Source organism: Paenibacillus endophyticus (genome assembly GCF_014192395.1).
GTDB lineage: Bacteria > Bacillota > Bacilli > Paenibacillales > Paenibacillaceae > Pristimantibacillus > Pristimantibacillus endophyticus.
In genome coordinates, this window is record NZ_JACHXW010000024.1 from 1 (window position 1) to 115,343 (window position 115,343).

The window sequence follows — 115,343 nt, forward strand, 5'->3', positions numbered from 1 at the left end:
CCCCCTCTATTCCCGTGCGCCTTCATGTTGCCGAAGTCTACTACGGAGTCCCCCTCTTTGTCTTTCATCTATATCCAACCGGGCGAAATCCTGCGAATAAGCGAGCATTCGGTAGAAAATCATGTCGTACCAAGGGAGTTTAATGAAGCACCATTGATCGATTTATGGCTGAAATATAGGTATTATTATCAATCTTTATTCCAAATTATCAAACTTTGTTTTAAGTCTACATCAAGACCATTTATAGATGGCTATACAAAGGGCGCCTCGCAGCGAGAGCTGATGTCCTGCGACATAAGGGCAAACGTCAAAAGCCAATAGAAACAAGGGGACGCTTTCTCGTCGGTACACCGATCAGCAAGCGACCAAAAGAAGTCCGCAAACGTACGACGTTTGGCTATTGGGAGCTTCATACCGTGGTCTCCAGCCGGGGCAAAAGCAAGACCTGCGCCGCTACTACGTTCATCGAGCGAAAAACACGACTGTACATGGCACTAAAGATGCCTGATCGAACGGCTCACTCCATGGAGGTCGCTTTCGGTGTAGTGCTCAGCCAATATCCACTTTGTACCTTCGGGACGGCGACAACAGATCGTGGCAAGGAGTTTGCCTGTTATGCGTACCTAGAAGCTGTGCATAACGTGAAGGTCTACTTCGCCGATCCTTATTCTTTTTGGCAGAGAGGCTCTAACGAGAACGCAAACGGTTTCCTTCGGGACTTCTTCCCCAAAGGCCATGACTTCACTTCCGTTACAGATGGCCAACTCGCTGATGCCATTCGTTTGATTAACAATCGTCCTCGTAAATGTCTCGGTTGGAGGTCGGCTCACGAAGCCTTCATGGAAGAGGTGTCGCACTTAGTTTGACTTTCGTCATATTAATTTATTATCTTCTCGGATAAGTTTTTCTTTGTCCTCTTCCATCTTTAAAATACGAGTATACTCCAATTATTACAATGGCAATAACTACTCCTAATAGTGTATGCATAGTTTCAACTCTCCTATCATCGTTATTCTAGCTAAACCTATCTCAAATTGCATTTTACGCAGCTATTTCTGATAACCACACTATTGCATTGTGTATGCGCTCAAATTCATGGTGCAGTAATTTCGTTTTATCTTTATCAGTTTCTATGTGCAAATTGTTGTTGGCTTCTGAATTCTTTGGATTAACGGTTGCTGTGTACTGAATACCAGCATTCAATAATCTCGGGAGCCACTCCTCAGATAACCATTTCATGTCTTCTTCTAAAACCAATACGTGGCTGTTATCAAACAAAGCTTTCTTTGCTTTCTTAATGACAGCTAACTCAATCATTCTATCTAAAGGATCGCGTAATTCGTCCCCCGTAGCAAAGGAATTCCAGCGTATTACAACAGTTTCGATCTGTTCATCCCAAAAAATGTGTGATTTATTATAAATATAGTGATTAGACATATGGCATATCTCCTTAATCGAATTTTAATTATTGTTTTTGATGTTTTCATTATAATACGATGGATTGTCATATATCTAATTAATATATTTTAGATTTGATATAGACTATGTCTATGGAAAGATTTTTTTTGATACAATTGTGCATGCTTTTTCTACAATTTCTGATGATGATTTAGAATTTTCAGAGTCATTCAAACTTGTATGGGGTGATTAAGAACATATAGCAGGTAACTTTTTTGTAATTAGGTCACTTTTTTGAAGTCATGTCACCTTTTTGTGCCAACTTCACTAAATTATTTTATACTCTTATAATAATTTTCGGGCAATTACATCTATATTTTAACATAAAATCAAAATTATGAAGGTTAACTGCGTGACATTATTGAAGAATCGAAGAGAGAACAAACTATGATGAAATATAGAATCCAATCAGATAAAGGTATGGAAGTTGATTTCTATACTGTAGGAGTCCATATTGAAAACCCGCATACGGGCCATAAAATTAGCGCACAACAGCGAACTTTTGAATTAATTGAAGTAATTAAGCTTTCTGACGAATTGGGGTTAGACGTTTTTGCTGTTGGAGAAAGACATCAAGACGATACAGCTACTCAAGCGCATTCGGTTATTCTAAGTGCAATTGCACAAGCAACGAAAAAGATTAAAGTTGCCAGCTCTGCTGCGGTGTTGAGTGTGCATGATCCGGTGCGTATTTTTGAGGACTTTGCGACGATCGATCTTATTTCGAATGGACGCGCCGAACTAATCGCTGGCAGAGGTTCAACTATAGGGACCTATCATACACTCGGCTTCAATGTGAATGATTACGAGAAAATGTTGGTAGTCGAGTTATTTTAAGGCAGCGATATATGCGTTTCGACAAGCTGCAACCAATGCAGGACATGACTCGTCTGATCTTACGATAGTTACGACTACAATACTCTATGTGGCTGAAAATTCACAGGATGCTCAGAACGAGTTCTATCCACATATGGATAATGTTTATAGAAAAATGCGTGGCATGCCTTTTCCAAAACACCAATTTTTACAGTCAGCGAATGTTGAGGATGCTTTAATGGTCGGAAGCCCTCAACTAATCATTGAGAAAATTCTAAATCAGTATGAGTTATTTGGTCATCAACGAGTTCTGCTTGAAATGGATCTTGGAGGAGTGCCATATGACAAACTAGCAAGAAAATCGAGTTGGTAGCTAGACATATTATTCCTGCAATTTGGAGATACACAGCTAAAAGTTAATAAATGCATCCGATTCATACATCAAGTTAAATAACAAATAAAATAAATAGGAGTGATTTTATGAGTACTTTTGTTTATGTACATGGATCTTGGCATGGAGCATGATGCTGGGAGAAGATGATTCTTCCATTAGAAGAAGTGGGACATCGAGTCATTGCTTTTGATTTGCCTGGTCATGGAATGGATAAAACGCCAGTGACTGATGTTACGTTGAACGATTTCACTGATCGCTTATGCGGTATATTAGATAGCGAAAATGGAAAGGTGATTTTGATCGGTCATAGCATGGCAGGACTTGTTATAACTCAGGCAGCCGAATTTCGTCCCCAAAAAATACAAACTCTTGTTTATTTGTGCGCATATATTCCGAAGAATAATCAGTCCTTGATTCAGATCGCTCAAAGTGAAAAAAAAGAAACAGATGAACCTTCACTAGTTATCTTCAGTGAGGATCAAACTTACATGGCACTTAATGACGAACTAATCAAGTATTCTTTCATGGTGATTGTACTGAAGAAGACGTTATTAAGGCAAAAGAGAAATTATGTCTTGAGCCTTTATCGCCTTTCATAACTCCGGTTATTCTGACAGAAAAGAACTTTGGAAGCATGCCTCGTGTTTATATAGAAACGTTAAAAGATAATGCTATTTCGATTGATCTGCAAAGAAAAATGTATCAAGATTCACCGTGCGAACAAGTTATTACATTAGATTCAGACCACTCTCCATTTCTATCACAACCTGATAAATTAGCTGTTCATTTAAATCATATAGCTATTAATGAAGTAATTATTCCAAAACAAAAAGTTTTTTAAAGATGTTGTCCATCAAAACACATCTTTATCCTCTATACAAAAAGCAGTAGCCGTTATTATCGGTTGCTGTTTTTTCGTTTTTTAATCCATTTTTTTAATCCGTGAATTTTGATGCGCATATAATTTTCCATACTCGAGCACAATAGGGTAAGCAAACCTAGCCTCGATCACTACGAATCAGGTCGATGAGATGATCTTAAAGCCTGCATTTGAAAGTCATCCTCTCAATGAAACGAATGTCATTCATCCAATCGAATGGTTAATTCAACGTATCCCGCTTGTTCGACGCAAGCAATTATCGGATGCCGACAATGGCGTATAGGAGTTATTGGAAGGGCAATGCTTACTCATCCCGTCGACTGGGCTATCATAACTGAGCTACGATGTTGGTATGAAGTTATCACAGGTACGGATCTTGATGATGTAAATGCTAAATAAAAGAGAACAAGCAGAGGCGTCCGTATTAGTGGATACCTCTTTTTTTCATTATCCAAGTAATCAAAATTGAAAAAGTAATGAGGGCCATGGTTGCCATGAACAGGCATGCCGAAGTCCTGGTCGACCACGTTTACTAATGGATATTTGGCCTTTCCACTTGCCTGAACTTGCTTCAGCTAGGCTGAGACCGGCATGCCGCAGCCTATATCGCGTAACCGTACCCTTCTTCCGCGTTTGCGGTTAACAAATGCAGGTCTTTTTCTTGCTGCCGATTCGACCCATCGCCTCGATCTTGCCGATATATTCCGTTGCAAGCGGCACTTTGCATGACGTATTGCCGACATCCACATGCTGTTTGCCAACCGCCTCGGCGACTGTTTTTGCTTCTCTCTTTGTATCCCCGTTGCTACAAGACGCTGATTCGTTTCATCTGTTCCTCTGATTGGTCGCTTGGAGTCTTATTATGTTTATTATCTGTTCAACGTTAATTCATAAGGTGAAGCCATATTGTGTAAGTATCCGGAATTGTAACTACCATTGATTCTTTCATTATTCTTTCAGAGGAGCTTGTTATACTTGCAATATTAAAAATTTGTCTTAAATTAACAGAGGGGGAAAAACTGTAATGTCAGCACGGTATTGGACTAGGCGAGTGATGGTAGGATTAATTATTATTGTAATGGTTTTTGGAAGTATCCCAAGTTGGATTAGTTCTGAGGGAACCCAGGTTCAAGCTGCAGGAGGCTTTGCTGGGGGAAGTGGTTCGAGCATTGATCCATTTCTAATTGCTACAGCCGATCAGTTAAGTGAAGTTAGGAATTATCTGGATAGCAACTTTGAATTGGTTAGTGATATTGATTTAAGTGATTATCACATTGGTCATTCATGGGAGCCGATAGGCACCTCTGGGGACCCATTCTCGGGAAGTTTAAATGGTAATAATTATACAATCTCGAACTTGTTTATTAACACTAATATTTCAAATGAGCATTTGGGGTTATTTGGTTATATGCTGGGTTCTGGACATATAAAAAATGTTGTGCTTGAAAATGCGCATGTAGAAGGTGACTACACAGTAGGAGCCCTAGCGGGTTATGTTAAGGATGGCATATTTGAAAATATTAAGGTTACAGGATCAGTGTATGGTTGGAGAGAAAGTGTAGGCGGGGTAATCGGCTATAGTGAAAATACGATACTCACTAACGTTAATGCTGAAGCCTATGTAGAAGGCTATGACAATGTAGGTGGGATAACCGGTTATAGTATCAATGATACAATTACTGATGTTTATTTTGAAGGGGAAGTAAAGGGTATCCATTATTATATAGGTGGACTATTCGGTATCCTTAGTGACGCTACTATTCGCAATAGTGGATCAACGGGAAGTGTATCTGGACATCAATATATAGGTGGGCTAGCAGGTGCTCTTAATCATTCATTTGTTAGTGAAAGTTATTCTCATGCCAATGTATCTAATACGGATGATGATATGGGCGGATTGATTGGCAACAGTATGGAATCACATATTCAAGATTCATATGCTACTGGTGATGTAACAGGAGAAGATGATTTAGGAGGATTGGTCGGATACAGCGAAGGGACCCAAATAGAATATTCATATGCTACTGGTAATGTAACAGGAGGCGATGATGTAGGTGGCTTAGTAGGTGATAACGAGGGCGGTAATATCTCTCACAGCTATGCGGCAGGAAATGTGGTTGCAGAATCGTATGTTGGTGGTTTAGTAGGTGAGAACGAATCTCCTGCTGCAGGAGATTCGTTAATCGAATACAGCGTTGCGACGGGAAATGTAAGTGGAATTAGTGAGGTAGGAGGAGTTGTAGGTTACAACTATAAGGGGATTGTAAATAATAGCTATGCGACTGGAGCTATTACTGGAGAATTGATAGTCGGTGGTTTAGTCGGTGATAATCTAGAAGGATTAGTTGAAAATAGCTATTCGATCGGACTAGTAACTGGCGATGATCTTGCAGGTGGATTAGCTGGGTCTAACATTGATGGGAGTATTGTAGACAGTTATTTTGATACCGAAACTTCAGGACAGTCGGATAATCTCGGTGTGGGATTAGACTCACAAGCAATGAAAACAATTGACTCCTATGTGAATTGGGATTTCGACAATATATGGAAAATGGATATTCATAATAATGGGTATCCGTATTTTGCGGCGTTTCAATCCTTTATAACTTATGTAAGTAATGATGCAGATCCAGATAGTGAAGTAACGAAAAGTTACGCGTATATTTTAGATTCCCCAGTTTTAGTAATTGGTAATGATCAGAATTGGGGAATGCAAGGTTTTCTTTATAATAGCTGGAACACAGAAAGAGATGGTACCGGAATCTCTTACAATGAGGGTGACTCGATATCATCCAATAAAAGTATCATCTTATATGCCACTTGGACAGATAATAGTGAGAAACTTAGCGGGTTGAGTTTATCTGAAGGAGTAAGTATAAGCCCAGCCTTCTCAGAACATATAACGAGCTATACAGCTCAGGTTGCAAATCATGTGAGTAGTATCAAAGTAACGCCTGACCTTGTTGCGTCCGATTCAACAGCGACAGTAGCGATTAACGAGGAAACGGCACTTACGGTACGTAGTGGTCAAGAAAGCGCTGAGCTTACTTTAGGTGTGGGTGCAAATATAATTAAAGTAGTAGTCACAGCGGCAGATGGAACGACAACCAAGACGTATACCGTGAATGTAACGCGAGAAAATTCTCAAAATGCAGGAATTCCTTCGCGTAGCTCCAATTCCAATATTAAGAAATTGATCCTAGATACAGGCGTGCAGCAAGATGCCGAATTCAGTTCGGATACATTGAGCTATACGCTAAATGTAGATCATAGCGTGCGTCAAATTAGGATCACTCCAACCTTAGAGGATGATAAAGCAACTGTAGCGTTACAAATGAATGGCGTTGCTTACGTTGTTACAAGTGGCAGCAAGAGCAGTGAGCTGCCGCTAAAAGTAGGTTCTAACGTCATCGAAATCATTATAACAGCAGAAAATGGTACCATTAAACGGTATACTTTGATAATTGTACGTGACCAAGATATAGAAGGTGATTACAAATGCTTATTTAAAGATATTGAGCTTCATTGGGCAAAGGCAGAAATTTGTGAAACAGCAAGCTTAGGTATTGTGAAAGGAACGAGTGCTCAACATTTTGGGGCAAATGCAGCGGTTACTCGTGCGGAGTTTGTCGTCATGTTAATGCGTACGCTTCAAGTCGAGCAGTTCGAGGAATCAACCTCTGTTTCATTCCTTGATCAAGACACTATTCCAGAATGGGCTCGACCATCAATATACACAGCGCTTAAGCAAGGAATGATAGTAGGATATATGGATGAAACTTTTCGTCCACTTGATGCAATAAATCGAGCAGAAATGGCAGCTATAATTGCACGGGTTATGAACTGGCCAAAAGATAATATTAAATCTTCATCTTTTTCGGATGATGCAAGCATTCCCGAATGGGCAAAAGGTTTTGCTCAATCTGCTCTCGAGCAGGGCATTGTAACAGGCCGTTTAAATAATACATTTGTGCCTTTTGGAAAAACAACTAGAGCGGAAGCAGCAGCTGTTATGTTACGACTTCAAAAAAACTTATAAATTATATTTGAAATGCCCAAAACAGATAAAGGTGAATTCTCATTCGATTTTGAATGAGAATTCACCTTTTTTATTTCGCTCTATTGATGAAGGGGAGAGAAGTCCGGCATTGACGAAAGGGGTAGGGTTTAATGAAATACGTTTTTCAATTGTATCGTCAATTATCGGTTTTACATGAACAAGCCGCAGACTTAACCCGCTAAGAGGACCGCTGCGAGAAAAACGAGCTGCAGCAATGTACGGACAAGCAGTTTAGGTGTGGGTCTCCCGCCGATAGTTAATCTTTCCCGGGCTGCCCTTACATTGGCAGGGAACATGGTCACGAGTAGAACCGCTAAGCAGATGGAAGCCGCGCGGGAGGTAGCGGGGAACAGAATGCCGAAGGCTCCCACAATTTCCAGCCACCCGGTGGCCGTAACAATCCAATCCGGTTTTGGAAAAGCATTCGGGATCATCCTGATGAGATCAGGCCGTCTTTTTCCCCAGTGGGCGGAAGCGGTAAGCAGCAGCATGACAGCCACTGCTCCCTGAAGCGGAGAATGCCAATTGTCGAAATAAGACCAGCCGAACAGCCCGAGAACCCTGAACAGCAAATACGAAACAACAAGCGCAAATAAAGGTACCATCTTTGACCCTCCGTTTAGAAGATTTTCGTTATCAGGAGAAATAGGTAATGATACACTCTTCCTTTCTTTTTCTATTTATCGGGATTTTAAAATATTAACCATAAACGACGAATAATCTTGGGTGTTGAAAGAAACCGAAGCTAAAGGAATGGAGGAACGGACGCGCAAACCGAGTGATAGTAGGACGAACATTTCGGCTGTTTTATCCGTATCAATCGATTCCGAAATAACCCCATGCCGTTGGCCGGTCAAAATCCATTGCTTGGATAAATGCACAGACCGCTCATAATACTGATTGAGGGCTTTTGCGACGATAGGCTCATCTTCCTTTCCAAGTAAATAGATCAGCACCTTGTTCGTTACGCCCTGAGCATCTTCCAGCACCGGAAGACCGTCAATAATCTTCTGCATGGGTCCATCGAACGTTTTTTCGCCTTGTTCCACTGCATTCATAAAATGTTCGTTTGTCTCTTCAAGCCGCTCCTGCAGCACCCAGGCAAAGATCTCGTCCTTGCTCTTCACATAATGGAAGATAGCGCCTTTTGACATTCCTGATTTTTCCATGATGTCCTTCATAGTGATAGATTGACACCCTTTTTCCAGTATCAGCTCTTTGGTCGAATTAAGCAGCAGTCCAGTGGTATGCTGCCTCCGTTCCTCTTGCTTCAAAGTAATCCCTCCATGCTCTTTTCACAACCAATACGTCGATTGATTATGTCTATAGTCTCATTATAAATACCGACCATCGGTTTGTAAAGTGCGATTATCAAATTTCATTTCATCATTTAGCTGATGCGGGTTATTGAGCTACTGGGTAACGATAGTTGAGCACCGAAGGCTGGTGCGAAATAGCGGCAGAAGAAACGAGATGACTATAAGCGAACGAGTTGCGCCACTTAATTGAAGGTGGCGTTTTTTTGCATGGAGGATACTTCTATTGATTTCTATCAATCATTTTTTTTTTTATCGATAACTTAAATAAGAGGATGAAATAACGATATAAATACCGATGTATTTTTGAATGGTAGGCTTCGTTTACGACTATATAATAGGATAAGATGGTCCAAACTAGTTGACTGCAAGGTAAATGACTATGCATTCAGGAGGATATAATGAAATTAAAAGTGCATGTATGCAATGATAAGAAGGAGAGGACGTTCTGCAGGATCTCTTTGTATAAACAAAGCAAGAGCACAGTGGATGATAAACCATCAACCTTCTATTGCGATGGAGAATATGAATTCGAGCTTGAACCTGGTGAATACCGTGTTGAATTCCATAAAGGTCAGCTATACCAGCCCGTTCGCAAACAGATGGTAATCGATGACATGGACGTTGTAGTAGAGGTTGTTCTGACGGAATTAATCGATACAAAACGTATGGGGCTTTATTCATTTGATGCACATTCTCATGTTTCGCGTAATCTAAAACTGAAAGCGGGCAACCTTGAGAATGCTTCTATGATCATGAAAGGTGAGGACTTTAATTTCTTTTTTGCGGGATCGCCCTATGATCAGGAGACCCATATTCAGAATATCAATAATCAATATGATGATGACGTTACGTTTAGAGAAAAATATGCGGAGAGGATACATGCCATAAACAGTAAGAGCTTTATTGTGGATATAGGCAACGAAATTGTGAAATGTCGATTCGGGCACATGTTCTTAATGAATCATGAACAGGCTTCCCCGTATAGCAAGTATTACGATGCATCATGGGATCCATGGCTGTTTACTAAAGTGGGAGAAGAGCCGGAATATTGTATTCCATATCCATTTGAAGCGCTCGGTAAGGAAAAGGGGATAAATTCAGTAGCCGTTGCTGCCCATCCTACGAGCTGGTGGCATCACCAGGGTGAGTTCATTTCCAATATAGCGGCTACGATCGGATTTGAAATATTGGCAGAATCGATTGATGCCATGGTGATTATGGGATATGACAGCGACCATGTCCATTATCAGCGGCTTTGGTATGATGCCTTGAACAATGGCTATTTCATGCCAGGTGTGGCGGAAACGGATCATACATTCGATTCGAACTCGCAAAAACATCTTGTGTTTAAAACGTATACCTATTTGGACGAATTTGGAATCGATGCCTTATGCTCATCTGTCAAAGCAGGCAGAAATCTGGTTTCCTCTGGCCCCATTCTATTATTGAAGGTTAATGATCAACGACCAGGATCGGTCATGAATTATGGGGAAGATGAGATGTTTAATCTTCATATTGAAGCGTGGCGGTGTCATCAGGCAACTCTCTGTCGTATCCAGTTGATCATCAACGGAGAGGTTTGGAAGGAATATAGTATAAACGATGATCGTTATGACTTGAAAGAAAAGCTGAGTGTTAATCAGGATAGTTATATCCTCGCTAAGTGTTACGATTCTGCCGGGAATGTTGCCATCACGAATCCCGTTTATATCAGAAATAAGCCTTTTGAGAACAGAGGTTTTAGGTCAGAGGTAACCGTGAAGGTTACACAAGATGGGAAACGGATGAATGGACGATTCTGGATTGATGACAACATCAGTAAGGCGACATTCTCAGAGGAATTCCAATGTGAAATAAACGTCACTTCTGAAGTGAATATCGAGGTTGGCGGCATCGTCAAAAAAGTAAAACTGTTTGAATTGGATGAATTGCAGCACATATTCAAAAACCTGTATTTCGGATATTTTAATTCGCATAATCGATACGCTCCGGGAGAAGTGCCTGCCGAATATTTCGAGCTTTCGCGCATTAAAAAAATATTAAACAAGGTTGATCTTGAGATCAGCTTTTAGGATATGTTACTATTTTTTTGAACATGTATCCAAATAACAAATCCATTGAAAGGAAAAGGTATCCCACACATGGTCAAACTATTGATTGTGGAAGATAACGATTTTGAGAGAAACGCTTTGCAAAATTATATGGACTGGGATATCATGGGCATTCGGCATGTTGAGACTGCTTTCAATGGTCTGGATGGATTGGAGAAAGCGAAAACATTCATGCCAGACATCATAATTAGCGATGTGATGATGCCCGGCATGGGCGGAATCGAGATGGCCAAAAACATTTCAAGATTTAACCCTCAAGTCAAATTCATTTTTTCCAGCGGACATGAAGACGTAAGCTTACTTCAGGAAGCAATCGAAGTAAGGGCGTACAGCTATTTAATCAAGCCTTTGAAGCAAGTAGAATTGATATCCATTATTAAAAAAACAACTTCCATTCTCGTCGACGAAAAGCTTTCTAGTCTTGAAAACAACAAAATTATTGAACAATTCAGGAATAACCTTCATTATTTACAAACCAAGTTTCTTGAGGAATTAATCGTAACGGGTAAAAGTGACAATGTAACAAAATCAATGTTTGTACAGGCAAACGATCTGCAACTGAGTATGATCGGGATGTACAAACTAGCTTTGATCGAATTTGATTTTGGCGCGGGTACGGATATTTTCCATAATTCCGAATTATTTAATGTTGCTTTATACAAGCTTGAAAGCATTTGCAATCATAGAAACGTCATCTTCATAAAAAAATCGGGCAAAGGAATCATCGTTTTGCTACATACCTTGATTAAAGGGAATGAGGAAGGTGCAAGGAGCCTGCATGATATCGAGTCGGAAATAAAAGTTTTGTCCATTGAAAATAAATATAACTATATTATCGGAGTCAGCGATTTGTTTGCCAATCTTGACGAGTTAAACATCGCATATAAGCAGATCAGCTTTGCCGTAAGCAAAAAAATGAAGCTGGGATACGGACAAATCGTGTACTATTCTGATTGTAAAGATTCACTTCCTGCTGTCTTCGAAACGGAACAAAAGGATTTGAAATCGGAAATAACCCAATTGATAGACAGGGTGTGCGATGGTGAAAACTGCGATGGGAATCTGAGCGCATTGGTCCATTCCATCGTCCTTGACCCCAGTAATAAGATGGATCATATTCAAAGCGTCTTCATCGTACTTTTTTCCCAACTTTCTACGAGACTGTCAGGAATGGGAGAAAGCTTCGAGAAAATGGCGGAAGAAGATACTGTCATTTATAAAAACATTATCAACGCTCAAACCATTCCAGATATGATTCAGTATACCGGCAAGCTTCTAGCCTCCGTCTCCTCGTACATGGATCGGAAAAAACTGAATAAAGATGACTATACCATCAATGAGATTTTACATATTTTAAATCACGAGTATAAGGAGCCAATCACGCTGACTTACCTCTCGGATCGGGTTTATTTGAGTCCCAACTATTTAAGAATTATTTTCAAAGAAAAAATGAAGATAAGCATTCAGGAATATTTGACGAATCTGCGAATTTGCAAGGCCAAAGAACTCTTAAAGGAAACCCGGTACAAAGTACATGAAATCGGTAAGCTGGTCGGGTACGAGAATAGCACTTATTTTAACATCGTGTTTAAAAACTACATGAAGATGACGCCAGGGGAATACAGGAATAAGTCAATATAAGTAGACAAAGGCCCATGTGGATGGAGCGTACAAGCTGATGAGTGCACATAAAATTCGCTTTGTTAAAAATGACTTTAAATTTTTCCACATGATCCTTGCCTTCAACATTATTACCGTGCTTATTTGTTCCGCTACGATCAGTTCGGTTATATACGGACGATTAAATCAGACACTTAAACATCAAAATGAGGATTTTATGCATTATGCCACGTCCCAGGCTCTCAATGGCATCGAGAATATTATGAGAAACAGCGAGTTGACAGCGAGAAACATCTATTCCGACAGTACTGTTTCCAGCTTGTTTCTTGGCGATTATGCCGGCAATGTAGACTACGAACTATTCCGCGAATTTATGAGCATTAACAGTTTGTTCGAGAACTACGTCACGACAAACCATGATATCAAAAGCATAACGATCTATAAGTTGGACCCGGAACTTATTACAGATGGTAAAAATATTAAAAGCATCGAGAGCTTTCCGAGACAGAATTTGATCCAAAAGGCGATAGAGGCCCGCGGTAAGGACGTATGGGTCGCCTTTGAGGAGGAGGGCGAAGGAACAAAAATCTTGTTGCTCAAATATATCAATATCAACCTGCCGGGCGGTATTCTAGCGATTGAATTAAATCAAGCTCGATTAAGCGAATTATATAAAGCAGAAGAGAACGGAAAATATTTGCTTTATCTATTAAGCGAAGGCGGGATCGTATTCAGTTCGAACCAAAAGGTACATATCGGAGCGGAAATACTGGAGAATGTGGAATTAAACGCAGGCAGCGACCAAGTCTTCTCCCAGCTCAAGCAGGAACGTAACCTCTATTATTCGTATTACGGCAAAGTCAATCATGCGCTAACGGTTGTCATCCTCTACGATGCCTATCAGCTAGGGGAGGAAAAGCGTGCGATTACGAAGTACGTCATCCTTTGTACATGCTTTTTTGTGTTCGTTGGCGTGCTCCTCGCAATCTTGTTTTCCAAAAAGTTCTCCCATAATATCGAAAATTTAATGAAAAAAATCAGATCCATTGAAAAAGGTAATTTGAACATTGTTCCGAATCCAACCAGCATTACCGAAATTGCAGCTTTGGATCAAACCTTGTGCAGAATGGCAGACAGGATCGAAGGTCTGACAGATGATATCGCAAGAACAGAGAGGCAGAAAGTGGAAAGCGAAATTAAATATTTGCAGAAGCAGATGAATCCGCATTTCTTGTATAATTTGTTATCGGCGGTCAGGTGGATGGCTTTCCGTAAACAGGATCATCAAATTGTTGATATTATTGATTTGTTATGTGATTTCTACAAAATCGCCCTAAGCCAAGGAAGAGATATTATTCCAATCCAATCAGAAATCAAATTGATCGAAAACTATGTCGCTCTGCAGAATTTATGTCTCAGCGATGGGATCCGGCTGGCGGTTCGCGTAAGCAAAGAGCATGAAGGAATACTAATTAATAAAATGACGATACAGCCATTCATTGAAAACAGTATTATACATGGGAGGATTCAAGGAAAGATTCTCCATATTGTCGTGGATATACAGAAAGTGGAAGAGACCTTTATCATTACAATTAGAGATGATGGCATGGGAGTCAAGGACAGCTTTATTGCGTACATCGATCGGATGAATAAGGGAGTATTTTCGGATGACAGAATGGGGTACGGGGTGACAAACACGTTCATGAGACTTAAGCTGCTGCACAGCAATGCTCGTATTCAAGTGCGCCATGGTCATCCCGGAACCGCAGTTGAAATTACGTATTCGATAGAGTAGAAACGGCCATAACATGAGATGCACGGCAATATGGATTACATAAGCAGAGTTCCCAATTTGGCGTTTTCGCCTTTCCGGGATACCCTGCTTTTTTTATTGCTTGGACTAGCACCATAATTTCTTGTATGTATTTTACCGTCTGTAATTGAAACTCATCGTTATAATGTTGCTGTGTTTCCCCGATTGTGATCACCTCACCTTTTATTATGTTTATTATCTGTTCAACGCTAAGTGGTGTCGATTATTTTACTGCAACGTACTTGCTGGAATACATTCGTTTTCTAATCAAAATGTTCAAATCTATTACTTTTTACAATTCCAAAAGATGCAGATCGATATATCGTTAGATGGATACTTAAATTGAAGTTAAAGGCAGCGACAATCATAATTAAAGGTGAAAGCAGCAGGAAAATAATTTTAAAAAGTCAAACTTGGGAGGAATATTATTCAAACAAGGAGAGGGAATTGTTGAAATTATCCAATATGTTTAGTATGAAGCAGGGTGTAACAACCGGATACAGCCAAATTGCAATTGTAAAAAAAATAAAAAGACAGAAAGTACATTTATTATTATTACTTCCATTTATCGCTTTCATCATCATCTTTAAGTATATTCCAATGTATGGATCTCTGCTTGCCTTCAGAGAATTTTCATACCGGACTCCGTTCGGTGGGGATTGGGTTGGACTACAATATTTTAAGTCGTTTTTTAACAGTCCCGACTTTGGCTACATCATGCGCAACACCGTTGTCATCAGCTCGCTCAGTCTTGTGTTTTCGACCCTTGCGGCGATCCTGTTTGCGATCCTGATCTGCGAAGTACGAAACGCTGCGTACAAAAAGATCATACAAACCGTATCCTATTTGCCGCACTTCATTTCATGGGTGGTGGTAGCAGGAATGGCGATGACGATTCTATCGATTGATGAACTGGCGCCAGTCAATTCCCTTCTACTTCATCTTCACCTGATTGACAAACCGATTAATTTCCTAGGGGAAGCTGATCATTTCTGGCCAATGGTAACTGGGCTCAATGTGTGGAAAAATATTGGATGGAATTCGATTATCTATATCGCTGCCATTATGTCGATCGACAAACAGATGTACGAATCGGCAGTAATTGACGGAGCAAGCAGGTATAAGCAAATCATCCATATTACGCTGCCTACGATCATGCCCACCATCATTCTGCTATTTACCTTTGGAGTAGGTTATATTCTGAATGCGGGATTGGATCAGCAGTTGTTTCTTCAAAATCCAATGAACATTAGAAGCTCCGAAGTGTTGGATACCTACGTGCTGAAATACGGCTTGCAGCAAGCTGCGTACTCGTATGGGGCTGCGGTCGGCCTATTCAAAAGCGTAGTGGGGATCGTACTGATCGTGGTTTGCAATTACGTTTGCAGAAAATTTCTGAAAATGGGCATCTTCTAACGCTTGGATCGCTATAAGAGGGGGGAGCAAATTGAAATTATTTAAGGGAGAGCGGCTGTTTCATGTATTCAACAATCTATTTCTGTTGTTGATTGGATTTCTGGCCGCATTTCCATTCTGGAACATCCTGATCATGTCCTTTAATGAAGGAAGGGATGCCATGCGAGGCAGTATATATTTCTGGCCACGAAAATTCTCGCTGGAAGCCTACGCGGCCATATTCAACGAAAGCAGCCTGATGCACGCTACATACATCAGCATTATGCGAACGGTATGGGGAACACTTCTTGGACTCCTATGTACAGCAGTTCTTGCCTATCTGTTAGCCAACCGAGAACTGATTTTGAGAAGAAGCATGCTGTTTTTCTTTATCTTCACCATGTATTTTTCGGGAGGCTTGATTCCGGAATTTATGCTTATCAAAGAGCTGAATCTGTACAATAGCTTTCTTGTGTATATCGTTCCCGCGGCCATTAACGTCTGGAATGTGATGGTCATGAGACAGTTCTTCGAAGATTTGCCCCCTTCCTTGGCTGAGTCGGCTAGGATAGACGGAGCATCTGAATTAAGGACGCTGGCAAGCATTATACTCCCCATGTCTACGCCCGTGCTGGCAACCATCGCATTAATGATCGGCGTTCAGCAGTGGACTACATGGTTCGATACTTACATGTTTACTTCCGGCACAAAGGAATTGGCAACGTTGCAAGGCGTTCTTGTGAACATTCTGATGGAAAGTCAGATTCAGTCTATGGACCCTGTGCAAGCGTCCAGGCTGGAGCAATCCGGTTCCATTCTCACGCCTGAAGTAATTAAGATGGCGACCATTACCATCACAACGATTCCGATTGTCATGGTATACCCATTCTTGCAAAAGTATTTCGTAGGCGGACTTACGGTAGGCGCTGTAAAAGGATGAAAAGTTTAGGCTATGCGGATAAAGCCTGGCACAAACTTTTCATAACAAAAACCGAAGGGAAGAAAATCATGAAACGGAAATTTAGGATTATGAACATTATCGCGGCTACAATGATGTGTGCTGTCTTGCTCAACGCTTGTACGGCAAACAGCAACACGAATTCGCCGACCCCAAGCGAGAGCAACACTGGCAGTACGAACGACACAAATGATACAAAAAAGGATGAGCCCGTAGTCTTAACCATCGTGAACTCTGCCGGCGGCACTCCTAACTTTCCAACAGGAGATCCATTCTGGGAGGATAACCCTGTTGCTAAGGAACTGGAAGAAAAATTAAACATTAAGCTGAAATGGGAAGTTTATTCGGGGGCTGGAAAAGACAAGTTGAACGTTGTACTCGCAAGCGGTGAGTATCCGGATATCATTATGCTGTCTGATCCTACTAAAGTGATTTCGGATAAAATTGCGATTCCTCTTAACGAGTTAATTGATCTATATGGTCCGGATTTGAAAAAGAAATACGGATCTGCACTGAACATGCTGAAACAAAGCGACGGAAACATCTATCATCTGACTAACAGCTATTTGCCGGAAGGAGCTACTCCTCCAGGATTCGGGTACAGCTTTCAAGTGAGAACAGATATTTACGAAGCTCTGGGTTCTCCGAAGCTGGAAACGTCGGATGATGTGTACAACTATCTGAAAAGCGTAAAAGAAAAATATCCGAAAACCTCTGACGGGCAAACCATGTATCCGATGAGCGGCTTCAACCGCAACTGGGGATCTCCCTACTACGGCATGATCGCTATGGCCGGTTCGCCAGCGGATTCTAAACTCTACATGGGCGAGGGCGATTCCGTCAAATATTGGCCAAAGGCTCCTTGGGCCGAGGAAGTTTTTCAATTCTATAATAAGCTGTTTCGCGAAGGGCTAATCGACCCTGAAGCATTTACCCAGGATTATGCAACCTGGCAGAAATCCAAGCTTTATACGGCAAGAGTTGCTTCTCACATTGGCGGTTGGAACCAGACTTATGACGTATTGAAAACCTATACGGACGCCAAACTGCCAAATGCAGAAAAAATGTATTTCCAGAATTTCGTATTCAAGTTTCCGACTGGCGATAAACCGGCTGTCTTCTCCGCAAGCAAAAAAGGAGCAGGTGCACTTATCATTACCGATAAAGCCAAAAACCCTGAGGCTGCTATGAAGCTGCTCAATTATTTGACAACAGAAGAAGGGAATTTCCTGGCCATGAATGGACCGGAGGGAATTCAATGGGAGATGGCGGATGGTAAGCCGTCATTGAAAAAATCCTATCTGGATAGATGGCTGGCTGGCGAAGCGCAAGTAAACATCGAGAAGGAAACAGGCATGAACCATTACTCTAGGCTGGTGGGCTCCGATCTCGGTCAAACAAGCTGGGGAACGTATTGGATTCTGAAGGATGATCCGACTGCAACAAACAATACGAGGGTACAGCAGAGAGACGAGGCACTAAGTCCATATTGGTATGATGCTACAACGATAGGCGATCTGATGGCAGGAGCGGACACAGATACACTGGCTAAACAGCAGGCTGTGGACAAGAGGCTGTATGAGAATGCATTCACCGTCATTCTGGCGAAATCCGATGCGGAATTCCAAACGGAGTTTGCGAAATTCGTGAAGGAACTGGATTCGGCTGGCGCTGTCGAGGTTGAAGAATACATGACCAAGATGCATCAACAATACAAAAAACAATTAGCTGGAGAGTAATGGCTCCATAGAACGTCGAGTTCTAGGCATGCGGCAATGGATGAAAGCGAATAGCTTCATTCATTGCCTTTATTCTGGGGTCAACCTATATTACTCGAGCAAAAGGAGCTGGAAAATGATGAAACTCACCTTGATTAGACATGCTCAAATGGCAGGCGATCCTTTCATATGTCCTGAAAGACCCGTGAAAGGAAGTTTGTCGGAAGAGGTGGGAATCGGGCAGGCCGAGGCGACTGCGAAGGCATTGAAGGAAGAGCGGTACGACTGCGCGTTTTCTTCTCCTTACGGCAGAGCGCTGCAAACCGCTGAAATCGTCTTGGCCGGCAGACAATTGGATATCGGAATTATGCCGTATCTCTATGAGTGGATGCCTAATCGCGAGCTGGAGAAGGTGCCTAGCACCGTATTTGAGGAGATGCAGCGGCAAGTTGGAGATGCCTATGCGGAAGAAACCTGGAAAACGGAACTGGGTGAAGGTTATTTCGACATGTGCGCAAGAATCATTCCACCGTTTTTAAGAGATTTGTCCAAAATTGGCATACATAGCCGCATGGGTGGATTTGTCCCCGAAGAAGCGGCTAAGGAGCTTTCCGTCGTTATTTTCGCGCATGGGGGATCATTAGGCATACTGATGAACTTTCTGCTCGGGGTACGGCCATTCCCGGTGGCAAGCTTTGCATTTGAACATACAGGAGCAGCCGTCATCGAATTCGTCGAACGCAAGGGAATTTATTATCCTCGTATGCTCATACCGGCACACCATTAATAGTGTTGTAAGCCAGAAGGCATTAGATCAAGGGGGGCTATGAAATGAATTTGATCGAGGAAGCTTATAGACAATCCATACGCGTTGTAGAGAGGTGCATGCATGCAATTGGCGCAAAGGCATCCGCATTATCGGAAGGGTATAATCAGGTTTTTACGAGAGACAGCATGATTACTTTTCTGGGAGCATCCCTGGTCGATAGCCAGGCATGTCAAGCATCATTCAGAATGACGCTGGAGACGCTTGCCAGGTATCAAACCAAGCTTGGAATGATTCCGTTGTCGGTCGAAGTTGATAATCCCGCAATTGAAGCGAATCAGGGTGCCGTCGATAGTAATCCATGGTATGTCATTGGACACAGCGTTTATTACGCGCGGTATAAGGATACGGATTTTCTGGAAAAACATCTGGAATCGATCCGGAAAGCCATGTTGTGGCTGGAATACCAGGACAGCAACAACTGCGGGCTGATAGAGGTGCAGGAGGCTGCGGATTGGGGAGACTTGTTCGCCAACAGAGGCAATATTCTCTACGATAATGTCCTTTACTATAAAGCGCTAGTCGAATATGCACATATACAAGAGTTATGCGGAGAAAGCGGCGTGGAAAGCCAAGCGAGAGCAGAGGATGTTAAACAAAAGATGAATGTGCTGCTTTGGCCAGGAGACGTTGAAGAGCAAACGAGAATGGTTCGCGAGAACGGCTATAGTCAAGAGTGGCTGAGGATTATACGGATGAGCAACGAAGTGTTTTGGTTCGGCAAGTTTTATTTGCCCTACGCCTCCTTTCGGGATTTCGGATACCATTGTGATGCGCTGGGCAACAGCCTGGCCATTCTGTTCGACATCGCGGACGAAGCGAAAGCCAATACGATTATCGAGCACTTTATACAAACGGGAATGAACAAGCCTTATCCTATCATGGCGAACTATCCGCCTATTAACCCCGGAGATAAGGACTGGCGCGAATATTACAGAAATGCCTATTTGAACCTGCCCTACCAATACCATAACGGGGGCATTTGGCCATTTGTAGGTGGCTTCTATGTTGCAGCGTTGATGAAAGCGGGGAAAAAGGAGTTTGCCAGAGAGGAACTGGAGAACCTCGCTCGCGCAAACCAAGTGGGCAAACGGTCCGAGTGGGAGTTCAACGAATGGTTGAACGGAAGAAGCGGAATGCCTTCGGGTATGGCCTATCAGGCTTGGTCAGCGGGCATGTATATTTTTGCTTACAAATGTGTTATGGAAGACGCGACGATATGAATAGCATCCGGAAAGGTCGACAATGGGAAGTTCCGGAAAGAGAGGGATACCGAAGGATGAATGGGAATAAAGAAACGGCATGTTCGGGCAGTCTTACCAACCTTAGATGCGAGTACTTCATGACGCCTATTGGCATTGATAGACAAAAGCCGAGATTAAGTTGGGTAACGGAAAACACAGAAGCCGGTTTTGTGCAAACAGCCTATCGAGTTATCGTGGACTCAGGCCCTGCCCATATAAATCGTCATGCAGGTGACATGTGGGACAGCGGTAAGGTTGAGTCCAGCAGACAGACCGCCATTCCATACGATGGCGTCAAGCTGTCGTCGAAAACCTATTATTGGTGGAAAGCGAAGGTATGGGATCAGCATGGGAATGAGTCAGGCTGGAGCGATGCGACTTATTTTGAAACGGGAATGTACGAACCCGAGGACTGGAATTGCAGGTGGATGAACTGCGAATATCCTAACAGCCCATCAGCCGTCTATTACGAAAGAAGAGAATTTGAGACAAGTCGAAATAACCCGATCAGTACCGCAAGGGCGTATATCGGCGCGACGGGAAGCAAAGCGAATGCCTACGAGCTGCGGATGAATGGCGTCAAAGTTGGTGAGGACCTAATCAGTCCTGGGCAGACCCACTTCAAACGCGGGATGTACCGTACCTATGATGTGACGGAACTCATTCGTTCCGGCAACAATGCGATCGGCATCATGCACACTAGAAAAGTCATCTTCCATCTGCATATCCGATTTGCCGACGGTACCACACAAATCATAGTAGGGGATCAGACGTGGAAAAGGCTTAAAAAAGGGCCGTATATCGCTCTGCGTTATTCGGGAGGCAGTATATCAGAGGGAAAAGGCGAGACCTATGATGCAAGACTCGAGCCGGAAGGATGGGATAGGCACGGCTATGATGATTCTGCTTGGGGATGGCCGATTCTTGATACCGGCCCGCTGCTGCTGACCGCGCAACTGCAGCCGATCAAAGGAATTCAGGACATTAAGCCGATCTCCATAACGAGTCCACAAGAAAAAACCTATATCGCGGATTTCGGCCAGAATATGTTCGGTACCCTTTGCCTGATCGTAAATGGAGAAGCGGGAACAAAGCTGACCATCCGTTACGCGGAATGCCTGAATCCGGACGGAACCATCAATCCGGGCAGTACGGAAGCCGGCTGGCTGGCCGAAGCTCAGCCTCATTATGACGAATATATTCTAAAGGGAAGAGGAGATGAGAGCTATCAACCAACATTCTCATGTCATGGCTTCAGATACGTTGAGGTATCCGGGTATCCAAATGAACTTAACGCCGACAGGATTACGGCAACGGTTATTCACAACGATATTCTGAACGGCTCCGAATTTACTTGCTCCAATGAACTGCTTAACAAGCTGCAGCATGGTGCGGTATGGTCGTTTCGATCCAATCTCGTCTCGGTTCCTATGGATTGTCCTGCAAGGGAGAGACAGGGGTGGCTGGGGGATGCCCACTGCCATTCGGAGGCGGACTGCTATAACTTCGACATGGCGGCTTTCTACGACAAGTGGTTCGACGATATAGCCGACAGTCAGTTAGAGAACGGCATCGTGCCACTTATATGTCCAAGCGAAGGTCATGAATATTCGCTTGATATGCCGTGGGTCGCCGCTGTCGTCTTCATTCCTTGGGACTATTACATGGCTTATGGTGACAAGGTGTTCTTGGCCAAACATTACGAATGGATGAAGCGATGTTTGCATGTCTTCCGAGCTCATCTGGATAGTGGATATTTGCTGCAGAACAGCCTTATTTTCGGAGATTGGTTCGGGAGCGCCACCGACATTTCCAAAACGTATTTGGCGACGGCTTACTATTACAAGTGCTTGGTTTTATTATCTGAAATTTCGGAACATTTGTACTATAAGGACGATATGTGTTTCTACGCAGGATTGGCTATGAAAGTAAAAGCTGGCATTAATGCTGCTTTCTTAAAGGATGGCATGTACTATGATACCAATTCACAAACAGCGAATGCCCTTGCTTTGTATTTGGGATTCGTTCCAGATGCGTCTAAGGCTGCAGTAACAGACAGTCTAGTCCAGGATATTCAATCCCGAGAAACGATGACGGTGGGCTGTCTCGGGGCAGAAGGCATTCTCGCGGCTTTGGCGGAGAACGGCAGAAATGATGTGGCTTATGCCCTCGCGAACAATACCAATAAAGGCTGCTGGGGGTATTGGATGAAAGAATATGGGGCTACGACGGCTCTTGAAAGCTTTGCCCATAACGGTGCTTCCAACAATCATGCATTTCTGATCGGCGGACTTGGCGCCTGGTTCTATAAATACCTCGCGGGTATCTCTCCCCTGCAGCCAGGGTATGAGGAAATTAAGATTAAACCGTATATCCCCGTTTCCATGAACGGCGCTAGCGCACAAGTATATACCGTCAGGGGACTGGTGAAATCGAGCTGGCAAATAAGCGGGACTCAGCTAGTGCTGAATGTGATAATTCCACCCAATGCAACAGCGGAAATATGCATTCCGGCCAGCCATTTGGCGAGCATCACTTTTGAAAACGAATGTTATTTGCTAAATGAAAGTCAGGTAGGGCGATTGAAGCTGGAAGGGGGATATGCAATATACCAAGTAGGTTCCGGCAATCACGATTTTCTAGCGGAATTAACGGAACAGAGAGCTTAAATGGCTTACGCAGCATAAAGCGATACAACGAATTTGGAAAGGAGGTGGGGATTAGCGCAAAATCGATGAGAAAAGGCAGGATTCATCAAGATTTACAGTGACGTTAGGTTCATTGATCTGGAATCATCAGGCAACCAATCGATTGGGAGGGAAATCTTCATGTTGACAAGCAATGCGCGAAGGTTGTGGACGACAATCGGAATGACGTTAGGCATGGCTATTGTGCTGTTCGTTGCCTCAGGCAGTCCCGTCTTTGCATTGAAGGAGCGAGCGCCGGTAGCGCTCGAAGAGATTCAGTCTCATGCAGCGGTAATGAATTCAAATTGGCTCGAACTTACCCTCGTCGATACGCCATACTCCGACGAGCATGTTACGAATACGGACTATTACACCATCACGAGCGAGGAAGATCCGGACTTCTCCGGTGGCGTTACCCCAACAATAGTCCATTACAGGTATTTCCCGGAGCAAGCGCCTTATAATCCATCGTCCTCAGGCAATATTGGCAAAATTCAAGTGCTTTATCGCGCTTATCTCAAGCTGCCTACCACACTCAAGCTCAAGGAAGGGAAAAACTACATGCTTTCCGTTAACGCTGCGGTTGCCAATGTAGAACCGTTCCCGTTCCAATTCGACGTAACGAAACCTAATCTGGCCATACACGCCAATCAGGTTGGTTACCCGTCCGAGGGTACCAAGATTGCTTATCTCTCACATTGGACCGGTCAAGGGAGCATCGATTTCTTAGGCTACAAGAATTTTCAAGTGATAGACGATACAACTGGCAAGAAGGTCTACTCAGGCGAAATCAAAGTGCATCTGAGAAACGACAGATGGACCCAAAGTGATATCTTTGCGCTTGATTTCAGCGACTTGCAGGCGCAGGGCTGTTATCGCATTTACATCCCCGGAGTAGGCACATCCTATCCTTTCGAAATTAGCAGCTTGATCTATAAGGATGATATTGCCTATACGATTACGCGTGCGTTATTCATGCAGCGAGACGGCGACCATGGACTGGATGATCCTAATCTTACCCATTGGAACCGACCGCCTTCGCATGAGGACGACGCGATCGACCAAGCAAAATTCATCGATAACGGTGGTATTCTAGCAGATGCGAAAATAGATTTGAAAGGCGGCCACATGGATGCTGGCGATCGGGGGAAGTATCCCTATAATTCGGCCTATGTGGGCATCGACATGCTGATGGCTGCCAAATACTTTCCCGAGCAGATCGAGGCGTTAGGGGAATCGCTGGAAATTCCCGAATCGGACAACGACATACCTGACTATCTGGACGAACTGGTATACGAGCTGGATTGGCTGACCAAAGCGATTATGAATACGTCAACGGATGGTACGCTTGCCAACTATCTAAGGCCTCAATCGCCGACTAAGCCTGAAGAAGGCTCGTACGAGATCGGATATGATCTGAAAGGTGCGGAAAAGCGTATGTTCTATAACCGTACGCAGGGACCTAACAAAGCGGAAACGTTGTTCGCGGCCGGGGTTCTGGCGCAGGCCTATAATACGCCTATCATGCAGGAGTATTATCCGAACAAAGTAAAGGATTACCTGATTGCTGCTAAAAAAGCGTACAAAGGCTTTATGGCTCACTATCAGGACGCGGAATACTTGAAGGAAAATACCTATTATGACGTTAGTAAAGAAGGGATTAAGAACACCTGGTCCAACGAAATGCTTTTGGCTTCAAGCGCGCTGCTTGTCGCGACGGGGAATGAGCCTGTTCAGGATCTGACTATTTCGGCGCAGGAGTTAAAGAATTGGATAACCAGCGAGATGCCGAAAACTCCAAGTGACTACGATTCGTATAAGCGTTACTTCTGGGTACTGGACCGGGCGTGGCTTGGCGCGTTCGTGTCGATGTACGAGAATCCGCATCTTACGCAAGTACTCAGAGAGTGGGCATATGACAACATTATCGATTTTGCGGAAAAGGAAATGGACCATGATACCCCGTTCGGCGCATCCACGCAGGACGAAGGGTACCCGAATCGGATCGGCTGGCGGTTCACAAGTTCCACCTTGATGCCAATCGTTGTCGGATATGGCGTAACACAAGATGCCAGGTATTTGGAGCGCATCCAAAAAACATGGGATTACACGCTGGGCGGCAACGCGGTGAGCCGGTCGTTCATCACGGGACTCGGCGATCCGCAGCGATCGCCAAGATGGTTCGTCCACGAGATGAATCAATATCAATGGGTGCAGCAGGCTGCTAACAACAACGGCTGGGTAGAGCCTCCCCCTGGCTTGCCGAATTCCGATATCCAAAGTGCAAAGTATCCAGCCTGGTTTAATGATACGTGGAATACGACGGCGAGAACACAAGTGTTCCCCTATTATGAGGGTCATGCCGTCATGTACCGGTATACGGATTCCTGGAACACGCAGAACGAGTATTCTATCAACATTTTATCTGCTAACGCGGCTTCCATGCTGCCGTTAATCCCTTTAGACACGTATACTCTAAACGTCAACTCTCCTAACGGGGACGTGTTTCCGGCTGGGGGAACTTACAGCGACGGCATGAAGATTACCCTGAAGGCGAAAGGCAAGCCGGGCTATAAATTCCTCAATTGGAGTGACGGTCTCGGAACGAACAGTACAATCGAGATTACGATGGATGCCAATAAGACGGTTACCGCGAATTACGTGCCAGTGGATATCCGTACCATTACGGTCACTGCGGTAAACGGTACAGTCGAGCAGGATCATCCTGAAGGACGCTACAGCGATGGCGATACCGTGACTTTGACTGCAGTACCTAAGTATGGCTATAAATTCATGGGCTGGGGTGATGAGTCATTTGGGAACAAGCCAACGATAGAGATCACTCTGCACGACGATCTTCATGTCACTGCGGAGTTTGAACTGCTCCCTCAATATACGCTGGCTGTCGAAGCGGAGAACGGATATGTGAAGATCAATCCCGTGAAGGAAACTTACGTAGAAGGAGAAGAAGTCATTCTGACCGCTGTTGACGACTTCGGTTATCAATTCGACGGCTGGACCGATGCTGATGACAATCTTATTGGCAAGGAAAACCCGATTATGGTGACTATGAACGAGGCAAAAGCAATTACGGCCAACTTCAAGGTCGTTTCAACCTTTACGCTCACTACAATTGCGACGGAAGGCGGGACTGTCGCAACGAAGCCGGTAACAAAGTCTGATGTGCAAGATGGACTTTACGAGCAAGAAACAAAGGTGATTCTGACCGCAACTGCCAAGCCGGGATATCTCTTTACAGGCTGGAGCGGCGGCTTGGTGAGCAGCAAAAACCCTGCGGAAGTAACAATTAATGGCCATACGACCGTAACGGCTATCTTCCAGCCAGCTAATGGATTGATGAGCGTGGATGTGACGCCTGTCGGAGCGCCTGGCAGCACGGAGGAGAACAACGGGGTCTACACATTGACGAGTAGCGGTAACAAATTCGCTTACGAGCCGGACAGCTTCCGATACCTTCTGCGCCCGGGACTCAAAGGCAATACGGTGTTCACGGCAAAGCTCGAATCATTCACCAGCGACAACACAGCGGGAGCGGTAGCTGGCATTCAAATCCGTTCGGGATTGGCAAGCAACGCGCAATACGTTGCCGTCATGGTCAAGGACGGGAAGCTTGTCTCTCAAGTCAGGAAAGGCGGCGATAGCAGCGATATGGTCGTCCTAGAAGAAGAAATAAGCTTGCCTGTCATGCTTCGAATTGAAAGAACGATTAACAGGGATATTACGCTGGCATGGTCGGCGGACGGTGTGACTTGGGAGAAGTCTGGTTTACACACGGTCTGGGATTGGAACAATCCCAACTTGGAGCTGACGATCGGCTTATTCACTTCCGCGGGTCAAGTTGCGGATTCAACCGAGGCGCCGACGATCAGAACGGCTACCGCGCAATTCAGCAATGTGACTTGGCCCGACATGCGCGAGCTGTCGATTGGTACGACGGGAGAAGGTGAGGTAGAGACTGATTCTGGTCTTTATGTAGCAAACTCGAGAGTGAAGCTCACAGCCGTGGCTGGTGAAGGACAAATTTTTGCAGGCTGGTCAGGAGGCCTGACTGGCAGGGCCAATCCTTCCTACATTACGATGGATATCGACAAGACGGTAACCGCCAACTTCGAGGATGCTCCGGCGAAGGTGAACCTGGAATTAGCGGAGGTAACAGGAGGCATCATCGAAGCCATTCCCGGTTCCAGCGGAAGCGGGAATCAAGAGGGAGAATACTTGCCTTTCACCGAGGTGAAGCTTCATGCCAAGCCGGCATTGGGCTACCGCTTCTTATATTGGGAAGGTGATTTAATCGGCACGGAGGATACCGTTCAGCTTCGCATGGACGGTCATAAAACCATCTCTGCGAAATTCGTATCCTACAAAAGTGAAGAAATTGGGACGAATCTCCCCGGAAGCACAACTGAGGATGCAACCGGCATTACGATGAATGCATCGGGACAGATCATTTGGGGGGGAACTGACAGTTTCCGGTATACTTACCATGATCATCTTACAGGCAGTTCGACGATTGTTGCACGCATTACCGATTTTAACGCAACAGCGGGCGATGCGCGCGCTGGCATCATGATAAGGCAAAGCACCATGGCGAACAGTTATTATCAGGGCATATTTATTACGAATGAGAAAAAGATACAAAGCCAGTTCAGAATCGGCGCTACGTCAGGGAAAAAGCTATCCGAAGAAACGATGACTTCCTCCGTGTGGTTGAAGGTGGAGAAAAACGGAACGCAGATCTCAACTTTTTATTCGAAGGACGGCGAGCAATGGACGCAGCATGATTCGCAGAATTTCGCTACGTTCCAAGGTCCGTACACGGCTGGATTGGCCGTGACCGCGGGACAAAACAATAAACTCGTGACAGCTAAGTTCGATCAAGTAGAGCTGCCTGCAATTCCTACTTATGAGCTGCACACGGAAGCCGTCAATGGAGAGGTAACAGCCGATCTAACTGCGGAAGCATATCCGGCGGGAACCCTCATCTCGCTGACGGCAACGCAGGATGAAGGGTATGTGTTCACAGGTTGGAGCGGTGACAAAAGCGGTATTGCAAATCCGATCGTTATCACGATGGACGCGAGCAAGCATATTGTGGCGAACTTCAGAAATGCGGCGGATAAGTATACCCTTACCGTAGAGGAAGTAAATGGAACGGTTGAACGCGATCTCAATCAAAGCGTATATGATGCGGGGACGGCGGTAACGTTGAAGGCCATTCCGGCTCAAGGCTACGCATTTGTCGGCTGGAGCGGAGCTATCCGCGTCGAATCCAATCCGGTTACCGTGATGATGGATGACGATAAGACCATTACTCCAATTTTCTCACGGGTGTTGACGGAAGCGGAACACTTCTCCAGTCTTAACATCGGAACCGGTCATGAGGGAACCGTAACGCAGAACGGAGCTGATTTCTCGGTTGGCGGTTCCGGGGGCAATATATGGGGAAGGGTTGACAGCTTCCAATATGTTTATCAGAATCATAGCCAACTCGCGGGAGATGCTACGATCGTAGCTCGAGTCGACGACGCGGCATTCACGGGAGCCGCTGCCAGCTCGAATACGAAGATTGGCATTATGATTCGTCAAAACACGAATGCGGACAGTGCTTTCCAAGGCATCTTTCTCGACGGAGGCAGGGCGATTAGAAGCATACACCGCAGCATTCCTGATGGTTGGGCAAGCGCAAATCAGGATACGGTAACGGCAAATTCGGGAGCCGTTTGGTTGAAGGTCGAGAAGAAAGGCAATACCTTCAAGACGTATTATTCGACAGATGGGCTTGACTGGACAGTGAGAAGCTCGCAAACAATCGCGTTTGCCGGGTCGTTCACGGCAGGATTGGCCGTTGCTTCGGGGACGGACGGCAAGTTCGCGAAGGTCGACTTCAGCCGCATCGAATGGCCGTATATTCCATAATGACACGCTGAGCACAATGAATGAATAGAAAAGGAAGCGGGAAGATCCGTGAAGCGATCACGGATCTTCTTCTCTTGTTATCAAAGATTGAGCAGGAGCTTACATATAGGAGTGATGACATGTGATAGGCAAAGATACAGGAATTCGAATCGGCACCATCGTTGAAGGACAAGACGCGGTGCGCATCATTCCACAGATTGCGGAGCACGGCTTCGAATCCTTCCAACTATCCTTTTGGCAGACGACGGGCGCCATAAACTTGGCCGAGATGGCAAAGCAAATGCGCGAAACGATCGGAGATCGCGACTTGAAGATCTCCGCCCTAAGCGTATACGGGAATCCATTAACAGACGGAGTGGGGAACATGGATACGATTGCCAGCTGGGAGCGGCTCATCGATCATGCGCACTTGTTCGGAACGGACATAGTCTCCGGCTTCGCCGGTAGAATAGCTGGACAGCCGATTGACGAATCTTTGCCGCGTTTCGCCCAAGTATTCGGCGAGCTTGCTCTCCGGGCAGAAGACCGCGGCGTGCGAATAGCATTCGAGAACTGCGACATGGGAGGATCGTGGGAAAGCGGTGACTGGAATATTGCCCATAATCCGGCCGCGTGGGAGAAGATGTTCAACGTGCTTCCGTTCGAGCACGTGGGCCTCGAATGGGAGCCCAGCCATCAAATGGTAAACTTGATCGATCCGATCCCTCAGCTTCGCAAGTGGGTAGACAAAATCTTTCATGTTCACGGCAAAGATGCCACGATCGCATGGGACATCTTGCGCGAGGAAGGCATACATGGTCCGCGTCCGTTCTGCTGGCATCGGACGCCAGGCTTCGGCGATACGAATTGGACCGACATCGTTACGATTCTTCGCCAAGCGGGTTACCAAGGAAGCATCGACATCGAAGGGGGTCATGATCTTGTCTATAACGGAGAGTTGGAGATGACGGGTCAAGTTCATGCGTTAAATTATCTTAAAAAATGTAGAGGTGGCAGCTATGTGCCTAATCCCCTGCCGTGATCAAGATCCAGTAGCTTTCGGATACCGAATTAGAGTTATTTTTTTCATTGAGTTAATGAGTAACGGTACTTGAACAGACAAGGAGCGGTTTGCTGCGGCAATTACTCTATTTTTTAATAAAGCGGACGGGCGGTGTAGGGCAATAATGCAATCGAATCTATTAAAATAATTATTCCAAAAGAAGGAAATGGGGATAAGTTCAATGAATTTGTTTAATGCAACTATTTGCAGAAAACTTTGAATTTGATTTCATGAATAAAGACAAGTATTCCGCCCGATATGACTGAGTTATCTATTAAAGAATCAGATAGAAAAGGAACGGTAACCCGTGATCGAATTAATAAGAAAAGACTGGAAAGAAATATTGACCACGTACAGTTTAAGGATAACTGGAAATCGATGGGACGCGGAGGATTTAACGCAAGATGTGATTGTAAAAGTGATTGAGGCAGTTCGAAAGAACCCGGAAAGGCCTATTACGAAAGCCTATTTGTACCGTATAGCGAAGAATGCTTGGATTGATAGTCAACGAGCACATAAAATCCGAACTGTACCGTTTGAACAAAATCATGAAGCAGCGACTCCTGATTTCTTGTTATCTAGCCGAGAGCTATTAGAACAGTTAGCGGAACGACTTTCACCGCTGATGTGCGTAATATTGCTGTTAATGGATGTATTTAATTTTACAGCAAAGGAGACTGCAGTGTTCGTAAAGATGAGAGAAGCAGCAGTACAAGTATCATTAGGACGGGCTAGACTTAAGCTGAAAAAGTTATCTCAAGAGTCAACTGCAATTAAGAAGAAAAAAGTCGTTCAAAAAAGAAAGGGAACTGTTGTTGATCTCGATGTGTTGGTTGATGCTTTTCAAAGATGCGATCCAAAAGCTATATATCATGCTTTCATCGGACTTGCTCAAGAGGGAATGCATCTCTCCCAGCTTAAGGCATTAAACGGGAAGTTGCACTTTACGTTCAGAGATCCTGACGATAATCTATTCAATGTCATTTCTAAATAAATATTTTTGGTCTGTTTGGTTTTTGCTTCAATCAACGTTTCTTGAAATGGAGTCATACTAACATGGAGGGGATGATCAGCATGTCGGGAATTCTAAGAAATGCGTTGAAAGCCGTATGTTCAATTTACATACCAGTTAGAAGCCCTTTAAAATCGGCGAAATGGTGGCAGCAAAATTTCGGGCTAGAGTATGCAGTTCCGTATAATGAAGCGGAGGCTCAAGTCATCTTAAAGCTGTCAGACGGACAATGGATGCATTTGGTAGAGACAGAAGGTCCAATCGAAAATCAATTTCCGAATAAAGCCGGGTATGAAATGTTCAGGTTGACCTTTGAAGTGAGGCAGATCGAAGTACTGTATGACCATCTAAAAACAACCGACATACAAATCGGCAGGCTAGAGGATCGCGGGAGCTGCGGCATTAATTTTGTGTTTTATGATCTAGATGGCAATAAATATGACGTGAATGAATGTGTAAACGTTCATCGGACTCCTGAAGAAGTGGATAAAGTTAAAGTACATTTATTCGACCAGATCAAGTGATTAGTATGCATATTAATTTGCTATTTCAGTAACCCTGAGTTAACTTGTGCCATAGGCCATCCCAATTGGGATGGCTCTATTTATAGCGTGCCTTTACAATTTTTGTAACATTATAGTGTACAATGATCGAGAACGGGTTGACCATGGCCGACACTACCGTTGCAGTGAATACGCCTGCCAACAACCCGCAAGCACGAACAATAGAATGGCTCCGATCGACAACGCGCTGAGCAGATCGCCGATGATCTTTACATCCCGGAAAAAAATTTGTGAAGACAATGTATTGATGATGTGATAACAATGTAATGACTATGTATTGACAATATCGTTGTATTCGTCTTATGATTAGTGTATTCAAATAAGGAGGTATCAACTAAATGGATGCTAATTTACAAATACGCATATCAAAAGACATAAAAGAGAGTTTCCAGCAGATAGCTAAGGAAAATAATAAAGATACTTCGTCATTGGTACGTGACTGGATTTCTTCGTATATAGCTGAACATCAGCGAACGGATGAAGAAGAAGCTGCTGATCTATATCGCGCCGGTTACCAATTGCAAGAAGCGCTTGGGGGGAGAGAACATGTTAGCAAGGAGTTTGCAAAACAATTGCAGGAATATTCCTTAACGAATCAAAAAGAATTTACACAGCGGATACTAACTACTTACTTGGACCTGGAGTTGACAATTCCTTCATGTGTATCGAAAACGTACAAAGGATACGCCTATTCTCAAATGTTTTTGTTGGGTTTAATAGGGGAAAAGCCGAAGGAAAGAGCTTAGGCTACTCCTTTCGTTTAGGAGTCTGTTGTTTCTAACGATCAGGTGCCTTAAGGGCCAGGTAATCGGTTTAAAAGTCAGTAAGTTACCCCTTTAGAGCTTTAATTGCGCGTCTATTGGGGTAACTTTTTTTGTTTCATTTATTCGGTTCCAGATTATTTTCCGATTGCAGGTTGTCCAGTTATAGGATCTGTATTCGGATCCCAGTTTTTTAGAGGATCTACGCGGAATCGAGTCAGTTCCGTACTGCTGATTTTCCAGACGCCATCTACTTTTTTATACGATTCATGGTATTGGCCGTACCCGTGATGTCCTGGATAAGCGTCTTTTGAGTCAGGGAAGGTTAGCAAATCCTCCATAGCCCAAATACCTTTGGCGTTTTCCTTGTCAAATAGCTCAATCTCAGGCATATAGCCATGATGAACCGTCGGTGCTTTACCCACAAGGTCCCCGATCATTTTCCCATAAGCGGCTGGCCCGCCTTTGGAATAATCTTGGCCGTCGGAAACTAGCTTGGCTTCCGCTGTAAACAGTTCCCCAAATTCAGTCCATTTTTTCTCATCAACAAAACGAAAATAACGGGCTTTTAACTGTTTGATTTGCTCCATATCTTCCAAGCGTAAATACTTGCCCTCAAGTTCAGCGATTTTCGCAGCTTGCTGGGTCTGAATATCTTGCTCTGCCTGCGCATCTTGCTTCGTCTCATTATTTTGCCCGGAGCATCCCGAGAGTATTGTAGTTATCATGACTAATCCCAAAATAACGCTGTATATAAACTTCATGTTCCTAAACATTATGAACACTTCCTTTGTATGATTGTATTCGTCTGCATACGCATTAGCTCTAAGCTGCTGCTTACAGACACTATTCTCTTTTGTATTCGTTTCATGGAATTGACCGCATCATTAACTCGAATAGCTTCCATTACGTCAAAAACGTTGTGTTTAGACGACGCAGAATCCTTATCGGGCGGAGATTAGAAAGGTAAGAGAAGCCTCGACCTTTATGAATTGGATTTATACAAATTGAATGATATCCTCCAAGGGCCGTCTCGATTTGGCACGCGCCGGTTCTTTGGAACGATAGCCGAACGCCGTCATCACGCTCAAACCGAATTGGCCGTTTTCAAGCAACCCTTTTTTCTCAAGCAGTTCATTGACGGCATCCATTTCGAAGCCTTCGATTGGACAAGAATCGATCCCGATATGCGCCGCTGCTGTCATCATATTGCCCATTGCCAAGTACGTTTGCTTCGAAGACCAGTCCAGCAAGGTCCGCTCGGTGTCCAAATGAAGGTCGTCGTAAAATTGTGCATAAGCTTGCTGCATGCTTTTAAAAACTTCCAAAGGCATGCCCTTTATTAGGGTCTGCTGTTCCAAGATATAAGAAGAATCATAAGTGAGCCCTTTTCTGGCCAAAATGATAACAAAATGGCTCGATGTTGGCAGCGACCGGATTGCCCCGGATACGAGCGGTGCGAGTTCATTTCTGAATTCCGAGCTTTGCACGATCACGAATTTCCAAGGCTCATTGCCTCCAGAGCTCGGAGAAAGACGGCCAGCCTCGAGTATGAATCGAAAATCTTCATCTGATATTTTTCTCGTCGGATTGAATTCTTTGGTTGCATGCCTGAAATAATACGTGGCCAACAAATCTGATTTTTTTGTCTCGATATTCATGGTTTATTTTCTCCCCGTGAGTAAATTTTTATTAACGTATTGCAATGTCCTGGAATCCGAAACGTGTTAAATATGGAGCCCCCACCATTTACAGAAAAGTCAATAAATCTTCCATCTCCCAAATACCCTTCGCGTGTTTTCATCGGTCCAATAAATCTCCGGCATATGTTCTTGGAACATAATGATCTGATCTACTGTGCCTACATGTTTAATTCGCCTCTTTTCAAAAATGATAGTGAACGAAGCGTTTGTTGCTTCGGAGTCAACTATAGCAGGTATTCGTTTATCTCATAAGAACGTAATTTTTTTACACATGCTTTAGAAAAATAAAGTCATGGTACCCGCCTTTCATCCAGACAAGTTTCGCTCCAATACTCGAAATTCTATGCTGCACAAACAATTTCATCTTCGTACAGGGAAAATGAAATGGCTTCTTTAATAGCTTTATATTTATAAAGCATATTTAAAAAAATTGCCTTCTTATGAAAAAAACCAATTCCTGATATAGTTGACCGCGAGGCATTCGATACCTCAGTAACTTACTAAATAAATGAGGTCGTTCATCTATCCTGGCCATTAATAACCTTCTTTAGCGAAGCTTTTTACAGTAGACGAAAACATGGTTCAGATGGACAAGCGTTTAGCATTCGACAATCGGGCCAAAGACTGGTTGATCATTTATTATTTATGGGGGAGATCATACATGAGAGATGCTTACAAAGCAATTTTCGAACCGCTTCAACTGCAAAGCGGCAAGCATTTGAAAAATAGAATGGTCATGGCCCCAATGGGTCATTTGGGATCGCTGACAGGAGGGTATATTTCCGAGGAAGAATTGGCTTATTACGATAAGAGGGTTAGAGATGTCGGGATGGTCATTACGTCAGCTACGACAATTAAAGAAGGTACTCACTATCCGGGTTTGCCGGCCGTGGAGACTGACGAACATATTCCGGGACTGCGAAAACTTAGCGCCGTATTGAAATCCCATGGAGCCGCTGCGGTTATGCAATTGTTACATGAGGGGGCTAACGGATCAGGTGAAGCGCCGAGCGCAGTAGTAGCGGAGAATTCCGAACTTCCACTGCCGCGCGAATTATCCGATACCGAAATTGAATCGATCATTAAGAAATTTGGTGACGCGGCAAGACGAGCCATTGAAGCGGGTTTCGATGGAGTCGAAATTCATGGCGCAAACGGATTTCTGGTTCAGCAGTTTACTTCCCCCCATTACAACCGCCGTATGGACCGATGGGGAGGCACGTCAGAAAATCGATTAGCTTTTCCGCTTGCCGTTATTAACGAAGTCAAAAGAGTAGTGGCAGAAAGCGAAAAGCCGTTTATCATCGGTTACCGAATTTCGCCGGAGGAAGCAGAAACGAACGGTTTGACGATGGCGGATACTATACGAAACGTCGATATGCTCGCGGATCAGGGTTTAGATTATATTCACGTTTCCCTACATCAATTCTGGTCAAAGCCACGTCGAGGCACGAATGATACCCGGTCTCGGATGGAAATTCTTAAAGAAGTCGTCGGTGACCGCACGGCCTTAATCGGCGTTGGCGAAATAAAAACGCCGGAAGATGCCGCTATGGCGCTATCCACCGGTGTAGAACTTCTCGCGATTGCTAGAGGACTGCTCTTGGATCCGGAATGGGTTCAGAAGGTGCACGAAGAAAATGAGGATCTTATCAAGAAAAAATTATACCGCGGCGATCAATTGGATTTGATGCTACCCAACGCTTTATGGAAAATGATTGAAAATTTTATTCCGTTTGAGGATTAACATTAGTGTTCAACCCGTCAAACCCGCTTGGGTTTGACGGGTTTTTACTTTATATCGACAATTTCCGTAAGTTATGAACAAAAACTTTTTCGGGAAACTATTTCAAAAACTGTTTACGAAAACGGATAGGAGATAGTCCTACGCTACGCTTAAAGCAGGCTGAGAAATAAGGGGAGTAACGGAATCCGACTTCTTCAGAAATAAGTTCGATCGGCCATTCCGTTGTAATCAGCAACCGTTTAGCACGCTCCAATCGAAACTCCAGCAGATATTCGTTAGGCGTGAGTTCATACTTTGCTTTCATGCACCTAACGATATAATTCGGATGAAAATGCAGGGCAGAAGCTAGAATTTCATTGGTTATCTTTTCTCTATAATTTTTCTGAATGTATGCTGCAGCCAGTTCAGCCAAACGGGCCGATACTGAACGTGTGTTGTTCAAGCCTTCCTTTTCGAGCATGGCGAGCAGTTCGGCTAGCAAGCGCTGCTCCTCCCAGAAAGAGCCGTTGATTGGCAGCGCCAGCAATTGTTTTACTAGATTGAAATACAGCTCAGGATTAGATAACTGTGAATGCTTCGGGAGTCGAAGTCCGTAAGGATTGCCGAAAGGCCGCGTTGAATACAATATTCCTTTTTGATTGTTTTTCGGGTATGTCTCCTGATGTTTCGAATGCTCAAAGTGGACCCAATAAAAAACGGTTTCCTGATAGCAGGGACTTACCGAGTAATGCTCTCCTTCAGGCAGCAGCAGCAGTGTATCTCCTCTTGTCAGCTTCCATTGCTGTCGGTTTTCTCCTATATGCAGTTCTCCCTTCGCCACGATCAATAGATCGTAAATGCCAAGATTTTTTCTATTAGGATGATGATCTCCGATCTGGAATTCTGAACATCCGGATCCCAAATAATAGGGAATCGGCGGTGTTTTTAGTTCAACGATTAGCTCTTCGCTCAAAACTCTATCTCTCCTTTCTGTGTTATTTTTTATAAAAAAAAGGTTATTTCATTTCTATTTGACCAGTAAAGTAAAGCATATAATTGAAAACGTTAAGAGTCAAATTGTATAGGAGGAATCAATATGCAGAAAACGCAAGTAGACATTCAGGATCAATTCTGGCAGGACTATTCAGGGCTAATTCGAAATACAGTCATTCCTTATCAATGGGAAGCGCTTAACGATAGGATTGAAGGAGCGGCGCCTAGTTATGCGATTCGCAACTTCAGAATTGCAGCAGGCTTGGAGGAGGGCGAATTTGGGGGCTGGATCTTTCAAGACAGCGACCTATACAAATGGTTGGAGGCGGTTGCATTTTCGCTCAGACATCATCCTGACCCTGAATTAGAGAATATAGCAGACGGCGCTATCGATCTGATTGGACAGGCGCAGCATGAGAATGGCTATTTGAACACTTACTATACGGTAAAGGAGCCGGGAAAACAGTGGACAAATCTTCACGAAGCCCACGAGCTTTATTGTGCAGGCCACTTGATCGAAGCGGCTGTCGCTTATTATCAGACTACGGGCAAGAGCAAGCTACTGGGCATTGCACGCCGATTCACTGACCTCATTGACCGTATGTTTGGAACACAACCAGATCAAATCCGTGGATACTGCGGGCATCAAGAGATTGAACTAGCATTGGTCAAGCTATATGAGGCTACGGGTGAAGAACGATTTTTGACTCTAAGCCGATATTTCATTGACGAGCGGGGAAGCAAGCCAAGCTATTTTATTGAAGAATGGGAACGCCGGGGAAAGACCAGTATTTGGTCGGAAGGAACACCAAATCTTGAAGTGTATCAATGCCATCTGCCAGTACGTGAGCAATCCGTTGCCGTAGGTCATTCTGTGCGGGCCGTCTATATGTACACGGCAATGGCTGATCTGGCGCGCCTAACCGATGACGACGAGCTGCGCAAAGCTTGTGAGCGCTTATGGGACAACACGACACGCAAGCAGATGTATATCACAGGCGGGATCGGGTCGACTCATCTTGGAGAAGCTTTCTCGTTCGATTACGATCTGCCTAATGATACCGTGTATGCAGAGACATGCGCCTCAATCGGCCTGATCTTCTGGGCACGCCGGATGCTGCAGCTGGAAGCCAAAAGCGAGTACGCGGATGTAATGGAGAGAGCTCTATACAACAATGTGCTGGGCAGCATGTCCAAGGACGGCAAGCATTTCTTTTATGTAAACCCGCTAGAAGTTTGGCCGGAGGCCAGCTCCAAAAATCCCGATAAGTTTCACGTAAAGCCAGTGCGTCAACCATGGTTTGGCTGCTCCTGCTGCCCGCCTAACGTAGCACGGCTTCTCAGCTCGCTTAGCGATTATATTTACGATGTAAGCGATGACGGCAGTAAAGTCTACACTCACCTTTTTATTGGCAGCGAAATTGGTTTTGAAACAGGTGGTTGCCAGGTCGTATTGCGTCAGCACTCCGAATTGCCATGGAACGGCAGAATCGAATTTTCCATCTCGTTATCTGGCACTGCAGGCAGCGCCGCATTCGAACTCGCGCTGCGAATCCCGAACTGGTTCCAAGATGGACGACCGGTATTGAAAGTGAACGGTACCGACTTGGATTACCCTGTGGAAAATGGTTATGCGAAGGTTGCGCGAAGCTGGTCGGATGGCGATACGCTTACTTGGCTGCTGCCGCTGGAGACGAAATTGATTGCCGCCAATCCGCAGATTAGGGCGGATGCCGGGAAGGCAGCCATCCAACGCGGCCCTCTCGTATATTGCGTCGAAGAAGCGGATAATGGATTGCCTATTGCTTCATTATCATTAGCCGGCGAGCCGGAATTGACGGAGAGCGCAGCTGCCGACCTGTTAGGCGGCTGCATGGTTGTGGAAGGTAATGGGCAGGTGGTGGATGAATCCGCGTGGACGGAGAATCAACCATATCAGCCGCTCCGCAAGCAAACCAGACCGGTTCGTTTCAAGGCGATCCCTTATTATTTATGGGGAAATCGCCAAGCGGGTGAAATGAATGTATGGTTGCGTTACTGAAGATCGATTCGAATAATTAGAATGCTCATAAACAGCTATGTTTTGTAACGAATTATAATGATTTTCTTTTAAAAAAATGCTAAGGGTCCCTGGATGAGCCATCCAGGGATCTTTCGGTAGTTTTCAAAGACGGAGCTGAGAACATGAAGAAAGAGAATGAACGAAAGTCCCATATGGATCGTATGACATTGAAAAATCGGATTCTCTTGCTATTTGCTGCCGCGACGTTAATTCCTTTCATCTTCACCTGCTATGTATCTTATAACACCATTACTTCGATTCTGAACACGAAGCTGCAATCCGGCATCCAAAGTAACTTGAAGCAGGTAAGGCTGTCGTTTGAGAATACGTTGAGTAATCTGAATCACGTTTCTCAGCAACTTGCCTTTGAAGGGAACATAGGCAAGCAGTTGGAATTGTTCCTGACTGCGGATAAACCCTATGATCGCAGCTATCTTACGGATCAGATCAAGTATCAGCTTAATCTGATCACATTCACTAATCCAAATATTGGATTGACGATGTATTACTTCGGTAATGACGGTACCATTCATTTCGAAAATATGGGTGTGAAGGACTCTTTCGATATCGAAAACCTACCCATTATAGCTGAATATTACGGTATTACTTACTTTGGGCCTCACATGAGCAATGATCGGTTTAATAATCAATATGTGTTTTCCGCATTGCGCAAGGTCGAGCTGCCTGAGCGGGAAGATGCTTATGTCTATATTGAATCCGGTTTTAAATTAACACAGAGCGTGCTTGATCTTGATGGTGTTAGCAAACATACGGATCATCTGATTTTGGATAACAACGGACGAATTTCATATAGCGAGTTAAATGACGTATTTCCGGAGAATTCATCGTTTCCAGGCTTGGAATCCCCGTCTTTGGCATCCGGAGTGACGTTCGATTATTATTGGTATCGCCAAATTAGCAATCAAGGATGGAGCGTCGTCTCTCTCATTGCCAAATCCGACTACAACCAGGAGAAGAATCGCTGGTTCATGCAGATGATAGTGCTGGCGGTTCTATTTGCCGCAGTCGGATTAGCCATCGGTTGGCTGCTTTGGAAGATGGTTTATCGCCCTCTCTCCAAATTCAACAAGGAGATCAGATGGATGGCAAACAGCAATTTCAATGCTGTAACGACCCAATCGCGAATACCGGAATTTGAGGCGCTGTTAACCCAATTTCGGCATATGAAAGTTCAAATCGCACAACTTTACTCGGAGGTAGAGATCAAGGAAAAGCGCAGGGCAGATTTAGAGATCGAAAAGCTTCTTTATCAGATTAATCCGCATTTTCTGATGAATACACTGGACACCGCGCATTGGCTTGCTGTAATGAACGGGCAGGAAGAAATTGATCGGCTTGTCACTTCGCTGAACAAGCTTCTTTATTACAACCTAGGCAAAGGAAATAGCAGCTCGACGATTAGGGAAGAGATCGACTCACTCAAGCAATATCTGATTCTCCAGCAAATTCGGTACGATTTTCATTTTGATGTTCGTTTGCAGGTAGATGATGAACTGCTGGATCTGTCTGTTCCAAGATTTATTCTTCAGCCGTTGGTCGAAAATGCGCTGTACCATGGCCTGGAGGACGATGGAAGAATAGAGGTGAACGTCACCATGAGCGATCGCCTTGAAATTGAGATTCGGGATAACGGCGGAGGCATTTCCGATGAAACCATCCTTGCATTGCTGGAACAAGAACAAACCGAACGCCACCGGGTAGGGATGGGAATTGGGATGAATTACGTGAAAAGGATGCTGGAATCTCATTATGATGGTCATGCAAATCTTTCGGTAACAAGCAAGCTAGGCAAGGGTACAGTTATTGTCATTCAGATTCCGATTGCGAAGGAGGACAACCAGTCATGATTGATGTGCTCATTGTTGATGACGATAAACTTGTGCGCAAGGGGCTCATGTCCGTGATGCCGTGGGAAGCATTTGGAATGAGAGTTGTAGGAGAGGCAGCGAACGGAGAAAAGGCGCTCGAATTTCTAAAGGAGAATCGGGTGGAGCTAATGATGACTGATCTGGCAATGCCGGTCATGTCAGGAATCGAGTTGATCCGCATCGTCCGCAAGCGTTATCCTGAGGTGGCTATCGCCGTACTGACCTTACATCAGGATTTCGAATATATACAGGAAGCACTCCGTTTAGGCGCCATTGATTATATAGCGAAGGTTCAGCTAGAGAAGGAGCAGTTCGAAGAGGTGCTTGGGCGTATTCATGCACGTATGCTGAACGAGCAGCGAAATCAAATGGATGAACCGCAGTCGATGGGCAATGGCATTTCCCTTGCAGATGAAGTATATGTGCTTCTGGAGGTTGGAGACAAGCCTGTCGTTCCTAGTCAAAAACAGGATATTCTTTCATTGGATTGGAGAATGGAGTCGGATGGGCAGATTCAGATATGGTCGCCCAACTACATCCAGGAGCATCTGCCTGGAGCTGGCGCTAGTGAAGGTTTACTACCGCCTCTGCCAAGTGAAACATATGGCTCAAATTGGCGTTTAGTACAACTGCGGGATGCAAACGGCATGTTGTGGACCGACCTGTATCAGCTGTTGCGAAATTACAAGCAGAAGAATTTCTTTTATGAATGTGACGATTACGAACCTCATCCTATTAAAAAGTCTGTCTACGAGCTGCAAGAAGAGATGGAAAAGATAGGTGAAAGCGAGGATGAATTGGCGAAGGAGATGCTGCATGCATTCACATGGGTCTATGATGACCAGAGTTTTTATGCCATGCAAGGTAGGCTCAGAGAGCTCATGCTGCCAATTCCAAAACTCATGCAATTGCTTTACGGATTTACATTAGATTGGAACCGTCTTTTTAGAGCCGTTACGCTAAACAGTATGTCGCTTCCAGACACGCTCGCGAGCTGGAAGGACGTTATTAAGTGGATGGAAGCCTTCAGGAAGCTGGCTCTTGCGCTGACAGGCAATCTGCAGCTAAGCCGGGAAGTGAGCGGCAGCATCATGTCAGCCGTAAAGATTGTTCATGAGGAGCTTGCGTTTCCTTTATTTGCGATTGATGTTGCCAAACGGGTCAATCTAAGTCGAAGCTACTTCAACCAATGCTTTAAGGAGGTCGTTGGACACTCTTTCAATGAATACCTCCGCAAGGTACGGATAGATAAGGCTAGGGAATATCTTGCCCAAACGGCCAAGCCGATCGTCTGGATTGCCGAACATACGGGATATGCGGATGAGAAATATTTCAGTAGGACATTTCGCGATCAGACAGGCATGCTTCCGAGTGAATATCGACAGCAACACAAGATAAGGTAGAGTCATGGATCCCTTAAGGGGGACAAATGGCCGTTAAGCTTAAATTCCGTTCATTTATCCCCCTGTGTCTCGATCTTGGTTCTATCCGTTCATGGATTTAAGTCGTGTTATATTGATGATGCTTGACCACATTGATTACGACTAGAAAGGGGAAAGACAACAAATGAGCAAGAAATATGTGTTTACCGTTATGGCTGCCCTGCTCGTACTGTTAAGCGCTTGCAGCAATAAGGGAAGTGAAGGGAACGTTGCTAACACTCCTCCTGCATCAACGAATGGAGGTGCCGAAATCGCTGATCCATTCGGTAAATACGAGGAGACCATCACGCTTACGTATGGCAAGGAAGTAGATCCTACAGACAAAAGCTTGCCTGCAGGAGACACGCCGGAAGACAACCAGTATTCTCGTTATGTGAAGGAAAATTTGAACATCGATACGAAAGTGTCTTGGCAAGCGGCAACAGGCACTAACTATAACCAGAAAGTGAACCTTGCGGTTTCCAGCAACGACTTGCCGGATGCACTAGTCGTTAAGGATACACAGCTTAGAGCTATGGTGAAGGCTGGCCAGCTAGAGGATCTTACAGAAGCATTTGAACAATATGCTTCTCCGGCTATCAAAAATTTCATGGAGAAGACCAATGGCGTATCAAATGAAGCAGTCACATTTGACGGAAAAATGTATGCGATCCCGAGCATTCAGGTTCAATCCGATGGCGTCCATCAGATGTGGATTCGCAAGGACTGGCTTGACAAGCTTGGGCTCGAGCCTCCGAAAACGATGGATGATCTGGAGAAAGTCGCGAAGGCGTTCGTTGAACAAGATCCGGACGGCAATGGACAGAAAGATACCATTGCAATTGCCGGACAGCAAAATGGAGCGAGGTTGTATGCGAATGCGCTCGAATCTACAAACAACACGTTTGGTCTCGATCCGATCTTTGGAGCCTACAAATCACATCCTGGTTATTGGCTGAAAGATGACGCGGGCAATCCCGTATACGGATCAATATTGCCAGAGACAAAAGAAGCACTGGCAAAGCTTCGGGACTTATATGCTAACGGCCTGATTGATAAGGAAATCGGAATACGAAAAAGCGCCTACGAGCCGGTAGTTAACGGAAAAGCGGGAATCTTTTTCGCTCCATGGTGGATGGGCTACGGTCCGCTGCCGGATGCAATTAAAAACGATCCGCAGGCTAATTGGCAAGCCTACTTGCTCCCGCTTGACGCGGACGGGCAATTCAACGCACATATGGGAGCGCCATCCACGTTGTTCGTTGTTGTAAGGAAAGGCTACGAGCATCCAGAAGCCGCGATCAAAATGCTCAACTTGCTTGTCCGCGACGAATCCAAATTCGATATTTCAGTTCCTGTCGGCCACTATCCACTCCGTGTACCGATGTCTTATACGGATGAAAGTGAATATTCCGCCAAGGCGCTGCAAGACATTCTGGCTGGCACGAAGAAACCAGAGGATTATACAGACCCTGGATATAAGCTGCTTGCAGCCGATATTCAGAACGTAAAGAAAGTTAAAAAAGAGCCTTATGACAATATGGATATCCAATATTGGGATCCACAGGCCGACACAGGTGTATGGAGTCGTATGTACTCGCTTCTTGTGGGATCCTCTGCTCTGCAGCAGGACTACAATAAAGTATATAGCGTGCTATATTCACAGACAAAAACGATGGAAAGTCGTTGGTCAAATCTCAAAAAGCTGGAGGACGAAACGTTCTTGAAGATCATCATGGGCGCTGCTCCAATAGATGATTTTGATAAATTTGTATCTGATTGGAAGAATCAAGGCGGTGACAAGATTACGGAAGAAGTCAAAGATTATATGAAATAATGACGATTACAGACGCGCCGGTGTCATCCGGCGCGTCATGCCAGCCAAGCATAGCGAAGGAGGAACGGAATAGGTGAGAAACAGAGCATTCACCAAGCATTACTACATCATGCTTCTTCCCGGTTTTGTCTGGTTGTTTCTGATTAGTATCATCCCTATATTTGGGGTGGTAATCGCTTTTCAGGATTTTAATCCCGGTCAGGGCTTTTTCAAATCGGAATGGATAGGGCTTGAAAATTTTCGATATATGTTTTCGTTGAACGATACTAGAACCATTTTTTTCAATACGATTTTTATTGCAGTCATGAAAATAGTAGGCAACCTGATGATACCGCTAGTCTTTGCTATTATGCTCAATGAGCTTCGCTTAATGGCTGCAAAAAGGTGGATACAAACGATCGTTTATTTGCCTCATTTTTTGTCATGGGTTATTTTGTCTGGAATACTGCTCGATATCTTTTCCTACACCGGCCCTGTAAATGTCTTATTACATACGTTTGGAATAGATCCCGTGCTATTCTTTGCACGCGCTGACCTGTTTCCATTCATTGTGGTAGGAAGTGATGTATGGAAGGAATTTGGTTTTAATACCATTATCTATTTAGCGGCATTGACGGGAATCAATCCATCGCTCTATGAGGCTGCCTCCATCGACGGAGCAACCCGTCTGCGTAGAATTTGGCATGTTACATTGCCTGGGCTAAGAGCCACAATCGTTTTGCTTTCCGTGTTAAGCCTAGGTAACGTATTGAATGCGGGGTTTGACCAGATTTTTAACTTATACAATCCGCTGCTTTATTCAACGGGTGACATTATTGATACTTGGGTATATCGCGAAGGGCTATTGAACATGCAATACGGGCTTGCGACGGCGGTAGGGTTATTGAAGTCGATTGTCTCTTTTATTATGATCATCGTGTCCTATATGCTGGCTTCAAAATTTGCGAATTACCGTATTTTCTAATAAAGGAGCAATATTATGATAAGAGAAACAACACTTCGATCTAAGCTGTTTGACTCTATGCTCCTGATCGTACTGCTCCTCATCGCTTTCCTTTGTTTACTTCCGCTATGGTACACGCTGGCGGTCTCTCTTAGTGAAAAATCGGCGGCGGCGGCGGGGCAGGTGTGGCTTTGGCCGATTGGATTCAATTTCAATTCCTATAAGCAAATCATTGGCGACAGCTCATTTTTTACATCCTTTTGGATATCCATACAGCGAGTCCTCATCGGTGCCTTCATCACCTTTGTCGTTACAACTTTAATGGCGTACCCACTTTCCAAGAGCACCAGGGATTTTCGTTTGCGGAACGTCTTTATGTGGATTCTCGTCTTTACTCTATTATTTAATGGTGGGCTAATCCCCTGGTATATGACGGTGAAGGCGCTAGGATTGTATGATACGATCTGGGGTCTTGTGCTCGGAGGCGGCGTTCCGGTGTTCAACGTCATTTTAATCGTAAACTACTTCCGCAATCTGCCAAAAGAATTGGATGAGGCGGCTTTGGTAGATGGAGCCGGTCCATGGCGGATGCTGCTTACCTTGTATATTCCTTTGGCCGTGCCGGTCTTAGCAACCGTTACGTTGTTCACGATCGTTTATCATTGGAATGAATTTTTTCACGGCCTTGTTTTGACCTCTGGGCAAGATCATTATCCGCTGCAGACATTAATTCAACAATTCGTTGTCGTTATTGATTCTTCGAATATGACGGAGGATCAGTATAAGCGGCTAAACGAGCTGTCCAATCAAACGCTTAATGCAGCGAAGATTTTTATTGCTATGATTCCCGTACTTATCGTGTATCCGTTTTTACAACGGTTTTTTATTCACGGTATTACATTAGGCTCCGTTAAGGAATAGGAGATTCGGTAACACGATGAATTCGACGAAATATTGAGAACCGATGAAAAGTTCAGCGATTTGTTAAAGAAGTATACAGTTAAAGACGGCAACCATTATTTGATAAACTACCGAAAAATGAATAATGAATATGGGCCGAGCTTTCCAAATGAATGGCTGCATGCAGTGGCCAAATATGATATTTATGAATTGCCGCTCGATCAAAATAGGAAATTCGTAACCGGAAAATGGAAGAAGTTTACGGAAAGCGTTCTGAATGGGACGGACACTTTCATTTTTGATTGTTGTTTTATACAAAACCCCGTAACCATGGGAATGATTAAATATGATTCAAATAAGGAAGACGTTATAAGTTATGTCTTAGAACTGGCGACCATTGCGGCGCGGCTGAATCCTTTATTGATCTATGTCGAACAGAACGATCCCGAGCATTCTTTCAGAAAGGCTGTAGGGGAAAGGCCCAAGGAATGGTCAGAGGGATTTATTGACTATTATACGAACCAAGGATATGGGAAAAATGAGGGCTGCAAGGGCTTAGAAGGAACTTTGCAGGTTCTTCATGCAAGGAGGGAGCTGGAAAACGAAATTTTTAATCGCTTAAAAATAGCTAAGAAAAAAGTGGACAACTCCTCGAATCACATGAATGATTACAAGAAAGTATTGGCTGGCATTTTATCAGAATATTTTCGTTAATCCTATTCACGTAAATCATTGAAAACAAGCTGCCGAGAAGGGATTTTAACGGAAAAAGATAATTGAATATGACACAGGGATGAGCAGGCGCTTCGGCGGCCTGCTCATTTAATTTAATTGAACTCCAATTCATGGCATTGATGAATTCATTTGATTGAAAATTATAAAGTGGAAATGTCAATAACGAATCGATAACGCACATCGCTTTTGAGGACACGCTCATACGATTCTTCGACTTGTTCCGCACGGATCACTTCAATCATAGGGGCAATGCCGTGTTCGGCTGCGAAATCGAGCATTTCCTGCGTTTCACGAATCCCGCCAACAAGCGAGCCTGCAATGCTGCGACGACCCATAATTAATGAAAAAACATGATAGTGATCAGGTTCAGCCGGTGCTCCAACGTTTACGAGCGTCCCGTTAATGCGAAGCAGCGATAAATACGCATCAACATTTAGATTCGCAGACACCGTATTTAAGATGAGATCGAAGCGGCCTGCTAATTCGGCAAATGTATCGGGGTCACTTGTCGCAAAGTAATGATCGGCGCCAAATTTTAATGCTTCCTCTTGCTTGTTATTAGAGCGGCTCAATACGGTGACTTCAGCACCCATAGCATGAGCGAATTGGATCGCTACGTGCCCAAGTCCGCCCATTCCCACAATGGCAACCTTCTTGCCTGGGCCAATGTTCCAATGTTTTAAAGGAGAGTACGTGGTAATGCCTGCACATAATAGCGGACTTGCGACGTCCAATTCCAGAGAGTCTGGGATGCGGACAACGAATCCTTCCGTCACTACTATTTGTTGACTATAACCACCGTAAGTTGGATTGCCGTCGTAGTCTAGACCGTTATAGGTGTTGATTACACCTTTCGTGCAATATTGTTCTTCTCCGCTGAGGCAGTATTCGCATGCTCCGCAGGAGTCAACGAAGCAACCTACGCCAACGCGGTCACCAACCACATATTTGGTCACTTCGCTTCCTACCGCCTCTACAATTCCGGCAATTTCATGTCCAGGAACCATGGGGAAGATCCCGCCGCCCCATTCACCGAATGCACTGTGAATATCAGAGTGGCAAATGCCGCTATACTTTATATCGATTAAAATATCGTTTGGCCGTAATTCTCTCCGTTCAATGGTTGTCTTTTCAAATGGTGCTTTTGCGCTTGGGACACTTAGAACTTTTGTCGTAATCATGCCTTTATGATCGTTGCACATATAAGATGTCACAATCCTTTCTTTGTGAATAACAATTTGAATGTATTTAAGAGCTGTAAAAATAGCTTAAGCCTTAATGTTGACTTGAAGGCAAGTTTTTTTTGAAAATAGTCTTTTAGAAGAAGAGAGTGAGGCGTTCACCTCATTTTACAATTCAATTTTCATTGAATTTCTGTTTATTGTATTTCTTTTCTATCTCATCGTAATATCCAATTTTCGATTCGATTTTGCTAAAAGCGTCATCCAAGTCTCTTTTTTTCTCCATCATTTTCTCTTTATGCTTTTCAAATATTTCCTTGCGCTGCAAGGCGGTGCTGTCTCCCTCTTTGGTCAGTTCCACGATCGCACGTAACTCAGAAAGTGGTATGTCCGTTTTTCGCAAACATACAATAAGCTCTAACCATAATAAATCCGAATCGTTAAAAATACGATTTCCGTTTTCATCTCTTTTAATGAAAGGCAGAAGACCCTCTTGTTCATAATATCGTAGCGTATGAGCAGGCAAACCTATCTTTTCTGCTGCTTCTTTTATATGAATTTCCACTATATCACTCCTTCATTTTTAGATTGTATTTTGATCTTTTGCAATGAATCCCAAGGCTTATTATGGACCTTAAAGTACACTTTAATGCAACATCAATTTATCGACTATCTCTACACATAATTGTTTAAGATCCGCAGCGATGCAGCGATTGGTGCGGCGATGGGAACGGTAACACATGGCATTGATAGAGCACGGAACATGTAAAATTTCGAGACGCAAGGGGGCATTAGTGCTTTTGTGATGGCTCTGTCAAGCATTCTGATGCCTTTCTTATGTACACCGTTGAATTGGAGGCTGCAATAAAATGGACATACTCAAACTATCAGATAGAAAATTGACTTGAAACGTGAATAAGAACGCCGGTCGTCATGTTCAGAATGACAACCGGCGTTCTAATTTTATAATATTAATAAATCATCGAGGATATCAAGTCATAACTAAAAAGTAATCAGAATGTGACCATTAGAAATATCGATTGGCTAAATGTCTAGTTTACGGGTACCAATCCACTTCACCATTTCAGGATCGCGATGCGAAAAGAACAAGCTCTCATTCGTATCTAATGCAGCAATGATATCTAAATCCACTTGCCCTAATTCAAAATCAAAGATATTAAAGTTTTCGATAATTCTGTCTTTCCGAACAGACTTCGGAATAACAACTACTTCTCGTTGCGTCAACCAGCGTAAAACGACCTGAGCGACGGATTTATTATGTTTTTCTGCAATGGATAGTAATGCCTCATTTTGAAACAAGTTGTTTTTTCCTTCGGCGAAAGGCGCCCAGGATTGGATTTGAACATTGTTCTCTTTCATGAATTTCGCGCTTTCGATTTGTTGGTTGAAGGGGTGCGTTTCAACCTGGTTTACGGCAGGAACGATTTCATTATGAAGAATCAGATCGATCAGACGGTCCGGATGGAAGTTGCTCACGCCTATTGCATGTGCTTTTCCTTCACGGTTCAGTTCCTCCATCGCACGCCAAGAGCCATGCACATCGCCAAATGGCTGATGAATTAAATACAAATCCAAATAATCCAACTGCAATCTTTTCAGTGATTTTTCAAATGCTCGTTTTGTCCTTTCGTAGCCAGTATCCTGCACCCAAAGTTTCGTCGTGACAAATAATTCTTCCCTCGCCACGCCACTCCGTTTGATCGCTCTGCCAACCGCTTCTTCATTCATATAAGAGGCAGCGGTATCAATCAGCCGATATCCCGCCATTATAGCGTCATAAACGCTTTGTTCACATTCATTTGGATCAGCAATCTGAAAAACGCCAAAACCGAGTACAGGCATCTCAACGCCATTGTTCAAAATGACTTTCTGCATGATAGAACCTCCATTTCCATTCATTTGTTTACGTAGCATCTGTAGGTCATGTCTTCATTATGTATTCCTGGACAAAGTACCGATATCTCATTCGTCTTAAATGATTGCCTAATCCTCTCAGCAGCATTCCTTATTAGCAAACAATTGCTATATAATAAAACAAAATGAAATCTCAAGGAGGAGCCAATGATTGAAGAAAAGAAAATAAGGCAGGATAACATTACGACATTAATTAACCGTCATTGTCATCAATCAGGAGTATTACAGACAACAATCCCTTCGTTGTATCTCATTCGTTCTGATAGGGTGAATGTGCCGGCCTACCGGGTATTCAATCCTTCCTTTTGTTTTGTTACGCAAGGGTTGAAAGAAATTTTCCTTGCAGAGGAGCGCCTAGAATATGGCCCCTCCAATTATCTGATCACCTCTATGGACCTTCCGGTAATCGGACAGGTTATCAAGGCTTCACCGGATGAGCCTTACTTAAGCTTGAAACTTGATCTAAGCCAGAATGAAGTGCTTGAGGTATTGAAAGATGCTAACATTCATTTCAACGCTAATGAAAATGAAACGCGGGCCATGTTTGTCGGCCAGATCGAGTTATCCATATTAGATGCCATACTCCGTTTGGTTCAATTGCTCGATACTCCTAAAGACATTCCCTATCTTGCCCCCATACATAAGAAAGAGATCATTTATAGACTACTTCAAGGCCAATATGGCGCAACCCTTGCTCAAATTGCGATGGAAGGAAGCAATACCTATCGGATCAGGGAGGCCATTGACCAAATTATCCAACATTATGATCAATCTTTGAGAATGGAAGAGCTTGCCGATGTCGCGAGCATGAGTGTTTCTTCGTTCCACAGGCACTTTAAAGAAATTACTGCGATGAGCCCGCTTCAATTTCAAAAGCAACTGCGTCTGCAAGAAGCCCGCAGCCTATTGCTAATGGAGTCAGCTGATGCCACAGAAGTTGCGTACCGGGTTGGTTACGAAAGTTCATCCCAGTTTAGCCGTGAGTATTCCCGCATGTTTGGTTATCCTCCCAAGATGGATATAAAGCGACTGAAAGAAACTTATGAGCAAATAGATGGAAATGCAGATCAGAGCCTCGTTAGAACATCCCAACCATAAAGAGCGATAACATTATACCGACAGAATAAGCCATAAAATAAAGAAGGGCAGCTGATCTTCATTCAGCTGCCTTTCTTTATTTATGTAATATTCGTACATCATGGTTATAAGGCAAGCGAGAGAAATAGGCAATCATTTAAGATAATCGAGTTAACGTTCTTCTCATCTTATCCTGCATAATAAGTGCATACACATTGAAATAATGCGATATCGTCAGTGTAGGCTTTTCAATAAGGAGGAAAATAGGATGGAAAAACTGTACTTATACGCGCTAGGATTGGCATTGGTATTCATAATGTCTGCATGTGGGAACAATTCCGATGAAAAGAGCAGCAGCGCTCAGTCTTCTGAACAACATGGCAAGCATACAGATGTTGGACTGGTCGTTAGTATTTGCGCTGGATTGAAGAGCCCCATTATGTTTGTGCTTGGCGCTTTGGGTAAACGGATATCGAACCATTCTTTAATGATCAGCGCCTGTTTTATTGCCTTCATGTACAGCATGATATTAAGTATTGCCACAGCATCTTGGCAACTGATTGCAGCACAAATTTTACAGGCAACTTTCGTAGCTATTGTAATGGGAAACGGGCTAAGCTATTTCACGGAGCTGTTTCCAAATTCACCGGGGATGTCCACGGCGATTTATTACAATGGGTCCATTATTGGAAGGTTAGTAGGCCATTTAGGTGGCGGTATGGTCGCTCAGTTTGCAGGCTTGCGTGATGTTTACTAGGTATGTATGGCAATTGCGATAATTTCGTTTTTTATTTTGAGGAGCAAAAGACCTAATAAAGCGATCCATATTATGACCGATAACTGACAAGAGGTTTGGAATAGGTTTTGACCGTTTCGATCAAGATTGTTACACTAGTTTATACGATAGGCAATATTTCATTTAGAATAGGTGGATCCAGCGTTGGAAAATAAAAATGATACGTTAGATGCATGGTTATTTTTGACCGATCTTTATTCCGGTGTCAATGATAAATTAGAAAGAACGTTACAAGAGAAAAACAATTTGTCCTTGAAAGAGTTCTATGTCTTATATTTCATCTCTAAGTCGGATGATAAAAAACTTAGGTTACAGCAGCTGCAGGAAATGATAGGTTTAAGCCAGAGTGCGATCTCCAGACTTGTCGTGAGAATGGAAGCCAAAAACTATGGCGCGTTGGAAAGACATGTATGTGAAGATGACCGCAGAGGCATATATACAAGAATTACGGAGCTGGGCGAAAACAAATTCCAACGTGCGCTTAACACTTTTAACGAAGTGTTGCAATTGGATATTCAATATGATGAACTGAAGAAGCTGCAGCATCTGATACCAAAATTGTCTTAATGATACACGTTATTAAATTTAACCTCGGAATGATGAACCGGCTACGGGCAGGGTAGAGGCTGCCGCTCGTACCGGATGGAATCACATGCTTATCTCATGCTTATCTCATGCTTGCTTGAGCTGACATATGCCGTTAACAGTGGGGGAATGCTAGCGATATCACGAATTATTTATGCTGTCAATTATGCAATTTCTGAGAATACCGTATATGGAAGTTGACAGTAAAAATAAAAGTGGTAAAATAAATGCTTGCGCATGCATTTTATTGTCGCTAATAAAATTTAAAGCAAACGAGGAGACTATTTGATGAAAGATATATTAAGTCCTTATACAGTTAAAGGAATGGAATTGAAGAATCGCGTTGTTATGCCACCAATGTGTCAGTATTCGGTAGAAAATAAGGATGGAATTGCAACGGAGTGGCATTACTTGCATTATGTTAGCAGAGCTGTTGGCGGTACGGGTCTGATCATCATTGAAATGACAGATGTAGAGCCGGATGGCCGTATTTCAGATTATGATTTAGGCTTGTGGTCGGATGAGCAGATTCCTGCTTTGAAACGAATCGTCGATGCCTGCCACTCTTATGGTGCTAAAGTAGGTATCCAAATTGCTCATGCTGGAAGAAAAGCGGAAGATGCGGAAGTGCCTGTAGCGCCATCTGCTATTGCGTTTGACGAGCGTTCGAAATTGCCCCGTGCGCTCACAACCGAAGAGGTGAAGATGATGGTGGAGAAATTCGGTAACGCAGCTGCGCGTGCGGTGAAGGCTGGATTTGATACGATTGAAATTCATGGCGCACATGGATATCTGATTCATCAATTCCATTCTCCGCTAACGAATAATCGTGAGGATGAATATGGAAACGACCTAACGCTTTTTGGGCGTGAAGTTATTAAGGCGGCTAAAGCTGAAATGCCTGCAGACATGCCTCTACTGATGCGGATTTCGGCAAAGGAGTATGTCGAGGGAGGATATGGTATTCAAGAAAGCATTGCTTTTGCTAAAGAATATCAAAAAGCAGGAGTAGATATGTTTCATATATCCTCAGGTGGAGAAGGAACTATTACGGCTGGGGGCAGACCAGGAACCCATGCGGCTTATCAAGTTCCATTGGCTAAAGGGATCAAAGAAGCGCTTCAGGTTCCTGTAATCGCTGTTGGGAGATTGGATGATCCTGCATTGGCGAATGCCGTTATTGGCAATGAAGATGCTGACTTAGTAGCTGTGGGTAGAGGGCTCCTCAGAAATCCATACTGGGCGCTGGAGGCTGCCATGCAGCTGAAAAAAGAAACACAGGTTCCGAAACAATATACCGGGGGATTCTGATTCATAAAACATATCATTGATTAACATAAACTTAGAAAGCAAAAGATTGTTTGTATCCAGTCTTTTGCTTTCTTAATCGTGGAATAGGAGATTTATTGAATTATGACTATGACAAAAAGCAATAATCTGAAAGTAGTTAAGCTAGCTTTGCTGCTTGGTATATTCTCGACACTCGGCCCTTTTACGATTGATATGTATTTGCCAGCATTCCCGGAGATTGTAAAGCAATACGAAACGACGGCTTCGCTCGTGCAGCTAAGCCTGACCGCTTGTTTACTCGGACTCGGTATCGGACAGCTGGTCATGGGCTCGATGAGCGACGTCTACGGCCGACGTGGTCCGCTTCTTATATCCATGGCTGTTTATGCTATTGCTTCATTAGCTTGCGCATTCTCGCCGAATATAGGTCTGTTAATTGTGTTCAGGTTCGTACAGGGTTTTGCGGCTTCTGCAGGTATCGTTATTTCTCGCGCAATCGCACGCGACCTGTACAGCGGCCACGAGCTAACTAAATTTTTCTCCATGCTCTTGCTTGTCGGCAACTTGGGACCACTCGTAGCGCCGGTTACCGGCAGCGGGATTCTGACCTTCACGAACTGGAAAGGCGTTTTTGTCATGCTGGCTGTGCTCGGCATTTATCTTCTGACCATGACCAAATGGGGGCTGCAAGAGACATTGCCATCCGATCAACGGAGACCCAGCAATTTCATGCAGCAGTTGCAGAACTACGGATTGCTCTTGCGGGACCGCCAGTTTGTCGGGTACATGCTGGCGCAGGGCATTATGATCGCTGGGGTATTCGCATATGTTTCAGGAACGCCATTCATATATCAAAATATTTATGGGGCTTCGCCGACCGTATTCGCGCTTTTGTTCGGATCGAATGGTATCAGCCTGATCATCGGATCCCAGCTGGTGGGACGAATGGCGCATCGCGTTTCCGAACATACCTTTCTATTGATCGGTCTGCTGCTTGCCTGTGTGGCAAGCGTCGCCGTTTTAATCGTAGCCCTTTTCCATGGGCCGCTAATCGCATTGGTAATTCCGCTCTTTTGCTTCGTCGCAGCAATTGGCATCACTTCTACCGCAGCGTTCCCGCTCGCGATGGAGAGCCAAAGCCATATGGCGGGCAGCGCGGCAGCTTTACTTGGCGTCATACCATTCTTGCTGGGAGCGATTGTATCCCCGCTAGTCGGCATCGCAGGTGAGGACACCGCAGTTCCGTTAGGCGTCATTATTTTATTGACGAGTGTTTCAGCTATGCTGGCATACTTCTTTTTGGGTAAGAAGGCACCAACAACAAGCAGCTTAAAATAGACGCATTGGGCATTAGAAAATCAGTCAGTCCGTCATTGCAGTTAAATGACGGACTGATCTTTGTTTTATTCCGTGGTTATCGACGAAACAAACTAATGGTCAGCAGTTGATTGTTTTCTTTTCCATTTCCACGCTAGCATACACATAAATACGACCCCGCCAAGCAGTCCTAATGCCATATCTTTATGCGTATCGAAGACATCGCCTTGCAAGCCAACAAATTTCGCTTCACCACTCGGACCAGCAACCAAGGCCGCTGCCATTTCCAAGATTTCGAATAGTGCGCTAAAACTGAGCACAACGACAACGGGCAAAACATAGGTCCAAGCTCCACTTAGCTTGACTTTGGATTTTAATACCTCAAGAAGCGGGAAAGTAATCAGTAAGCCAAAGGCAAAATGTACGATTCGATCGTAATAACTTCTTTTGGTGTGAAAAGAGATTTTTAGCCAATGGTCAAACGGTGTGCCTTCGTATGTATAATGTGCTGCATACATATGAAGCAGAAAGAAAACGAGCATAAGAAGATAGGACAGATTTGAAAAACGAAACCATTTATACGTAAAGACTAGAGCAAGAACAACAGCGATAAGCGCTGAGCTATTTGCGAGCCATTGAGATCGATTCGTTGGTGATATTGCCATAAGGCCAAAAGATAGGATGAATACGATGGTCATGAATTGGAGAGGTTTATTTTGGGAAAATGGGATGCTTGTGCTTGTCCATTTGGATTGGTTTTCAGTCAAAGTAATATCACTCCTTCTATAGTCAGCAATAGGGTTCCCGGATTAAGGGAAGTGAATTCAAATCGCTGAATTAGACATTGTGATACGTATCGATTTATGGAGAGGAGCTCGGGCCGTGGAATCAAGGCATAACAAATAAAGAAGCCGCTGGGGTGTTCCCGCGGCTTCTTTATGGTAAAGACGAACTCTTATCCTTTAAGTAGATTCCCTTTAAATAGCATGCTGATTGTTCGAATAAAAAGAATGGCCAATACAAGGCTTACCAAAGCCAAAACGATTGCTGAAATCGCAATAAGCAGCCAAGAATCCACAACCATCGCGTATTTTAATGCGGCATTGCTAAGAGCAGCCATCGGAAATCCTACAGCCCACCAGGAGGCGCCAAACGGTATCGATTTTTTGAATACTTTGAAGAACAAGACAAGAAACATAAAAAGCCCAAAGTAAAACAGGATGGAGGCAAACGGATCAATTCGCTGCACGAAGTTCGTATAGCCGAGAAAACCAACCTCAAACGGAGCAATCAAAATCAGTAAGGAAGGCGTTAATCCTGCTGGCAGCGGAGCTTGATGAATCAATCTCGAGAAGATCAACGAAACGAAAATGAGAGCGACAATTCCTCCGATTGCGAGGGATATCAGATTCATTTCATGAGCCCATGCGAATGGCATTGTCCCACCGGTAACAGCAATATTAAGGGTTCCTACCACAGGAATCAGCATAGCTGGTACCACATGACCCGGCTCATGATTCCCATTCAATAAGCGTGTAACGATAACAAAACTAAGCGCTAAAGTGAGTAAAGTTCCGATTATCCATATGATTTGTCCCCCTATTTGACTATAGGTTCCTATTACGGGCGAAAGCAATAGTATGGAAATCGTGATCGTACCAAAAAAATGACCTAAAATCGGATGCGCAAATTCATTTTTCACGATCTGTGGATAAAGGACCCATTTTGAGAGATAACTTATGCTTAACACGATAAACACCAGCACAGCAACAATTCCAATCCATTCAGCGATGACAGGGGAAGTGCCGAACAGCATGCATGCTTGTTTCCAAGCCAATGACAAACCTGATATTCCCATAACCGACGCAAAAAGATTGATGGGCAAAAATTGAACAGAACCGATGCTTTTTTGTTTTTGTACAGTTGCCATGGTTTGCATGGATAGCCACCACTTTCTATGTCGTTTTTTGTTATCGAATGCGGGATGCATTCGTTCTATGAAGTCGCGGCAACGTCCTGTTGCCTCATTGTATGAGATTTAATATGATAGAACAATACGATTTTTTCTATGAAAACAATAGATTTCATCTATGATCACTCTTATTCGCAATTTCTCTCCAACAAGCTTCCCAGGAGAAACGGGGCATAACCTGTAATCATATCGCGCTAGCGTGGTTGCTTGGAAGACCTGTATATGTAATGATTGAGGGTGACATTGCAAAAACAAATTATATTATGCATATAAGCCAATTAAGGGAAAAGCTGTCTAACTAAACATTAGGCAGCTAACCGTCATATTGGAATGTTGTAAGTTTTAGACATTAAAAATGCTGCAAACGAATGATTTCGTTTGCAGCATTTTTTTTAGAATCAGGGAGTGACTCATTATAGGGTTTCTTTAAGTCGTTCAAATATAATCAAGGCTTCCTATGCAAGAAAACATGTGATTGGACATTAGATCATGATTCTTTTGCTCCTGAGTCTGAAAAAACGTTAATTGACGTTTTATTTTTAAGGTTGTGGCTCTGTTATCATCGATAAGTGGCTAATGGTCCTTGTGTATTCGAATAGATGCGGGTTATGACATATTCAGGAGTATCATAAATGCTTCAGCTGAACGTAAAAAAATCTCATATAAGCATTTGTAACGAGCTGTAATGTTGGGCAAGTACTCCTACATATATTATTTGGAAGAAGATAGTGAGAGGAGACATTATCGTGAATGATCAGGTACGCTTTTATAAGCCTTTTATTAGTCCGCTCGATCCATGCCCACCGATTTTAGTGAAAAGCTACAGTACACCTCCGCAATTGTTTATTGCCTTCCAACCACCCAATCTTCCCCAATTCTCGCCATTCGAGGCTTTGAAGTATGGCACCCTTTGGCCAGCATTATACAGCCCGTATGACCCGAAGAACGCGAGACAGGAAGAGGGGAACTAATCATGACCATTATTTTAAACGAGGAATATTACCAGCTCTTGCATGAATTACAGGCTGTAGATTTTGTTTTGGTGGAGTTGAACTTATATTTAGATACGCATCCGGCGGATGTAAATGCAATTCAGCAATATAACCAGTACGCAAAATTAAGACAGCAAATCGCTCATCGTTATGAAACCAAATATGGCCCGTTAAAAAACTTTGGTCAAAGCTTAACCGGTACTCCTTGGTCTTGGAACGAAGCGCCTTGGCCGTGGCAGGTCTAATGGTCGGGACTGATTAATATTTTTTATGAGGAGGAAGCCATGCATGTGGGTGTATGAAAAAAAATTACAGTATCCCGTTCGCGTAAGCAAATGCGATCCATTAATGGCCAAGTTCCTAATGGAGCAGTATGGTGGCGCCGATGGGGAGCTGGCGGCAGCGCTGCGTTATTTGAACCAACGGTACACGATTCCGGATAAAGTAGTCGGACTGCTGACAGATATCGGAACGGAAGAGTTTGGACATTTGGAAATGATTGCAACAATGATTTATAAATTAACCAAAGACGCAACGCCTGAGCAATTAAAGAAAGCGGGTCTAGGCGCACATTACGTTGCCCATGACAGTGCGTTGTTCTATGAGAACGCAAACGGGGTTCCGTGGACGGCTTCCTATATTCAAGCAAAAGGCGATCCGATTGCGGATCTGTATGAGGATATTGCAGCAGAGGAGAAAGCGCGTGCTACTTATCAGTGGTTAATCGACCTGACGGATGACGTGGACTTGCAGGATAGCTTGAAGTTTCTGCGGGAACGCGAGATCGTACATTCGATGCGGTTTAGGGAAGCGGTGGAGATCCTTAAAGAAAAGCGGGATGAGAAGATCTTTTTTTAGAGGAAACCTCTCTGCAGAGTGCTGCAGGGAGGTTTTTTAGTATTACAACAATACGATACCGATTTATGTATTCATATTAACAGCAGTTCATCATTTAACATATTTATCCTAGAACATCGTTAAAGAGAAGAAAATCAATAAGATATTATTTTAGTGATTATTTGTCAATTGAAATCAGTGGCTCTTACATTGCTTATGGGGAGTTTGTTTTATGCTGATACTTTCATTTAAAATATTCTGCAAGATCATGCAAACCTGCATAATCTGTAAGGCTGGTACGAATATTAAGCTGAATGCACATCCATATGGAAAAAGGAGACTAGAACATGCATCAGCAACCGTATAACCATTTAAATCAGCAGGGAAATCCGCAAGGGAATCATGGTGGACATGAGATGTTCGACATGCACGAGGTATTGGCATGCTCGATTAATATGCTCGACCAGTTTATGATCTTGAGGCAATTCGTTCGAGATGCCGAGTTGCTGAACATACTGGACCGTCAATATACGTTTGCACTGTCCCAGTACAACCTGACGGTAGAATGCTTCTCGACTGGTCAAAGACCGCAGCAGAATACGGCAACTTATCTCATAAATGAAATCGTTCAACCTGTTTACGGCATGCAGCAAGCCCCGCCTAAAAAGCCGATTCAATCGCTTAGTGAGATCAGTGATGCAGGAATTAGCGCATCTATGCTAGGCTTGGTCAAATCTCATGCTTCGCTCTTGACGATGAGCGCCTTGGAGGTTACAAATCCCGCTGCGCGTCGAGTACTTGCATCACAGGTCCAAAATTTCATTGAAATGGCATACGAGCTCTTTATGTACCAGAATAGAAGAAAGTACTATCAAGTACCGCAGCTTGCAACATCGGACATGCATCTCATGAGCAATGCTTACGCTCCTCAAATGGCCAATAATAACCAGCCTTTCAACTAGCTACACGAATTGCACCTATAGTCAGCATCGCAATCACTAATCGATGTAATGGATCTCATTAAAATATTGGCAGCCTTGGATTTGATTATCTCATCCACGGCTGCCATTGTTTTTCATTCCATCTATTCTAATATTTTATTTATGAATGTCAGTCTATTTCTTCGCTTTTCTCTAAGAATTCCCTCGCTTTGTCAATCATGTCTTCAATTCGATAGGATTCATATCCGAGCCAATCAACACCTCGAACCTTAAAACTAGGCTAGAAATATGTCCAGCTTTGAGTTTAATTCCAAGCCGCTCGTTTTGCAGCTTTAACCTTGCATTGAGAAATTCGAATGATTCGAATTAGATAGCAACATTAAGAAACTCACCTTGTGTTATAACAATAGTTGTAATTGATTGACATAAGGGGAGATGATAATAATGAGCAAGCTGAAAGGCAAGGTTGCTTTCGTTACGGGCGCAAGCCGAGGAATTGGTCGTGCCATTGCGACACGATTTGCACAAGAAGGCGCATTTGTAGCCGTTCATTACGGTAAGAATCGAGAAGCTGCTGAAGAAGTCGTTCGCAATATAGAACTGAATGGCGGGGCTGCGTTCACGATTGGCATGGAACCAGGTTCATCAGAGAGTATATTGTCACTTCATCAAGCATTAGATGAAGCATTGTTGGAACGCAGAGGTGATTCACATTTCATATTTTAGTGAACAACGCAGGAATTGCCCTCTTAGCACCCATTGAGGATACAACAGAAGAGGTTTACGATGAAATTATGACAATCAATGTGAAAGCACCATGGACATAAATTCGGTGCTGGTTTCTCTACATTCGGAAGATGGGGGCAACCAGAGGATGTCGCGGATATTGCCGCTTTTCTGGCCTCAGCGGATAGCCGCTGGGTAACCGGGCAATTGATTGATGCTAGTGGTGGTTCTCATTTGTAAGTCGTGAGTATTATTTATAAGAAAGAAAGTAACATGACAGGAGGCTCCCAGATCTTGAACTGCACCCCGTCAAGTAGACAGTAGAAATAATGAAAATAGTTAGACGGCCTTGGTCCTGAATTCTACTGGTCTAAGGCCGTTTAATTTTGCCTGCAAACGCTCGTCGTTGTAAAAATAAATGTATTCATTAATGACGATAATAAACCTTTGATTGTTTGATTTTTTATTAAGATGTATGATGTAAATCGAAAATAAGCTCTTAGACGGTAAACAGCCTGAGTATAGTTTATTAATCTTGGATAAAATGGGAAGAGAAAGACATGAAAAATACAAATATACTTGGTAAAGATTTGATTGGAGGAACATACCTATAGCTACTGAATGCAATCATTCAGCTTGTTCAAATCGTTCTGCCTACTCGACCCGTAATCTATGGGCAGGTCTTCTATTTGGAATCGGTCTAGTCGCCTTTGTTGATGAGACAGTTTTTCATCAACTATTCCATTGGCATCATTTCTATGAAAAATCCACGACCGATATTGGACTGGTCTCCGACGGCGTGTTTCACGCTTTTAGCTGGTTTGCGACCATTGGGGGTTTGTTTGTTTTTGCTGATCTCCGGCGCCGAAATGCATTATTCATGTTGAGGTGGTATGGAGGAGTATTGCTCGGTGGAGGCTGGTTCCAATTATATGACGGTACAATTCAACACAAGCTAATGAAGATACACCAGATTCGTTATGTAGAAAATGTATTTGTCTATGATCTGATATGGATCATATTGGCGATGTTAATGATCATAATCGGTTTCAGCCTAGTTGTTCGTACACGAAGTAAACAACAACCGGGAAAGACTATTTCAAATGAACATCAATAACCAGTTACATCATAGCGAGGGAACTCACATGTATCATATAAATGGGATAATACCTCAGTTACTCTTGGCACTACCTTTTGTATTGTGTTTGGTTATGTATTCCATTGCTGTAGTGATTTCCAGTAAAAATCATAAACCATGGGCGAAATATCGAACTGTATGCTGGGTTTTGGGAGTTCTCTTTGCTACTTTTGCAATTGCAGGCCCCCTAGCTAACAGTGCCCATACGGATTTCACAGCGCATATGTTTAGCCATTTGTTTTTGGGAATGCTTGCGCCATTGCTTATGGCACTAGCTGCGCCGGTGACGCTAATGCTGCGAACGCTAAGCGTTCCCATAGCGAGAAGGCTTTCAAAAGTTCTGAAAAGTTGGCCATCGCGATTATTTACCAATCCACTAGTTGCATCCTTCCTAAATGTAGGAGGTCTTTGGGTATTATACACTACCAACCTATATTCGCTGATGCACGAGAGCATCCTTTTGCATCTAATCATACATTTCCACGTATTCTTGGCCGGTTATTTATTTACAGTGTCAATCATTTATATCGATCCAAAAGCCCACAGGACTCCTTTTTTGAACCGTACAATCGTATTGATTGTTGCCTTAGCCGGACACGGTATTGTATCTAAGTACATCTATGCACACCCTCCTTATGGAGTACGCTTAGAACAAGCAGAAATTGGAGGCATGGTAATGTATTATGGCGGGGATGTTATTGATATTATTTTCGTATTCATTATTTGTTTGCAATGGTTCAAAGCCAGCCGACCGCGAGCAATGTACATGAATCAGTAATATCACCCATATATATGATGCGTTAAGCAGAGTGCAGTATAAAAAAAGTCTGTATATAAAGGTAAAAAGGTAAACGAGCCCTTCAATTCCATCTCTACCATGGAAAAACCCGACCAGATGAGGTCGGGTTTTTCCATTTGTTATTCTTGTTAAGGCAAATCTCTTATGGAGTACAAGTAGGCGTTGCGATGTCCTGTTCATTTTATTATGCGAAGGGCAGTATATTTGAAAATGTCAGAGCAAATGCTATTGACACCATCACTACTGCGTGTTACATTGTAGTAGTAGTAAGTAACACTTGATACCAGTCATACAGAATAGCAAGGAGTGATTGTGCTGGAAAACCTAACGGAAATGCTCAAAGGGGCGCTTGAGGGCTGTGTCCTTGAAATTATAAGCCGCAATGAAACCTACGGATATGAAATCACGCGGCGGCTGAACGCTCTCGGCTTCACAGATGTTGTAGAGGGAACGGTGTACACCATTCTGATTCGGCTTGAAAAAAACAAATTAGTGGAGATTACCAAAAAACCCTCCGACATGGGACCTCCGCGAAAGTTTTTTGCGATTAATGACGCGGGGCGCAAGGAACTGCAAAATTTCTGGGAAAAATGGGAATTCGTATCATCCAAAATTAATGAGTTAAAGGAGAACAACTAATGAATTTTTGGGAAAAAATCACTGGCAGTGACATGACTAAAGAAATGAAAAGTTTTGAATCGCGAGCCAAAAAGCTGCCGGCTGATTATCAAGCGGCATGGGAAAAGATTAAAGCCAATCTTTGGTCGCATTCAGATTTCAGCGGTCGCAACCTTATGCCCATTCTTGACGGTGTACTTGGCCTGCTCGAAGAAACGGCGTCAGACGGTCAGAGTGTCCAAGAGGTTTTGGGTGACGATATTAAAGGCTTCTGCTCAGCGCTAGCCGGCGAAGAAGGGGCAAAGTCTTTTCGCGACAAGTGGCGCAAGCAGCTCAACAATAATATCGCTAAAAAATTAGGCAAATAGGAGGGTATTATGAGAATACGGGATATCATCGAAGGCAAAAGAGAGTGGCGAGCGCATGTGGCGCGTGTCAAAGCGCTACCGCAGGATTATCAGATTGTTTATAAAGAAATTCAAAAATATCTGTTTAAGGTCGGCCCTGTCGAGCTAACCGACGGGACGGGTTTGCTCTCTGGAATTATCGATCTTTTTGAAGAAGGCGCGGCCTTGGGGAAAGGTGTGCTCGAAGTGACGGGCAGTGACGTAGCGGCTTTCTGTGACGATCTCATCAAAGATTCAAAAACGTACGCAGACCTCTATCAAGATTCTATTGACCATAAAGTTAACAAGGCCATGAAAAAGGTTACGGATAAAAAAGAGTAAAAGGGGGATATCGGGATGGTAAAAGCAATTGAAGTCAAAGGACTGCAAAAGTCATACAAACAGCTTCAAGTGTTAAAGGACGTAAGTTTGGAGGTGGAAAAGGGCAGTATCTTCGCCCTGCTCGGCTCCAACGGGGCAGGGAAAACAACGGTTGTAAAAATTCTGTCCACGCTGCTCAACCAAGACGGCGGCAACGCAACCGTCAACGGTTTCGATGTTACGACAAAGCCCGACCATGTGCGGCAGGCGATTAGTCTGACCGGACAATTCGCCGCCGTAGACGAGATATTGACCGGCCGGGAAAATCTGATCATGATCGCCAAGCTGAGATACCTCAAAAATCCGCGTCAGGTTGCGGACGACTTGCTTAAACGATTCGGCTTGACAGACGCCGCCGATCGCAGGGCATCAACTTATTCGGGCGGTATGCGACGAAGGCTCGACATCGCTTTGAGCCTTGTTGGAAAACCGCAGATCATTTTCCTCGACGAGCCAACCACTGGTCTTGACCCCGAAGCGCGTATTGAGGTTTGGAAAATTGTGAAGGAGCTGTCGGGCGGCGGTACGACGGTATTCCTCACCACGCAGTATTTGGAGGAGGCAGAGCAGCTTGCGGACCGGATAGCCATTCTGCATGAGGGTAGGATTATCGCCAGCGGCACACTCTCAGATTTAAAAAAGCTGTATCCATCCGCAAAGGTGGAGTATGTAGAAAAGCAACCGACTTTAGAAGAGATATTTCTCTCCATCGTTGGCAATAAGGAGGCAATATAAATGGAGACGGCAAAAAAACATTTTTTCACCGATATTAGCGTGATGCTTGGACGTTCCATGCGCCATATTTTCCGAAGCATGGACACCATCGTCACGGTTTGTATCACGCCGATTGCGATGATGCTGCTGTTCGTCTATGTATTAGGCGGTGCCATTCAGACCGGAACGGACAACTATGTGAATTATCTGTTGCCTGGAATACTGCTTATGGCGATCGCGAGCGGAATAGCCTATACGGCTTACCGATTGTTTATGGATAAGCAGCGGGGCATATTCGAGCGGTTTCACACCATGCCGATTTCACGTTCCGCCTTGCTCTGGGGGCATGTGCTAACCTCTCTGGTGTCCAACGGTATTTCAGTGATCGTCATCATTCTCGTAGCGCTCGTTATGGGTTTTCGTTCGTCCGTGGGAATACTGCCATGGCTTGCCGTAGCTGGCATACTCGCACTGTTTACGCTGGCCTTAACTTGGGTAGCGGCGATTTCTGGACTGTCCGCAAAAACGATGGAGGGTGCAAGCGCATTTTCCTACCCGCTTATTTTCCTGCCGTTTATCAGTTCGGCGTTTGTTCCGACCGAGTCGATGCCGTCGGTCGTTCGCGCCTTTGCCGAAAACCAGCCGGTCACTTCGATCGTGAACGCCATTCGTGCGCTGCTGTCCGATCAACCGGTGGGTAATGATATATGGATCGCTCTTGCATGGTGCGTAGGGATTCTGATCGTAGCCTATTTCTTTGCAATGAAGGTATATAAAAAGAAAGCTTGAAAAAGGAAATCATTGTCCGGATGGAGTCCGGAAGCTAATCAGGTGGGATTATATCCAACTTATTATGATAACGGGTATTATCGTTACATTTTGGAAAGCGATCTAGACAAATATTGAAATGGGAAGGGAATTAGAGAGAGGTAAATAAATGATATAAGCGAACAAAGCCGCATCTGGATTGACGTGTCCGCATCTCATGTAAAGGTTGAAGTGCTGGGGGAGATTCGCCCAGCACAATCATGGCAAGTCAGCGCCTTTGCGTAAGATGCGGGCAGGATCTAATTGACAGCTGGATTTATATTTACAGAAGCAGGGAATAGGAAGGTAACCGTACCCTCAGGAGGAAATGCAGCCGTAACAATTCCATAGTTATTTATTGTCGCAGCAACGGGCGAAGAAATGGAAGGCGCTATCCCGTTTATGAGAGTCGCATTGATCAACCGCAATACACCAGGAGGCTCGGGATCAATCTCAATCACGGATGTATTCGGATCCTGGCATCGGAATAGCCCTTTGAACGTATAGTCAGCTGTGTTTCCTGCGGTAAGGGCCGTGATGGCAATAACCTCGACTCCTGACTCAACTTCATTCGCATACAATTGAATTCTGCCAATGCTTGAGGTTCTAAGCGCATTGTTTGTTGTGCGTATAAAGTTGATATCTGCAATTAAGCTGGCGTCATTGGCAACAAGTATTCCTGTTCCGGTGTTAAGCTCGGTGTCATTTCCGATAATGCTGCCGTTTACTCTTAATGTACCGGCGTTGACCACTATGGCAGCTGCATCGGGCAGAGTTGCGCCACTCACGACTAACAGCCTATCGAAGGACAAGTCTGAGACCAAGACAGAGTTGTACAGCATGCAGATCCCGCCAACTCTGATTTCGTTGATGTCCGCGACAAGAATAGCCGTATCCTGTACAGCGATTCCCGTGTAATCTGCCCCGCCTTGAATAAGATCGCCCACGATTCGGACATTCGAAGTTCCAGTTAGCAATACGATAGTCCGTTCAGTATTAGGTTGGAAAATGGCTAGCTCAGTAAATGTAAGACTTACATTGCCTGCACTCGCCTCTAATGCACGTGTGCCTAATTGCATTTTTGCAATATGGCCACTGAAGTTCCCACCGGTTACTGCAATGCCTATCGAAGAATCTGGGATAGTGTTTAGCATAAATTCACCTTGAATGTCCAGATTACCATCCGTTAAGGAAATCATCTGTAGAGAAGTGCCGGCATCCATCCGATTAAATACAATATTCGAGTTGCCGGCTTCTTGAAGTATGAGGCTAGCGCCTGGAATTCCGAATATCGTACTGGAAAAAGAGTCCACATAACAACGGAGATTGGGATTGATTCCACCCGGCGTTAAATGAATACAGCTACCAAAAGCCGATATTACATTTACATTCGCTTCGACTTGCCCATCATTAATGAGCAGGGCTGTCTTGAACCCAGTACCGTTGTCGAAAGTGGAAATACGATCTCCACGCATGTCCAGATTGCCTCCGCTTTCCACTGTAATGAGTCCGTTCACAGATCCTGAAATCTCCTGAAAATTCAAAAATAGAAGACCGTTATTGGCCACGCGTACTGCTGGAACCGTCGCTCCGTTGGTTGACATCTGCATTACGGTCGAATTAAGCTTGCCGCCAGTTACATGAATACAGCCTGCTGCACTAGAAATTAGATCTACCTGTAATCTCATTTGACCATTTTGAAGATCGATGGCACTGTTCACCGTTTGAGAAGAATTAATTACTTTCGCATGAATAAATACCTCTGCATTCTGCATCAAAATACATTGATTTTGACTAAAAATCTTATCGAACTCACCTGTGAATATAGTATTCCCATTAATAATAAGTGCTGGAGCTGGCGAATTAATAACGATCAATAAATATGAAATCAAACTTACCATACTGCCGCCTTGAACCGATACCCCTTGGGAAATGCCTGCTAAAATGACAGTAAAACTAATGAATGTACCTGTAAAAAGAGGAGCGATATCAATAATTAACCCAGAAGTGGTTTGTATGGTCCGAGCATGTAAGGTGATGATCGTTGCTTGGTTCGGGGCGCTGTTGGTAACATAAACGGCTCTGCCGCCGCTAGTAATGATGGTTGCATCTAGACTCACATTTATTGGTTCTGTCCCTGTACATAGAAAAAGGTCTTCAGTACCAGCTGTATCATTCGTAATTTCAAAAGCTTTCATATAAAGTGTTCCACTTGAAATCACAACGGCAGAGCCTCCGATGTTCGAAACACGCTCTCTCACGTTTAGGGTATAATTTCCTCCACCGAGCAGATTAATTGTATTCCCTACCGTATCGTTCATGGATTCACAATCAAAATGGATCGTACTCGCTCCAGAGCTCCGCAGAATAGAGCTTCCTGCAGTTGTTGCTCCATTGGTTAGGAACTGCCCCTCGCCAAGAACATCAAAAGCAATTGCAGCCCCGAGATCATCAAAAAGATTATCTACAGCTGTGATTACAGCTCCCTTTTCAAACACCCAGCTAATCCCGTCTTTTGCTAAGTTTGTTTCTGTATAAAATCCAGGACGCACAATAATTGAAGTGCCTGAAGGGGCGGCAGCTACAGCTGCAGCGGCAGTCTGCCATGGCTTTGTTTCATCATCGAGTATTGCTGTTGTGTTATTGCCATACATAGAATCAACAAATGCAGTATTATTCACTAATAATTGAGATGGACCTGGAGGACCAGACACTCCTTGTGGACCGGTTGGACCTTGAATTCCCTGTGATCCATCTAGGCCTGGAACGCCAGGCAGACCTTGTGGGCCTGCTGGGCCTTGCATTCCCTGAGGTCCATCTAGGCCTGGAACGCCTGGAGCACCTGGAGGACCAGCCATACCTTTACATTTCTTTCTACCTCTGGGTCCAGGAATACAACGTGCATTACTCCATATCCGGCCATTTTTTCTAATGGTGAGGCGCTTCTTATTAGCCTTACACTTATTACTCTCAGCCAACACTTGTTCCTCCTTATAGGCGGATAGCTATTTTTGCAAACATTAGCCTTACATCATATGGTGAAGAAGAGAATTATGGAAAGACTAATACCTATCTCCATCCGTTTTAAACATAACTCTTGCTCAAACCAAGAGACGTTTTTATATGTGAAGTATCCTGTTTAAAAATCTAATAGAGAAAGAACTTAAACTTTTGGATGCAATTAAACGTGCCTTCATATGGTGTTGCATCATTGCGTTTAGGAATAATGGTCGGAGGGTGCTCCGAGGTGTGAGGTGTCGCTAAAGAGATTTTGGACAAGCAAGAAGGGATCATTAGAATTAATAAATAAAAGTAGGGCTGTCCATCAAGATCATTTGACCTTGACGGACAGCCCTACTTGTCATGCCATATTAACACATTAGACAATTTGACCTTTAATCATTGTCCATTGTACTTGGAATTGTTCATCTATCAAGACAAGATCAGCATCAAAACCAGTCGATATCCTGCCTATCGTATCAAGCCCGAGTATGCGTGCAGGAGTTGTAGATGCCATTTGAACCGCGTCTGTCAATGAAATGCCGGTTTCAACAGTTAGACGCAGTGCCTCATTCATCGTAACAGTACTGGAGGCTAAAGTCCCATCCTCTAGGCGTGCTACACCTTCGGTAACCGTAACATGATGGCCACCGAATACATAATTCCCATCACCTAGACCCATTGCTTGCAAAGCATCTGTGATAAGTACCATGCCATTCGGTCCTTTCAGACGATGCATCATTCGAACAATCGCAGGATGCAAATGAATGCCATCTACAATCGCTTGGAGGCTGACATGTTCTTCTTCAAAAGCGGCTACCACCAGACCGGGGTCCCGATGATGAATCGGACGCATACCATTGAAACAATGTGTAACATGGCTCGCTCCTGCTGCAAAGGCTTGTTTGGCCTCCTCGTATGAGGCATCCGAATGCGCGATCGCAATAACTACGCCCATTTCCTTCAGATAAGAGATGAGTTCCATCCCACCAGGCAATTCAGGGGCTATGGTAATCATTTTAATCAGGCTGTCTGCTTCATTAAAAATCTCTTTCATTTCAGTTAGATTCGGATGACGTAAAAATCGTTCATTTTGCATTCCTTTACGTTTAGGATTCAGGTAAGGCCCCTCTAGATGAAGTCCGGCAATTTTGGCTCCAACTTCATTCCCGATAACATGTTTCACGCTACGAATCATGGCTAATAATTCTTCGATCGTAGAGCTGACAGAGGTGACCAAGAAAGAGGTGCATCCTGTTCTAGCACAAGCCTTTGAAACCTCCTGAATGCTTGTTTCACTGCCATCCATCATATTGTAGCCGTTGGCACCGTGAATATGTACATCGATCATGCCGGGTATTAATAAATGTCCTTGACCATCGATGAATTCAAATTCACCCTCCGGAAGAGAAGAGAGGCCATATTCTATTTTTTCAATCTTTCCGTCTCGTATCCACAGTGTGGCAGATAGATCAGAGGCATCTTGTTGAATGACGCTTACATTGTGTAAAATTTTAAGACTCATCGTTGTTTTCCTCCTCGTTTTTGTCGTTCTCCTCACATTGGATAATCGTTATATTTTTATGATGAAGTACTTCTCTTATTTCGATCGGCACCTCTTGGTCGGTAATCAAAATATCTACAAAGTCAAAATCCAAACGATATACCGACTTGCTAGAGAACTTCGTGAAATCGGCCACAGCAATAAGCTGATCCGATCGGCGGGCCATTTCCTTTTTAACAGAAACATCATCTTCGTATGGAAAATACAGGCCATCGGCTCGTATAGCTGTAGCCCCGATAAATGTCTTATCAGCTCTTAATTCTCTTAGTTTATCAATGACGGAGGGACCATATAATAATCGATTTTTGGTGTGTAAATAGCCGCCGAGCACATAAACTTGCAGATCTTCCCGACCTGACAGAATTCCAACAATGTCTATAGAGTGTGTGATGGCCGTAATAGATTTGGCGGATATTTGTTCGGCTACAGACTGTACCGTAGTTGAGACGTCAAAAATAACTGTCTCGTGATCTTGAACCAAGTTAGCTGCTATCAGCCCGATTTTTCTTTTGCTGTCAGTTTCGTCAATTAATCGTTCCTGATAAGAAGCTATTTCCTTCTGCAAATGAGGGAGGGCGACACCTCCATGTGTACGAATAACAACCCCTTTTTGTACTAATTTAACAATATCTCTCCGGGCTGTATCTCTAGATACTTCTAAAAGAGAGCAGATATCCATCACACTCATCGCGTTGTGTTTATTAACATAGTCGAGTATTTTTAGTAATCGTTCTTCCTGATACATCAATTCCACCTCCTGTAAGTAAGTTTATCATATATTATAAGTGATTTAAAGTAATTATTAAGTACATATAAGTATTTTGCAATTTCGGGCTCGCATGCTCAGGTTATAATAACTTTGCTATACGATCAAACTGATTGGTTTGATCGTATAGCAAAAAGACTTCTTAACAAAATAAATAGCGGAAATATTCGTTCGCATCCGAATATTCGCACACAGATTTTATGGGAAATTTCTGTGTTTTGTTGACATGGGCAATACGTATAATTATAATCAAAGCAAAGAATGAAGATTCATTCTATACTTGAAAAGAGGGTGATAATTGTGTATAAGACTTCAAAAGAGACTCAGGACCGTAAGGATGCCAAACGCCAATTTATTTTGGATACAGCTGCAAACGTTTTTGCTAAAAGGGGTTATCATAACACTGCAGTAAAAGACATTGTTGAAGAGGCAAGTATTTCTGTGGGAAGCTTCTACTTTTATTTTAAAGGAAAGGAGGAACTGTTTGCCGAGCTCTACCTCACTATTGTAAAGGCTTTTCAAGATACTTCTCAGAAGGTTTTAGATATAAAAAATAATAATCTTATAAAAAATTTTACACGTGTGATTACAGCTAATCTTTGGATGTATCAAAGCAAACGTGAACTGGCAAGGATTATGTTGATTGAAGCTGTAGGCCTTAATCCTGAATTTGAGAAAAAGAGGTCTGATAGCATAAAAGAGTCTTGCAGAACAATGGAAGAATGGTTTAAAAGGTTTAAAGTTCATAACCCGGTAAATATTCCGGATGAAAGAATAGCAGCACTTGCTTTTGAAAGTTCTTTTTACTATCTGGTCCTTGATTGGTTAGAAGGTGATGAAGTGGCTAAACTTACAGATTCCTCCTATGGGTTAACGGTATATAATCTGCAAGCATTGAAGATGCCTTTTGAAGATGAAGATATCAAAATGTATGTCAAGGAAGTATTGGATGAATTAAACCAGGTTCAAAATCTTTAGGGTGCACAGAAACGAGGAATTGATTTGAATACTCAGTTTGGAAAAGATTTAACTACGGGCAGCATACCGAAACACCTGATTCAATTCGCATTGCCTATACTCATCGGCAATCTGGTATCTACCGGGTACAGCGTCATCAATACCATTTGGGTAGGGAAACTGCTTGGCAAAGACGCTGTAGCTGCAATTGCAGTAAGCTTCCCGATTTTTCTTGCGATGGTTGCACTTTGCTCTGGTGCGACCCTTGCAACTTCCATATTGGTTTCCAACGCATATGGAGCGAAAGACAATGCTATGATTCAAAGAATCGCAAATAGCTCATGGGCAGTTGCTATTGTGATGATTCTGATCGTTACTTTAGGTGGACTGCTGTTATCCGAGAACATACTCAGAATGATCGGGACACCTAAAGATATCATGCAGCTTGCAACAGGATACTTAAAAATAAGTTTTTTGAGTTTTGCAGGACTCTATATTTCCTATTTAATTTCTTCACTATTAAGGGGAATCGGGGATACGTTTATCCCTTTAATATTTATCATCATATCTACAGTTATAAATGCAGTGCTTGATCCACTTCTTATCATGGGCGTTGGATCAATACCAAGATTGGGGCTTAATGGCGCCGCTTATGCTTCGTTCATTTCCTCTGGTGCGGCTACGATTATGGGATTCATCTATGTGAAGTATAAATATAAGAAGGAACCGATAAATCCTACAGGTCTTTTATTTGAGAGAAAAACCATTATGGAAATACTGAAGATAGGATTGCCTTCATTTATACAGCAAATGCTGGTTTCAATGGGGTATGCGTTTATGACTATTTTTGTAATCCGTTTTAGTGCAGATTCAATAGCGGCTTTTGGGATTGCCAGCAGGATAGATTCAATTGTTGCTATGCCTGCGATAGCAATGATGATGGCTGTCTCCACGTTAACCGCTCAAAATATTGGAGCAGGAAAGTCAGAACGAATTAAGGGCATATTTAAGTGGGGGATTGTTATTAATATACCGGTGATTGCTGCCATTTCCCTATTATGTGTCACTTTCCCCGGAACGATAATGCGTATTTTTGTAGATGATGTGGATGTCATTCAAACAGGGATAGAATATTTGCGGATTGTAGGAGTAGGATATCTATTCATGATCATATTCTATGTATCCAATGGAGTTATTACTGGAGCAGGTAAGGCCATTTCCATTATGGTGATTACATTTATCTCGCTTTGTGTAGTTAGGATTCCGCTTGCAGGCTTACTATCGCATACTAGTATGGGGATTCACGGTATTTGGTTCGCCATCGTTATCAGTTTTGCAGTAACTACGATAAATAGTCTTTGGTATTACTTTTCAGGAAGATGGAAAAATGGTGTTTCTATGAATGACGAAATGTCAAGCTAAGTGCGACACCTCTTCCATGAAGGCTTCGTGAGCCCACTTTCAAGTTAGACTTGGACTTAAAGTTACGGACAGCGTAAGAATCCATTCTACGTCTTGCAAACATTTGACCGCTAAGCTAACGAGAAACGATGGTTGAATATACATGGATGAGCAGTCGCTACGGTGGACTGCTCATTTGATTAAGCTAACTGGCAGCAGTTATGCACAATGATATGAACTGATTGCGAACATTTTATCTGAAATAATCTTTGACAATCGATAGTTTAATTAGGAGGTATGTGCATGAATATGTGTCATCTACTTGAAATTGAGTTTGAATATAGCGGGCAAAAACAGATCATTACTCCGATTCTCCTTCAAGATAAGACCGATATGATTCTCATCGACTGCGGCTATCCCGATTTTATGCCTCTACTTGAAGAAGCGGCGAACCGGCACAACGTCACTCTCGCGTCGATTACAAAACTGATCGTGACGCATCACGATATGGATCATATCGGATCGCTTGCTGCTTTGAAGCGAACGTACCCACACATCGACATCATCGCACACGAGCTGGAAGCACCGTATATTGCAGGGGCGAAAAAGTTGTTGCGACTTGAACAGGCTCAATCGACGTTTAACGCATTGTCAGATGAAGCAAAGCCGTATGCAGAGCAATTCATTCGATTCTTACAGTCGGTCGAGCCTGCTGCTGTTAATCGGACGGTATCCAATGGGGAAAGGCTTCCTTGGTGCGATGGGATTGAGATCATCCACACGCCTGGTCATTTGCCAGGTCATATCTCATTGTATTTGCCCGCCAGCAAAACACTGATTGCTGGAGACGCTGTCGTCATCGAGGAAGGCATGCTCGCCATCGCTAATCCCCAATATACACTAGATCTGGATGAGGCAATTCGCTCGGTTCAACGATTACTCGACTACGACATTGAGCAGATCATATGCTATCATGGAGGTTATTTTCATGGAGATGTACAGCAAGCCATCCATCAACTTATTGCTCAATACAAGTCTTAAATGTTCTGAATGCATTTTGGCATCAGGTACGGTATGAAGTAGGCTTCTCAAAGCTACAGGTTCAGGACAGGACTCTTTACTCCTATCTATACTTTTGCACGCTGATTAAGTACGGCCACCTTTTTGGTGGTTTTTTTTGTTGCCAAACGGCCTAATATCCATTGAAGAAGATGCGATGTGCATCCATAAGAAAATGAAGCAATTAAGAGAAATGTGATTCGCCTGAGAGGGGGGTTAGTGGAATTAATTCAGCATAAGGTATTGTTGGTCAAACTCCGATTTCTTGGTTGAGCCGGAAGTTCTCCAGTTAGTCACTTGTAATTTGCAAGCCGATGTTTTATATTGACATAGTAGTAGGTCTAAAATAAAAGAGGTGAACGGACAAGATGACTCCACGCACAAAGGAACAAAACGAAGATATTCGGCAACAGCGTCTGGCACAAATCCGTATAGCCGCTGCCGATGTATTTTTAAATAAAGGGCCTTTATTGGAAATCCGTGATGTTGCCGCGCAAGCGGGACTCGGCTATGGCACGGTTTACCATTATTACAGCAATAAAGGCGATTTGCTCAATGATCTGCTATGGGACGCTTTGGTGCGGGCCGGGGGATGGTTGGAAGCGCCGACGGAGGTCCCGAGCGCTTCGGCTTCGGGGGAGGTTCGGGTAGGCGGGCAATTCGGCTTGGCTGCTGCGGCGGACACTGGGAACTCGGCTGCAGCGGATTCCATTAGCGGAAACCGCGAAACGGCCGCAGAGCTTGGCCCAGTCGCCGCCGCCTGCGTCCGCCTACTGCAGCTTTGGGCGGGGGACCACGGCTTGTACCTGCTGTATAAACTAGCCGGTGAAGGCTTTGCATCGCTGCCTGAAGCTCGTTCGACTCCGCTCTCGGCCGCTTTTCGCAAGGAGGTGCTCGCGCCGTTTGCCGTGCTGCTCGAAACCGGGCGTGCGGCGGACGGAGCTGCCGCTTCTGGCGGAACCGCGGCGGAGCCGCCGTATCGTCTACAGCGCGCGGAAATGCTGATTGCAGCATTGGTCGGCTGCGCCTCGATTTCGCTTCGCTTCAATAAACTGCATGAGGAGGCTAGGGATATCGCCCGGTTTTTAAAACTATAGAATAGATAAGGAGCAAATGAACAAAAGATGATCATTATAAAATCACCGAGGGAAATTGAAGAGATGAAGCCGGCGAGCCAAATCATTGCGGACTGCTACCGCGAGGTGTCCAAATTGATCGAGCCTGGGATCACCACCCTGGAAATCAATGATTTTGTTGCCAGCCACATTACCAAGCTAGGCGGCAAGCAGTTTACGAAAGGGTACAACGGTTTCCCCGCCGAAACCTGCATCTCGGTTAATGATGTGGTGGCCCATGGCATCCCTTCGAACCTGACGTTGATGAACGGCGACTTGCTGAAGCTCGACATCGTCGTGGAGTACGGCGGATGGTTTGGCGATTCGTGCTGGTGCTATGCGGTGGGCAATATCCGACCGGAGGCGCAAAAATTAATGAAGGTGGCAAAGGAATGCTTGGATCTGGGGATCGCTCGGGCGCTCCCAGGAGGCAGGCTCGGAGACATAACGTCGGCGATTCAACAGCATGCAGAAATGAACGGGTTTTCGGTCGTACGCGATCTGCTGGCGCACGGTATCGGGCGGAGCCTGCATGAGGAGCCGAGCTACGAGCATATCGGCGTAGCCGGCAAAGGCATTCGGTTAAAGGAAGGCATGGTATTTACGATTGAACCGATGATCAACGAAGGTACGTTCCGTATCACGACCGACGACGATCAGTGGACGGCAAGAACGGCCGATGGCAAGTTGTCAGCGCAATATGAGCATACGATCGCAATCACGCCGGACGGACCGCTGATTTTAACTGCCCAGTAAGAAAAGAGGCGAACGCGTTTTCATTGGATAAAATCAATTCGTAAGTTTTAACTGTGGCTGACATATAGGATCATAGGAAGCGATAAGCATTTGATGTACAAACAAGCTTGCAACGAGGAATGAATGACACTAATTTGGGGAGAAAACCAATGAAGAACCCTTGCTGAATAAGGGTTCTTCATCGGTTTTCTATAATAAATATAGATGTGAGAAGAGAGTGACAAACTTTTATATGGTGAAGGGGGCTTTCTATGAATTGCTGCGTTGCTCATTAGGGCTAGTCTACTTTTTCACATTAAACACCGCGCAAGTCCATATCATCGCTTTCTTCTAAGAATTCCCTCGCTTTGTCAAGCGTTTCTACAATTTGACTAGATTCATGTTCGAGCCAATCTGACGCCATTTCTGAGTCCATGCGTCCATTCGCAACATTTCCGATAACACTATCCATTTCGTTGGATGCCTCATCGAGCTCATTAACCAATGCTTCTTGTTCCGTTTCTTTAATCTGTAAAGAAGATTTGCCGCAAGTGATACAGGAGTAATCTAAAAGGTTCTCTACGGGAATCTGACTTACATGATTGCAACCTATGCATGTAACCATTAACGTTTCTTGCTTCGGCATCCATTAAACTCCTTCCAGATCGTCAATCTCGTACTCGACAATGTGTTTAAAACTTCCGCTGCTCATGATTTTTTCGAAAATCCATTCGACTTCTACATTTTTATCTTTTATACGGCGGACTTTCCCAACTTTATTAGCCCCTCGCACACGCACATTGTCGCCTACTCTCATTCTTTACCGCTTCCGAATCCCAAAAGCTTTGGCTGCCGAAGTAAGCCGGAGTCGCTAAATTCCAAAGCGGTGACCCTGCAAGGGAATGGGACGCTGAGCCACCTAACTTCAGATTTCTTCATGCCAGCGGAAAGTGCAGGGAAGGGGCAATCTCCAGGATGCTGCTCCATGAATTGCGCCAGCACTTTTTTAGATGCGGCATCTAATCCCGATACATGGCCAATGTAACGATCCTCGAATCTTAAAACCAGACTAGATACATAACCTGCTTTGAGTTTTATCCCTACGACTTCCGCTACAATACGTACTTCTTTCCGTTTTTTAAACCAGTACCGATGCTTTTTAGCTTCTACATAAGGGCTGTCAAGCTTTTTGGAGATAATGCCTTCCCATTCCCGGGTATTTACCCAATCCCAAAGTGCTGGACCATCGAAAACCAGATCAGTAACAAATAAGCGCGGCTGCTTCTCTGGAAGCTTAGCAGTAAGTCGCTCAAATCGCTCTTTGAAGGGGAGAGGCCGAATATCCTGTCCTTCATCATAAAGCATATCGAATGCAACGAATATAAGGTTATCATCATATTTCTTGCGGTTTATGCCGACACGAACGCGCTGAAAGTTGGGCCTGGTACCATCAAAGTATGCGATTTCCCCATCTAGCAAGCAAGCTCCGATTCGCAATGGGCTTAGCAATTCCACGATTTCTGGAAATAGAGTGTTACGCGGCTCTATGCGCTTGGAGAATAACTCCACGCCTCCTTTTCCGTCGAGTCTGACCAATGTGCGCACACCGTCCCATTTGATTTGATAGACCCAATCAGGGCCCACAGGTATATCAGGAGATGTGATAGGTGCCATCGGAACACCAGGAAGCTCCATGATTGCTGTCATGATACGTTATCCTTTGACTTTGCCGTGCTTTTTCGTTTCCTCTTGGGAGGGGACGCGTCGGGCAAAGGCTTCGTTGCGTCTAAGCTTGCTTGCAAAGCGGCCAGGAGATCAATGACATTCGATTTTCCTTTTGCAGAAGGAGCAGTCACGACATCCAGACTTTCACCTGCAACCTTTTGTTCAATTAATTCAAGCAAGGCTATGCGATATTCGTCCGTATATTTGTTAGGTTCAAACTTTTCGCTAAGCTGCTCCACGAGAGCTTTGGCCATTCCGAGTTCTTTTTCGTTTACAACCGTTTGCATGGGGAGATTGGGAACTTGTGAGATAGCGCGTATCTCATCCGGATAATACATGGTCTCCAAGCAAATACAGTTATCGACGACTCGAATTGCCGCTAAGCTGCTTTTGCTGCGTATGGAAATTTTGGCTATGCCAATTTTGCCTGTCTGCTTGATCGCCTCCAGCAGTAAGGTATAGGCTCCGGCGCCTGTCATATCGGGAGTGAGGTAATAAGCTTTTTGAAAATAGAGAGGATCGATGTCATGAAGATCAACAAAATCCAATATCTTTATTGTTTTCTCGGCTTCGTCCTTGATGCTGTCGAGCTCGTCTTCTTTAATAATCACATATTTGTCTTTCTCATACTCAAAACCTTTAACGATTTCTTCAGGAGCAATTTCTTTGTTGCAATGCCTGCATGTTTTCGCATAGGAGATCGGCATGCCACAGTCTTTATGCAGGCTTCGGAAATGAACGTCCTTGTCTTCTGTTGCGGTAAACATTTTCACTGGTACATGTACCAGGCCAAAGCTGATTGCGCCTTTCCAAACCGTATGCATATGAGTCACATCCATTATTTTTCATTTAGAATGCGCTACTTTTAGAAAAGTATTCCGATGACAGATCATTTGCAGCATACTCCATCAAGTCCTTGAACCCGAGATAGTTGAGGCTTACCGCAAATTGCGTGCCATATATAGACTGAAAATAATGCCATTAAAGCTTCGCTCGGGGAGTGCGCCACCCAATGAAAGTCCACCTTTCCAAATAAAATGACCTTCTTTTAATCGATCCTCTTCTTTATAATGAGAGTATTTAGGGGATGAAAGGAGGACGGATCAAGATGAAAATACTTATCGTGGACGATGAGCCGAGGCATCGCAGAGGTATGCTGAACCTGATATTGTCCTTCAGGCCGGAGGACAAGATTCTGGTCGCCAAAGATGGTGTCATTGCGCTTGAGCTCATTCGATCGGAGAAGCCTGACATGGTGCTTACCGATATTCGCATGCCGAACATGGATGGTCTAGAATTTCTGAAGCTGCTTCAGGGCGAAAGCCATAAGCCGAAGGTTGTCATGGTTACAGCATACAATCTGTTCGAATATGCCCAAGCGGCAATCCATCACGGTGCTTATGACTATGTATTGAAGCCGGTGGACAGCGATCAAGTTGAAAAGCTGCTGCGCCGGATCGAAGCTGAGCTGGACATGGAATCGCAGCAGCATTCGGAATCGGAGGCATTGAAACAAAAGTTGAACTTAACCCTGTCAGCTTACCGTAACCGACTGCTTGTGAAATGGCTGAACGGCGACCTGACGCCTGATGAGCTTGCCGAGATGGATCAGATCGAAGGACTGAACGGTAAGGGCATTATTGTGTTTACAGAAATAGCAGTCGATCCGGACAAAAGAAGAAGCTTTGATTCCGATGCATTTCTAAGCAGCTTGAAGCAGTGCTGGTCGAATGTCGGAGAGGCATTCTCTTTTTCGCCCAATACGCTGGCTGATAGCTTTGTGCGAGCAATTACGATTATTCTTACACCTGAAGGTCTTACAGCTATTCAGCGTGCAGACATTCGTACCCATGCCGAGCGTCTGGAAGCACGCTGGATCATGTACGGGCAAATATCCCATGGCATAGGAACGAAATGTCAATCGATGCAAGCTGAAGGAGCGATGGCTTATCGATACGCTCAAACCGCACGGAGCTATAGCTTCTATGATTGTTGGAACGGAGTGGTCTTCTACGACGAATTGCTAAGCCCAAACGAGTTACTCTCGATGGACACCGAGAAGCTGTACAAGCTTCTGCAAAGCGGCGATCTGGATGCGGCGAAGGAACAATGCAAGGTCGCTTTCAACAACCTCGCTTCGAATGGTCATACAAACCCGGCTTTAATTAAAGAAAGCGCGGTGCTGACCTTGATTAAGCTCAAAAGCAGAAGCCGTAACCTTGTAGACCAGCAGATTGGAAGCGTTCTCTCTAACTCGGCGGCAATAGAGGTGCCGGCTTGCCAATCTTTTGAAGAGATCTTGGAGCTGCTGGAGCTTCGTCTGAGAGATGTCTATTCAGCGATCCAGCCTTCCCAATCAGAGAAGGATGTGATTCTTGCAGAGGATTGCTTGAGATGGATCGAGGAGCATGTGCAGGAGGAATTAACGTTAGAGCGTGCAGCGGATCGCTTCTTTTTTAATCCATCCTATTTCAGCACATGGATCAAGCAGCAGACTGGACGAACCTTTTCCGATCATCTCGTCGAAGCGAGAATGCGCAAAGCACAAAGCCTGCTTAACGCCAACCGGAAAATCTACGAGGTTGCTTCCGCATGCGGTTATTCGGATACCAAATATTTTTGCCGGGTTTTTAAAAAGCATCACGGCATGTCCCCGGCGTCATACAAGCATACGACGTCGCAGAGGAGCGACATGGGATGAGGCTGACTTTTCGATTCAGGCTGCTTGCCAGCTATTTTCTGCTGATTGCCATTCCGCTGCTTGTACTCGGCACTTTGTTTTATCAGACAAGCCTAAAGGTCGTCACAGACCAAGCACAGAAATATGTGTATGAGATTGTGAAGAAAAACAACGAGGTCATGGACACGAAGCTGCGAATTATCGATCAGAACAGCATGGCCTTGTTCATTGATAAAGGGTTGTTCAATGTATTCAATACGTTAAATCCGGGCGACGAGGCCGAGCTGCTTGCAGCAGACCGTTTGGTATCGGAAGTGCTTCGCAATTATTTCTCGCAAATGGGTGATGTGTATGCGTATCAATTGTGGACATCCTATTTCACCTTTGGACAGCAGCTACCGCAGGGGAACCCTGCAGAGTCTGATATTTACCTGGCTGCGCAGGAGGCTGGAGGCAAATTGGTATGGTACCCAACGTATGATTTTGTTGACATGTACAACCAACCTTATTTGTCCGAAGGGAATCTGGATTTCCGTTATTTATTTTCCGCTACCCGCTTGCTTGATTTTTCATATTTGAATAATTCGAATTTGAGAAAGCTGGACGAAAACATCGAGCGGCCGATTCTAACGATCAGTTTCAAGTATGAAACCTTGCAGTCGTTATTTGTTAACAGTATACCGACCAACTCCCGTTATCTCGTACTGGATTCGAATAACCGAGTAGTTGCGAGCGATGATACGCAGCTCATTGCCCAAATATATGACGAGTCGTGGACTCAGGTTCTGCAGCCCGCGGGAAGCGGAACAAAAAGGATAACGCTAGACGGGGAAAGCATGATTGTATGCTTCGACCGATCTCAGGTAACGGGATGGCTGTCCGTCGTCATGACGCCGGAATCTGCATTGATTGGCGGACTCGTTCCGATTATCCGGATGTCGACGGTGCTCCTTGCGGTCATCATGGCAATCGTTGCGCTTGCGTTGGCTTATTTTATTTCGGGAAAAATCACTAATCCGATCAAAAAGCTGATGAGTGCCATGCGATCGGTCGGCGAGGGCGACTTTCAGACTCGTGTCAGCGTCAGCTCGAATGACGAGTTCGGGCTGCTCCTTCAGCGTTTCAATCGGATGAACGGGCGCATTGGCTCACTAGTGACGGAAGTGTATGAAATAAAACTGAAAGAGCAGGAAGCGGAGATTCAGGCTCTGAATAGGCAGATGAATCCTCATTTTCTGTACAATACCTTAAACGTCATGAATTGGACCGCGATTGAAAATAACCAGAAGGAATTAAGCAAAATGCTCGTCTGCTTGTCCAACATGCTGCATTACACCTCCCGCAAAGAGTGGGGGGCTGTCCAGCTATCGGAAGAAATCGAATGGATGAACAACTATTTTTATATTATGCTGGCACGCTTCGAGGAGAAATTTACGGTTTCCCGAGACTTTGATCCGGTCCTCTATCATTACAAATTGCCGAGACTGATCTTCCAGCCATTCGTCGAAAACTCGATTCTGCACGGTTTCAGCGAGATCGAGTCAGGCGGGCTTATCCGCATCGGCGGTTGGATCAAGGACGGAGCGCGTTTTTATGAGGTTTCGGATAACGGAAAAGGGATGAGCGCGGAGATGATCGATACGATTCTGAATAAGGAAACCGCGTCAATCGGTATTAAAAACACGATTGCCCGCATTCGGATGCAATACGGCGAGGAAGCCGAGGTATCCATTACGTCATTGCTGGGACATGGGACGAGGATTGTAGTCAAAATGCCGCTGAGTTCCAATGAAAGTCCACCTTTCTAATGACGTTCGGGTTATGTAAGCGTTATTTTGTAACTTATAATGAGTTCATCATAGACTGCAGCTATGAATCATGGGCTAAACAATGAAAGGGGACGGAAAAATGACGGGACAAAAGAAAATAGCAACCGTTTTTATTCTTATGCTGTTTCTAATCACGACCGTATTATCCGCGTGCAGCAAGTCTGAATCTACCAATGGAAATGAGGCTGCCGGAGGAGCTGCGAGCTCGGCGGACGGCAATGCCGGCAAGGAAACGATTACGCTGCGTTTGACCGTATGGGGAGCGCCAGAAGAAGTAGAGCCTTATAAAAACGTTATTCAGAAATTCGAAGCGGAGCATACCAATATCAAGGTGGAACTTCAACATATTGCTGCGGATTACGATACGAAGCTAACGACGATGGTGGCCGGCAACGACGTTCCGGACATCGCTATGATGGAATCGGGAAGCATTGCTTATCCGCTCGCTGAACAAGGCAAGTTCTATAATCTACAGGATTTTCTTGCTACGGATTCGGATATGAACGAAAGCAGCCTCGTTCCCAACATTACGTATTCACTCGAACCGGGCAATGTAATCGGCATCGCTCCAGGCCCTGAAACCTTCGCTTTATTTTATAACGAAGATGTGTTCAAGGAGCTTGGAATCGAGCCTCCGCCTAGCAAAGCGTCAGAAGCGTGGAGCTGGGATCAGTTCGTAGAGGTTGCCAAACAGCTGACGCTTGACAAGAATGGCAAAAACGCAACCGAGGACGGCTTTGATCCCAAAAATATCAAGCAGTATGGGCTTAATCTCCCGACCTGGTGGGGCAGCTATAGTAATTTTATTTACTCAAATGGCGGAGATTTTGTGTCGCAGGACGGACAATCCTTTGCACTCAATCAGCCGGAAGCGGTGGAAGCATTACAGAAGATGGCTGATCTGATCAATGTGCATCATGTCTCACCTTCTCCTGTACAAGCCAAAAACATCCCTTCGACTAACGTTGCGCTGCAAACGAAAAAGGTAGCCATGGCGATTGACGGTCAATGGGCGAGCTCTGCACTCGCACAATCGAATTTTAATTTTAACATTGGCGTGCTGCCGGTAATGAAGCAACCGATGACGACAGTCGTATGCGCAATGTTCTCCATCTTCAAGTCTTCCAAACATCCTGAAGAGGCTTGGGAATTGGTTAAGGCATTGATTGAACCCGAAGCATCGATAGATATGCTTAAGGCGGGGACATGGATGCCTGCGGCAAGGGACTGGTATACCGATGAGGCCTTGCTTGCCAAATGGACGGAAGGACTTGCTTCCCGCCCGTCTGGATACAAGGACGCCGTCATTGACGTACTGCTGAATCATAGCCATCAAACTCCTACGGGATATGTGAAAAATTTCAATAAAATTATGGATGTCGTCAATCCTGCGCTCGACAAAGTGTGGCTAGGCAAGGAATCGGCACAGGAAGCGATGGATAGCATCGCAGCCAAAGCTCAGGAGCAAGTAAAAGGACGCCGTGACATAGCGAATTAACAGAGGGCTGATACAACAACTAAAGAGCGGCGATTGTATGGAGATATCGCCGTTCTCTTTAGCTATGGGTATCGGATTGGAGGCATACATGAGGAAAGGCTTGTTCTACGGGCTGCTGTTCACGTCGCCCGCGATTATTGGGTTTATCATCTTTACACTCGGTCCCATGATTGCCAGCATGGTACTCAGCTTTACGGATTACTCTGTATTTAAGGATCAAACCTCATTCATCGGTTTCGATAACTATAAAACGCTTTTTTCGGGTGAGGACGAGTTTTTCTACAAGTCATTAGGGGTCACGTTTTATTTTGTCGCGCTGCGCGTGCCAGCCGTCATTCTGCTCTCCTTTTTCATTGCCTTGCTATTGAATATGAACGTAAAGGGCAGAGCTATTTTCCGGACGATTATTTATCTGCCGAGTATCGTGCCGGCCGTCGCGTCCGCCATGATCTGGATGTGGCTGCTCAATCCGGATCTCGGGCTTGTCAATTCGGTGCTCAGATGGTTCCATCTTCCCGAGAGCGATTGGCTGTATTCGGAGCAAAGCGTTATTCCATCCGTCGTATTGACAACCCTTTGGGGCATTGGGGGAACGGTTATTATTTTCCTCGCTGGCTTATCGGGAATTCCCCGCCAATATTATGAAGCAATCGAAGTGGATGGTGGAGGCTGGTACAGCAAGCTTCGCCATATCACGATTCCGATGGTTTCTCCGACGATTTTCTTTAACACGATTATGACGATTATCGGATCCATCCAGGTGTTCAATGAAGCTTATATCCTGACGCAGGGCGGGCCGAACAATAAAAGCTTGTTTTACGTGTTTTACTTATGGAGAACAGGGTTCCGCGATACGGAAATGGGATATGCCTCCGCACTGGCCTGGGTATTGTTTATTATCATTTTGTTCTTTACATTTATCGTGTTCAGAACGTCCAAATCTTGGGTTTATTATGAAGGGGAGGGGCGCACATGAGACAGTCGAGGCTTGCGCTTGCCGCCGGATATACGATGCTGCTGTTCGTATCGGTCTTGTTCTTCGGCCCTTTTTTGTGGCTGATCCGTAGTGCTCTAATGGATTTATCGCAAATATTCTCCATGCCGCCGGAATGGATTCCTTCGCCTTTCCGCTGGGATAACTTCCACAGGGCTCTAACGATTCTTCCATTCGGGACTTATTTCACGAACACCTTCATCATCGTAATATCCACGATAGTGGGGACGGTTCTAACAAGCAGCGTAGCAGCGTTTGGATTCTCGAGAATTGATTGGCGCGGAAGGGATACCGTGTTCGGCATTCTGATGACCAGCATGATGCTTCCTGCGGCAGTCACCCTTATTCCAAGCTTTCTAGGCTGGCAAATGCTCGGATTTTACGACACGTATTATCCGCTAATCGTACCTGCTTATTTTGGCGGTGGTATTTTCAATATTTTCCTGCTGCGACAGTTCTATCTGACCATTCCAAGAGACTTTGATGAAGCGGCTTTTGTGGATGGCGCGACATACTTCCAAATCTACCGGTCGCTGATCTTCCCATTAAGCCGCTCGGCGATTATCGTCGTTGCCTTGTTCTGCTTCCTGGGTACGTGGAATGACTTTATGGGACCTTTAATTTATTTGAAAAGCGACAGTCTGTTCACGCTGGCTATCGGACTTCAGATGTTTCAGGGCACCTATACGGCGCAATGGGATTTGCTGATGGCAGCTTCGGCGGCAGTCGTGCTGCCTTGCGTCATCGTTTTTCTGGTCGGCCAGAAATATTTTCTCGAAGGTATTACGCTGACCGGATTGAAAGGATAAGCAGGAAAACTAGGATTTAGCGAGGAAAGAGGGCAGAGACAAATGTCAACGATCGAACAGGTGCAGAAGCACTGGCAAGGCGTTCCGTTTACGAGCGTGGAGATCCAGGATGCGTTTTGGCGGCCGCGTTTGGAGGTATTGAAAAAAACGACAGTCAGAACCTGCTTAGACCAATGCGAAGCGACCGGAAGGATTGCGAATTTCTCCAAAGCGGCTGGATTAATGGATGGCGAATACGAGGGGATGTATTACAACGATTCTGACGTGTATAAGGTCATTGAAGGTGCCGCTTATACGCTTATGTTGGAGCGGGACGATAAGCTTGAAGCCGAGCTGGACATGATTATCGAGAAAATTCGAGCTGCGCAGGAGCCGGATGGCTACTTAAGCACGTACTTTACGGTGTGTGCTCCTGAGCTGAAGTGGTCCGATATGGAAAAGCATGAAATGTATAACGGCGGACATCTCATCGAAGCGGCTGTCGCTTATTTCGAAGCGACAGGGAAGCGGGCTCTGCTCGACGTCGCTTGTCGGCTGGCCGATCATTACGACAGCTTGTTCGGGCCAGGCAAGCGGCACTGGGCAGAAGGGCATGAGGAAATTGAGCTGGCACTAGTCAAGCTCTATCAAGCGACAAAGCAAGAACGTTACTGGAAGCTTGCATTATGGCTGCTTGAAGAACGCGGACATGGTCATGGACAAGGAGAAATTTGGAACAAGCCTGAATGGGGGCCGGCATACTGTCAGGACGATATTCCCGTGCGCGAGATTGAAAGGGTAACTGGTCACGCCGTTCGGGCGATGTATTTATACGCCGCAATGGCCGATGTTGTAAACGTGTCGGGAGACCCCGCTTATGTAGGGGCGCTTCAGCGGGTATGGTCCCACACGGTGGAAAGAAATATGTACGTTACAGGCGGAGTCGGGCCTTCCGTGCACAACGAAGGGTTTACGCATGATTATGATTTGCCGAACGAATCGGCTTATTGCGAAACCTGTGCCGCGATCGCCATGGCGTTCTGGAACCATCGTATGAACCTGCTGTTCGGGGAGGCCAAATACGCCGATCTCGTGGAGACCGAACTGTATAACGGTGCATTATCCGGCATTTCATTGTCCGGGGACCGTTTTTTTTATGTGAATCCGTTGGCTTCTCAAGGCGCACATCACCGTGTAGAATGGTTTCATACCTCCTGCTGTCCTACTAATCTCGTCCGATTTATTCCGTCAATTGGGCAGTACGCGTATGCCGCGACCAGTGACGGAATCGCAGTCAATCAATATGTAGGCGGTCATGCGGATCTGGAGACAGGCTGCGGGAAAAAGGTTGAGGTTACGCAAAAAACGAATTATCCTTGGGATGGGACAATCGAGCTGACGGTTAATCCGGAACAAGCGAGAGATTTCTCCGTTCGCCTTCGATTGCCGGGCTGGTGCAAAGGTTACCGTATAACTATCAACGGCGAGCAGACGGTTATTCTCCCAAAGAATGGCTATTTGGATCTACGTCGTCATTGGTCACAGGGAGACATCGTTCTGCTGGAGCTGGACATGCCGGTAGAGGTGGTTCGGTCCAGGCCGGAAGTCGACGCTAATCGCGGCCGGGTAGCTTTGCAGCGCGGGCCAATCGTTTATTGCTTAGAGCAGCAGGATAATCCGGACTTGTCGTATGATGGATTCAAGATTTCACCGAGCGGCGGTATTTATGTGGAGCATCGCCCTGAGCTGCTGGGAGGATTGACGACTTTAACAGTCAACAGCGCGCAGCCTGGCGAAAAGCCTTATCGGTTGATCCCGTATTACGCGTGGGACAATCGGCAGCCTGGATTTATGCAAATCTGGATGACTGAAGCAGACAACAAACAGCTGTATAGCCATTAGCGGGTTAAGGGGGATGGAAATGACAATGAACGAACATTCTGCAGAAGCAGCAAAGCGTGCAGCGACCAATCCGATCGCACCTGGCTGGTATGCGGATCCAGAAGCAAGAACTTTCGAAGGACGCTATTGGATTTATCCGACGTACTCAGCGGAATATGACAAACAAACCTTTTTTGACGCTTTTTATTCCGACGATTTGATTACATGGACAAAGGCAGAGAATATATTGGATATCGAACGAATTGAGTGGGCGAAGCGAGCCTTGTGGGCACCGTCGACAATTGAGAGGAATGGCCGATATTACCTCTATTTCTGCGCGAATGACATACAAAGCGATCATGAATATGGCGGTATCGGAGTAGCGGTCTCTTCACGGCCGGAAGGTCCTTACTACGATGCAATTGGCAAACCGCTCATCGATCGATTCCACTTCGGGGCTCAGCCCATCGATCCGCATGTCTTCATTGACGATGACGGTACCGCCTATTTGTATTATGGTGGCTGGGGCCATTGCAACGTTGTGAAGCTTAACGAAGATATGGTCTCTCTTGATCAACTTGAGGACGGATCAGCCTATAAAGAAATCACGCCACAACAATACGTAGAGGGTCCGTGTATGATGAAGCGAGACGGGCTTTATTACTTTATGTGGGCTGAGGGGGGATGGGGTGGTCCGGATTATTCTGTGGCCTATGCATGTTCGCATTCGCCTCTTGGTCCGTTTGAGAGAGTCGGAAAAATACTGCAGCAGGACCCCGATGTAGCCACGGGAGCTGGGCATCATGGCGTTTTTCAAGCGACAGGCTCGGATGATTGGTATATCGCATACCATCGCAGGCCGCTCACTGAAACTGACCGAAACCATCGCGTATTATGCGTAGACCGCATGAGATTCAGCGAAGATGGAACCATATTGCCTGTAACGATGACCTGATTTTTGATTAATCCAAGCAGCTTCAATAGATGGGACATGGCAATTAAACAGGTACCCTTACTCTCGACACTATTTAGAAGTGTTGAGAGTGGGGGTACCCGTTTTGTTGTATGCCTTCATTCGTATTTGATATGGATCATATGCTCAAGCGTGCTTTTAATCTCAGGCCAGTCGCTATCAGTAATGCTATAAAAAACATTGTCATGAAATCTACCTTCTGTATCCCGTCTATGCTTCCTAAAAACACCTTCTCTAATTGCCCCGATTCTCTCTAACGCTCGCTGAGACCTTGTGTTATTGCCGCTAACGGAAAATTGCACGCGTACCAGAGTCAGTTGCTCGAAGCAATATTGCAACAGTAAAAACTTACATTCCGTATTTGCACCTGTACGCCAATAAGCCGGCGAAAGCCAGGTCCAGCCGATTTCCGCATTTTGGTTGAGCCTATCGATATCACCGATTTTCAGTGTTTCAAGCAGCTCTTCTAGATGTATAGATTCCAAGGCAACGAGTTTTATAGTATTTCCTATTAAAGTAACATTAGGATTCTTGTCCATGCATACCTCCGAACCGTTGTTAATCATAATCAGCTATATAATAGAAACAGTATACATGGATGGGTATCGATGTAGAATGCATCTTTCGATGAATGATTGGCATTTTCATGCGTTTCAAGTTCAGTATTGGCATTCTATTGCATGATAGATGGTCGTATAACCTTTCTATTATCGTACCGTCCTAGTTCATAGATGGTAACGCCCTTGACACGATACTGTAAGGTGTCCATAATTAAAGTGTCACTAAATGGTGTCCAATAAGCAGGTTTTCAAAAATGTAGGGAAACGGTGAAACTATTGAACCACCCTTCGTATCACCTAGATCGACTATAATAAAAAATGGAGGGATTGCAGTGAGCGGGAACAATGAGAAGCGGGATGTGTTCGACGCCATTGCAGATCCAACTAGGCGCCGACTCATTCGTCTGTTAGCAGAAGCGGAGGAGATACCGCTTTATGAATTAACGACACAGTTTGAAATGGGCCGAACAGCGGTATCAAAGCATTTGAACATTCTTAAAGAGGCTGGTCTGGTCCTTGACCGAAAGGTCGGCAGGGAAACGAGATTTAAGCTAAATACGACTCCACTCAAAGAGATTCAAGATTGGGTAGCATTCTACAGCAGGTTCTGGAGTGCGAATATGTTGCATTTAAAGCAACTATTAGAAGAGGAAGAAGAAGCGTGAGCAAGTTATAACAATGAAGAAGGTGGTACTTTGACGGCAAAAGGTGAAAAGAATTCTAAGATTGATCCCTATTTTAGGAAGCTTAAGAAGTGGAAGGAAGAATTCGAACTGCTCAGAGAGATCGTTCTTGACTGCGGGGTGACCGAGGAATTTAAATGGATGCATCCTTGTTACACGTTTGATGATAAAAACATCGTTTTGATTCACGGTTTTAAGGATTACTGTGCGCTTCTGTTCCACAAAGGCGCGTTGTTAAAAGATCCCCATGGAATTTTAATCCAACAAACAGAGAATGTTCAGGCAGCGCGTCAAATTCGGTTCACCAATGCTCAAGCCATAGATGAGATGCAGCTTATCTTGAAGTCATATATTGATGAAGCCATTGCAGTAGAGAAAGCCGGCTTGCAGGTGGAATATAAAAAAAATACAGAATACAGCATACCTGAGGAGCTGGAAAACAAATTCGTTGAAGTTCCCGACTTAAAAACGGCTTTTGAAGCATTGACGCCGGGACGGCAAAGAGCATACCTTCTTTATTTCTCTTCGGCCAAGCAATCCAAAACCCGGGAGTCGAGGATTGAAAAATATTTCGTGCATATTCTCAATGGAAAAGGAATAGATGATTAGTGTTTTTAAACGATGTGGGAGGAATAGAACAAACATAGTTTAACTCCGCGCTTAGCGCGGAGTTTTTGATTTGCCGAACTGGCTGGAAGGTCTAGCCGAATGGAGAAGAAATGATTTCGATAAGGGAATCGAAAACAAGCTTTCTTTATATTTTCTTTATCTTTACTAATCTTTTTCTTGGCTTTTGTGTTTTAATCTATGCTCATACTTCATTTGAGAGGAGCAGCTGTATGAGTGAATATGTATTGCGGACGAGGGACATAAGCAAGAAATACGGCGGCGCTTACGCCATAAATAACGTGAGTATCGAAATCAAACGAGGCCAGATTTACGGGCTGATCGGCTTGAACGGCGCGGGAAAAACTAGCTTTATGAGGGTTGTCTGCGGACTTGTTTCTCCCTCCAGCGGCGAGCTGGAATTATTCGGGCAAACAGGAGAGAAAGAGTTGCAGCGCGGCAGGCGGCGAATCGGGCAATCGATCGAAACACCAGCTATCTATCCGAACTTGACCGCCGTGCAAAATCTTGAAATCCAGCGGATCATCTCGGGCGTTCCGGACAAAAACGCCATAACGAAGACGCTTGAAATTGTCGGACTAGCCGATACGGGCAACAAGAAAGCGAAAAACTTTTCCCTGGGCATGAGGCAGCGGCTGGCGCTGGCAATTGCGCTGATCCCCAACCCCGAGTTTTTGATTTTGGACGAACCCGCTAACGGCCTTGACCCCAGAGGCATCATCGAGACAAGGGAACTGCTGCGGCGCCTCGCACGGGAAAGAGGACTTACCCTGCTCGTATCCAGCCATTTGCTGGACGAGCTGGCGCAGGTCGCCACCCATTACGGCATTATCGATAAAGGCAGGCTTATTAAGCAGCTTTCCGCGGATGAGTTGGCGCTTGAATCCCGTCAGCACATCCGAATTATAACAAAGGATGCCGCGAAAGCCATCGCTCTATTGAAGGAAAACTTCGGTGTAACAGACTGCCAAGCCGTATCGGCTAACGAGCTTTGGGTCCGTGAGCAGATCGAACGGACCGGCGAGATGAATACGTTGCTAGTCCGTCATGGGATTGTGGTGGAAAGCATTGCTGTTACCGAACAAAAACTGGAAGAGTATTTCCTGAACCTGACGGGAGGGATGAACACATGACGACGCTGATCTATGCTGAATGGTACAAATTGCTCCGCGGCAAAGTGCTCGCTATTATCCTTGCTTGCGTCACCGCGCAAACGGTGATTCAAGTATTAGGGCAATACACGACTACGGGAGAACCGCCTTTTCCAGGTCAATTCGGAGTCTTGGTGGCTGCTAATGGATCGTTTCTCTTGCAAGTGTGGCTCTCGGCTTTTGTGGGATATTTCGTTGCTTCAGAATTTCAAAACGGAACGATGAGAAATATTGTTGCTCTTGGCAAAAATAGAACGCAGGTCTATTTGTCCAAGCTGTTTTCCGCTTGTGTCGCCATAGCCGCTATTTATGGTATGATCACGATTGTAGCGACAGCTGGATTCAGCGCGGTATTTGGCTTTGGCGACATGGCATTCAAAGAATTTATTAGCTTTTTTACCTGGCATTTTTTCATGCAGATCCTGTACCATTTAACTTATGCCGCCATAATTACGATGTTCGCCTTCGTTAGCAGGAGCCTCGGAATGACGATTATATTAGGCTTCGGATATATGCTCGTCATGTTGTTTTTTCCAGGCTTTTTGAGCAGAGTGGGATTGGAAGATATGGACGAGTATTTGCCTGGCTATTATATTTCTGGGTTTGGTCAATTAAGCGGCGACCCTACTTTTGTCACCAAAGGCATTATCGTCACCGCTGCTTACTTCGTAATCACTTGTATAATAGGCTGTATCATATTTAACAAATCGGACATCAAATAAGATGGAGTTAATGCCGAATGAACGAACCAATTCTTGTCATTGAAGATGATCCGTCAATCAACAGCCTCTTGCACGAGGCATTGACCAGAGCGGGTTACTGTCCCGAAAGCGCATATTCCGGCAGCGAGGCAATCCTATTGATTCCAATGAAGTCATGGAAATGCGTCATTCTTGACTTGATGCTTCCGGGCAAAACAGGCGAAGAGGTGCTTGCCGAACTGCGAAAAGGGGAAAATATGCCGGTGATTGTGCTGTCCGCTAAAGTAGACAAAGAAAGCAAATTGAAGCTGCTCTCCCAAGGTGCGGACGATTACATGACGAAGCCCTTTGACCTTGATGAATTGATGGCGAGGGTTGCAGCACAGCTCAGGCGATTTACCGTATATACAGATAACGAATCCGCTGCAATACTTACCTATCTCGATATTCATTTGAATTTGGAGACACATGAAGCAGCGGCAGGCGATTGTTCGATTCAACTCACCCAGCGCGAATTTGAAATTTTAGAGCTTTTGCTGCGTCATCCACACAAAGTTTACAGCCGGATGAACATTTACGAAAGCATATGGAACGAGGCATTTTGCGGGGATGAAAAGACCATCAATGTGCATGTGAGCAATCTTAGAGCAAAGCTGAATGCCGCATCGTCCCATAAGCATATTAAAACGATCTGGGGCGTAGGGTTCCGGCTCGCGGAATAGGGGGTGCTGGCATGTACTGGCTGATCGGCGTATTGGCGTCCTTATGCCTAATTTTTGCTACTCGTTTCTATCTGTTGCGGCGGGAAATAAAACGCTTGGCTATTCAAATGCCGGATTTCGCCGCAAGCGCGCGCTATGGACAAAGACTATATTTGGAAGAACATGACTCTGCGCTGGCAAAAGCCGTCCTTGAAATCAACCGCATGGTGGACGTTTATGAGAATCAGCTCAGGCGCGTAGACGAGCTAGAGCAGAATATACGGCTGTCCATTACCGGCTTGTCGCATGATTTGCGAACGCCGCTCACGTCATTAGCAGGTTATTTGCAGCTAATGGAAAAGGCACCGTCGCCGGAAAAACAACAGGAATATTTAGCGATCATTTTGGATTCGGTCAAGGTGCTGCAGGGCTTGACCGAACGTTTCTATGAATTGACGCGCCTTGAGCTGAATGAGAATAGTTATGACATTCAGAGCCTGAATTTGGAACATGCCGTCTGCGAATGTTTTCTAAGGTTTTTTGAAGAATTTGATCGAAAAAAAATCGAGCTGAATATTAAGGATGCTGCGAATCCACCGGAAGTCTGCGCTGATCCAATGGCTTTGCAGCGGGTGCTGTATAACTTGATTCAAAATCTGCTGCGGTACGCCATTGGGACGGTAACCATATCCTTTTATGAGGAAGGCGGCTTTCATGCCGTGAAGATTGGCAATGAAACCGAGATTCCTTTGCCAAATCATATTGACAGCATTTTTGACCGCTTTCATACCGCGGACCCTAGCCGCAGCAGTCAGGGCACCGGGCTCGGACTCTACATTTCCCGTAAGCTTGTGCACGGCATGGGCGGCGAGATTACCGCAGAAAAAGACAAGCAAATGCTTTTTATTATAGTTAAGCTTCGTATGGATCACAACATGTAGGAAACAAGCGTAATGACATGGTTTGAATGGTTCAAGATCGATTTCATTTCGTGCTCATTGTGAATACAAATCACCCTCAGGGGTGTTTTTTTTTGCTCAATTCTTGAATAATCTGCAATTGGTTAACCGAACTGTCGCAGCATAATTGATCTGGGCAGTAATTTTTAGATATATATGAACTTTATTATCACACCGGGAGCGAGTCGTTTTATTATGATAGGGAATCCCTCGCCGTTCCGAAGATCAATAAAAACGGCAATCTTAATTGAAGGAGTGATGGAGGATGAGAAAAGATCAATACCAAAGCGCTTTTGCGACAAAGAGGTCTATCAAGTAAGGGAATTCATTGTATGGGTTTCCATAAACAAGGAGGAATCCACAATTGCTTACGCTAAAAGCAATAACTAAGGATAATTGGGAAGAAGTTGTCCTTCTTAAACCGAAGCCAGAGCAAGAATCGTTTATGGCTTCAAACCTATATTCAATTGCAGAAGCACAATATTTGGAGTCGTTTGTCATTAAGGCGATTTACGATGATGAGGCAATGATCGGTTTTACGATGTTTGGGCTAGACCCCGATGACGGTAACTACTGGATTTATCGTTTTATGATTGATGGAAGGTTTCAACAACAAGGTTACGGCTACCATGCGATGTTACTCGTTATGGATGAGATAAGAAAATGCAGCAATCGGACTGATATTATCATGCTCGGATATAAACCGGAAAACGAACAAGCCAGAAGATTTTATGCGAAATTAGGGTTTAGGGAAGAAGGGCTATCCCCGTGGGGAGAAATAATTGCAAAGTATATAAAGCTGTAGATGTCAGTTAGCGGATAAAATAATACCAAAAAAGCTCGTCTTGCTCATACAGCAGGCGAGCTTTTTTTTGTTGTTAGGCGCGGAGATTGGCCAACCGATATTCGGTAGGCGTAATTCCTTTGTATTCCCGGAATAAACGGCCGAACACGTTGTACGAGCTGAAACCGACTTCAAGCGCAATGTCAAGAATGCTCATGTCGGTAGCGCTAAGCAAACTGCATGCATGGCGAATTCTAATTTTGTGAAGCAAATGTAGGAAGTTGATGCCTGCATGTTTTTTAATTTCGATGCTAAGTCTCGTTGGCGGAATGCGGAAATGGTCGGCTAAGCCGGAAAGGGATAGATCATCGCGGTAGTGATAGTGAATGTATTCGATAACCGGCCAGATCGAGCCGTTGCCTGTGGGATAAGCCTTCTCCTGCGCGTTCATGCCCTGCCGGGATACCCGAATCCGTTGAAACTGCAATAGAATTTCATGGAGCTTCAAGGTAAGGAGCTCGTTGCGGAATGGAGTCGTTTGGTTGTATTCATTATGCAGACCGTGCATCATCTCTTCGAATTTCACCAATTCTTCGCTGTCCATATGGAAGAATGGCCGCTGGTTTTCCGCTAGCAGCGCTTGCAGGTAAGGAGATCCGGTCTTTACCGACGAGACGAGCAGCTCCATGGCGAACATGCAGTTGAAAAGCCGAATCGGAGTCGTGGAATACGTAACAATGTCATGTACCTGATAGGGGAGCAAAAAGGTGAAGGTGCCTCGGCTCATCGGATGGCGGATTCCGTTGATCGTTTCATGTCCTTCGCCTGCGATAACGAGCGAGCATTCCAGAAAATCATGCCGATGCGCGGGGAAGGAATGGCGAACCTCGTTGATCGATACGTAGAAGGGGAAGTCCGCCGCAATCATTTCATAATCGGATAAATCTTTGTTCATTGGAAAAATCGTCAGGATGACCCCTCCTAAATTTGTAGTAAAAATTAGTGTGTTGACAATAATTTTTGCACCGTTGACTGAGCGATTATACCATAAACTGTGTTTGTAAGCGCTAATCAATTTACGAACATCAAGGAGGATTTACATGATATTACCGTCAATTGGACTGATCGGAGAGCTTGCGTCAAGCTCGGTCATCCTGCGTCACCCGAACAATCCCATTCTTACGAGAGAGGATGTACCTTACAATCCCGCGCTCGTATTCAACGCCGGCGTAACCAAATTCCAAGACCAATACGTGATGGTGTTCCGCAACGATTACGGACAACCGGATAAGCAGACGCTTTTCCCCTCCAGTACGACAAACCTCGGTATCGCGTTCAGCCGCGATGGCATCAATTGGGAAGTGAAACCCGAACCGATCTTCGATCTGAGGAATGAAGAGATCATACGGACTTATGATCCGAGGCTGACCGTAATCGAAGGCCGCTGTTACATGTGCTTCGCGGTCGATACGCTGCACGGCATTCGCGGCGGAATCGCGGTAACCGACGATATGGAGCATTTTGAAGTGCTTAGCATGAGCGCGCCGGACAATCGCAATATGGTACTGTTTCCGGAGAAGATCGGCGGCCGTTATGTCCGGCTCGAGAGACCGTTCACGATCTATAGCCGTGAAGGGAAGGAGCGGTTCGACATATGGATTTCGGACTCAGCCGATTTGAAGGATTGGGGCAACTCCGATCTGCTGCTTCCTGTCGAACGCGTACCTTTCGCCAATGCGAAGCTTGGTCCTGCAGCGCCGCCGATCAAGACGAAGAAAGGCTGGCTAACGACGTTCCATGCGGTCGATATCGATCCGTCCCGCGGCAAGAACGGCTGGGAGGATAGCTGGAAGAAGCGTTATTCAGCAGGGCTCATGCTGCTTGACTTGGAGAACCCCAAGAAAATAATCGGGTTATATGAAGAGCCGCTGATGGCGCCGGATGCTCCTTACGAGAAGGCAGGCGGTTTCCGCGATCACGTCATATTTCCCGGAGGAATGATTTTGGAACAATCGGGAGAGGTGAAGATCTATTACGGGGCAGGAGACGCTTACGAATGCTTGGCAACCGCGCACGTGGACGATCTGCTCAGCCTTGTCCTGAAGTAGACAATGGATTCAAAGGATGGAGGTGTGGGCCATGTTCGCGACAAGCTCTAAAAAAACGTTTCGGTATTTGAACAAAAAGAAATTCCTGTATCTGCTGCTGCTGCCCGGCATTATCTATTTCCTCGTATTCAATTACGTGCCGATGTACGGCGTCATTATCGCCTTCAAGGATTTCAACTTCGCCAAGGGCATATGGAACAGCGCATGGATCGGCTTCGAGAACTTCAGATATATGTTCGGGCTGAGCGACTTCTATACTGTATTTTGGAATTCGCTTTATTTAAGTTTTCTGAAGCTGGTTATCGGATTTCCATTTCCTATCATTCTCGCTTTATTCCTGAATGAAATGAGAAACCGGACTTATCAGAAAATAACGCAAACGATCATCTATTTGCCGCATTTCATATCATGGGTCGTCATCGGCGGCATCCTGGTCAACTTCCTGTCACCGTCCTGGGGCGTGCTCAATCTGTTTTTGAAGTCGCTCGGTATCGAGTCGATCTTCTTCCTTGCCGACAACGATTATTTCCGGCCGCTTGTTGTGCTCAGCAGCATTTGGAAGGACTCGGGCTGGGAGAGCATCATTTACCTAGCCGCGATCGCCTCCATCAATTCGGAATTGTACGAAGCGGCAAGCATCGACGGTGCCAGCCGTCTGCAGAGACTGTGGTCTATTACGATACCCAGCATCAAATCAACCATTATTATCCTGCTCATTTTGCGGCTTGGCCACATTATGAACAACGGCTTCGAGCAAATATTCGTGCTCCAAAATCCGATGAACCTCGGCGTCTCCGAAGTGTTCGAAACGTATGCGTACCGGGTAGGCATACTCGGCGGAAGGTTTTCCTTCGGCGCCACCGTCGGCCTGTTCACTTCCGTCATCGGCCTCATCTTCCTGCTGGTAAGCAACCGAATCGCGAAGCTCATGAAGGAAGACGGGATATGGTGATGCGGACAAGCGTTGCCTGCGGCATATCGACAGGAGGTCATTTCTCATGAATATCAGATCCAGCGGGGATAAGCTATTCGACATCATCAATTACGCTTGCCTGACGTTGTTCGCGATTGCCTGCCTCTTCCCATTCTTTTATGTAGCCGCTTTCTCGGTTACGCCATACAACGAATACTTAGCGAATCCGCTGAAGTTGATTCCGAATAAATTGGAGTTCAGCGCATACACGCAAATATTCAAAATGGATCAGCTATGGATCGGTTATCGCAATACGATCATCATTACGGTGCTCGGCGTGTGCATCAACATTTTTCTCATGATTATAACGGCTTACCCGCTCTCGAAGCGGGACTTGAAGGGCAGAGGCTTCGCTCTCGTACTCATAACGTTTACGATGTTTTTCAACGGCGGGCTCATTCCGAACTTTTATTTGATCAAATCGCTCGATCTGTACAATACGCTTTGGAGCCTCGTGCTTCCAAACGCGCTTGGTGCCTATAACCTGCTGCTAATGAAAAACTTTATCGGCAACATTCCGCCGAGCTTGGAAGAGTCGGCCTCTATTGATGGCGCGAACGAGCTGCGGATTTTGTTCCGGATCATCGTGCCGCTGTCGAAGCCGGCGATCGCCACATTCGTTATTTTCCATGCGGTGACGCAATGGAATACGTTCTTCAACGCGATCATCTATACGTCCAAGAGAGACCTATGGCCGCTCATGCTCATTGTCAGGGACATGGTCGTCGACAGCGGCGGCGTCGCCAAGGACGTAATGGATGCGGGAACCTCCGGCGTGACCGAATTCACGATCAAGATGGCGATTATCATTTTCTCCACGCTGCCGATCATTCTGGTCTATCCTTTTATGCAGAAATATTTCATGAAGGGCATACTTGTCGGCTCCATCAAAGGGTAGAGGCATTAGGTATGTTTGTTTATATATAAGAATTTATATGTTTTCACCTATAAATGTGCTTATATATATCCGCGAAACGACTGCTTTTGCCACAGAGTACGGCGACAGCCGTTTACGCTTGACATATAGGAAAGTATATGAATTTGCTCATACTTTCTCTATACGTTTCGCCGAAACGATGGCATCTATAGAAAGGACGCCTTCAGGCGTTTCATCTTAGATCGGTTAAATCTGCGGTTAGCTGCGGTTTAATATAATTCGATGATCAAAGGGGAGAAGGACATGGTTACAAAAAAGCACCGCACGGCTAAAACGCTCATTTCCTTGTTGATTCTGGCAACGGCGCTTGCAGCCTGCAGCTCGGGCAACAAAGAAAGCAATACGAGTGAGGGCAGCACGAATGCGCCGCAATCGACGAATAAGGGGACTGATGCGGCAGAGGTTAAAAAACCGGTTACGATCAAAATGTTCAACCGAGTCAATGCGGAAATCGTCCTCAAGGATAACCCGGTCATAGCCGAGGTCGAGAAAATCGCGAACGTGAAGCTTGAAATCGAAGCGCCGCCGATTAACAACTACGTAGACAAGCTGCAGGTACTGATGGCGTCCGGCGATCTTCCCGACGTTATCTACAACTGGGGAACGGCGGGCAACGGCGCAGATGCGAACATGGAGAAGTGGGCGCAGAACGGTTTGCTGGAGCCGCTTGACGACAAAATTGCGAACTATCCGAACTTGATGAAAAACATTACGCCGGACATGTGGAACGCGGTCAAATCGGTTAATGACGGCAAGACGTACATTATTCCAAGAACGAATGCCGTCAATCATTGGGGCTATATGATCAACCAGCAGTGGCTGGACAAAGTGAGCCTACAAGCACCGACGACGCTGGACGAGCTGACGAACGTGTGCGAAGCGTTCACGGAGCAGGATCCGGATGGCAACGGCCAGAAAGACACGTATTGCCTAAGCTTCTCCGGACCTGACCTTGGCCGCAATACCATTTGGAACGCATCGAACTTCTTGACGGCTGCCTTCGGCCTTCCGGTCGTAGACGGCGTAAAGGACGCTGACGGAACGTACAAAATCAGAGAGAAAATGTCGGGCTACATCCCTTACTTGACGTACTTGAAGAAGTTGAACGATGAGAAGCTGATCGATCCCGAATTTTTGATCAACAAAATTTACGTCGATCAAGAGAAGCTGAATCAGAATCGAGTGGGTATCATCTACGCGCATCAAAGTACGGTTCTCGGCAATATTAGCAAAGACCCAGAATCGGACAAAAAATATACGTATCACGGTGTATTGAAGGATGCCAATGGCGTTGCAGCTGACTGGGTAACGCCAGCTATGTGGGGCGGCTGGATGATTCCGAAAGACTCGAAAAACGTGGACGACGTACTCGCATTCCTCGATTGGGGCAACACGGCTGAAGCGAACGCACTGTTCCAATTAGGCGTGAAAGGCGTAACGTTCGACAGCTACGATCCCGCAACGAAAGCGATCTCTCGTACCGACGAGCAGACGACGAAGCTGTCGACGCTTACGAGCAGTTACATGACGCCAGCCAATGCGATTAATGGTGAAGGCGCATCGATCGTCAATGCCACGACAACAGAACGGATTGAACTTTACAAATCGCAGCTCGACGCGGCGCTTGGCCAAATGACTATCGTGAACGTGCCTGCCGTCAGAGCGCCTAAGATCGCAAGTTTGAACAGCACGATTCCGGATCTTATGAAGAAGAAAGACGATAACGAAATCAAATTTATTACGGGTACGATCACGGAGCAGCAGTTCAAGGCGTTTCTGGAGAAGGAATGGTACCCTGGTACCGCTGATGCTGAGGCTGAATATGTCACCTTCATGAATTCGCTCGGCAACTAATAGCAAGGCAAATCATAACGGCACTCATAACGGGCAATCAGCAAAAACGGCTTCATACCCGCAAATCACAGCGAGAAACTCTCATCTAAGGGGATTTTATAGCGCTGCGGTTTGCGGGTTTATTTTGAAATATATCAGTATATCAGTTCTCCTACTTTCTCTCTATTTCTACGCGAAACGTACGCTTTTCCGCCGGTGGACGGCTTCAGCCGTTTACGCATGAAATATAGGAAAGTATATGATTTCTCCGACTTTGTTTATATTTCTCGGAATAAAACGCACAGCGCCGCAAAAAGGCGGCGACAGCCGTTTAAATTTGTTCACTTATGAAAGGGGTTTCAATGATGCTGAAATTTGGTTTCCGCAGTTTGTTTTGTTTGATTCTCGCAGTTGTATTAAGCATGACGAGTATTCCTCTCGTTCCGAGTGGAACGGTTCAGACGGCAGAAGCAGCAGGTTCAACCATCACGAAAAGCGGCAATGCATGGACGCTGGAAAATGATGTGCTTAGGGTCGTCCTTTCCTTCGCCGGCGGCAGTATTCAGATGACCAGCTTCTATAATAAAGAGGCGGGGAAGGAATATTTAACGGGAAGCGGCAGCAATTATTTGTTCTACTACAATTACGGCGGCAGCGACCTGTATTCCAATGACGGAGGCTGGACGATTGGTGCGGATACGATAAACAATATCTCGATATTCAGTACGACTTGGGGCAAGAGACTCGAAATTCCGATCACAAGAACGTCGCCTCAAAATGTGACGGTCACGCTCCGATTCGAAATGTATAACGATAAGGCGGGGCTCAAATATTCAAATCTGATCAAAAATAACAGCACGTCCAACAAAACGATTACCGCTTCGGATATCATTGCGCTTAATTTTCCGAACGACGCACATACGCTGCATTATGTTCCGAATATGACATGGAGCAGTACGACAGGCGCGCTGCCGATGAACACGGGCAAAAACGCGATTACGACATACAATACCGGCGATGGCTGGACGCTTCAGCCGGAGATGAACTGGAAGACGCAAGGAGCGGCGAACAACCTCCCGTTTGCTGGCATTAACGCTTGGAGCGGCATATCGGGTGTCAAGGTTTCGACGAATCCTGGATCTCTGCAGCTCGTGTTGTTTCCGAACGAGAAGTTCGAATACATCTCCGTCAATATGACTGCGTTCAAGGGTGACATCATGGACGGTAAGATGGCGGTTGAGGAGCATTTCCGCAAAAGATTCAAGTACCATCACACGACTTCCGTCTTCACGACAAACGACTGGGAATGGCTAGGCAACCGGAATGAGGCTTATTATCGCAATACCGTTATTCCAAAGGCGACGCAGGCTGGCATGGATATGGTCATGGTGGATGATTTCTGGAATACGACCAGGGACACGACGACTGCTGCAAGTTCCTTCACGACGAATCTCGCGGCGCTTACCGATACGATCATCGCGGCCGGCATGCGCTTTGGCATCTGGTTCAGCATGACCGGTGACAATCATAACGCAGGACGTGATTTGGCCGATCCTGCCAATATCGAATTCAAACGCAGCCAAGTGGAGGATGAGATGATTCCAAATTACCATCTGTCCCATCAGATGATCGACCTGACTGAGTTCTGGCCGAACTCGGCGGCGACATCGACTTCGCATCCGAGCGACAGCGTTTACCGTAAAAATGTGCTCGTTCGCGATTACAACAACGATATCGTCTCGCGCCATCCCGATTTCTTGACGAAGCTGACGAGCGAGGTCGATATTTATCCGACGCAAGGTGATCGTAATATTGGGCTGCTCCATATCGGAGATAATGGCTTCGTCTCCTCAAAAGGGAATGTCGATAAGAGCATGCTGATTCAAACGAACAGTTTCGGTTATTTGCCGCTCAACTCGGTTTATTATGGCGGTCTTACGACCGGCAAAGTAGAAGATTATTATTCGTACATGCCCGCCCGCGTCATCAAATTCGCGAAGGATCCGGGAACATGGAGCGCTGCAGGCATCAGCACGCTGAAAAAGTTCAACGATTGGCGGAAAAATCCGCGTATCAAAGCGCTAACCGACGGCATCATCCGGCCGCTCTACGCCGGTCCGAACTATGATACAGCAGGGCCATATGCTTGGATGTACGCACCAGACGACAAAAGCAAGGCGCTCATCATCGCAACGGCCGGCAATGAGGCTGCCGCGCCGGACGAGTTCACTCTTAATCTGCGCTGGCTTGATGACAACAAGACGTATTTGGTGGAAGACGTCACAATGAACGATAGTGGCGCAATCGGCTATAAATATAAAGGCAGATTCACGGGAGCCGACTTGAAGACGACCGGTCTGGCCGTTAACTTCAAGGAAAATACGTCCAGAGGCAAAGCCTTCTGGATTCAAGAGGATAACGGCTCCGATATGCAGGTGCTGTATGCCGATGAGAATATAACAACATTCACGCTAAACGCAAGTACATCTAGCCTTACGATCAATGCGACAGGTACGGCTGGAACGATCGGAAAAACGGTTATTTTTGATCGGACGGCGAATAAAACGTTTATCGCTGATATCGTTATAGGCGCTGGAGGCAGCGGTAGCGTAACGGTAGAGTCCGGCTTCAAGCACGAGGCGGAGAGCCTGCCGCTGACGATGTCCAGCGGCGGGTCTTCCTCGAACGGAAGCGACGCGGCTGCAAGCGGTGGATCGCTCAGCTATGCGAATGGCAATGCAGCAGGCGGATATGCAGACTATACAGTTAATATTCCAAGCTCCGGCACGTACAATGTAAAGGTAAGGGTGAAGAAGCATCCGGATCGGGGAATTGCGCAGCTTTATATCGACGGGGTCGCGGTAGGAGTGCCGATGGATCAATATGCGAGTACACAAGGCTTTGTCGAATTGAATCTCGGGAATTACGCATTTGCTTCGGCGGGAGACAAGACGTTCCGATTCCAGCTTACGGGCAAAAATCCGACCAGCTCGCAATATACACTTGCCACGGATACGATCCGGTTAACATACCGGTCTCCTGACAAGCATTTGCAGCCGCGGATTTACGAGCCGGTGAAATACGAGGCAGAAACGGCAACTACGACGGTTTCTTCCGGTGGTACGAATACGGACGGGGCGGATATGTCAGCAAGCGGCGGGTCATTAAATTACGCCAATCCGGGCAGCGTCGGCGGCTGGGTTCAATATGTGCTTAATGTTCCTGCAGCCGGTACGTATAACGTCAAGGTGCAGGTGAAGAAGCATCCGGATCGCGGAACGGCTCAGCTATACATCGATGGGGTTGCGCAAGGAGCGCCTGTCGATCAATACCAAAGCGCGCAAGGGTATGCATCGGTCGATCTAGGAGACGTGACGTTCAGTTCCACAGGTACGAAGGCGTTCCGATTCCAGATTACAGGCAAGAACGCAAGCAGCAGCGTTTATACGCTAGCTACTGACTATATCGCTTTGACGAAGAAGCCGCTGACCTACGAAAGCGAAAGCTTGACTACAAACCTATCGGCAGGTTCAACGGTGACGACCGGCTCTGATTCGGCTGCGAGCGGAGGATCGCTAAGCTATAGCGGCTTCGGCGGCGTAGGCCAATGGATTGATTATTCGGTTCCCGTTCCAGCAGCGGGTACGTATGCCATCAGCACCCGAATCAAGAAACATCCGGATCGTGGAACGGCTCAACTGTATATCGACGGAGTCCTGCATGGATTTCCTGTCGATCATTATGGCAATCCGCAGGGCTATGAGACAGTCGGTCTTGGCATGGTAACATTTAGTTCGGCAGGGAATAAGATTTTCCGGTTCCAGGTTACGGGCAAAGACCCGGGCAGTAATTCCTATACGCTTGCACATGATGCATTCATGCTGACTAAAATGAATTAAGCGGGAAGACGGGGAGGCGGATGCCTTCCTGTTTTTTCTTTAAAATATAGGAAAGTATATCATTTCGCCAACTTTCTCTATATTTCTGCGCGAAACGTAAGCTTAGCCGCCAGAGGACGGCTTCAGCCGTTTACGCTTGACGTATAGGAAAGTATATGGGTTTGCTCCTACTTTCTCTATACGTTTCGCTGAAACGATGGCGTCTATTGAAAGGACGCTGTCAGGCGTTTCTTCTTAGAATAGTCGATTAGGGTTGTATTTAAGATAAAGTATCCGACTGGTTAAGCTAGTGATGATAGCTGACTCTGACCGACGTACAACGGAAGTGGCTGTGAGGACTGCGAGCGGGATATGGATTTGATCTCTCAGAGAGCAATGGTGTATGGCTGTGCGAGTTGTCATGGAAAGAGAGGAAGAAATCTGCCCTTCATGTGCGGTTTACCGCATTATGCAGCTGAGCGAACGCTACTATAATAAGGAATGTGAACTGCAAGTTGGAGAATACAGCGCATGTTCGGATATTCTTGGCGACTCCTCGCAGATGGTGAAGTGTTATATGTGGGTTGGAGCATGCTTGTCGATCATTCCGAGACCTGTAGATTTTTGATTTGCCGATAAATCAATGAAGAAGCTGACGGCGGAATCATTGAAAGGTTAGCAGTGATAGGAAAAAATGACTCGCTGGAGAGGATACACAGAAATGAAAATAAATGATGGCGTGTGGGATTGGGACAAGCTGCGCGAACCTGTCAGCAGCTACAGATCGGTTCCGTTATGGTCGTGGAACGACAAGCTGGAGATTGCCGAGATGGAGCGCCAGATTGAGGAAATGAACAAAGTCGGCATTGGCGGTTTCTTCATGCACGCAAGAGGCGGACTTCAAACGCCGTATATGGGCGAGGAATGGATGAACGCAGTCCGTGCATGTATCGAGAAAGCGGAATCGCTGGGCATGGAGCCATGGTTCTATGACGAGAACGGCTGGCCTAGCGGATTCGGCGGGGGCAGCGTGCCGGCGCTTGGAATCGCTTATCAGCAAAAGAAGCTGGCAATGGAAAAGGCGCCTTTCTGTGGGGATGACCGTTCGCGTGATCTTGGCTATTATGTCCTTGATGGGACAGGCTGGGCACGGATGCCGGTAGAGCGAGCAAATGAGGCGGATATTCGAATCTATTGGGAGGTTAATCCCTATTATATAGACACATTAAGCCGTCAGGCAATACGGGCATTCATAGACAGTACATATGAAGCTTATTGGAACAGCTTCGGCGAGTCGTTCAAACATGTGCTTAAGGGGGTGTTCACGGATGAACCCCAGTTCGGAAGAGGGGAAATACCTTGGTCGTTCGACCTGGAAGAAGCGTATCGCAAGCGGAACGGCAAGAGCGCGCTCGATATACTTCCGAGCTTGTTTCTGGATGCTGCGGATGCGAAGGAGCATCGCTACCAGTATTGGTCTTGCGTAACGGAGCTGTTTGTGGACAGCTATGCTAAGCAGATCGGCGATTGGTGCGAGGAGAAAGGTTGGTCTCTCGCGGGCCATGTGGTTGATGAGCAGACGCTTATGGGGCAAGCGACATCTGTCGGAGATTTGATGTCCTTCTATGAATATATGCAAATTCCAGGCTGCGACTGGCTTGGGCGCTTCGTTGGAGATGAGCCGCTCGTTCCGAAGCAGGTCGGATCGGTCGCGAGGCAGCTCGGTAAGAGGCGGACGATTACGGAGAGTTACGGCTGCTCCGGCTGGAACGTCAGCATGCAGGATTTGAAGAGGATCGGCGAATGGCAGTTCGTGCATGGCATCAACATGATGTGCCAGCATTTGCAGAGCTACAGCTTGAGAGGACTGCGTAAAAGGGATTATCCGCCGTCCCTTTTCTATCAGCAGCCTTGGTGGGCAGATTACAAGCAATTTAACGACTATTTCGCAAGACTCTCCATGCTCTTGTCGGAGGGGGAGAGACAAGCCAGCATCCTTCTCTTGCATCCGATTCGTTCGGCGTGGGTTGAGCAGAGAGGATTAGACAGCTCGGCCATTGAGCCTTATCATGACGGATTCGCGGGGCTTTCAAGGCTGCTTTGCCGCTCCTTGATGGAGCATGATTACGGAAGCGAGAGCATTCTAGAGCGGCATGGCAGAGTGGAAGGCAGGAAGCTTATCGTTGGCGAGGCGGTCTACTCGTCCGTTATCATGCCTCCAAGCGTGACCTGGAGCCGGTCGACGGTGGAGCTGTTGGTTGAGATGGCAGAGCAAGGCGGCAGCGTATTTGTCGTTGATCCGTATCCTACATTAATGGAAGGTAAAGAAGATGCTCTCTTAGAGCAGTTGTTGGCGTTAGCAATTAAGGTTTCCGCAAATCATCCGGCTATAATAGACAAGATATCACGAGCCGCAGCGCCATTCGTGCGCATGAAAACAGCGTCGGGAGAGCTTATCGCTACTGACAGGATGAATGTTCAGACGCTGAAGCTTGGAGATGCATGGCTATATTATATTGTGAATTCGGGAGAGACGACCTGCGGTGAAGTGGAAATTGAGCTATGCCGGGAAGGTCTCGTAACGCTGCTTGATCTGGAAACAGGGAAAGAAGAGATGCTTTTGCAGGAGCAGGGCGTCGGTTTCGCTCGTCTGGTCCTTCCAATTGCGGCTTCACAATCTTATATGCTGAAGCAGGTAAGCCTGCCAATAAGCGATAACGTGCAGATAGAGGAAACGAAGGAGCTGTCTGTAGTTGCTGCTTTGCAGACAGATGTAACTTTGACTGAGTATTGGCAGGTAAAGCATGCCGATCTCAATAGCCTGACACTGGACACATGCCGTCTGAGCGTTGAAGATGGGGAATGGAGCGAATCGACGCCTGTTATCTATTTGCAGGAAAAGCTGCTGCAGCTTGGTCGATCCGTACGAATCGCTTGCGAATTTCAATTTAACGTCTCCTTCGATACGGGCCTTGAACGGCAGCTTTATCTGGTTATGGAACGGCCGGACAAGGCGAGTATAACATTGAACGGATATTCGATTTCGAATCAAGACTGCGGCTGGTGGCTCGATACCGCATTCAGGAAGCTCAATCTAAGCGGCAAGCTGCTTTCGGGGGAGAACATACTCGTCATTGAATCAGAATTCTATAATGCGCCGGAAACGTACGAAGCGATGGAGCGTGCGAAGACGTTCGAGTCGGAGGGCAATAAGCTAACCTACGATACGGAGCTGGAGAACGTATATTTGCTAGGTGATTTTGGCGTAAAGCCTCTTGCTCCATTCGTTGAGGGAGAGGGTGGAACGGTGTTAGCCGAGGGTCCTTTCACATTGACGGAAAGTCCAGAAATCCTTGATGGCGGCGACTTGGTGAGGCAAGGATTTCCTTTCTTTGCAGGGCGAGTTTCAGTTGAACAGACGGTATACGTAGGGGAAGGCTTGCTAGACTGGGAGGCCGTATTTTCATTTGATTCGCAGCCGGATGCGGTCGTGACGAAGATTCGGGTCAACGGCCACGAAGTGAAGAGCTTCATATGGGAGCCTTACGTGACGGACATCGGGGCTTTTCTTGTAGCGGGAAATAATCGGATTGAACTGGAGCTTGCAGGCAGCTGCCGCAATCTGCTCGGTCCTCATCACCATATTAAACTGGAGCCGCTTAAGATCGGGCCGGACAGTTTCACGAACAAGGTGGGATGGACGGATCGTGATTTGCCACCGGATACCCAGGTGTATCAAGAGCATTATGCTTTCGTTAAGTTTGGATGGTCTGCAGCGCCGAAAATAACGATGATGGCTAAGAGACAGGGTGAGATACTCGGTTTTTAATTTTTATTATTGGCCACCTTCCCAGGTGGTTTTTTTATTTTGCTACCAAACATTTACAACTAAAAACTGATTTTCTTGTTTAAAATGTAATTTAATTATGGAATTACTGGTCTTGGCTGAGGTGAAGTTGAACAGGCAAATCGTATATTGCAGAAATGTTGAGAAAATTGGATAAATGCCTTTATATAATCTAATAAAATGATACTCATAGTCCGTCGACCCTGCAAATCATGTAGCATATGATTAATTTACATTCTTTGACCAAAAGGGTATTTACTTATGAACATGATACTTGGTTTTGGACGATATTGTGCGGCAGCGCGTTCATTTTATAACTTGCTAATGCATGCTTGTCTGTCAAGTTTTAATACTTTTAGAGGAGGATTTGAAAATGTCTGTTGAAGTTCATGGATCGGCAGTTAAAAGTGTCATTGAGGGATGCGGTGTATTTCAGAAAAGGGTAAAGGCACTGCTTGCAGAAAAAGGAATCGTAGAATTAGAGCTTGAAGCATGGTACTCACTTGATCATGTAATTACTGTAATTACAGATCTTTCTGCTTCGGTTGGGAGCAACTTATTGCTTGAAATTGGTAAATACATTACTAAAAATTCGGTTTTCCCTCCGGAAATGGATAGTTTTGAGAAAGCAGTTGCATTGCTGGATGTAGCCTACCAAATGAATCATCGTAATGGAAACTATGGTGAATACAAATGTATTCAAGAAGATATAAAAACCATTCGCTTTATTTGTAATGTTCCTTACCCTGCAATGGTTAATTTGGGTATTTTGCGAGGTTTCGCTCGTAAGTTCCAATCCTTGGCGACTATTGAGGAGGTCAATATGAATGGCGGAGGAGAGTTTATCATTAGACTGTAACTTAATATTAAGACAAGGGACTGAGTAGATGTGATCGCAAAAGGTAAAGCATTAAAGATTCTAAAAGTCATTAAGCGAGGTTACTTGCTCTTAATAGGAAAACGTCACATCGATGGATTGAGTGCTGAGTTTTCAAAAGACGATGCGAATCTTTCCGCGCAAACTGAAATAGCAGGTGATGCTACTACACATTTAAGTCGTGCACATCGCTTAGCAATTATGGAACTGGTTGATTCAACCGATCAAATTGCCTCTTACTCCGATGAACTTTCTGCAACTACTACTGAAAGTTCACGAGGCATGTCAGCCATTAAATTCAGCACCGAGCAAATTTCTCAAGGAAGTGTACAAATTGCTACATTTAGCGACGAAAGCACTCGTTCTATGGAAGAAATGGCAGAAGGGATTTCTAGGATAGCCGAAGCATCTGCCATTGTTTATGAGGCATCCATGCAATCTGCTGTAGAAGCGGAAGAAGGCAATATTTCTTTGCAGAGTGTAATGATCCAAATGAATTCCATTACGGAATCAGTAAATGAATCCGATAAGCTTATTCATTCATTGGGCGAGAGTTCCAACAAAATACGTGAAATTATTGCATATATTTCTGGAATTGCATCTCAAACGAACTTGCTCTCACTGAATGCTGCTATTGAGGCTGCACACGCTGGTGAACAGGGTAGAGGATTTGCTGTTGTTGCTGGAGAAGTCAAGAAGCTTGCTGAACAGTCATCGAAGGCTGCTAAACAAATTACTCATATTCTTGAAGACATACGATATAAAAATGAGCAGTCAATTAGAGCCATGTCGGATGTTCGTAATGAAGTAAGCACAGGTGTGCAAAAGGTAACTGAAACAAGTGACGCCTTTCAAAAAATACTATCAGGCGCAAGACATGTCACCGAACAAATCCATGATGTTTCTGCAGTCGCCGAGCAGCTTTCAGCAAGCTCGGAAGAAATTGCTGCATCTGTCGCAGAGATGAACCATGTCTCTCAAACAACTGCTCTTAATGTCGGAAAAGTATTAAACGCAACTGAAGAGCAACTTGGCTCGATTGAAGAGATCGCCGCTCTAGGAGAGCATTTGAACCTATTAAACCAAGATTTGCGGGATAAAATGTCGAAATTTTTAGAATAGGATAATTGCAAGCATCACATGCATCAGTAGGGTTCCCATTTTGGCGGCTTCGCCTTTCAGGGATGGCCCTGCTTTTTTTATTGAATTTGATGGATACATAGATAGAAGTAAAAGAAAGGAAAGGACAATCAAAATAATAGTTGAAAGCAGCCAGTTAACGTTTTTGCAAAAGCATTTCGTGGGTGGACGTACGATAGGCGCAGTAAAGGGATGAAAAGTTGAGGATACACGGAAAAGCCTCACACAAACTACTCAAAAAAACGAAAGGAAGACGAGCATGAAACGGGATGTTAGGTTCATCAGCTTTATCGTAGTCGCGGTTGTGTGTGCCGCTTTGCTTAACGCCTGCGTAGCAAATCAAAACACCAATACACCAAATCAAAGTGAGGGCAATACTGGCACTAACAAAGGCACTAACGGCGCAAACGGTACTGAGAAGGAAGAACCTATCGTATTAACCATAGTGAACGCTGCCGGCGGTACGCCTAATTTCCCTACTGGAGATCCATTCTGGGAGGATAATCCCGTTGCTAAGGCGTTGGAAGAAAAATTAAACATTAAGCTGAAATGGGAAGTATTCTCGGGTGTCGGAAAGGACAAGCTGAACGTCGTTCTCGCGAGCGGGGAGTATCCGGATATCATTATGCTGTCTGATCCAACCAAAATAATCGCGGATCAAATAGCGATTTCTCTGAACGAATTAATTGATCAATATGGTCCGGATCTAAAAAAGAAATTTGGCTCCGCACTTAACATGCTCAAACAAAGCAATGGGAATATCTATCATTTGACCAACAGTTATTTGCCTGAAGGTGCGACGCCTCCTGGATTCGGATACAGTTTGCAGGTGAGAACGGATATCTTTGAAGCTTTGGGTTCACCGAAGCTGGAAACGTCTGATGATGTGTATAACTATTTGAAAAGTGTAAAGGAAAAATATCCAATAACGTCTGACGGGCAAACCATGTACCCAATGAGCGGCTTCAACCGTAACTGGGGATCTCCTTACTTTGGCATGATTGCCATGGCCGGTTCGCCGGCGGATTCCAAGCTATATATTCGCGAGGACGATTCCGTCAAATATTGGCCAAAAGCCCCATGGGCTGAGGAGGTGATTCAGTTCTACAACAAGCTGTACCGCGAAGGCTTAATCGATCCTGAAGCCTTTACGCAGGATTATGCCGCTTGGCAGAAATCCAAGCTCTATGCCGCGAGAATCGCCGCTCACATTGGCGGTTGGAATCAGACTTTTGACGTATTGAAGACATATACAGACGCCAAGCTGCCTAATGCGGAAAAAATGTATTTCCAGAACTTCGTATTCAAGTTCCCGAGCGGGGATAAACCGGCCATTTTCTCTGCAAGCAAAAAGGGAACAGGGGCACTTGTCATCACCGACAAGGCCAAAAATCCCGAGGAAGCTATGAAATTGCTTAATTATTTGACTACGGAAGAAGGAAACTTCCTGGCCATGAATGGACCAGAGGGGATACAGTGGGAAAAGTTGGATGGTAAGCCGGCATTGAAGAAGTCATACCTGGATCGATGGCTCGCTGGCGAAGCACAAGTGAACATCGAGAAGGAAACCGGTATGAACCATTATTCCAGATTGGTGGGATCCGATCTTGGTCAAACGAGCTGGGGAACATACTGGATTTTGAAGGATGACCCGATCGCAACCAACAATACAAGGATGCAGCAGAAAGACCAGGCATTAAGTCCTTACTGGTATGATGCTACAACGATTGGCAATTTGATGGCTGGAGCGGACACGGATACGGTCGCTAAACAACAAGCTGTTGATAAAAGACTATATGAAAATGCTTTCTCCGTTATTCTAGCTAAGTCAGATACGGAGTTCGAAACGGAGTTTGCGGAATTCTTGAAGGAACTAGATGCGGTAGGCGCCGTAGCTGTCGAAGAATATATGACAAAGATGCATAAACAGTACAAACAACAGTTATCGGGCGAGTAACGTGGGTTGTACCGTACGTATGATATGACGCTGCGTCCTGTTCCACTCATCAAAAGAAACAATGTGCAACTCAAAAACATGGCAGCGCAGAAGTAAAAGCTGCTTTGCCATGTTTTCAATTGAATCATATAGTAGATACGAACCGTTGTGGCATGTAAGCGGCCTGCCAACGTTGACTTGGCTTACCTGCGGTCAGTTGCTTTTGACATTAGCAGGTTTCAAGAAGCTATCGACTATAATAGGCAGCAGAGCATCCAATGTAATGGGGGCATTGAACGCTGAAGCATTTTTGTCTAGATAAAATACCCGGTTATTCTTAACGGCTGGAAGCCCATTCCACAATACAGTTTCATACATAGGGCTTGTATCCTCCGAGCCAGTTGCTTCCGGAGATGTGAAGATATAGTCGCCGACAACCTCCAGCACCTGCGGCTTGAATTCTGCAATCTTCGCATTCCAAGCATCCACCCACAGCTTAGCTTTATCTTCGCGATTCGCTAACTTACCGAATGCTATTAATTGTTCTTTATAGTTTTTTTCGCCGTAATTCACCGTTACTACTGGTGCGATTTTGCTTATTTCCTCCAACATTTCCGTGCCTTTTAGAGCAATGATGAGGTCGGGATTCAATGTGACTATCTTTTCGATTTCAAAGCCGCCGGGGGACCCTATATCCTCTATACCATCTATCTTTCCCTTATAATAGGGATTTCCCATTGTCATTGACGGTGCGCCTACAGGATTGATGCCAAGCGCCATGAAATGCCCTACATATGCATGAGTCAAAACAACAATTCTCTGTGGATTCCTGGGAACCTCGACCTCACCATCGGCGCCTGTGTACATGACGGTGGAAGAAGCTGTCGGAGCCTGGTTCGTCTCGCTTTGCCCGGTATTCCCACTTGCTTCAGCGTTGGTGCCTGTTCCCGTGTTGGCAACGTTGTTATTACTATTGACCGTGCCTGAGCATGCGCTAAGCAGAAGAGTAAGGCTTAGCAGAAGTGTTAATGCGGTTGAATGTTTTCTATTTCTGATCAATGCAAAAGCTCCTTTATCCGTATATTGATAATCATTATCACTGCGATTATTAATATAACGTTTAAGTTTGCGGGGAACAATGGATGATCTTAGCATAAGGAATGGATTATGCTGCTTACTATTCGAATTTCGGCAAAATTGACGATAGTGAAGAGGGGAATACCCTGTTTGCTTTTTAAAGATCCGGCTGAAATAATACACATCCGAATAGCCGATGCTCAAGGCTACTTCTTGCAGCGGTGCATCAGTGTCCTTAAGTAGGTTTCTGGCTTTGCTAATCCGCAAACGAATCATATATTCAATGGGACTGCAGGATGTACGCTGCTTGAAGGTGCGTGATAAATGGCTCGGGCTGCAGTCCAGCATCGATGCCAGCCATTCGAGCGTGAGCTGTTCAGTGAAATGTTCATTCAAATAAGCTAGCAATTGCTCAGCAGGATCAGCTGGAATGATACGAACATCCTGCTCGCGCAACTGGCGAATAAGCTCATATATAAATTGGTAGAACAACGTCTTCGCATGAAGCAGTTCGAGATCGCCTGGGGTTTGCCATTCACTTGCGGTACGCTCAATTTTTTCAAACAGTGACAGGGGATACAAAGGAGCGTATCCGTACTGAACCTGCCAAGGATTGCCCTTAGAAATGATATTGTGGATTTCTTGGCTTGTCTGTGGCGGCAGCCAAGCCTTGTACAAAACCAGATAAAAGTCGAATCGTTCTTGCATCGGCTGAATACTCATGTACATTCCTTTGCCTCCGTGCAGCACGAACATACGATCAACGAGATACTCCGCTCCGTCTAATTTGATCTGTGCGGAGCCTCGTGCTGCAAAGAGAAACATGTTGGCGGGCAGACGATAAGCCATTAATGCATCGTTGCTCGATATTTTTGTATATCTGATATCCATTAATTTAATAGAAGCGGATGTCCATAATAGGATAAGTTCGTTCAGCTTCACTCCGTCACCACCCGTTTACGATAAGTTGATTCTGCTGCAACATCACTCTTCATATTACTGATCATCATTCGGATGTGCAATGACACTAGTGGATAAAGAGCAGATTGTAATGGTATCTATAGCTTAACCTTCATTAACAAGGAGCTGCTGCTTTTAAATTCACGGGAAGATCTCAGGTTCATAATTAAAGTGTGGAAACCATACTCGATTTTTGCACAGTACAACGCTTTATCCTCTTCACAGCTCGTCAATTGCAAATAGGCTTATTAATGGATAAGAAATGACAGGCAGGGTTCTTCTTCGGAGGCATCTATGTCTTTTTTTCTGTGTTGACAGATTTAAATAATATATTTATATTATATATTACTAGAATAAATAATTTTATTTAAAATAATTCTAGTACAAAAAACAGAGGAGTGAAAGTATGCATATTTTTTCAATCGTGCTTCAAAGTGTTTTAGCAATTGGGTTTCTGATGTTTGGTCTAAGTAAGTTTGGCAGCAAACAGATGGTGGATGAATTCAAGAGGTACAAGCTTTCATCGGCAATGCGGATCTTTACGGGATTAGTAGAAGTCATCGCCGCAGCTATTATTTTTATTGGCATATGGAACGATGCATACGCTGTGGTTGGCGGGGTATTAATGGCAGTTACGATGTTTTTTGCGGTTCTTGTCCATTTGGTTCGTGTCAAAGACCCAGCAGCCAAAGCAATGATGCCTATCATTCTGTTTGTTCTTGCCTTAGTCGTAATCTGTTTGAACTGGAACTCACTATAAGGGAAGAAGCTGGAGAGTAAGCTTAAGGAAGAGCAATTCCCTCAGACATGTCAGGATGGTGCAAAAGTTTGAGAAGGATATTCAACCCGTCAATATGCGTATCCATCCGCTCTTAGGGAGATAGGATACGCATGGTTGAAACCGAGGTATCTGCTGCATTTTATTATTCTTTTTTTCAAGATAGCCAGATAAGGTGGTAGAAGAATGACTGATCGCGATGCTGAGGGCAAGGCTCTTGATCTGAAGCTTTCAAGGGTAATGAGAAAGATAATAAAAACACTATTCGGCAGCCTGGAACGAAACATTGACAGTTACAACCTAGATAGGGAAACCTTTCAAATTCTTGAGTTGCTCTACAACAAAGGACCGCATTCCATTAAGAAAATAAGCGAAGCCAATTCGATTCCAAGCGGGAGTATCACCTATGTAGTTGATAAACTGGAGAAAAAGAGGTTTGTGGAACGGCTTGCTGCACCGGATGATCGACGCAAAACAAATGTAGCTTTATCCGGGGAAGGACGAAACTATTTCGACACAATCTTCCCCAAGCATGCGCATTTCATCTCGGACA

Annotated in this window: 92 protein-coding genes and 5 pseudogenes (1 of these 97 running past the window's edge); 73 read left to right on the forward strand and 24 right to left on the reverse strand. The window is 45.0% G+C overall.

All coding sequences use genetic code 11. The features are described 5' to 3' along the window. Nucleotides 1–224 precede the first annotated feature (224 nt). Nucleotides 225–866 (forward strand): annotated as a pseudogene (locus FHS16_RS26665) (IS30 family transposase); the annotation flags it as partial. A gap of 175 nt (nt 867–1,041) precedes the next feature. On the opposite strand, the gene FHS16_RS26670 reads toward FHS16_RS26665, so the two are convergent. Continuing rightward, nucleotides 1,042–1,437: a hypothetical protein gene (locus FHS16_RS26670; RefSeq protein WP_183569957.1), complete on the reverse strand. Its 396-nt coding sequence runs from the start codon at nt 1,435–1,437 to the stop codon at nt 1,042–1,044. Between the two features lie 408 nt (nt 1,438–1,845). Between FHS16_RS26670 and FHS16_RS26675 the strand changes: the two are divergent. Together FHS16_RS26675 and FHS16_RS26680 are read left to right on the forward strand one after the other, a co-directional pair. Next, nucleotides 1,846–2,694: pseudogene (locus tag FHS16_RS26675) on the forward strand (LLM class flavin-dependent oxidoreductase). Nucleotides 2,695–2,811: 117 nt separating this feature from the next. Beyond that, complete coding sequence (locus tag FHS16_RS26680; RefSeq protein ID WP_183569959.1) at nt 2,812–3,267, forward strand: alpha/beta fold hydrolase; 456 nt, start codon at nt 2,812–2,814, stop codon at nt 3,265–3,267. Between the two features lie 756 nt (nt 3,268–4,023). Here FHS16_RS26680 and FHS16_RS32720 read toward each other — a convergent pair. Continuing rightward, nucleotides 4,024–4,148 (reverse strand): annotated as a pseudogene (locus FHS16_RS32720) (transposase); the annotation flags it as partial. A 39-nt stretch (nt 4,149–4,187) separates the two neighbouring features. Next, nucleotides 4,188–4,334 (reverse strand): annotated as a pseudogene (locus tag FHS16_RS32015) (DNA alkylation repair protein); the annotation flags it as partial. Nucleotides 4,335–4,572: 238 nt separating this feature from the next. Here FHS16_RS32015 and FHS16_RS26690 point away from each other — a divergent pair. Continuing rightward, the gene (locus FHS16_RS26690) at nt 4,573–7,587 is read left to right on the forward strand and encodes a cadherin-like beta sandwich domain-containing protein (protein WP_183569961.1); all 3,015 of its coding nucleotides are present in this window, start codon (nt 4,573–4,575) and stop codon (nt 7,585–7,587) included. Nucleotides 7,588–7,778: 191 nt separating this feature from the next. Here FHS16_RS26690 and FHS16_RS26695 read toward each other — a convergent pair whose 3' ends face one another. Both FHS16_RS26695 and FHS16_RS26700 read right to left on the reverse strand, forming a co-directional pair. Further along, complete coding sequence (locus tag FHS16_RS26695; protein ID WP_183569962.1) at nt 7,779–8,213, reverse strand: DoxX family protein; 435 nt, start codon at nt 8,211–8,213, stop codon at nt 7,779–7,781. A gap of 75 nt (nt 8,214–8,288) precedes the next feature. After that, complete coding sequence (locus FHS16_RS26700) at nt 8,289–8,882, reverse strand: TetR/AcrR family transcriptional regulator (RefSeq protein WP_183569964.1); 594 nt, start codon at nt 8,880–8,882, stop codon at nt 8,289–8,291. Nucleotides 8,883–9,325: 443 nt separating this feature from the next. On the opposite strand from FHS16_RS26700, the gene FHS16_RS26705 reads away from it, so the two are divergent. The 14 genes from FHS16_RS26705 to FHS16_RS26770 all read left to right on the forward strand — a co-directional run bounded on the left by FHS16_RS26705 (nt 9,326) and on the right by FHS16_RS26770 (nt 32,599). After that, a complete protein-coding gene (locus FHS16_RS26705; RefSeq protein WP_183569966.1) occupies nt 9,326–10,999 on the forward strand; it encodes a CehA/McbA family metallohydrolase in 1,674 nt (557 codons plus the stop codon). Nucleotides 11,000–11,068: 69 nt separating this feature from the next. Next, nucleotides 11,069–12,679 carry a response regulator gene (locus FHS16_RS26710; protein WP_183569968.1) on the forward strand — a complete coding sequence of 537 codons (1,611 nt, stop codon included), beginning with the start codon at nt 11,069–11,071 and terminating at the stop codon, nt 12,677–12,679. Between the two features lie 37 nt (nt 12,680–12,716). Then, complete coding sequence (locus tag FHS16_RS26715) at nt 12,717–14,453, forward strand: sensor histidine kinase (RefSeq protein ID WP_183569970.1); 1,737 nt, start codon at nt 12,717–12,719, stop codon at nt 14,451–14,453. A 468-nt stretch (nt 14,454–14,921) separates the two neighbouring features. Then, entirely contained in the window at nt 14,922–15,887 is a 966-nt protein-coding gene (locus FHS16_RS26720; RefSeq protein WP_183569972.1) for an ABC transporter permease, read from the forward strand. 31 nt (nt 15,888–15,918) lie between these two features. Next, the gene (locus FHS16_RS26725; protein ID WP_183569974.1) at nt 15,919–16,806 is read left to right on the forward strand and encodes a carbohydrate ABC transporter permease; all 888 of its coding nucleotides are present in this window, start codon (nt 15,919–15,921) and stop codon (nt 16,804–16,806) included. A gap of 68 nt (nt 16,807–16,874) precedes the next feature. Further along, nucleotides 16,875–18,563 (forward strand): extracellular solute-binding protein, encoded by a 1,689-nt coding sequence (locus tag FHS16_RS26730; protein ID WP_183569976.1) that lies wholly within the window; start codon nt 16,875–16,877, stop codon nt 18,561–18,563. Nucleotides 18,564–18,678: 115 nt separating this feature from the next. Then, on the forward strand, nt 18,679–19,329 hold the full coding sequence (locus FHS16_RS26735; protein WP_183569979.1) for a histidine phosphatase family protein: 651 nt from the start codon (nt 18,679–18,681) through the stop codon (nt 19,327–19,329). A 44-nt stretch (nt 19,330–19,373) separates the two neighbouring features. After that, entirely contained in the window at nt 19,374–20,591 is a 1,218-nt protein-coding gene (locus FHS16_RS26740) for an amylo-alpha-1,6-glucosidase (RefSeq protein ID WP_183569981.1), read from the forward strand. 56 nt (nt 20,592–20,647) lie between these two features. Further along, nucleotides 20,648–23,281, forward strand: coding sequence for an alpha-L-rhamnosidase (locus FHS16_RS26745; RefSeq protein WP_183569983.1), 2,634 nt, complete (start codon nt 20,648–20,650; stop codon nt 23,279–23,281). 159 nt (nt 23,282–23,440) lie between these two features. Further along, nucleotides 23,441–29,236, forward strand: a complete 5,796-nt coding sequence (locus tag FHS16_RS26750) for an InlB B-repeat-containing protein (protein WP_183569985.1) — start codon at nt 23,441–23,443, stop codon at nt 29,234–29,236. 121 nt (nt 29,237–29,357) lie between these two features. Further along, nucleotides 29,358–30,257, forward strand: coding sequence for a sugar phosphate isomerase/epimerase family protein (locus FHS16_RS26755; protein WP_183569987.1), 900 nt, complete (start codon nt 29,358–29,360; stop codon nt 30,255–30,257). A 328-nt stretch (nt 30,258–30,585) separates the two neighbouring features. Next, nucleotides 30,586–31,272, forward strand: coding sequence for a sigma-70 family RNA polymerase sigma factor (locus FHS16_RS26760; RefSeq protein WP_312891097.1), 687 nt, complete (start codon nt 30,586–30,588; stop codon nt 31,270–31,272). Between the two features lie 80 nt (nt 31,273–31,352). Then, nucleotides 31,353–31,814, forward strand: coding sequence for a VOC family protein (locus FHS16_RS26765; RefSeq protein ID WP_183569989.1), 462 nt, complete (start codon nt 31,353–31,355; stop codon nt 31,812–31,814). Between the two features lie 377 nt (nt 31,815–32,191). Then, entirely contained in the window at nt 32,192–32,599 is a 408-nt protein-coding gene (locus FHS16_RS26770; RefSeq protein WP_183569990.1) for a hypothetical protein, read from the forward strand. A gap of 152 nt (nt 32,600–32,751) precedes the next feature. On the opposite strand, the gene FHS16_RS26775 is transcribed toward FHS16_RS26770, so the two are convergent. Together FHS16_RS26775 and FHS16_RS26780 are read right to left on the reverse strand one after the other, a co-directional pair. Then, nucleotides 32,752–33,390: a nuclear transport factor 2 family protein gene (locus tag FHS16_RS26775; protein WP_183569992.1), complete on the reverse strand. Its 639-nt coding sequence runs from the start codon at nt 33,388–33,390 to the stop codon at nt 32,752–32,754. Nucleotides 33,391–33,612: 222 nt separating this feature from the next. Further along, nucleotides 33,613–34,269, reverse strand: a complete 657-nt coding sequence (locus tag FHS16_RS26780; RefSeq protein ID WP_376769706.1) for an NAD(P)H-dependent oxidoreductase — start codon at nt 34,267–34,269, stop codon at nt 33,613–33,615. Nucleotides 34,270–34,978: 709 nt separating this feature from the next. Between FHS16_RS26780 and FHS16_RS26785 the strand changes: the two genes are divergently transcribed. Further along, the gene (locus tag FHS16_RS26785) at nt 34,979–36,064 is read left to right on the forward strand and encodes an NADH-dependent flavin oxidoreductase (RefSeq protein WP_183569996.1); all 1,086 of its coding nucleotides are present in this window, start codon (nt 34,979–34,981) and stop codon (nt 36,062–36,064) included. A 97-nt stretch (nt 36,065–36,161) separates the two neighbouring features. On the opposite strand, the gene FHS16_RS26790 is transcribed toward FHS16_RS26785, so the two are convergent. Beyond that, a complete protein-coding gene (locus FHS16_RS26790; protein WP_183569998.1) occupies nt 36,162–37,016 on the reverse strand; it encodes a helix-turn-helix transcriptional regulator in 855 nt (284 codons plus the stop codon). Nucleotides 37,017–37,139: 123 nt separating this feature from the next. Here FHS16_RS26790 and FHS16_RS26795 point away from each other — a divergent pair, with 123 nt between their 5' ends. The 7 genes from FHS16_RS26795 to FHS16_RS26825 all read left to right on the forward strand — a co-directional run bounded on the left by FHS16_RS26795 (nt 37,140) and on the right by FHS16_RS26825 (nt 46,802). After that, on the forward strand, nt 37,140–39,077 hold the full coding sequence (locus FHS16_RS26795; protein ID WP_183570000.1) for a glycoside hydrolase family 127 protein: 1,938 nt from the start codon (nt 37,140–37,142) through the stop codon (nt 39,075–39,077). 143 nt (nt 39,078–39,220) lie between these two features. Next, a complete protein-coding gene (locus FHS16_RS26800) occupies nt 39,221–40,966 on the forward strand; it encodes a sensor histidine kinase (RefSeq protein WP_183570001.1) in 1,746 nt (581 codons plus the stop codon). Continuing rightward, on the forward strand, nt 40,963–42,390 hold the full coding sequence (locus tag FHS16_RS26805; RefSeq protein ID WP_183570003.1) for a response regulator transcription factor: 1,428 nt from the start codon (nt 40,963–40,965) through the stop codon (nt 42,388–42,390). The genes FHS16_RS26800 and FHS16_RS26805 overlap by 4 nt, the downstream gene beginning before the upstream one ends. 163 nt (nt 42,391–42,553) lie before the next feature. After that, nucleotides 42,554–44,245, forward strand: coding sequence for an extracellular solute-binding protein (locus FHS16_RS26810; protein WP_183570005.1), 1,692 nt, complete (start codon nt 42,554–42,556; stop codon nt 44,243–44,245). 109 nt (nt 44,246–44,354) lie between these two features. Beyond that, nucleotides 44,355–45,209 carry an ABC transporter permease gene (locus FHS16_RS26815; protein ID WP_221226487.1) on the forward strand — a complete coding sequence of 285 codons (855 nt, stop codon included), beginning with the start codon at nt 44,355–44,357 and terminating at the stop codon, nt 45,207–45,209. 15 nt (nt 45,210–45,224) lie between these two features. Next, a complete protein-coding gene (locus tag FHS16_RS26820) occupies nt 45,225–46,109 on the forward strand; it encodes a carbohydrate ABC transporter permease (protein ID WP_183570009.1) in 885 nt (294 codons plus the stop codon). Nucleotides 46,110–46,274: 165 nt separating this feature from the next. Beyond that, entirely contained in the window at nt 46,275–46,802 is a 528-nt protein-coding gene (locus FHS16_RS26825) for a P-loop NTPase family protein (protein WP_221226484.1), read from the forward strand. A gap of 161 nt (nt 46,803–46,963) precedes the next feature. Here the strand turns inward: FHS16_RS26825 and FHS16_RS26830 are convergent, their stop codons facing one another. The 3 genes from FHS16_RS26830 to FHS16_RS26840 form a co-directional block, all read right to left on the reverse strand. Next, nucleotides 46,964–48,025 (reverse strand): NAD(P)-dependent alcohol dehydrogenase, encoded by a 1,062-nt coding sequence (locus tag FHS16_RS26830; RefSeq protein ID WP_183570013.1) that lies wholly within the window; start codon nt 48,023–48,025, stop codon nt 46,964–46,966. A gap of 154 nt (nt 48,026–48,179) precedes the next feature. Further along, the gene (locus FHS16_RS26835) at nt 48,180–48,569 is read right to left on the reverse strand and encodes a MerR family transcriptional regulator (protein WP_183570015.1); all 390 of its coding nucleotides are present in this window, start codon (nt 48,567–48,569) and stop codon (nt 48,180–48,182) included. 479 nt (nt 48,570–49,048) lie between these two features. Beyond that, nucleotides 49,049–49,900 (reverse strand): aldo/keto reductase, encoded by an 852-nt coding sequence (locus FHS16_RS26840; protein ID WP_183570017.1) that lies wholly within the window; start codon nt 49,898–49,900, stop codon nt 49,049–49,051. Nucleotides 49,901–50,086: 186 nt separating this feature from the next. Between FHS16_RS26840 and FHS16_RS26845 the strand changes: the two genes are divergently transcribed. The 5 genes from FHS16_RS26845 (at nt 50,087) to FHS16_RS26865 (ending at nt 55,025) form a co-directional block, all read left to right on the forward strand. Further along, entirely contained in the window at nt 50,087–51,037 is a 951-nt protein-coding gene (locus tag FHS16_RS26845) for an AraC family transcriptional regulator (RefSeq protein ID WP_183570019.1), read from the forward strand. A 247-nt stretch (nt 51,038–51,284) separates the two neighbouring features. After that, nucleotides 51,285–51,773, forward strand: coding sequence for an MFS transporter (locus tag FHS16_RS26850; RefSeq protein ID WP_246431988.1), 489 nt, complete (start codon nt 51,285–51,287; stop codon nt 51,771–51,773). Between the two features lie 183 nt (nt 51,774–51,956). Then, nucleotides 51,957–52,379: a MarR family winged helix-turn-helix transcriptional regulator gene (locus FHS16_RS26855; protein WP_183570021.1), complete on the forward strand. Its 423-nt coding sequence runs from the start codon at nt 51,957–51,959 to the stop codon at nt 52,377–52,379. A gap of 306 nt (nt 52,380–52,685) precedes the next feature. After that, nucleotides 52,686–53,708, forward strand: a complete 1,023-nt coding sequence (locus FHS16_RS26860) for an NADH:flavin oxidoreductase/NADH oxidase (protein ID WP_183570023.1) — start codon at nt 52,686–52,688, stop codon at nt 53,706–53,708. A gap of 108 nt (nt 53,709–53,816) precedes the next feature. Further along, a complete protein-coding gene (locus tag FHS16_RS26865; protein ID WP_183570129.1) occupies nt 53,817–55,025 on the forward strand; it encodes a multidrug effflux MFS transporter in 1,209 nt (402 codons plus the stop codon). 92 nt (nt 55,026–55,117) lie between these two features. On the opposite strand, the gene FHS16_RS26870 is transcribed toward FHS16_RS26865, so the two are convergent. Both FHS16_RS26870 and FHS16_RS26875 read right to left on the reverse strand, forming a co-directional pair. Further along, complete coding sequence (locus FHS16_RS26870; RefSeq protein ID WP_246431989.1) at nt 55,118–55,771, reverse strand: DUF2238 domain-containing protein; 654 nt, start codon at nt 55,769–55,771, stop codon at nt 55,118–55,120. 188 nt (nt 55,772–55,959) lie between these two features. Continuing rightward, nucleotides 55,960–56,943: an SLAC1 anion channel family protein gene (locus FHS16_RS26875; RefSeq protein ID WP_183570025.1), complete on the reverse strand. Its 984-nt coding sequence runs from the start codon at nt 56,941–56,943 to the stop codon at nt 55,960–55,962. A gap of 779 nt (nt 56,944–57,722) precedes the next feature. On the opposite strand from FHS16_RS26875, the gene FHS16_RS26880 reads away from it, so the two are divergent. From FHS16_RS26880 to FHS16_RS26900, 5 genes and pseudogenes are all read left to right on the forward strand, one after another. After that, nucleotides 57,723–57,947: a spore coat associated protein CotJA gene (locus FHS16_RS26880; RefSeq protein WP_183570027.1), complete on the forward strand. Its 225-nt coding sequence runs from the start codon at nt 57,723–57,725 to the stop codon at nt 57,945–57,947. Nucleotides 57,948–57,949: 2 nt separating this feature from the next. Then, entirely contained in the window at nt 57,950–58,213 is a 264-nt protein-coding gene (locus FHS16_RS26885; protein WP_183570029.1) for a spore coat protein CotJB, read from the forward strand. Between the two features lie 43 nt (nt 58,214–58,256). Further along, complete coding sequence (locus FHS16_RS26890) at nt 58,257–58,826, forward strand: manganese catalase family protein (RefSeq protein ID WP_183570031.1); 570 nt, start codon at nt 58,257–58,259, stop codon at nt 58,824–58,826. A gap of 326 nt (nt 58,827–59,152) precedes the next feature. After that, nucleotides 59,153–59,767, forward strand: coding sequence for a spore coat protein (locus FHS16_RS26895; RefSeq protein ID WP_183570033.1), 615 nt, complete (start codon nt 59,153–59,155; stop codon nt 59,765–59,767). A 423-nt stretch (nt 59,768–60,190) separates the two neighbouring features. Next, nucleotides 60,191–60,712: pseudogene (locus FHS16_RS26900) on the forward strand (SDR family oxidoreductase). Between the two features lie 99 nt (nt 60,713–60,811). Here the strand turns inward: FHS16_RS26900 and FHS16_RS32725 are convergent. After that, nucleotides 60,812–61,078, reverse strand: a complete 267-nt coding sequence (locus FHS16_RS32725) for an IS3 family transposase (RefSeq protein ID WP_183570034.1) — start codon at nt 61,076–61,078, stop codon at nt 60,812–60,814. A 4-nt stretch (nt 61,079–61,082) separates the two neighbouring features. On the opposite strand from FHS16_RS32725, the gene FHS16_RS26910 reads away from it, so the two are divergent. From FHS16_RS26910 to FHS16_RS26940, 7 genes are all read left to right on the forward strand, one after another. Then, nucleotides 61,083–61,589: a DUF2243 domain-containing protein gene (locus FHS16_RS26910; protein WP_183570133.1), complete on the forward strand. Its 507-nt coding sequence runs from the start codon at nt 61,083–61,085 to the stop codon at nt 61,587–61,589. Then, entirely contained in the window at nt 61,576–62,388 is an 813-nt protein-coding gene (locus FHS16_RS26915) for a cytochrome c oxidase assembly protein (RefSeq protein ID WP_183570036.1), read from the forward strand. The genes FHS16_RS26910 and FHS16_RS26915 overlap by 14 nt, the downstream gene beginning before the upstream one ends. 354 nt (nt 62,389–62,742) lie before the next feature. Next, the gene (locus FHS16_RS26920; protein WP_281379215.1) at nt 62,743–63,048 is read left to right on the forward strand and encodes a PadR family transcriptional regulator; all 306 of its coding nucleotides are present in this window, start codon (nt 62,743–62,745) and stop codon (nt 63,046–63,048) included. Beyond that, a complete protein-coding gene (locus tag FHS16_RS26925) occupies nt 63,048–63,395 on the forward strand; it encodes a DUF1048 domain-containing protein (RefSeq protein WP_183570040.1) in 348 nt (115 codons plus the stop codon). The genes FHS16_RS26920 and FHS16_RS26925 overlap by 1 nt, the downstream gene beginning before the upstream one ends. Before the next feature lie 9 nt (nt 63,396–63,404). Next, on the forward strand, nt 63,405–63,755 hold the full coding sequence (locus FHS16_RS26930) for a DUF1048 domain-containing protein (RefSeq protein ID WP_183570042.1): 351 nt from the start codon (nt 63,405–63,407) through the stop codon (nt 63,753–63,755). A gap of 15 nt (nt 63,756–63,770) precedes the next feature. Further along, complete coding sequence (locus FHS16_RS26935) at nt 63,771–64,529, forward strand: ABC transporter ATP-binding protein (RefSeq protein WP_183570044.1); 759 nt, start codon at nt 63,771–63,773, stop codon at nt 64,527–64,529. After that, nucleotides 64,530–65,297: an ABC transporter permease gene (locus FHS16_RS26940; RefSeq protein ID WP_183570046.1), complete on the forward strand. Its 768-nt coding sequence runs from the start codon at nt 64,530–64,532 to the stop codon at nt 65,295–65,297. Between the two features lie 278 nt (nt 65,298–65,575). Here the strand turns inward: FHS16_RS26940 and FHS16_RS32330 are convergent, their stop codons facing one another. The 3 genes from FHS16_RS32330 to FHS16_RS26955 all read right to left on the reverse strand — a co-directional run bounded on the left by FHS16_RS32330 (nt 65,576) and on the right by FHS16_RS26955 (nt 70,624). Beyond that, the gene (locus FHS16_RS32330; RefSeq protein WP_281379212.1) at nt 65,576–68,293 is read right to left on the reverse strand and encodes a hypothetical protein; all 2,718 of its coding nucleotides are present in this window, start codon (nt 68,291–68,293) and stop codon (nt 65,576–65,578) included. Between the two features lie 401 nt (nt 68,294–68,694). Then, the gene (gene nagA / locus FHS16_RS26950; RefSeq protein WP_183570048.1) at nt 68,695–69,840 is read right to left on the reverse strand and encodes an N-acetylglucosamine-6-phosphate deacetylase; all 1,146 of its coding nucleotides are present in this window, start codon (nt 69,838–69,840) and stop codon (nt 68,695–68,697) included. Continuing rightward, nucleotides 69,830–70,624 carry a DeoR/GlpR family DNA-binding transcription regulator gene (locus FHS16_RS26955; RefSeq protein WP_183570050.1) on the reverse strand — a complete coding sequence of 265 codons (795 nt, stop codon included), beginning with the start codon at nt 70,622–70,624 and terminating at the stop codon, nt 69,830–69,832. Before FHS16_RS26955 ends, nagA begins: the two co-directional genes overlap by 11 nt. Nucleotides 70,625–70,945: 321 nt before the next feature. Here FHS16_RS26955 and FHS16_RS26960 point away from each other — a divergent pair, with 321 nt between their 5' ends. The 5 genes from FHS16_RS26960 to map all read left to right on the forward strand — a co-directional run bounded on the left by FHS16_RS26960 (nt 70,946) and on the right by map (nt 75,933). Beyond that, nucleotides 70,946–71,623: a TetR/AcrR family transcriptional regulator gene (locus tag FHS16_RS26960; RefSeq protein WP_183570052.1), complete on the forward strand. Its 678-nt coding sequence runs from the start codon at nt 70,946–70,948 to the stop codon at nt 71,621–71,623. A 24-nt stretch (nt 71,624–71,647) separates the two neighbouring features. Continuing rightward, the gene (locus FHS16_RS26965) at nt 71,648–73,024 is read left to right on the forward strand and encodes an MATE family efflux transporter (protein ID WP_183570054.1); all 1,377 of its coding nucleotides are present in this window, start codon (nt 71,648–71,650) and stop codon (nt 73,022–73,024) included. Between the two features lie 282 nt (nt 73,025–73,306). Then, entirely contained in the window at nt 73,307–74,044 is a 738-nt protein-coding gene (locus tag FHS16_RS26970) for an MBL fold metallo-hydrolase (RefSeq protein ID WP_183570056.1), read from the forward strand. Nucleotides 74,045–74,430: 386 nt separating this feature from the next. Continuing rightward, nucleotides 74,431–75,159, forward strand: a complete 729-nt coding sequence (locus FHS16_RS26975) for a TetR/AcrR family transcriptional regulator (RefSeq protein WP_183570058.1) — start codon at nt 74,431–74,433, stop codon at nt 75,157–75,159. A gap of 27 nt (nt 75,160–75,186) precedes the next feature. Then, entirely contained in the window at nt 75,187–75,933 is a 747-nt protein-coding gene (map, locus tag FHS16_RS26980) for a type I methionyl aminopeptidase (protein ID WP_183570060.1), read from the forward strand. Nucleotides 75,934–76,228: 295 nt separating this feature from the next. Here the strand turns inward: map and FHS16_RS26985 are convergent, their stop codons facing one another. From FHS16_RS26985 to ku, 4 genes are read right to left on the reverse strand one after another with little or no spacing between them, the layout of a single operon-like run. Beyond that, complete coding sequence (locus tag FHS16_RS26985; RefSeq protein ID WP_183570062.1) at nt 76,229–76,558, reverse strand: hypothetical protein; 330 nt, start codon at nt 76,556–76,558, stop codon at nt 76,229–76,231. 3 nt (nt 76,559–76,561) lie between these two features. Further along, complete coding sequence (locus FHS16_RS26990) at nt 76,562–76,729, reverse strand: hypothetical protein (protein WP_183570064.1); 168 nt, start codon at nt 76,727–76,729, stop codon at nt 76,562–76,564. After that, nucleotides 76,726–77,619 carry an ATP-dependent DNA ligase gene (locus tag FHS16_RS26995; protein WP_183570066.1) on the reverse strand — a complete coding sequence of 298 codons (894 nt, stop codon included), beginning with the start codon at nt 77,617–77,619 and terminating at the stop codon, nt 76,726–76,728. The genes FHS16_RS26990 and FHS16_RS26995 overlap by 4 nt, the downstream gene beginning before the upstream one ends. After that, the gene (ku, locus tag FHS16_RS27000) at nt 77,616–78,461 is read right to left on the reverse strand and encodes a non-homologous end joining protein Ku (RefSeq protein ID WP_183570068.1); all 846 of its coding nucleotides are present in this window, start codon (nt 78,459–78,461) and stop codon (nt 77,616–77,618) included. The genes FHS16_RS26995 and ku overlap by 4 nt, the downstream gene beginning before the upstream one ends. A 284-nt stretch (nt 78,462–78,745) precedes the next feature. Between ku and FHS16_RS27005 the strand changes: the two genes are divergently transcribed. The 7 genes from FHS16_RS27005 (at nt 78,746) to FHS16_RS27035 (ending at nt 88,262) form a co-directional block, all read left to right on the forward strand. Beyond that, nucleotides 78,746–80,338 carry a response regulator transcription factor gene (locus FHS16_RS27005; protein ID WP_183570070.1) on the forward strand — a complete coding sequence of 531 codons (1,593 nt, stop codon included), beginning with the start codon at nt 78,746–78,748 and terminating at the stop codon, nt 80,336–80,338. Beyond that, on the forward strand, nt 80,335–82,125 hold the full coding sequence (locus FHS16_RS27010; RefSeq protein WP_183570072.1) for a sensor histidine kinase: 1,791 nt from the start codon (nt 80,335–80,337) through the stop codon (nt 82,123–82,125). Before FHS16_RS27005 ends, FHS16_RS27010 begins: the two co-directional genes overlap by 4 nt. A 100-nt stretch (nt 82,126–82,225) precedes the next feature. Beyond that, nucleotides 82,226–83,644, forward strand: a complete 1,419-nt coding sequence (locus FHS16_RS27015; protein ID WP_246431991.1) for an ABC transporter substrate-binding protein — start codon at nt 82,226–82,228, stop codon at nt 83,642–83,644. A gap of 88 nt (nt 83,645–83,732) precedes the next feature. Beyond that, entirely contained in the window at nt 83,733–84,620 is an 888-nt protein-coding gene (locus FHS16_RS27020) for a carbohydrate ABC transporter permease (protein ID WP_183570074.1), read from the forward strand. Further along, nucleotides 84,617–85,447, forward strand: a complete 831-nt coding sequence (locus FHS16_RS27025) for a carbohydrate ABC transporter permease (protein WP_183570076.1) — start codon at nt 84,617–84,619, stop codon at nt 85,445–85,447. The genes FHS16_RS27020 and FHS16_RS27025 overlap by 4 nt, the downstream gene beginning before the upstream one ends. A 42-nt stretch (nt 85,448–85,489) precedes the next feature. Next, nucleotides 85,490–87,328, forward strand: coding sequence for a glycoside hydrolase family 127 protein (locus FHS16_RS27030; RefSeq protein WP_183570078.1), 1,839 nt, complete (start codon nt 85,490–85,492; stop codon nt 87,326–87,328). A gap of 19 nt (nt 87,329–87,347) precedes the next feature. Next, on the forward strand, nt 87,348–88,262 hold the full coding sequence (locus FHS16_RS27035; protein WP_312891099.1) for a glycoside hydrolase family 43 protein: 915 nt from the start codon (nt 87,348–87,350) through the stop codon (nt 88,260–88,262). 116 nt (nt 88,263–88,378) lie between these two features. Here FHS16_RS27035 and FHS16_RS27040 read toward each other — a convergent pair whose 3' ends face one another. After that, the gene (locus FHS16_RS27040) at nt 88,379–88,819 is read right to left on the reverse strand and encodes a GNAT family N-acetyltransferase (RefSeq protein ID WP_183570080.1); all 441 of its coding nucleotides are present in this window, start codon (nt 88,817–88,819) and stop codon (nt 88,379–88,381) included. Between the two features lie 353 nt (nt 88,820–89,172). Here FHS16_RS27040 and FHS16_RS27045 point away from each other — a divergent pair, with 353 nt between their 5' ends. The 7 genes from FHS16_RS27045 (at nt 89,173) to FHS16_RS27075 (ending at nt 94,467) form a co-directional block, all read left to right on the forward strand. Further along, the gene (locus tag FHS16_RS27045) at nt 89,173–89,505 is read left to right on the forward strand and encodes an ArsR/SmtB family transcription factor (RefSeq protein WP_183570082.1); all 333 of its coding nucleotides are present in this window, start codon (nt 89,173–89,175) and stop codon (nt 89,503–89,505) included. A gap of 30 nt (nt 89,506–89,535) precedes the next feature. Then, nucleotides 89,536–90,132, forward strand: coding sequence for a YdeI/OmpD-associated family protein (locus FHS16_RS27050; RefSeq protein ID WP_183570084.1), 597 nt, complete (start codon nt 89,536–89,538; stop codon nt 90,130–90,132). Nucleotides 90,133–90,362: 230 nt separating this feature from the next. Beyond that, entirely contained in the window at nt 90,363–91,283 is a 921-nt protein-coding gene (locus tag FHS16_RS27055) for an ABC transporter ATP-binding protein (RefSeq protein WP_183570086.1), read from the forward strand. Beyond that, complete coding sequence (locus FHS16_RS27060; RefSeq protein WP_183570088.1) at nt 91,280–92,023, forward strand: ABC transporter permease; 744 nt, start codon at nt 91,280–91,282, stop codon at nt 92,021–92,023. The genes FHS16_RS27055 and FHS16_RS27060 overlap by 4 nt, the downstream gene beginning before the upstream one ends. Nucleotides 92,024–92,040: 17 nt before the next feature. Further along, nucleotides 92,041–92,724 (forward strand): response regulator transcription factor, encoded by a 684-nt coding sequence (locus FHS16_RS27065; protein ID WP_183570090.1) that lies wholly within the window; start codon nt 92,041–92,043, stop codon nt 92,722–92,724. Between the two features lie 11 nt (nt 92,725–92,735). Next, nucleotides 92,736–93,644, forward strand: a complete 909-nt coding sequence (locus tag FHS16_RS27070; protein WP_183570092.1) for a sensor histidine kinase — start codon at nt 92,736–92,738, stop codon at nt 93,642–93,644. Nucleotides 93,645–94,026: 382 nt separating this feature from the next. Continuing rightward, nucleotides 94,027–94,467 (forward strand): GNAT family N-acetyltransferase, encoded by a 441-nt coding sequence (locus FHS16_RS27075; protein ID WP_183570094.1) that lies wholly within the window; start codon nt 94,027–94,029, stop codon nt 94,465–94,467. Between the two features lie 73 nt (nt 94,468–94,540). Here the strand turns inward: FHS16_RS27075 and FHS16_RS27080 are convergent, their stop codons facing one another. Then, complete coding sequence (locus FHS16_RS27080) at nt 94,541–95,401, reverse strand: helix-turn-helix domain-containing protein (protein WP_246431992.1); 861 nt, start codon at nt 95,399–95,401, stop codon at nt 94,541–94,543. A 145-nt stretch (nt 95,402–95,546) separates the two neighbouring features. On the opposite strand from FHS16_RS27080, the gene FHS16_RS27085 reads away from it, so the two are divergent. From FHS16_RS27085 to FHS16_RS27125, 9 genes are all read left to right on the forward strand, one after another. Further along, nucleotides 95,547–96,554 (forward strand): glycoside hydrolase family 130 protein, encoded by a 1,008-nt coding sequence (locus FHS16_RS27085; RefSeq protein WP_183570096.1) that lies wholly within the window; start codon nt 95,547–95,549, stop codon nt 96,552–96,554. 31 nt (nt 96,555–96,585) lie between these two features. Beyond that, entirely contained in the window at nt 96,586–97,506 is a 921-nt protein-coding gene (locus FHS16_RS27090) for an ABC transporter permease (protein WP_221226485.1), read from the forward strand. Between the two features lie 46 nt (nt 97,507–97,552). Then, complete coding sequence (locus FHS16_RS27095) at nt 97,553–98,425, forward strand: carbohydrate ABC transporter permease (RefSeq protein ID WP_183570100.1); 873 nt, start codon at nt 97,553–97,555, stop codon at nt 98,423–98,425. 282 nt (nt 98,426–98,707) lie between these two features. Further along, entirely contained in the window at nt 98,708–100,318 is a 1,611-nt protein-coding gene (locus FHS16_RS27100; protein ID WP_183570102.1) for an extracellular solute-binding protein, read from the forward strand. A gap of 341 nt (nt 100,319–100,659) precedes the next feature. Next, nucleotides 100,660–104,196, forward strand: a complete 3,537-nt coding sequence (locus tag FHS16_RS27105; protein WP_183570104.1) for a carbohydrate-binding protein — start codon at nt 100,660–100,662, stop codon at nt 104,194–104,196. Nucleotides 104,197–104,896: 700 nt separating this feature from the next. Then, nucleotides 104,897–108,004: a glycosyl hydrolase gene (locus FHS16_RS27110; protein ID WP_183570106.1), complete on the forward strand. Its 3,108-nt coding sequence runs from the start codon at nt 104,897–104,899 to the stop codon at nt 108,002–108,004. A gap of 391 nt (nt 108,005–108,395) precedes the next feature. Continuing rightward, nucleotides 108,396–108,881 (forward strand): hypothetical protein, encoded by a 486-nt coding sequence (locus tag FHS16_RS27115; RefSeq protein WP_183570108.1) that lies wholly within the window; start codon nt 108,396–108,398, stop codon nt 108,879–108,881. A gap of 30 nt (nt 108,882–108,911) precedes the next feature. Beyond that, a complete protein-coding gene (locus FHS16_RS32525; protein ID WP_183570110.1) occupies nt 108,912–110,021 on the forward strand; it encodes a methyl-accepting chemotaxis protein in 1,110 nt (369 codons plus the stop codon). A gap of 277 nt (nt 110,022–110,298) precedes the next feature. Next, nucleotides 110,299–111,996, forward strand: a complete 1,698-nt coding sequence (locus tag FHS16_RS27125) for an extracellular solute-binding protein (RefSeq protein WP_183570112.1) — start codon at nt 110,299–110,301, stop codon at nt 111,994–111,996. A gap of 192 nt (nt 111,997–112,188) precedes the next feature. Here the strand turns inward: FHS16_RS27125 and FHS16_RS27130 are convergent, their stop codons facing one another. Beyond that, nucleotides 112,189–113,994 (reverse strand): AraC family transcriptional regulator, encoded by a 1,806-nt coding sequence (locus tag FHS16_RS27130; protein ID WP_183570114.1) that lies wholly within the window; start codon nt 113,992–113,994, stop codon nt 112,189–112,191. 424 nt (nt 113,995–114,418) lie between these two features. Here FHS16_RS27130 and FHS16_RS27135 point away from each other — a divergent pair, with 424 nt between their 5' ends. After that, nucleotides 114,419–114,772, forward strand: coding sequence for a DoxX family protein (locus tag FHS16_RS27135; protein WP_183570116.1), 354 nt, complete (start codon nt 114,419–114,421; stop codon nt 114,770–114,772). 204 nt (nt 114,773–114,976) lie between these two features. Further along, nucleotides 114,977–115,343, forward strand: partial view of a MarR family winged helix-turn-helix transcriptional regulator gene (locus FHS16_RS27140; protein ID WP_183570118.1) — the 5' portion only. The gene runs 131 nt beyond the window's last position; only the first 367 of its 498 coding nucleotides appear in the window; it begins with the start codon at nt 114,977–114,979; its stop codon lies beyond the right edge, outside the window.

Coding starts and splice junctions, on each gene's coding strand:
- FHS16_RS26820 (WP_183570009.1), top strand. CDS start 45,225: ATGATAAGAGAAACAACACTTCGATCTAAGCTGTTTGACTCTATGCTC.
- FHS16_RS26925 (WP_183570040.1), top strand. CDS start 63,048: ATGAATTTTTGGGAAAAAATCACTGGCAGTGACATGACTAAAGAAATG.
- FHS16_RS27060 (WP_183570088.1), top strand. CDS start 91,280: ATGACGACGCTGATCTATGCTGAATGGTACAAATTGCTCCGCGGCAAA.
- FHS16_RS27030 (WP_183570078.1), top strand. CDS start 85,490: ATGTCAACGATCGAACAGGTGCAGAAGCACTGGCAAGGCGTTCCGTTT.
- FHS16_RS27115 (WP_183570108.1), top strand. CDS start 108,396: ATGTCTGTTGAAGTTCATGGATCGGCAGTTAAAAGTGTCATTGAGGGA.
- FHS16_RS27070 (WP_183570092.1), top strand. CDS start 92,736: ATGTACTGGCTGATCGGCGTATTGGCGTCCTTATGCCTAATTTTTGCT.
- FHS16_RS26920 (WP_281379215.1), top strand. CDS start 62,743: ATGCTCAAAGGGGCGCTTGAGGGCTGTGTCCTTGAAATTATAAGCCGC.
- FHS16_RS27055 (WP_183570086.1), top strand. CDS start 90,363: ATGAGTGAATATGTATTGCGGACGAGGGACATAAGCAAGAAATACGGC.
- FHS16_RS26885 (WP_183570029.1), top strand. CDS start 57,950: ATGACCATTATTTTAAACGAGGAATATTACCAGCTCTTGCATGAATTA.
- FHS16_RS26705 (WP_183569966.1), top strand. CDS start 9,326: ATGAAATTAAAAGTGCATGTATGCAATGATAAGAAGGAGAGGACGTTC.
- FHS16_RS27110 (WP_183570106.1), top strand. CDS start 104,897: ATGAAAATAAATGATGGCGTGTGGGATTGGGACAAGCTGCGCGAACCT.
- FHS16_RS27020 (WP_183570074.1), top strand. CDS start 83,733: ATGAGGAAAGGCTTGTTCTACGGGCTGCTGTTCACGTCGCCCGCGATT.
- FHS16_RS26740 (WP_183569981.1), top strand. CDS start 19,374: ATGAATTTGATCGAGGAAGCTTATAGACAATCCATACGCGTTGTAGAG.
- FHS16_RS26970 (WP_183570056.1), top strand. CDS start 73,307: ATGAATATGTGTCATCTACTTGAAATTGAGTTTGAATATAGCGGGCAA.
- FHS16_RS26875 (WP_183570025.1), bottom strand. CDS start 56,943: ATGCAAACCATGGCAACTGTACAAAAACAAAAAAGCATCGGTTCTGTT.
- FHS16_RS27005 (WP_183570070.1), top strand. CDS start 78,746: ATGAAAATACTTATCGTGGACGATGAGCCGAGGCATCGCAGAGGTATG.
- FHS16_RS27135 (WP_183570116.1), top strand. CDS start 114,419: ATGCATATTTTTTCAATCGTGCTTCAAAGTGTTTTAGCAATTGGGTTT.
- FHS16_RS26830 (WP_183570013.1), bottom strand. CDS start 48,025: ATGTGCAACGATCATAAAGGCATGATTACGACAAAAGTTCTAAGTGTC.
- FHS16_RS26850 (WP_246431988.1), top strand. CDS start 51,285: ATGGAAAAACTGTACTTATACGCGCTAGGATTGGCATTGGTATTCATA.
- FHS16_RS26670 (WP_183569957.1), bottom strand. CDS start 1,437: ATGTCTAATCACTATATTTATAATAAATCACACATTTTTTGGGATGAA.
- FHS16_RS26800 (WP_183570001.1), top strand. CDS start 39,221: ATGAAGAAAGAGAATGAACGAAAGTCCCATATGGATCGTATGACATTG.
- FHS16_RS26710 (WP_183569968.1), top strand. CDS start 11,069: ATGGTCAAACTATTGATTGTGGAAGATAACGATTTTGAGAGAAACGCT.
- FHS16_RS26785 (WP_183569996.1), top strand. CDS start 34,979: ATGAGAGATGCTTACAAAGCAATTTTCGAACCGCTTCAACTGCAAAGC.
- FHS16_RS26840 (WP_183570017.1), bottom strand. CDS start 49,900: ATGCAGAAAGTCATTTTGAACAATGGCGTTGAGATGCCTGTACTCGGT.
- FHS16_RS26810 (WP_183570005.1), top strand. CDS start 42,554: ATGAGCAAGAAATATGTGTTTACCGTTATGGCTGCCCTGCTCGTACTG.
- FHS16_RS26795 (WP_183570000.1), top strand. CDS start 37,140: ATGCAGAAAACGCAAGTAGACATTCAGGATCAATTCTGGCAGGACTAT.
- FHS16_RS26865 (WP_183570129.1), top strand. CDS start 53,817: ATGACAAAAAGCAATAATCTGAAAGTAGTTAAGCTAGCTTTGCTGCTT.
- FHS16_RS26890 (WP_183570031.1), top strand. CDS start 58,257: ATGTGGGTGTATGAAAAAAAATTACAGTATCCCGTTCGCGTAAGCAAA.
- FHS16_RS26745 (WP_183569983.1), top strand. CDS start 20,648: ATGAATGGGAATAAAGAAACGGCATGTTCGGGCAGTCTTACCAACCTT.
- FHS16_RS27095 (WP_183570100.1), top strand. CDS start 97,553: ATGAATATCAGATCCAGCGGGGATAAGCTATTCGACATCATCAATTAC.
- FHS16_RS26990 (WP_183570064.1), bottom strand. CDS start 76,729: ATGAGAGTAGGCGACAATGTGCGTGTGCGAGGGGCTAATAAAGTTGGG.
- FHS16_RS27010 (WP_183570072.1), top strand. CDS start 80,335: ATGAGGCTGACTTTTCGATTCAGGCTGCTTGCCAGCTATTTTCTGCTG.
- FHS16_RS26915 (WP_183570036.1), top strand. CDS start 61,576: ATGAACATCAATAACCAGTTACATCATAGCGAGGGAACTCACATGTAT.
- FHS16_RS26845 (WP_183570019.1), top strand. CDS start 50,087: ATGATTGAAGAAAAGAAAATAAGGCAGGATAACATTACGACATTAATT.
- FHS16_RS32725 (WP_183570034.1), bottom strand. CDS start 61,078: ATGTTCCTCCAATCAAATCTTTACCAAGTATATTTGTATTTTTCATGT.
- FHS16_RS26930 (WP_183570042.1), top strand. CDS start 63,405: ATGAGAATACGGGATATCATCGAAGGCAAAAGAGAGTGGCGAGCGCAT.
- FHS16_RS26935 (WP_183570044.1), top strand. CDS start 63,771: ATGGTAAAAGCAATTGAAGTCAAAGGACTGCAAAAGTCATACAAACAG.
- FHS16_RS26730 (WP_183569976.1), top strand. CDS start 16,875: ATGAAACGGAAATTTAGGATTATGAACATTATCGCGGCTACAATGATG.
- FHS16_RS26690 (WP_183569961.1), top strand. CDS start 4,573: ATGTCAGCACGGTATTGGACTAGGCGAGTGATGGTAGGATTAATTATT.
- FHS16_RS26775 (WP_183569992.1), bottom strand. CDS start 33,390: ATGTTTAGGAACATGAAGTTTATATACAGCGTTATTTTGGGATTAGTC.
- FHS16_RS27025 (WP_183570076.1), top strand. CDS start 84,617: ATGAGACAGTCGAGGCTTGCGCTTGCCGCCGGATATACGATGCTGCTG.
- FHS16_RS26735 (WP_183569979.1), top strand. CDS start 18,679: ATGATGAAACTCACCTTGATTAGACATGCTCAAATGGCAGGCGATCCT.
- FHS16_RS27080 (WP_246431992.1), bottom strand. CDS start 95,401: ATGAACAAAGATTTATCCGATTATGAAATGATTGCGGCGGACTTCCCC.
- FHS16_RS27040 (WP_183570080.1), bottom strand. CDS start 88,819: ATGGACAAGAATCCTAATGTTACTTTAATAGGAAATACTATAAAACTC.
- FHS16_RS27105 (WP_183570104.1), top strand. CDS start 100,660: ATGATGCTGAAATTTGGTTTCCGCAGTTTGTTTTGTTTGATTCTCGCA.
- FHS16_RS26680 (WP_183569959.1), top strand. CDS start 2,812: ATGATTCTTCCATTAGAAGAAGTGGGACATCGAGTCATTGCTTTTGAT.
- FHS16_RS26985 (WP_183570062.1), bottom strand. CDS start 76,558: ATGCCGAAGCAAGAAACGTTAATGGTTACATGCATAGGTTGCAATCAT.
- FHS16_RS26750 (WP_183569985.1), top strand. CDS start 23,441: ATGTTGACAAGCAATGCGCGAAGGTTGTGGACGACAATCGGAATGACG.
- FHS16_RS27015 (WP_246431991.1), top strand. CDS start 82,226: ATGACGGGACAAAAGAAAATAGCAACCGTTTTTATTCTTATGCTGTTT.
- FHS16_RS26765 (WP_183569989.1), top strand. CDS start 31,353: ATGTCGGGAATTCTAAGAAATGCGTTGAAAGCCGTATGTTCAATTTAC.
- nagA (WP_183570048.1), bottom strand. CDS start 69,840: ATGAGTCTTAAAATTTTACACAATGTAAGCGTCATTCAACAAGATGCC.
- FHS16_RS27125 (WP_183570112.1), top strand. CDS start 110,299: ATGAAACGGGATGTTAGGTTCATCAGCTTTATCGTAGTCGCGGTTGTG.
- FHS16_RS26975 (WP_183570058.1), top strand. CDS start 74,431: ATGACTCCACGCACAAAGGAACAAAACGAAGATATTCGGCAACAGCGT.
- FHS16_RS26815 (WP_221226487.1), top strand. CDS start 44,355: ATGCTTCTTCCCGGTTTTGTCTGGTTGTTTCTGATTAGTATCATCCCT.
- FHS16_RS26955 (WP_183570050.1), bottom strand. CDS start 70,624: ATGTATCAGGAAGAACGATTACTAAAAATACTCGACTATGTTAATAAA.
- FHS16_RS27065 (WP_183570090.1), top strand. CDS start 92,041: ATGAACGAACCAATTCTTGTCATTGAAGATGATCCGTCAATCAACAGC.
- FHS16_RS27035 (WP_312891099.1), top strand. CDS start 87,348: ATGACAATGAACGAACATTCTGCAGAAGCAGCAAAGCGTGCAGCGACC.
- FHS16_RS27085 (WP_183570096.1), top strand. CDS start 95,547: ATGATATTACCGTCAATTGGACTGATCGGAGAGCTTGCGTCAAGCTCG.
- map (WP_183570060.1), top strand. CDS start 75,187: ATGATCATTATAAAATCACCGAGGGAAATTGAAGAGATGAAGCCGGCG.
- FHS16_RS26770 (WP_183569990.1), top strand. CDS start 32,192: ATGGATGCTAATTTACAAATACGCATATCAAAAGACATAAAAGAGAGT.
- FHS16_RS26940 (WP_183570046.1), top strand. CDS start 64,530: ATGGAGACGGCAAAAAAACATTTTTTCACCGATATTAGCGTGATGCTT.
- ku (WP_183570068.1), bottom strand. CDS start 78,461: ATGCATACGGTTTGGAAAGGCGCAATCAGCTTTGGCCTGGTACATGTA.
- FHS16_RS26860 (WP_183570023.1), top strand. CDS start 52,686: ATGAAAGATATATTAAGTCCTTATACAGTTAAAGGAATGGAATTGAAG.
- FHS16_RS26895 (WP_183570033.1), top strand. CDS start 59,153: ATGCATCAGCAACCGTATAACCATTTAAATCAGCAGGGAAATCCGCAA.
- FHS16_RS26695 (WP_183569962.1), bottom strand. CDS start 8,213: ATGGTACCTTTATTTGCGCTTGTTGTTTCGTATTTGCTGTTCAGGGTT.
- FHS16_RS27090 (WP_221226485.1), top strand. CDS start 96,586: ATGTTCGCGACAAGCTCTAAAAAAACGTTTCGGTATTTGAACAAAAAG.
- FHS16_RS27100 (WP_183570102.1), top strand. CDS start 98,708: ATGGTTACAAAAAAGCACCGCACGGCTAAAACGCTCATTTCCTTGTTG.
- FHS16_RS26805 (WP_183570003.1), top strand. CDS start 40,963: ATGATTGATGTGCTCATTGTTGATGACGATAAACTTGTGCGCAAGGGG.
- FHS16_RS26715 (WP_183569970.1), top strand. CDS start 12,717: ATGAGTGCACATAAAATTCGCTTTGTTAAAAATGACTTTAAATTTTTC.
- FHS16_RS26995 (WP_183570066.1), bottom strand. CDS start 77,619: ATGACAGCAATCATGGAGCTTCCTGGTGTTCCGATGGCACCTATCACA.